The sequence below is a fragment of the Pseudomonas silensiensis genome, assembly GCF_050434865.1.
Lineage (GTDB): Bacteria > Pseudomonadota > Gammaproteobacteria > Pseudomonadales > Pseudomonadaceae > Aquipseudomonas > Aquipseudomonas fluorescens_W.
Map to the genome: position 1 here is coordinate 283,362 of NZ_JBNDJH010000005.1, position 104,682 is coordinate 388,043.

Consider the following 104,682-nt stretch of genomic DNA (forward strand, 5'->3'; position numbering starts at 1 on the left):
CGGTGGATCCGCGCTGTGGGACGGTGCTTCGTTCGTCGGTGAACTGGCGTTCAACCGTCGACTGAGCGTGAGCAAAAATGCCGATCAACTGGACCCCAACACCACTCGCGATGCCTTCGCGCTGCGCTTCACCTTCGAGCCGCAGTACTTCCAGGTCTTCCCCGGCATCGACGTTCAAGCCCCGATCACCATTGGTTATAACCCTTCCGGGCGCTCCTCGGTCACGCCTCAGGCGTTCGGCCCGGAACATGGCGGGGACCTGACGTTGGGCCTCAAGGCCGATTACAAGAAACAGTGGTACGCCTCGCTGTCCTACACCAACTTTTTCGGTGAGGCGGGACCTGTCATCAACTCCTCCAACTCGTTCACTTACCAGCAAAACATGAAAGACCGGGATTTTGTGGCGTTCTCGATCCAGCGAACCTTTTAAGCAAAGAACAGGCGGGCCCTGATAATGACAAAAATTAAACTGCTGTTGCTTTCCACCCTGTCGATCTCAATCTACGCCAGCACTGCATTCGCAGCGGTGAGCCCTGACGAGGCGGCGAAGCTCAAAACCACCTTGACCCCCATGGGCGCCGAAAAGGCCGGCAATGCCGACGGCTCCATTCCGGCCTGGACCGGCGGGTTGACCAAGGAAGTGGCCGGGGCAAAATCCGGCGACATGCCTGCCGATCCGTTCCCCGGTGAGAAGCCGCTGTTGCAGATCACTGCGAAGAACGCTGCGCAGTACGCGGACAAGTTGAACGAAGGGACGAAAGCCTTGCTGGCCAAATACCCCGACACCTTCCATCTCGATGTGTACCCGACTCATCGAACCGCTGCGGCCCCCGACAGCGTTTATCAAAACACCTTTACCAACGCGACCCAGTGCAAGACCACCAGCAATGGATTGTCGGTGGAGGGCTGTTACGGCGGCATTCCGTTCCCGATCCCTAAAACCGGCAACGAGGTGATCTGGAATTTCCTGCTGCGCGTCGAGGCCGAATCCATTCAGATGGGCTACGCCAACATCATCGGCAATGCTGACGGAACCCGAACACTGGCCAGTCGTGGCGTCGAGAACTGGCAGTACCCGTATTACTTCAAGGATGGCGGCGTGGATAAGTGGTCGGGGCAGTATGCGCTGCTGCGTTTCTTGACCAACGAACCCCCGTTCAAGGCCGGCGAATCGCTGGTGACGCACGACAGCATCAACGCCCAGGAACCGCGGGAAGCCTGGCAATACCTGGTCGGCCAACGCCGCGTGCGCCGCGCGCCTACCGTGGGTTATGACACACCGGACTTCGTGGCTTCAGGTGCCAACTACTTCGATGAAGTACATGGTTTTATCGGTCACCCGGATCGTTATGACTGGAAACTGGTCGGCAAAAAAGAGCTGTACATCCCGTACAACGACAACAAGTTCAACGCCGAAAAACGCGACGATGCCTTTACGGCTAACCACCTCAACTCGGACAAGGTTCGCTGGGAACTGCATCGTGTCTGGGAGCTGGAAGCCACGGTCGCGGCGGGTAAACGCCACGCCGTACCCAAGCGCAAATTCTTCATCGATGAAGACAGCTGGACGGTCTCGCTGGTCGATGGCTATGACGCCGAGGGCAAGCTGTGGCGTGTGTCCCAAGTGCTTCCATTCGTTGTGCCTTCCATCCCGGCGGTGGTGGTGAAACCGGTGGTGATCTACAACCTGCAAGCCAAGACGTACAGCGTCGTGCAAAGCCTGAACGGCGAAACCTACAGCGTTATCCCGCGCAAGCCCGAGAACTTCTTTACCGGTAACTCGGTAGCGTCCGGGTCGGTGCGCTGAGCCTCGCAACAGCGTGTTCACACTTGTGTTCCATGGACGCCGTGCCACTGACGCGGCGTCCACAGAACCGCATCATCGAGGCTCGAAAATGCGTATTCAAACTCCCAGGCTTTTACATCCGCATCCGTTCAAGGCGTTCCTGCTGAGCGTGTCGATCATCACGGCGCTCACCGGTTCGGCTACGGCGGCACAAACCGATGGACTGCCGGCGCAGCCATCGATCACCAGCGCCATGGCGGCCCAATCGGTCATGCTGAGTGTGGCGAGGGCAGGGCAACGCCTCGTGGCCGTTGGCGAACGAGGGTTCATCATTGTTTCTGATGACAATGGCGGTACCTGGAAGCAAGTCAGTTCCCCGGTCAGCATGACGCTGGTCAAGGTTCGCTTCATCGATGACCGCGAAGGCTGGGCGGTCGGGCATGCCGGGGTCGTCTTGCACAGCCAGGATGGCGGGCTGAGCTGGAACAAACAGCTTGATGGCGTCCAGGCAGCCGAGATCGAACTGCAAGAAGCGAAACGCGTCGACGATGCGGAAAAAATCGCTCAAGCACAGCAACTGGTGGACGATGGCCCCGACAAACCCCTGCTCGATCTGCTCTTCCTGGATGCCAAGAACGGGTTGGTGGTGGGCGCTTATGGTTTGGCGTTTGTCACCCATGATGGCGGGCTCAGCTGGCAATCGATCCGTTCCCGAATTGATAACCCGAACGGATTGCACCTCTACAGCATCGAGCGTGTAGGCGCGGACCTCTACATCGCCGGCGAACAGGGCACGTTGTTGCGCTCAGGTGACGAGGGCCAGACCTTCGAGTCGCTGACGTCACCCTATGAGGGCACGACCTTCGGCCTCCAGGCGACCAGCAGCGGCTCGATTCTGGCGTTCGGGCTGCGTGGCAAAGCCTTCGAGTCCAAAGATCGCGGCGATACCTGGCAACGTCTCGACACCTTGCAACCCGTCACCTTGACCAGCGGCCTGCGCCTTGACGATGGCTCGGTATTGCTCACCGATGAATCAGGCCGAGTGCTGCGTTTCGCGGACGGCGATATCAAAGCCTCTCTCCTTCAAGTGACTCAACCCGGTTACTTCACGGGCATGGCGCAAGCCGCGAACGGTGACCTGATCATCAGCAGTGCACGCGGCATGCTGTCGTCCGTGGTTACCGTGGAATCGTCGGAGCACGATCAATGAACAGCTTTACGCGTACTGCCGAGCACACCGTCCCTCAAACGGACACCTTCGATCCTTCTTCCGGTACCCTGGTTGAACGGCTTTTGTTCAATCACCGCCGCATCATTTTGGGCATCTGCGTCTTGCTCAGCCTGGTGTTCGGCTACCAGGCGCTGAGTTTGAAGCTCAATGCCGCCTTCGAAAAAATGATCCCGACGGATCACCCTTATGTGCAGAACTACCTGAAGAATCGTGGCCAGTTGGGGGAGGGCGGCAATACCTTGCGGATTGCGATCGAGGCCAGGCAGGGCAGCATTTTTGATGCCGCCTACCTTGAGACGGTCAAGAAAATCAACGACGAAGTCTTTTTGCTCCCGGGTGTCGACCGGTCGTACATGAAGTCCCTGTGGACCCCGGCGACCCGCTGGATCGGTGTGACGGAAGAGGGTTTCGACGGCGGCCCGGTCATCCCGGACAACTACGATGGCTCTGTCGGCAGCCTGGAGCAGGTTCGACAAAACGTCGAACGGTCGGGCGAAGTCGGCCGACTCGTGGCCTCTAACTTCAAGTCCAGCATCGTGCTTTTACCGCTTCAGGACATCACCTCGGACGATGGCAAACCGCTGGACTACAACGTGCTCTCAAGCCAGCTCGAACAAATTCGGGCCAAGTACGAAACCGACAACATCAAAATCCACATCACCGGATTCGCCAAGGTGGTGGGCGATCTGATTGACGGCATGCGGCAGATGCAGCTGTTCTTCGCCGCGACGCTGGTGATTTGCGGCATCGTGTTGTTCTGGTACACCCGCTGCATTCGCAGCACGCTGTTGGTGCTGCTGTGTTCGATCATCGCCGTGGTCTGGTTGCTGGGGTTGCTGCCCACCCTGGGGTTTGACCTAGATCCGTATTCGATCCTCGTTCCGTTCCTGGTGTTTGCCATCGGATTGAGTCACGGCGCGCAGAAGATGAACGGGATCATGCAGGACATCGGGCGCGGAGCCGACAAGCTGGTGGCGGCACGCTTCACTTTTCGCCGGCTGTTTTTGACCGGGCTGATGGCGTTGGTGGCAGACGCCGTGGGTTTCGCGGTGTTGATGATCATCAAGATTCCGGTGATTCAGGATCTGGCCGTCGCCGCGACAATCGGCGTGCTGACGTTGATTTTCACCAACCTGATCCTGTTGCCGATTCTGTTGTCGTACACCGGTGTCAGCAAAGCGGCGGCTCAGCGTGAAGCGGCTAACGACAAGTTCTCGCAGCTGGACGCGCTTCACGCCCGGCACCCGTTCTGGGCTTTTCTGGATCGATTCACCGAGCGCAAATGGGCGAGCGGTGCCATCCTCATCGCCGTGATCCTTGGGGTGGCCGGTTTTGCCGTCAGCCTGCACGTGAAGATCGGAGACCTGAATCCCGGGGCGCCGGAACTGCGTCCGGAGTCGCGCTACAACAGTGACAACCGCTTCATGGTCAGCAACTTTTCCGCCAGCAGTGACAAGTACGTGGTGATGGTGAAAACACCGCAGTACTTCTGCGCCAACTATCAGACATTGGTGTCGGTCGATGCGCTGGAGGCGCAGCTGCAACAACTGCCGGGCGTGGTGTCCACCACGTCGTTGGCGGCGCTGAGCAAGCAGGCCGCAGCGGGCATGAACGAAGGCAGCATGACGTGGTATGAGATACCCCGTAACCAGGGGCTACTGAACGCGATCATCACCCGCGCGCCGCGAGAACTGTTCAATCAGAACTGCGACCTGCTGACGGTGTACGTCTACCTCAAGGACCACAAGGCCGACACGCTCACCAGTGTGGTGCAGACCGTCGAACAGTTCGCGGCGACCCATAACACCGACCAGCTCCAGTTTCTCAATGCGGCGGGCAATGCCGGGATCGAAGCGGCCACCAATATCGTGGTGAAGCGTTCGAACGTGCAGATGCTGTTCATGGTGTACGCGGCCGTCATCGCCTTGTGCTTTATCACCTTCAGATCCTGGCGGGCGGTGGTGTGTACGGTGCTGCCGCTGATGCTGACGTCGATTTTGTGTGAGGCCTTGATGGTCGGTCTGAACATCGGCGTCAAGGTGGCGACGCTCCCCGTCATCGCATTGGGCGTGGGGATCGGTGTGGATTACGCGCTGTATATCCTCAGCGTGACACTCACCAATCTGCGCAATGGCTCAACCCTGTCCGATGCGTACTACCTGGCCCTGCTTTCCACGGGCAAGGTGGTGGTGATGACCGGGATTACGCTGGGCGTTGCGGTGCTCACCTGGGTGCTGTCGCCAATCAAGTTTCAAGCCGACATGGGCATTCTGCTGGGGTTCATGTTCATCTGGAACATGGTGGGCGCGTTGGTACTGGTTCCGGCACTGGCGCATTTTCTGCTCAAGCCCAAGAACCAACCGTTGCCTGTGAAGGGCTGATACCTGACCGCGAGAGCGGGTTCAGTTTCGCTGAACCCGCTGATCATCATCGCCACTGGCGACTCAAGAGGGATGCGCGATCTCTAGCCAATCTTCAAACCGGGTTGCTCCGACAATGGGGTTATCGCCTGGCGTGAGGGACTTGTCATTGATCGGGGCGCCGAAGTAAGGAACCGTGTCATCCGAAACAGCCTCGCGCGGGTCCTTGGTGTGTTTCAGGTACTCACTTACGAATTCGACAATGGGTCGGCGATCCGGCCCGGCCACTTCCACGGTCTGATTGATCGGCGCTTTTTGAGCGATAGCCGTCAGTGCGGCCGCGACATCGAGCGAGGCCACCGGTTGCAACGCGGCGGACGTTAAATGGATGGTGTTGCCGTCCTCGCGACCCGAGTAAGCAATGGCACCAATGAACTCGAAGAACTGCGTGGCGCGCAGGATGGTGTAGGGAATGCCCGATGCCTTGATGAGTTTTTCCTGGGCCATTTTGGCCCGGAAATATCCACTCTCGAGCATACGTTCGGTGCCGACGACTGACAGGGCAACATGGTGTTTGGTGCCGGCTACCTTCTCGGCAGCGAACAGGTTATGCCCGGCGGTCTCAAAGAAATGCAACGCCGCGTGATCCTCGAACGAGGGGGAGTTGGCCACGTCGACCACCACGTCGGCGCCCTTGAGCGCGTCCGCCAGGCCCGCGCCGGTGATGACGTTGATGCCGGTACTCGGTGACGCTGAGATGACTTCATGCCCCAGATCCTGGAGGTTCTTGCAGACTTTGCTGCCGATCAGTCCGCTTCCTCCAATGATGACGAATTTCATGGCCGGTCTCCCGATGCGGTGTGTTGGGACAGTCATTAAACACCCTGGTAACGGGCGTATCGGGCGGCCATTGGCGTGGGCCGACAGGTGGTCGGAAGTCTGAGCGGCAGGTGGCATTAACGGCGTTTATTTGCTTTAGTCCACCTATCGCTGGCTCACGTGTGCGGCGCCTCAGCTCATGACGGGAGCCCAACCGGAGAATCCCATGAAACACCGATTCCCGACCTGCGCCGTGCTGGTGGCCGCCCTCGCATTCGGCGCGTTGCCTTGCGTCCAGGCGGTCGAATACACGCAGGTCAATGAAACCGCCAGCACGATCTCTTTCACGTATAAACAGTTCTCTTCGCGGGTGTACGGCACGTTCGGCAAGTTCGAGGCCTCGCTTGATTTCGATACGGCAAAACCATCGAAAGGCCGGGCCACGCTCACCATCCAGCTCGACAGCATCGATGCCGGAAGCAGCGACGCCAACACTGAACTAAAAAAACCGGCCTGGTTCGACACGGCAACGTACCCAGTGGCGACGTTTGAGTCGACCGGTGTGAAGGTACTGGGCAACAACCGTTACTCGATCACCGGCAAACTCACGCTCAGGGGGATCACGCGTGTCGTGGAGGTGCCGGTGCTCCTGAAGGTCGAAAACGCCATCGGGATTTTCGATGGCCGGCTAACGCTTAAACGCAGCGACTTCAAAATCGGTGAAGGCGAATGGGCCGACACTGCTGTCTCTGACGACATCAACATCAGGTTCCGGATGGTTGCACCGCAGCAGTAACCGATCTCCCTTTAGTGCGCCGCTATTGGCACCGTCACCGCGCTGACTCCCACGGACACCGTCGCTGGTTTTTCCGAGACCGCGCCCAGTTTGTCGCTGGCCCTGTAGGTGAAGGTTGCCGTGAACGGCGCAGCGACGGTGGCCGGTGGCGTGTAGATCACACGAATCCCGTCGGTGCTGACCGTGCCTTTGCCGGGGTCCAGTTGGCTCAGACCCACCACCTTGAGCGGCAGGTTGCCGTCGGGATCGGTGTCGTTGGCCAACACGTTGATGGTCAGCGCCAGGCCTTTGTTGCTGGTGGCGTTGTCAGGGTTGGCCACGGGTTTCTTGTTTTTGCCTTCCTGATCGCCGTCGACATTGCCGGTGCGGAAAGTCGGCAGCGCCACGGAGTTCACGTAGGTGACACCGTCCCAGCCAGGCAGGGGCGTTGGCATCAACTGGAACTGCCCCGGATGCTCGACATCCCAGCGCAGCAACATCGAGGTGTCCTCGTGCTGGGTGTTGTGGCAGTGCTCCATGTAGGTACCGGCGAACTCGCGGAAGCGCAGCGCCACGTCGACATCCACCGAACTGTCGATACCTTCGCCGATGCGAAAGACGTCCTTGCGCGCCCATTTCTCCCATTCCGGCGGCGCCTTGCCGTCGCGGCTGAGGATGACCCCTTCTTCGAAATGCACGTGCACCGGGTGGTTCCAGCCGTTGCCGCCGTTGACGATTTTCCAGACTTCGAGCGTGCCGTCCCCGGAGAACCCGGCATCTGTCGGACCGGTGGCCAATTGCGGCGCGGCACTGATCCGGCGAGGGTCCATCCTGAAACCGGGACCACCGTCGGTTTTGATGGTCCAGGGGGCTTCGTCTGTGCCATCGGAGCGACCGAAAATGAACTCGCGATGCCGTGCCGCTTTCAGCTTGGCCTGGTCGCTCGGGTTGTCGCGGTCGATGGGCAGCGGGACCATTTTTTTGCCAGCGGGTTTGCCCGGTTTGGCTGGCTCATAGGCCACCGGGTCCATGCTCTGATCCTGGCCGGTGTAGGGCTGCACCAGCAGTTGCAGAAACCTGCCGACCACGGGATCGCCCTTGTCCCATTGCGGCCCTTTGCTGGTTTGTTTGATTACGGCTTTGTATTTTTCGGACAACACGTCCGCCAGCGCCAGTTCTTCCTTCTCCGGACCTTTGCCCGTACGGTGTTCCATCAGGTTGACGAAGTAGATTTTGTCGCCGGTTTTGATGCCGTTTTTCGCAAAGTTGATGATGATGTCGTAGCGCTCGGCGACGCCTAGCGTCGACAGGATTGCATTGTGGTCTTGCCGGTCACCGTCGCCATCCAGGTCCATGCTGCCGTCAAAGGGCACGGCGTATTCCATGAGGTTGCCGTCGTTGGCAATCAGGTGGAACGGCACTCGGTTGAAGGACACCCCCGATCCTGCTGGCCCTGGGAATTCGCCGCCATTGCCGCTGATTTCACGCACCACGGCAAACTTGAAGAACCGCGACACCGAGCCGTTGAGGATGCGGAAACGATAGCTGCGCGCGCGGACTTTCAAACGGGGTTGGTACTGCCAGTTGACCAGCATCTGATCCCCTAGAAAGCCGTCGGTGTTGAACGGGTTGAACCACAACTGACCGGCCTGATCCCAGGCCTTGTCGGCGACCACCAGGTTGACGTCATAGTCGCGGTTGCCCCACGGCAATGCCGAGCCACTGGGCAGTCGCAGGTTGACGCCGTCATTCACCGATTCATTACCGCGGTCCAGGGCGCTGTAGTAATTCATCATTGTCGCGTTGCCCTTGTAGACGTTCTGCGCGGTGAAATCGAGCATGTGGTCGTGGAACCAGTGCGTGCTCATGGTTTCGCGCCAGTCGCCACGGATCTTGATGCTGCCGTTTGCACACGTCTTCAGGCCCGGGTTGGCGTCGTTGACATACAGCGTTTCGCCCACTGAACAGGGGAACGCTGCGCGCGGATCCTGCGCCGTGGTGTTGATGCTGTCGTAACCGGCCAGTTGCAGCGGCCAGCGATAATCGTAGTACTGCCCCGGAAAAAAGAACGCGTTGGCAAAGCCGTCGCTTTCGGCGGGGGAGTGACCGTTGTGTTCGTGGGTGCTGAGGGTGTGCAGACCGAAACCGGCATTGGCCGCCGGGTCGATCGGCAGGGCGTTGTAGTGACGCATCAGCAACGCTTGGCCGTTGCGGACTATCAGCAATTTGGGCGGCAAAGTGCCGTCGAAGGTCCACAGCGAGTTGTGATTCTGCACCGGCATCCGGGAATGGAAACGCACGTCGATGCCCCGCGTGGTGCCTGCGGTTTCCGGGATGTCCGAGGTTTGGTAGTAGAGCCCGCCGGGGGCGAATTCGCCGTTGGCGTAGTTGTGCAGTTGCTTTCTGTCACGCAGGCCCTGGTTGGTCCGTGCACCCATTTGCACGGTCTTGAACTGGACCTGAGGAAAAAACTCGTTCCAGCGCTGATGCGACCAGCCTTTTCCCGGCGGCCGACCTTCGGCGGGCGAACCCACTGGGTGGCGATTGAGGAAGGCTTCGATCTGCGCCTTCCACGGGTTGCGGTCCAGCACATTGGAAAACTGCGACGGGAACGGAAACAACCCCGGCTGGCGCATGAACGCTTCAATCGCGGCACTCGACGGGCCGCTGCGGGCGACGTTGTTGGGGTCCTGCTGGGGCGCCGGGCCGGTGGTGGGCACCGGGAATGTCAGGAGCGGTGGCGGGGTGGTCGGGTCGAGTTTTTCCGAACCGAGCTCTTCGAACAGCAACAGTTGCTGGGTAAACGGTGCGGCCCCAAACAAGGGGCTGGGTTTGCCATTAGTGGGGAAGTTGAACGACGTCTGCAAGTTCGGCGGCAGCACGTTGTCGGCCCGTGGCGTGTTTCTGTCACCGAATACGCCGTTGGGCAGGGCCAATGCCCCTTGATTGGCCGGCGGCAAGGTTTTCAATGCCTCCAGCGCCGCCTGGGGATCGGCGGGCTGATTGGTGAAGGCCGAGGGATCCGTCGGTGGCGGCGGCCCGAAATCATCGAGCGGTGCAGCACTGGCTGTGGTCAGGCTGAAGGTGATCAGCAGCATGGAGAAGGCACCCGGCCCTAGAAAGAAGACCAGTAAACTGTGCTCCGGAGCTGCGATTTTCATGGTTTTCCCCTCGCGTCTGCCCAAATGGCAGCTGCGCTGCAAGGGCCGAAGCAAAAGCTGCGCCATACCCTGGTGTGAGGGGAAAACTACTCATAATCAGTAAGTTGAATGGAGTCTATGCCGTCGACGGGTGAAAGCAGTGCTTACATATGGGGGATATTCCTCACTGTTGGGGAACGATCAACTTCACCCGGTTTGCGGGTAAAGCCGCGCCAGCACGTTATGATAGGCACGCCCGCGAACACATTCTTCACGTCCGCCCCAGAATCAGAGCCACGAATGCCCCAGATCACCCATTTCAAAACCCCGTGCCCCGAGCACATCAATAGCCAGATCCTGCAAATGGTGGTCGATTACCTGACCGACATCAGCATGGTCGCTATCGCGCCGAGCAACCTGTTGTACAACGTGTACCAGTACGCGATCGGCTACGAGGTTCACCTCTACCTGGAGGCATTGAACGGGGAGAAAGGGATTGCCGTGGAGTTGCTCGTCGCGACCGACGAAGACGACCCGGAGAAGGTCGTCGGCTTCTTGCTGTACCTGCCGGTCAAGGACGATCCGGATGCATGCGGTGTTGCGTATATGGCGGTGAGTGCCAGCCATCGACGCCAAGGTATCGCCCGAAAGATGCTGCGGGAGATGGTCGGCCGCTACCCGCATGCCGAGCTGACGTGCGCGGTGGCCAAGGTTCCGTATTTTGAGGCCATGGGGTTTCAGGTCGTGGGCGTGCGCGCGACTCAAGTGCTGATGAACACCCGCGACCACGGCACCGATGGCTTGATGGCCGTGCTGGACGTGGCGTCGATCTACAGCTCGCTCGAGGTGCGACAGATTCATACGTACCTGCTGCAAAAACACGGCAAGCGGGCCATGCAAGATGCAGAAAAACAGCGTGACCGACATCTGGACCAGATGACGCGCAGGGCCAGTGAGTTTGTGCGCGAACGACTGGGCGAAGATTCACGCTAACCGCGCTCGCCCAGACAACTCGATCAACTGTGGGAGCAAGCTCGCTCCCACATTAGGCCCCGTCAGCGTTTAAGTCAGCTTCACGTTCATGGTGATCCGCGCCGTGAACACTTTCTTGCCCTCGGCGTCTTGAATGTCAACCGGCACGATCTTGTCGCCTTCAGTCGTCCAGTCGACGCCACCTCCATCGGCCACCGCCGTCACATCGGTTTTTGCCTTCGCCAGGTACTCGACCGTCATGCCTTTGGGAATCCAGCGTGCGCCTTCGGGAATCGACACATCGGTCATCATCCCGGCTGCCAGTTCGGCGGCATTACACATCGCAATCGCGTGAACCGTACCCAGGTGGTTGGTGATCTCCTTGGCGAACGGCACCTGCACCGTCGCGAAGTCTTTGCGCAACGCCGTGACCAGCGGGTTGATGGTGCTGAAGTAGGGCGCCACCTGGCAGGCCATTTTGCTGAACGCTTGCGGGCCTGCGCTGGTGAACATGCTGAGAAACTGACTCATTTTGACGCCTCGCTGATGGGTTGATATACAGAATGATGTTCCGTAACAGAATAATGTTCTGTTGCGGAACAGTATTCTGTCGACGAGAAATCTGTCAACCTAGCGCCACTTGTCCGATGGCAGTTACCTGCCTTCACCATTGATTTTTTGGGTCTGTGTTGAGCATGGAAACGTCAGATTTACTCGAGCGCTGCTACCCCGGAAGACGCGCTGAACTCAAACGCGACATCTTTAGAAAGGCCCTCACGCTGTTTAACGAGCAGGGGATCGAAGCCACGACCATTGAGATGATCCGCGCCGAATGCGATACCAGCGTGGGTGCGATTTATCACCATTTCGGGAACAAGGAAGGTTTGGTGGCCGCGCTGTTTTTCACCGCTTTGGATGATCAGGCCAGGTTGCGCGACAGCTACCTGAGCGACGCGGGCACGACGCAAGAGGGGGTGTACGCGCTGGTGCACAGCTATGTGGATTGGGTCGACAACCAGCCCGAATGGGCGCGCTTCCAGTACCACGCGCGATTTTCCGTCACTAAAGGGCCGTTCAAGGAAGAACTGGCTACCCGTAACAAGGCTCGCAACAAGCAACTGTTGGAGTGGCTGTCGGCTTCGGCGCGAGGCGATGAGTTAAAAGGTTTTCCGTCCGAATTGATGCTGTCGCTGATCATTGGCCAGGCGGAAAGCTATTGCCGGACATGGTTGTCGGGCCGGGTGAAGGGCCGTCCGAAGACCTACAGGGATATGCTTGCCCAGGCGGCGTGGAGATCGATCTGCGTCGAACAAATGTAAAAAGCCCGGCCAAATGCCGGGCTTTTTTGTGTCTGGAATTCGTGCAGATAAAAAAGAGCCTCAAAGCTCTTTGATGGGGAGGAAGAAGAGCCCTCGAGGCTCAAGATGCGCATGAAACAAGTGGTGAGCTTGTTGGGGTTCAGTTCACTCACCACTTACGCAGCGGCTTGAGCAAACAAGCGGTTGCGTAGAATTATCGTAGAAAGTTGGGGTTTGGCACTCAAGTACCGCTAGTCGAATCCAACTGTCTGGTGTCAGTTTCCGCGATTTTTCCAACATCGCCACGGGCACTTCTTTCGACCATAGCGATGATGGTTTCGTACAGCTCGTCCTGTGCCTGCAAGGCGCTGATTTCTCCATTCGCGGCGGCGTGAGACAAGGCTTCCGCCGCACCGAGCATCGCCCGCAATCCCGCTGCCTTGATCTCACCCGCGCCAGCGAAAGGAGCGAGGACGGTTCGGCACTTATTGAGAAAAATCGCTTCGTATTCACGCTTGATCTTCTCCAGTTCCGGGGAGCTGGCCAGTGCCGCGATGACGCCGGGGATCTCGTTGCCCTGAAGCAGTACGCAGTCGACGTACGACGAAGCGATCACCCTGGCGGTGCCGGGTAAAGTCGGTTCGCTGCTCTGTAGTGCGGCATCCATCAGCGCTGTCTGTCGGGCGTCAAAGTCCTGATAGAGCGCCGCCAGTAACCCGGGTCGCGTCGTGAAGTGATCGTAAACCACCGGTTTGGTGATCCCGGCCAGCTCGGCAAGTCGCCCCAATGTCAGCGCGTCGGTGCCTTCTTCCCGAACGAGTTGCCAGGCGACGTCCAGCAACTGGCGTTGGCGGTCCTCCCGGGACATTCGTCGTCGCGGTTGCGGCGTGGAATCTTGCGCGTCTGTTTCGGTGGTTGACATGACTATGTACCAAAAGTAACTTACTGATCGTAACTTACCAAGAGTATATAAGGTCCGCCTTGTGCTCTCAATCAGGAGTTTCCAGCATGCACGCGCTTATCGTTGTGGCTCATCACGATCCTCGTTCGCTCACCCACAGCCTGGCTAAGCAAGTCGCTCAGGGCATCGCCCTGGACGATCCGGGGCATACCTTTGAAATCGCCGACCTCTCGGCCGAAGGGTTCGATCCGAGGTTCAGCGTCGCTGATCTGGCGGTGCATCACCGAGAAGCGCCGCCCCCTTCTGATGTTATTGCCGAGCAAGCGCGGGTAGATCGCGCCGATGCGGTGGTGCTGGTTTATCCGGTCTATTGGTGGTCAATGCCGGCGCTGCTCAAGGGCTGGATTGATCGGGTGTTCACCAACGGCTGGGCGTTCGATTTCACTGCGGATGCCAAGCTGGAGAAGAAGCTTGGCCATCTGCGGGTTCACTTGATTGGTGTGGGCGGTGCCGATGCGAGAACCTATGCCCGGCACGGTTATGCCGAGGCCATGAAGACGCAGATCGACCATGGGATTTTTGATTATTGCGGTGCTCAGGTGGTGACGTCCGAGCTACTGCTTGAATCGGAAATTCAGGATCCGGCGGTGCACCTGGACGCCGCGAAAAGCCTCGGTCGCGAGCTCTTTGCGGCATCCAGACGCCTCAACCCTGTTAGACCTGTTCACCCGGCCAGCCCGCCCGACGCAAGGCGCTAAGCAGCGTCCCGGCATCCAGTCCCGGCACCGCATGGCCATTGCCTTCGGCAGTGTCGGAGGCCAGCAAGGCATTGATGATCGCTTCTTCTACGGCTTCGGTGGCGGCCAGGAACAACTCGCTGATGTGGTCGTTGTTGACCATGCTCAGGTTGTCGGTGGTCGGCGCACGTTTGCTCTCGTAAGCGGCCGGCGGCACGTGCTGGTTGCCAGTGGCGAAGGCGATGAAGATGTCACCGCTGTGGTCTTCATTGCCTCCACCGGTGCGGGCAAGACCGAGACTGGCGCGCTGCGCGAGGCGCGTGCACTGGTGTGGCAGCAACGGTGCATCGGTGGCCAGGCAGACGACAATCGAGCCCATACCCGGATGCGGCAACGACGCTTTGAGGAACGGTGAATCGGCCTGTTCCATGTAGCGCCCGACCGGATAACCATCGACACGCAGTTCGTTGCGGATGCCATGGTTGGCCTGGACGATAGCGCCGACGGTCCAGCCACCCTCAGCACTGCTCAGACGTCGCGAAGCGGTGCCGATCCCACCCTTGAATTCGTGGCAGATCATGCCGCTGCCGCCGCCGACGGCGCCTTCGATCACCGGACCACCCACCGCCGTGCGCAGGGCTTCGGCCACATGTTCGACCTTCACGTGGAAACCGTTGATGTCGTTGAGCAGACCGTCGAAGGTCTCCAGCACCACCGGCATGTTCCAGTAGAGTCGCCCGTCATCGGGCTGGTTTTGGCGATCCAGTGTCACCAGCGCATCGCGCACCACACCCAGGCTGTGGGTGTTGGTGAAGGCGATCGGGCTGGTCAACAGTCCGGCTTCGCGAATCCATTCAAGACCGGTCGCGTCGCCGTTGCCGTTGAGCACATGGACGCCGGCAAAGCACGGTTGCAGGCTGGTGGAGCCGGCACGCGGCTCGATCACAGTGACGCCGGTCAGGATGTCGCGGCCGTTGGCGGTGCGTCCTCGCACATTGCTGTGACCGACCCGTACGCCGGGCACATCGGTGATCGCGTTGAGCGGGCCGGGTTGCAGTTGGCCGAACTGGATGTTCAGGTCGCGGGCACGTGGTTTCATCGTTTCTCTCATCTTCAATGTATTCAAAAAAAGTGATTGGCTGACGCAATGGGTTATTGACCGTTTTTGACTTTGCTCCAGATCCGCGTCCGCACGCGCTCAGTGGCGGGCGGCAAGGGCTGGAGGGTGAATAACGTGGCCATGGCTTCGGCGGACGGATACACGGCCGGGTTGTTGCGGGTCGCTTCGGCCACCAGTGGCGTCGCGCTGCGGTTGCCGTTGGGGTAGGAGAGGTGATCACTGACCGGCGCGATGACGTCGGGGCGCATCAGGTAATCGATGAAGGCCAAACCCTGTTCCGGATGCGGCGCATCCTTGAGCAACACCAGGGTGTCGAACCACACCGGAGCGCCTTCCTTCGGCAAGCTGTAGGCGATCTTCACGCCATTGTTCGCCTGCTCGGCATTGGTCTTGGCTTCCAGCATCGCGCCGGACCAACCCACCGCCACGCAGATGTTGCCGTTGGCGAGGTCGCTGATGAATTTGGACGAGTTGAAGTAGGCAATATGCGGCCGCAGCTTGAGCAGCAGTGCTTCGGCCTTTTTGTAGTCTTCGGGGTTGGTGCTGTTAGGTGGTAGACCGAGATAATGCAGGGCGACCGGCAACATCTCGGCTGGCGAGTCGAGCATGGCCACGCCGCACTGGCCGAGTTTGGCCAGGTTTTCTTCGTTGAACACCAGGTCCCAGGAGTCCACCGGCGCCTTGTCGCCCAGTGCAGCGCGGACCTTGTCGATGTTGTAGCCGATGCCGTTGGTGCCCCACAGATACGGCACGGCGTACTGGTTGCCCGGGTCGTTGTTGGCCAGTTTCGCCAACAGATCGGCATCCATGTTTTTGAAGTCAGGCATCTGCGCGTGGGGCAGAGGTGCAAGTGCACCGGCCTTGATCAGGGTCGGCAAGCTGAAGTTGCTGGCCACCACCACGTCGTATCCGCTGCGGCTGGTGAGCAATTTGCCTTCCAGTACTTCGGCGCTGTCGAAGGTGTCGTAGACCGGCACGATCCCGGTGTCACGCTTGAAATCCTGCAGGGTCGTGGGACCAATGTAGTCATACCAGTTGTAGACGTGGACCGTCGGGCCGTCGGCGGCAACCGCCGATAGCGAGACCGACAAACAGGCGGCCAGTCCGAGATTGATATGCGAGCGGTGACGACTCATGATGCGGCACTCCTGGCCTGCTGCAGGCCGGTGATGATCAGGTGCTTGCAGCGTATCGGCAGGGAGTGGACTCACCCATTCCCATCATGGGTTACTCGAAAGGGGTAGGGTGTGGACGCGTTGTTGAAAGAGTTACCGGTGCACCAGGGGCTGGCGCGAGTATTTGCTGCCGTGGGGCAGGACGGGTTCTGGCGTGCGCTGGTCGACACGCTGCGGCTGCTGGTGCCGATGGACAACGCGTTGGTCGCGGTTATGCGAGCCGGGCGGGTGCCGCGCCTGCTGATCGACTTCGACTCAAAGGGCGGTGCTACCGAGCAAGAAGAACTGGCGGACTACAGGGCCGGCATGTACCTGCTCGATCCGTTTTATCAGGCTGCATGTGCCGGCATTGCCGACGGTTTGCACAGCCTCGAATCGGTGGCCCCCGACCAGTTTCAGCAGAGCGAGTATTACCTGAGCTACTTCCGCACCGTGGTGGGCGGTGACGAGTTGCAGTTCATGGTCAACATCGATGGCGCCGTGCTCGGTTTGTCGTTGGGACGCTCGACGCGATTCACGCTGGAGGAACAGGGGCGCCTGCTGTGCGTGCGCGATTGGGTGCTGGCGGCGATGCGCCGTCACCTGCAATTGATGCCGCCGGAAGGACCGGCAACCGAGGCGGTGGCCGGGGATCTGGCGACCCTGCTGGATCGTTTCGACGCGCGCCTGTCGGTACGGGAAATCGAAACGGCGCGCCTGATTCTGCAGGGCTTCTCAAGCAAGGCCATCGCCCAGCAGATGGGCATTTCCCCGGAGACGGTGAAGGTTCACCGGCGCAATCTCTATCACAAGCTCAATGTGAATGGGCATGGTGAGCTGTTTGCGTTGGTGCTCAATCCTCCAGCCTGAACACCAGCGCCTTCAACCCGCATTCAATATCGGCGTCCGGAAACTCCGGCGGATTGTCCAGCCGTTGCTCGAAACGCAGGCTCGGTGCTTCGCGGGTGACGCCGTCGATGAGGAAGTCCGCACCGAACGCCGGATCGTTCATGCACGCCAGTACCGTGCCCTGAGGGCTGAGCAATTCCGGCAGTCGGCGCAGCACGCGCTGGTAGTCCTTGGTCAGCAGAAAACTGCCTTTCTGAAAGGACGGTGGGTCGATGATCACCAGGTCGTAAGGGCCCTTGCCGATCACCTTGCCCCAGGATTTGAACAGGTCGTGACCGAGGAACGTCACCTTGCTCAGGTCGTGGCCGTTGAGCCGGTGATTGTCGCGACCACGGCTCAGGGCCGGGCTGGACATGTCCAGATTGACCACGTGCGTCGCCCCCCCTTCGATGGCCGCCACCGAGAATCCGCAGGTGTAGGCGAACAGGTTCAGCACGCGCTTGCCCTGGGCATTGGCCCGCACCCAGTCGCGGCCGTAACGCATGTCGAGGAACAGGCCGGTGTTCTGCTTGCGGCCCAGGTCCACCCGGTAATGCAGGCCGCCCTCGGTGATCGTCATCTCGTCGATCGCGTCCCCCAACAGCCACTCGGTGGTGCTTTGCAGCAGGTAGCGATGTTGCAGCAGGAGCGTGTGCGCGCCGGATTGCGTCCACGCAGGCGATTGCGTGACGTCCATCAGCTTGTGTTTCAACGCTTCCAGCTGCGACGCGTCGGGTTCCTTGAACAGCGACACCAGCACCACGCCCTGCAACCAGTCGACCGTCAATTGCTCCAGACCCGGCCAGCACCGGCCACGGCCGTGGAACAGTCGGCGGGTTTCTGCGGGGGCAGTTGCCAGGGCCGTCAGTAAATGGTCGTGGAGGGTGGAGAGGGCGTCTGAGTTCATCGGGCAACGTCGGCAATTTGGAGGGGCGGCATTTTAACCACAATTGCGCTGCAAGGACCGCTGCAGGGCGCAGAGAGTTATCACGTTTTATTTAACTTTACGTGAGGATTTGGCGATCTGTCGGCTCGCATAATCGGCTCCAACGATCAACCACCGGGAGCCGAACATGTCGCAGTTAGCTGCTTCACCCAAAGTCAGCACTCATCCCCGCTGGTTACGGCTGACCCATTGGCTGAACGCCTTGGCGGTGTTGGTCATGGTCACCAGCGGTTGGCGAATCTATAACGCGTCTCCGCTGTATGACTTCAGTTTTCCCAAGGAAATCACGTTGGGTGGCTGGCTCGGCGGCGCATTGCAATGGCATTTCGCGGCGATGTGGTTTCTGGTCGTGAACGGTCTTGTCTACCTGATCTTCAACCTCGTCAGTGGACGTCTGAAACGGCGCTTTTTCCCGGTTTCGCCTAAAGGTGTCCTGCATGACCTGTGGGCGGCGTTGAGAGGGAAATTGGGGCATGCCGACCTGAGTCATTACAACCAGGTGCAACGGCTGGCGTACCTGTTCGTGATGGTCGACATCACGCTGCTGGTGATCTCCGGGCTGGTCTTGTGGAAGTCCGTCCAGTTTCCGCTGTTACGTGAACTGCTGGGTGGTTACGAAGGCGCGCGGCACGTGCATTTCATCGCGATGTCGCTGTTGGTGGCCTTTGTCGCGGTTCATCTGGTGATGGTCGCGCTGGTTCCCAAAACGTTGTGGGCCATGATTGTCGGTCGCAAGGAGGTCGTATGAAAAAGCGTATTCAAGGCTCAGGGTTGGACGAATCGTCCATCCTGACAGAGGCCAGAAAGATCCTTGCACCACAGATCGAGGACCGCTCACGACGCACGTTCCTGATGCGCAGCCTGACCCTCGGCGGTGTGGCCATGTTGTCCGGCTGCAACATCACCGACAACGAAAGCGTCGAAACCGCGTTGTTCTCGATGTCCCGGTTCAACGATCGGGTGCAGGGCTGGTTGTTCAACCCCAATAACCTGGCACCGACCTATCCCGAGTCGATGATCACCCGGCCGTTTCCGTTCAATGCCTTCTACGGCATCGACGAGGCGCCGACAGTGGAGGAAGAGAGTTATCGACTGGAAGTGACCGGGCTGGTCGCGGACAAGCGCAGCTGGCGGCTCGAAGAGCTGCGGGCCATGGCGCAGACCGAACAGATTACCCGACACATTTGCGTCGAAGGCTGGAGCGCGATCGGTCGCTGGGGCGGCGTGCGGTTCAGCGACTTCCTGAAGCGGGTTGGTGCCGACACGGATGCCAAATTTGTCGGCTTCAAATGCGCGGACGACTACTACACCAGCATCGACATGGCCACCGCACTGCATTCGCAAACATTGTTGACGCTGACCTATGACGGCGCGGTGCTGCCTCGCCAGTACGGCTTCCCGATGAAGCTGCGTATGCCCACCAAGCTGGGCTACAAGAATCCCAAACACATTCAGGCGATTTTCGTCACCAACACCTATCCGGGTGGCTACTGGGAAGACCAGGGTTACAACTGGTTTGGTGGCAGCTGATGGCGCCTGGCCACTTCACGGCGCGGCACCCGCTGCGCTCATTCGCAACCTGTGCTTCAAGGAGTTTCATCATGAAAAAGTTAGCGACCACCGTACTGTCCATGTGCCTGGCGTTTGGCGTCGCCAGCGTGTTTGCCGCCGATCCAGCAACCAATAACGGCATGAGCAACGACAGCATGAGCAAGGATTCAATGTCTAAAGACGCCATGCACAAAGACACGATGAAGAAGGACGCCATGTCCAAGGATTCCATGAGCAAGGACACGATGAAGAAAGACACGATGTCCAAGGACGCCATGAGCAAGGACGGAATGAAGAAGGATGCGATGTCCAAGGACACCATGAAAAAAGAAGCTCCGTCGTACTGATCCCGACACCCTTTTTCGAGGCCAGATCCTGGTTTTCAGGCGCCCATACAGCGCTGTATGGCGCCTGATTCATCGCCCGATTGCATCAAAAATGAATTTCCGCGAAGTCCGCTGCTCATACCTGTAGGTAGCGGATTTAAGCGCGCGAAATCATTTAGGTAATCAGGGAGTGGCACAGTCATGAGACCAGTATCGACGGCGGGCGATCATCTCCCAAGCGGGTTGATTCTTGTGGTTGAGGACGACCCGCTGATTCTGGAATTTCTCTGCGAAATTCTCCAGGAGGAAGGCTTTGTGGTTGAAGCGCATGTCAGTGCGGATGCCGCGTCAGCGTATCTGGAGCAACACTCGGACGGCGTCCGTCTATTGCTCACGGACATCACCATGCCGGGCACTCTCAATGGTGCGGACCTGGCCAATCAGTTTGGCGACCGTTGGCCCGACAAACCGATCATGATCATGTCCGGTTTCGAAACACCGGAAAGCGCCGGGGTCAGGCATTCGGTGTCGTTCATCAAGAAACCGTGGGCGCTTGGGCAGTTGCTGGACTGTGTCGAAGGTGCCTTGAAGTCGAAACAAACCCTGTAGAACCACTACAACCTGACACGATGCGCCTTGTGGCGGGCCTATACTTCAAGAGTCGGCACACTCGGTGCGACTTGCAATCGGGTTTGATGGATGGGGTGGCGCGTCGAGTGATCGTTCACGCAGGCCACGGCCTGCCTTCGTCGTAGGGAGGAGAAGATCATGGCGCGTAAATACATCGACTGCCGCGAGTTTCCAAGCGATGCCAAATGCTCGGTCGCACTGTCCGCAGACTCTGAAAACGAACTGCTCGAAGCCGCCGCACAGCATGCGGTCAGTGTTCACAAGCACACCGACTCGCCGGAACTGCGTGCTCAACTGAAGACGATGTTTCACGACGGCACCCCGCCTGTTGAAGCACCGCGTCCCGCTTAGTCAGGAAATCCTCTGCAGGAGTTGCCGAAGACTTGGGCCGCGTTCGGCAGCTCCTCGCAAATGCTACATTGTTCGGCGAACCCGCCTGGCACTTGCGAGAGGAAGCTCCCCCTTGTCTGCTCAAGAATCCGTTTTCAACACCCCGTACCGCGCTTTTCTATTTGATATGGACGGCACCGTCCTCAATTCCATCGCCGCTGCCGAGCGGATCTGGGCGGCCTGGGCCTTGCGCCATGGCGTCGATGTCGACACCTTCCTGCCCACCATCCATGGCGTTCGCGCCATCGACACCATCAATCGCCTGGCGTTGCCCGGTGTGGATGCCGAGGCTGAAGCGGCGTTCATTACCGAGGCAGAAATCGAGGATGTCGAGGGGATCATCGAGGTGCCCGGCGCGGCGAATTTCCTGAAATCGCTGCCCGCCAATCAATGGGCAATCGTCACTTCTGCGCCGAAGGCATTGGCGTTGCGGCGGATGGCGGCGGCGGGTATTCCGCAGCCTTTGGTGATGGTCACTGCCGAAGACGTCAGCGCCGGCAAACCCGATCCCGCGGGTTATCGACTGGCGGCCAAGCGCTTGGGCGTTGAACCGGCCGATTGCCTGATTTTCGAAGACGCCACCGTGGGCATTCTCGCCGCCGAGGCCGCGGGCGCGGACCTGATCGTGGTGACCGCGACCCACGACCATCCGCTCCAGACTCCGCATGCCACACTCGCCAGCTATGAGTCGGTCGGCAGCCGCGTGGAGGCAGGTGGTCTGCTGCGCCTTGAGCCGCGGGACCTTCAGTAAACCCCGGGAATCAACCGCCAACTGCGGGCGCAGTAAGCCTCGTATTCGCTGCCGAACTGCGTCCTTAACAGCGCTTCTTCGGCGTGAATGCGGGCGATCAGCGGGATCAGCGTTACCGCGGCCAGCAACAGGCCAACGCCGGAGCGAAAGGCCAGTGCCCAGCCCACCGCAGTGATCATCAGCCCCAGGTAACTGGGGTTGCGCAAGGTGCGATAAATCCCGTCGGTGACCAGCGTGTGCCCCGGCTGAATTGCCACCAGTCCACTGAAACGCTTGCCCAGCACAAACACCGGCCACAGCCGCAGCGTGCCGCCGATGATGAACAGCAAAGCCCCTAACCAGCGAACACCTTCGCCACCCAAGGTCCAGAAATCGATCCGGTCGGTATAGGCCGGCAGGTACCCGCTCAATAATCCGATCACCCCGAACGCCGGCAGCACCCAGCGATTGGCCCGGTCTTCACGTTCGCCGGAACTCAGGTTGACCTCAGTGAACAAGGACGCGATGGCCATCACCAAAGTGGCAAACACGATGACCACCAGCGGTGCATGAGAGAAAAACGCCGAGAACCCGCCGAGCCCCCACACTGCGAGCCCAAGGTAGGCGAGGGTGGAAACAACGGCGAAAAACGCCAGTTTGGCCGAGATTTTCATAAGCACCTCGTCTGATCTTTTCAGTTTAGAGGTCTGGCGCCCCTCACGCGTTCAACCCGGCCCTGGCATTACGCCGAATCACCTGCGGTGGCTGCCCGAACGCCCGAAGGAAGGCTTCGCGCATGCGGCGGCAGTCGCTGAAGCCGGATTCTTCGGCGATCTGGTCGAGGGTCAGGCGCCCGCGTTCCAGCATTTGCCGTGCCGTTTCCAGGCGCAGGTTCTCGATGGCTTTGGCCGGTGATTGACCGGTTTCCGCCCGGAAGGCCCGGCTGAACTGCCGAGGGCTGAGGCGCGCGACGTCTGCCAGTTGTTCCACCGACAACGTCTCGGTGAGGTGTTCTCGCGCATAGCCAAGGACGGTTTGAATACGGTCGGATTTCGCTTCCAGTTCCAGCAGCGCCGAGTGCTGCGACTGGCCGCCCGCGCGGCGGTGGTACATCACCAGTTTCTGCGCCACGGTACGGGCCAGTGCGGCGCCGTGATCCTTTTCGACCATGGCCAGCGCCAGGTCGATGCCGGCGGTCATCCCGGCGGAGGTCCAGATCGAACCGTCGACGACGTAGATGCGGTCTTCTTCGACCTTGATCGATGGAAACCGCGCTTGCAGCTCCCGTGCATAAGCCCAATGAGTGGTGGCCCGCCGACCGTCGAGCAATCCGGCCTGGGCCAGGACGAACGCCCCGGAGCAGATCGACGCCGTGCGCCGTGCGGTTTTAACGTTTGCGCGCAGGTAGTTCAGCACGCCCTCGGGTGCCTGCTCGAGGATGGCATCGCCGCCCACCACAATCACCGTATCGAACACCCGCTCACCAAAGGCCTCGGTGCCGACGCTCAGCCCACCGGAAGCGCGCAATGTGCGGCCGTCTTCGGACAGTACGCTGACGTCATACAGCGCTTCGCCGGCGCTGAAGTTGGCGTACTCGAACACCGGCATGGCCGCCAGTGCCATGGACTGGAACCCTTCAAACACTACAAACGCCACGGAAGTCATCGAGATGTCCTCAAAAGGTCATGTCCGAAAAACGTACTTTAAACGTCATTTGAGACGAGCGTTAGACCATTTATAACGGTTCACACCCGGCGAAGTTATCGCCTCACTGTGAAGGAAATCGACATGGCCCTCTCATCCAAAGGTACCGCGCTGATCACTGGCGCTTCTTCGGGCATCGGCGCGGTGTATGCCGACCGTCTCGCCCGGCAGGGTTACGACCTGATTCTGGTCGCCCGCAGCCAGGCAAAACTGAACGCCCTGGCCAACCACCTGAGTAACGAAACCGGTCGCGCCGTGGAAGTGGTCGCCGCTGATCTGAAAGACAAGGCCGATGTGCGGCGGGTCGAAGAAATTCTACGCTCCGACGCCAGTATCACCCTGTTGGTCAACAACGCCGGGGTCGGCGCTGTCATGCCGCTGCTCGGCAGCCCCGTGGATGACATGGAAGACATGATCACCCTCAACGTGACCGCGTTGATGCGCCTCGCTTACGCGGTGGTACCAGGCTTCGTTGCTCGCGGCACCGGGACGGTGATCAATATCTCCTCGATCGTTGCCGTCGCCCCGGAAATTCTCAACGGCGTGTATGGCGGGACCAAGGCGTTTGTCCTCGGCCTGAGCCAATCCATGCACCGCGAGCTGGCCGACAAAGGCATTCGGATCCAGGCTGTATTGCCCGGCGCCACCGCCACCGATTTCTGGAGCGAGGCCGGCAACCCCGTGGAAAACCTGCCGCAAGAGATCGTGATGTCTGCCCAGGACATGGTCGATGCCGCGCTGACGGGGCTGGCGCAAGGCGAAGTGGTGACCATTCCGGGCCTGCACCAAGGCGACCAGTGGGACACCTACGAAGCCCAGCGCCAGACGCTTTCAGGCTTGTTCGGCAATTCCACGGCCGCACCGCGTTATCGCTGAAGCGGTAGCCTCCGGGCAGGGTGAACTAAGCTTGGATTAGGACCGTTCACCCTTAAGGAGCACCGCCATGCTTCACATCAGAACGCCGTTGATTCTGCACCCGGGCCTGTCGACGCCGGCCCGGCGGATCTGGCTCAAGCTGGAAAACCTGCAACCCAGCGGTTCGTTCAAATTGCGCGGCATGGGTCTTTTGTGCAGTCAGGCAAAGGCGCAGGGCAAACGCAAAGTCGTCTGTCCTTCCGGCGGTAATGCCGGGTTCGCCACCGCCGTGGCGGCCGCCATCCTGGGATTGAAAGCCTGCATTGTGGTGCCACACACCACACCCGAAACCACCCGCGCACGGATCAGGAAAACCGGTGCCGAGGTGATCGTCCATGGCAAGGTCTGGGACGATGCAAATCAACGGGCCAAGGAACTCTCGCAAGGCGCGGACACTGAATACGTGCCGGCCTTCGATCATCCGGTGTTGTGGGAAGGGCACAGCACGATAGTCGATGAAATCCTCGAGGATTGTCCTCAGGTCGATGCAATAGTGACGTCGGTAGGGGGTGGTGGTTTGCTGGCGGGCATTCTCACCGGGTTGATTCGCCATGACCGCATGGACTGCCGGATCATTGCTTGCGAAACCCAGGGGGCGGCCTCTTTTGCGGCAGCGGTCGAGGCCGGGCATCCGGTCAGGTTGCCGAGGATCGACACCGTTGCCACTTCGCTAGGTGCTGCCCAGGTAGCCGCCTGGCCGGTGCAGCACATCCTCGATTTCCCCCATGAGTGCGTGGTGCTCAGCGATGACGAGGCGATCATGGGCGTGGTGCGTTACGCCAACGACTTGCGTCAGTTGGTCGAGCCGGCGTGCGGCGTTTCGTTGGCGATTGGATACCTGGACCATCCAGCGATTGCCGGAGCCCATGATGTGGTGATTGTGGTGTGCGGCGGCGTGAGCATCAGCGCGCAACTGGTGGCGGGTTGGGCGCGATTGTCCTCCGGTGTTGAAGCAAGGTAGGGCTGCAAACGCTATCCGGGTGTCGCAAGCCCCACCGCTACTTTTTCAGCCTTTATTGACCCGCTGCAACGCCGTCCTGGACGAGGATTGCTCTGGCCAGGTCTTCGTCGCTGGCGTTGAGGCCGGGATGTTCCTGACGAATCTGCTTCAAGTATGACTCCAGGTAAACACCACGAATCGCGCCGCCACTGGCAACGAAGCTGGAGGCGTCATCCCGAGCCGGAATCACCCGTTTGTCATCCTTGAAGGTCGAGTACAACGATGCGGAAACCCCGGCTGACGTGGCGACATCGCCCGCATCCACTTTGGCCATAGCGGAGCCGAAGGGTAAACACAGCAAAAGGGAAGAGATGATAATCAGACGGCGCATGACGGTGTCCTCTGTAAAGCGTGAAGCAAAAAAGGAAGTACCACATCTGTAGGATGCGTGGCGGTCGTCAGGAGTTCCCTGTTCAAGCGTGATCAGTTCAAAGCCTGCGCTTTTGAAAAAGCGCAGTCCTTCGCCGCACACACACAATCATCCTCCACCAACAACGCTGGACGCGCCAGCGTTGCTTCGCTGCAAGCGCGGGGCCGCGATGCTAAAGCAGAGGAATGCTGTAGCTCACGATCAAGCGATTCTGATCCTGGTCACGCGCCGCCTCGCTGTTGGACTTGCCGTTACGCCATCCAAATCCGACATTTTTCAGGGCACCGGACTGAATCACGTAGTCCAGCGCAATGTCCCGCTCCCATTCCTTTTGGGTATTGCCAGAGGTCGTCTTGATGTCGTCCCCGCTGAGGTACATGACGGACGCTTTCAGGCCGGGCACGCCCATGGCGGCAAAGTCATAGGCGTATTGACCGAAGGCTGTGCGTTCGCCCGCCCGGGTGAAGGTTTGAATCAGACGGTCGGTGTACAGGTAAAGGCTGGAGCCGCCGGCCCCTTTGTTGGCCAGGCCGCCCTGATTGAGCTGCGTGAAGTTGCTGCCACTTGAAACGCTTTGATAGCCGGCGGTGACGGCATGGCCACCCACCGTGTAAATCAGCGCAGCACTCCAGGTTTTATTGTCGATCTCGCCATCATTGCCTTCGGTGAAGCCACTGATTCTGTAGCCCGACGTGCCCGAGCTGTTTCTACCGGATGAGTCGGTCTTGAAGTAGCGCAAGTCGGTCTTCAGCGACTGACCTTCCGTGATCGCCAGGGTGTGGATCAGGCCGAAAAACTGCTGGGTGTAGTAGTCGTCCAGGTTGGCGTAGTAATACTGGGCGGTCAGGTCCTTGGTGATTTTCCAGTCGCCGCCGGCGAAGTCGAACGCGTTGCTTTCACGGGTGCCGCCGGTGGCGGCCAACCCGGTCTGATCGCTGGAGCCCCGACCGGTGGCGTGTTCGATTCGGCCGCCCGTGAGGGTCAGATCCTTGAACTCGCCCGAGGTGATCTGGCCTCCTTCAAAGGTTTGCGGCAACAGGCGCCCGTCGTTGGACACCAGGATCGGCAGCTTAGGCATCAGCGTGCCCAGGCGCAGTTCGGTTTTCGAGACTTTGACCTTGCCGGTCAACCCCAGTCGGCTCCATTCGTCGACGGCGCTGTTGTCACTGTCCGAAGGAATCATCGAACTGCCGACGTGCCGTCCCTTGCCACTGTCCAGCGTAATCCCCATCAGGCCCAGTGCGTCGACGCCAAAACCAACCGTGCCATCGGTGTAGCCCGACTTGTAGTCGAGCATGAAACCCTGCGCCCATTCTTCGGTTTTCGAAGGCGCGGCCGTGCCGTCGCGGTTGTCGTTGTTGAAGTAGAAATTTCTCATCCCCAACGTTGCCTTGCTGTCACTCAGGAAGTCGGCGTGCACCTGGGTGCTCAGTGCGATGGCGCCCAGTGCAATCGTTACCGCCGTTGTTTTACTGCTCATCGAAATCGCCCTTTTTTTGTAATTTGAATAGGGGAGAGTGGCTCCCGCAGTCGCGGATGCCGGCAACGCCAGTTGCCTGCGGGAGCGTGACGCTTGAGTTAAATACCCAGCACGTTGGCACCGATGCACGGATCAATCCCGCGTTCCAGACGACGCTGATGGACGATCACGGTGATTTCCATCGAACCCGTCGTGACCTCGAAGTCGAGGATGTGGCCGCCGTACGCTTGGAACGTCGCGTCGCCGGCGACGCCGTGCATATGGATCGAAGGCTGATCGTTCTTCCAGGCCACGGAGCCGGTGATGCTCGCCATCTCGACACTGTTCAAGGTCTTGGCGTCGAAGTCTTTCTTGTCCTTGTTCCAGAAACCGAACTTCACATTGCCGAAGCCGATGCCGGTGATGGAGGCGCTGGGGATTTTTTCGGCGATGGCCAGTTTGGTCAGCTCTTTAAAAGCGTTATCGCCCATGCGCAGCACCATGAGGTAACCGGTGGGGGTTTTGGTGTAGCGCGGTGTGGCTTCAGTTACACATTGCATAGGCGCTGCCGTCGCGGTGGGTGCGGTTTCTGCAACCGCGAGTGGGGAAAACGTTGAATTGATCAGAACGGCAGCGGTGACCGCCAACATCATCTTGGAGAAGCGCAGTGTCGGGTGAAGTTGAACGTGCATGAGACTTCCTCTGTTTTTGTTGTTGTGTGGGTGGTGCGGTTTTCGGGACGAGCGAATCCGACGCCTGTTGTTCAACAGGCGCGGAAGTTGTGCTGACAGCGGGTGTTAGTTGAAGCCGGGTGACTTACAGCGCATCGCGGCTGCTGACGCCGTCCACCAGTCGGGCGATGCTGAGCGGGTTAGCGTTCTTCAGCGCGTCCGGCAGCAAACTGTCGGGGCAGTTCTGATAACACACGGGACGCAGGAAACGATCGATCGCCAACGTCCCGACCGAGGTACCGCGAGCATCTGACGTGGCCGGGTACGGTCCGCCGTGGACCATGGCATCGCAGACTTCCACGCCGGTCGGGTAACCGTTGAACAGCACACGCCCGACTTTCTGTTCCAGCAGGGCCAGCACTTCGTTCAGGGTATTGAGTTCCGAATCTTCGACGATCAGCGTGGCGGTCAATTGCCCGCGCAAACCGTGCAATGCCTGGAGCAACTCGGCCTGGTCAGCGACTTCCACCACGAGGGTGGTCGGGCCGAAGACTTCTTCCTGCAGCAGCTCATCACCGTTTTTCAACAGGCTGACGTCGGCCTTGAACACTTGCGGTTGTGCCTGGTTGCCTTGTTGTTCTGCGCCGGCCAGGTGAGTCATGCCAGCGTGAGCGCGAAGGTTGTCCAAACCGTGGCAATAACTTTTCAACGCCCCGGTGTTGAGCATGGTTTGCGCCGGTTGTTCATTCATCAAACCGGTAAAGCGTTCGAGGAAAGCCGTGAACTCGGGCGAGCGAATGCCCAGTACCAAACCGGGATTGGTGCAGAACTGACCTGCGCCCAACACCACGGAAGCGGCCAATTCGGCAGCGATCTTGTCACCGCGAACCTTGAGTGCGTCGGGCATCACCACCACCGGGTTGATGCTGCTCATCTCGGCGAACACCGGGATCGGTTGAGGACGCGCCGCTGCCATGTCGCACAAGGCCCGACCGCCACGCAATGACCCCGTGAAACCCACCGCCTGGATCGCCGGGTGCTTGACCAGCGCCTCGCCGACGCTGCCGTAGAGCATGTTGAACACGCCATCCGGCATTCCGGTTTTTCTGGCCGCGCGGGTGATTGCATCGGCGACATAATCGGCGGTTGCCATATGCCCGCTATGGGCCTTGAACACCACCGGGCAACCGGCGGCGAGTGCCGCTGCGGTGTCGCCGCCAGCGGTGGAGAAGGCCAACGGGAAATTGCTGGCCCCGAACACGGCGACCGGACCGAGCCCGGTGCGGTACTGGCGCAGGTCGGGGCGGGGCAGCGGTTGACGGTCGGGCAGCGCACGGTCGATGCGGGCGCCGTAGAAATCGCCGCGACGCAGCATCGTGGCGAACAGGCGCATCTGGCCGCTGGTGCGTGCCCGCTCACCTTGAATACGGCCGGCGGGCAGGGCGGTTTCCCGGCACACGAGGGCAATGAACGAGTCGTCCAGCGCGTCAAGCTCAGTGGCAATAGCCTCCAAAAACTGAGCGCGTCGGGCGGATGAAAGTTGGCGAAAGATCGGGTAAGCCGTGGCCGCCGCTTCTGCAGCGGTGTTCACTTCATCCACGGTCGCCTGATGGAAACGATAGGGCAGTGCTTCGCCGGTATTGGCGTCGTGGCTTTGCAAGGTGCTCGAACCTTTTGCCGAACGCGCGCCAGCGATGTAGTTGAGGCCTGAAACTTCAAACATGGGAACTCCTGAAGGGCTGTTCAAATGAGGGTCAAGTGAGCCGGTAAATACGGCGGGCGTTGTCATGAAACAGGGCGAGTCGATCCGTGAGGGAACGGTCGCTGACAATCGTTTTGAAGCCGTCGAAGATCTCGCTCATGCCGTTCACGACGCCGTCGACCGGGTAATTGCTGGCAAACGCACAGCGACTGACATCGACAATCGAAATCGCGTCGTTCACCACCACGCGGTTCGACTCGACGGGCCACGCCTTGCCGGGGATGCAGATGCCGGAAATCTTCAAGGCAACGTTCGGCTCCCGTGCCAGCAACGCGAGGCTTTCACGCCAGCCGGCCAATCCTTCTTCGGAGCGATCCGCCGGCAGTGCGGTGTGATTGACCACGATGGTCACATCGGGAAAGTCCCTGGCCAGCTCGGCCGCTTCCGCCAGATGCCACCAGGGCGCCTGCAACTCGAAGTGCAGACCGTTTTCAGCCAGTTGTGCGTAGCCCTCGCGCCAGCGGGGATCGCGCATCGAGCCCGGCGCCAGGAAATCTTCGCGCCATGCCTCAAGGCGGGTGACCACAGGTTTGTGGCGCACGCCGCGCACCAACGGATGATCGCCGTACTGGCGCAGGAGGTCCGATGCGTCTTCACGATCAAGCCAGGCCTGCGCCACCATCGCCGCCAGGGTTGGTTCGTTTTGTGCCAGTGACTCGACAAACCTCACCTCATCGGCGGGCGTCGCAGGGTCCCATTCACCCTCGATGACGACGGTCTGCACGATGCGATGGTTGCCCGTCAGCCGGCGATAGTCCTCAGGCAGAAAGTTGCGGCAGATCGATGAATAATCGCCATAACGAAAGGGGCGCAACGGGCGGTCGTTCAGCCACGGGTAGTAATGCTTTTCGATGTCGAAATAGTGCTGGTGAGCGTCGACGATGGGTAAGTCCGCATCCTCGCCGCTGGCCAGAAAGCGCGCACGCCAGTCGATCACGGATGGGTTATCCATGCTGTTCCTCCAGACGATAAAAGCGTTGAGCATTGCCGGCGAACACCGCTTCCTGCACGGCACGCCCCAGTGGCGCGAGCATCGCGGCCATGCCGTCGGCAATCGTGTCGTAGGACGCGCGCAATCCGGCGACCGGGAAGTTGCTGGCGAACATGCAGCGCTCGGGGCCGAAAATCTCCAGTGCGGTCAGCACCACGATCCGGTTGTCGTTGTAGTTCCAGGGCGAGTCTTTCAGCCCGAACTCCGAGAGCTTGATGTGCACGTTGGGTTGCAGGGCCAGGGCTTCCAGGCCTTTGCGCCAACGGGCCATGCCGTGCGGGCTGCGATCCCAGGCGAATCCGGTGTGATTGAGCGCGATCCGGATCTGCGGAAACATCGCCGCCACTTCAGCGGCCTCGACCAGGTGCCACGGTGGCACGCGCAGATCCCACGACAGGTCGTGATCCGCCAGGCGCGAAAAGCCTTCCAGCCATTTCGGGTCTTGCATGGTGCCCCTGGCGCCGGCAATCGACACCTCCGGCGATGCCGAGGTGACGGGTTTGGAGCGTATGCCTTTCACCAGTGGCCTGGCGGCTTGAGCCGCGAGAATTTCCGCGCTGTCCTCACGATCGAACCAGGCGTGGGCAACGATGGCATTCGGGAAGCCGTAACGGGCATTCACCTGTTCCAGCCAGCGTGTCTCGGCGACTTGCTCATCGCGAGCACGTTCAGCCTCGACATGCACTGTGCCCACCAACCGTTGTCTTTCGGTCAGGGCAAGAAAGTTTTCCGGCAAGAAATCACGGCACAGACTGTGATAGTCGCCGAGGAAAAAATCCTCGTGATACTCGTCCTGCAGCCAGGGATAACGACCGTTGCCCAGGTCCCACAAGTGGTGGTGAGCATCGACAATCGGTAGCGCATCCTCGGCCGCAAGGTTGGGCAAGCCGTTGCGTTCGTGCAGCGTGATCATGACGGGGTCCCTTGCTCAGCGCGACGCGGCGAATTGGGAAGGGCTGAGTGCGCTGTCTTCGACTTCCCCTGCGGCGGCTGCCTCGGCCTTGGCCTGGACGCGGCTGCGCAGTTTGGCGACGTTCACCACCACCCGGGTATGCGCCGCCGTGGCCACCAGCTCGACGTCATCGCGCACTTCGACGTTGAAGGTGACGCTGCGCCCCTCGATCCGGGTAACCGTGGCGACAATGCTGACTGACATGCCCAGCAACGTGGCGCCGACGTGGCGAATGTCGACTGCCGCACCGACGGTGTTTTCGCCCTCATCGAGGAAGGTCAGCAGGTAGTCCAGGCACGTCCGTTCGATGTCATCCACCAGGCGGGGCGTGGCGTAGATGCGCAAGTCTTCGCCGAGAAACGAGATGGTGCGTTCCTTGTCGACGATCAGTTGGCGTTCGGTGGCGGTGCCGGCTTCGAGTGTGGAGAAATTCATGAGAAACCTCGTATTTGAGTGCTGACAGTCAAAAAGTGATTCAGGCGTTGGGCAGGAAACCGATGGAGATCCATGGCACGGCGATCAGCACGCCCAGGGCCACAACCAGCGCGCCGAGATACGGCCAGACCCGGCGCATGGCGCCGCTGGGGTCGACCTTGGCGATGGCGCAGGCGGCGTAGAAACCCACGCCAAACGGCGGGGCGAACAAACCCAGGCCCATGGCGAAGATCGCGACCATGGCGTAATGCACGTCGTTGATGCCCATGGCCTTGGCAATCGGGAACAGCAGCGGCCCGAACAGCACGATGGCCGGGATGCCTTCCAGAAAACTGCCCAGAAGGATGAACGCCACGGCGGAGATGATCAGGAAGCCCATCGCGCCACCCGGCACCGTCGACATCACCTGCGCCAACTGGTGCGAGAAGCCCGACTGGGTCAATGCCCAGGCCATGGCGGTCGCGCTGCCGATGATGATCAGGATCGCGCCGGACAACGACGCGGTGCTGACCAGGATCGGATACAGCCGGCGCCAGTCAAAGCAGCGGTAGCACAGCAACCCGACGATAAAGGTGTAGGCCACGCCAATGGCGGCGACTTCGGTGGCGGTCGCGACCCCTTCAACCACCGCGGTGCGGATCACGAAGGGCAGGGCCAGTGCCGGTAACGCGATCAGCAGCGAGTGGCCGATTTCTTTACCTGAGGCGCGTTTACCGGTGGAGGCCTCGCCTTTGCGGTTTTTCCACCAGATCACCGCCGCCATGGCGATGGCACCCACCACCGCTGGCATGAAACCACCGGTAAACAGCGCGGAAATCGACACGCCGGTCACCGAACCGATGGTGATCAGTACCAGGCTAGGCGGAATGGTTTCCGACATCGCCCCGGAGGCATTGAGCATCGCCACCAGTTCGTTTTCATCCTCACCGCGTTTCTTCATTTCCGGAAACAGCGCCGGTGCGATAGCGGCCATGTCGGCAGCCTTGGAGCCGGAAATGCCGGAGATCAGGTAAATGGCGCCGATCAGCACGTAAGACAGGCCGCCACGTACATGGCCGATCAACGAGCAGAGGAAGCGGATCATCGCGCGGGCCATGCCCATGGCTTCGATCAGCGCCCCCAAAAACACAAACAACGGGATGGCCAGCAAAATCAGGCTCGCCATGCCTTCGTCCATTCGCCCGACCACCAGGGTCAGCGGCGTGCTGGTCATGGTCGACAGGTAAGCCACGGTCGCCAGGCCGAACGCGACCATGATTGGCACGCCGATCACGATCATGGCCATCACGCCGATCATGAAGAAGACCACCAGGTTCCAGTTGCCCATCAGCAGCAGGGAACCTTCAGCCACCCACAACAACGCAGCCAGCGAGGCCAACATCGCCACCGACACCGAGAAGTCGATCAGCCGGGCGCTGGTCAGCAGGCGCGCGACACAGGTCATCAGCATCAGGCTCAGGCCGACCGCGATGGCGGACACGCGAAAGGCGTTGGGAATTTCGAGGGCGGCGGTGGTGATGATCCACTCGTCGCTGACGTACTCCCAGGCCGGCGTGAACAGCACCCCGATGAACGTGATGACAATCACCGCGCCCAAAGTGTCGACAAAGGCGCGTTTTTCCAGCGGCAGCCGCCCGATGAACGAGGTCAGCCGCATGTGCTCGCCTCGACGCATCGCCACCGCTGAGCCGAGCATCGCCAGCCAGAGAAACAGCAGCGAGGCCAGTTCGTCGCCCCAGACGATGGGTTGATTGAGCACGTAGCGCGAGAACACATTGCAAAACAGCAGCGTGACTTCGATGACCACCAGCAACGCCGCGCTGCCTTCGGTCAGCCAGCGCAGCCCGGTGTCCAAAGCGCGACCGAGACGAAACGTGGTGGGGCGCGTGCTGAGTCCTTCAGCGGGAGAAACATCCGTCATTGGTATTTCGCTTTTCATGACCTTGTCTCCGGCTTAGGACAGTTGACCCGCGTACTGCTCGAGCAAGCTCCAGGCTTCAGGGCCGTACTTTTCCTTCCATTGGGAGTAGAAGCCTTTCGACTGCAGATCAGTCCTGAACAATGAACGATCGACTTTGTTGAAGGTGATGCCATGGGCGGTCAGGGACGGCTCCAGGCTGGAGTTGAGGTCGATCACCTGTTGACGCTGAATCAGCGCGGCGGCGTTGATCTGCCGGGAAACGATTTCCTGCACATCCGCCGGCAGTTTTGGAAAGGTCTTGCCCGAGGCGACGATCCAGAAACCACCCCAGATGTGATCGGTCATGGAGCAGTATTTCTGCACTTCATAGAAGCGTGCAGCCTCGACCACCACCAATGGGTTTTCCTGGCCGTCGACGACTTTGGTCTGCAACGCCGAGTAGGTCTCGTTGATGCTGATGCCGGTAGGGGAGGCGCCCAGGGCGCTGAACATGGAGGTCCACAACGGGCTGACCAGCACACGCAGTTTGAAACCGGCCAGGTCTTGCGGCGTGTTGATCGGACGCGTCGAGCTGGTGATCTGGCGGAAGCCGTTGTTCCACACTTTCTCCATCGGGATCAGGCCGACCTTCTCGGTCTTGGCGCGTACGTACTCGCCCAGCTTGCCGTCCAGCGCGGCCCAGACACTGTCGTAGTCCTTGAACGCGAACGGCATGCTTTCGATCGACATGGCCGGCACCAGCGTGGAGAGAATCGCGCCTGGCAAGGGAATGAAGTCAATTGCCCCGGCGCGTACCTGGGACAGCATGTCGGTGTCGCCGCCCATGGCGCCGTTGGCGTACACCTGCAGGTCCACGGCGCCGTTGGTTTCGGCCTTGATGGCGAGCGAAGCGGCCTTCATCTGGATGTTCAACGGATGGGTGTCGGGCAGGCTGCTGGTGTAGCGCAACACAATGGGTTTGGTCGCGGCGAAGACGCTGGAGGGCAGCAGGTTGGCGGCGAATGCGCCGCCAACGGTGACGCCGGCAGACACTAGAAATGATCGGCGGCTGACGGACTCGGTCAAGATACGGCTCATGATGTTCACCTTATTGTTTTTGTAGTTGTTCAAAAAAACTGCGGATCGTTCAAGCGAGCGCTGCTCCCTGTAGGAGTGAGCCTGCTCGCGATAGCGTCGTCAGACTCGAAATTCATGTCGACTGACCCACCGCATTCGCGAGCAGGCTCGCTCCTACAGGTTTGCGTTATTTCAGTGCCACGACGGCCTGGGTTCTAATCAGCTCATCGATTTCGGTTTCCGAGAAGCCGCTTTCTTTCAACACTTCGCGGGTGTGTTCACCGAGCAGCGGGGCATGTCGACTGGTTGGCGGCGCGGCGTTGTCCATGTCGGAGAAGTGAATCGGCAGGCCCATGCCGCGTACCCGGCCTTCGGTCGGGTGTTGGGTCTCGACGACCATGCCGCGTGCTTCGGTTTGTGGGTGAGCCAGCGCTGCCGCGATATCGAGGACCGGCCCGGCAGGCAGGCCGAGGCTGTCGAACAGCACCATCCATTCATCCGTGGTGCGCGCGACCAGGACTTCGTTGAGGATTTCCACCAGGGCCAGACGGTGCTCCATGCGCAACGCGTTGCTGGCGAAGCGTGGGTCGGCTTTGAGTTGTGGCAGGGCGAGTGCCTCGACCAGCCGTTCGTAGTTGGCCTGGTTGGCGGCGCCAATGTTGATCCAGCCGTCCGCCGTGCGGAACACCTGATACGGCGCGCTGGTGGAGTTGGCCGAACCCATCTTCGGCAGGATCGTGCCGTCGGCGAAATACGCCGCCGCCGGCCAGTACATTTGTTGCAGGCCTGCTTCGAACAACGAGGTGTCGACCATCTGCCCGAGGCCGGTTTTCTGTTTGGCGGCGTACGCTGCACAGATGCCGAGGGCGGCGAGAATGCCGGAGTTGATGTCAGCGACTGGCGAACCGGCCTTGACCGGCTCACGCCCGGCTTCACCGGTCATGCTCATCATGCCGCTCATGCCTTGGGCGATCAGGTCGAAACCGCCTTTCTCGCCGAACGGCCCGCTGCGGCCGTAACCGGAGATCGCGCAGTAGATCAGCCCTGGGTTGAGGGTTTTCAGCGTTTCATAGCCCAGGCCGAATTTCTCCATGGTGCCGGCACGGTAGTTTTCCGTGACCACATCGGCGTCCATCAAGAGGCGGCGCAACACGTCGCGCCCGCCCTCGGTTTTCAGGTTCAGGCCAATACCGCGCTTGTTGCGGTTCACCACCATGAACGAGGCGGATTCACCGCTGGCCATGATCGGCGAGAAGCGGCGCGAATCATCACCGCCCGGGACTTTCTCGACCTTCACCACGTCCGCGCCCATGTCGGCCAGCATCATTCCGCACACTGGGCCGGACATGATGTGAGCCAGTTCTACAACGCGCATTCCTGTCAGCGGTCCCATGTTATTTCCCCTTGAATTGTGGTTTGGCTTTCTCGATGAAAGCGTTCAGACCGATCTGAAAATCTTCGGTGTCGTAGCAGAAGTAACTCGCGTCAATCTGCTCGAGGGTGGGGGCAACGCCGGCCTCAAGCTGGCGTGCGGCCTGGCGATGCCAGCGGGCGACGAGGGGCGCTCCATTGGCGATGCGCCGGGCGGTAGCGAGGGTTTCGAACTCGACCTCGGCATCGGGCACGACGCGGGTCACGAGGTTTTTTACGTAGGCGTCGTTGGCGTCGAGAATGCGACCCTCCAGCAGAATCTCCAGGGTCGTCGAGCGCCCGGCCAGTGCCACTAGGCCAGCCATTTCGTCATACGACATAACCAGCCCCAGCTTGCCGACCGGCGCGCCGAAACGACTGGAGGTGCCGCAGATACGCAGGTCGCAGAGCGCCGCGATTTCCAGGCCGCCGCCGACACACACGCCATGGATCATCGCGATCACCGGGTGCGGGCAGTCGGCAACGGCGCGCATGGCCCTGGAAGTGATGTCGGCATACACCCGGGCTTGTGCCGCGTTGGCGCGCACGGTCGGAAACTCGCTGACATCGGCGCCGGCCGCGAAGGCTTGTTCGCCGGCACCGCGCAACACGACGCAACGCACGCTGGCGTCGGCAGACAACTCGGTCATGACATCACCCAGGTCCTGCCACATGGACAAGGTCAGGGCGTTCATTTTCCCCGGGTGGCTGAGGGTGACGGTGGCAAGGCTGTCTTGCCGGTCGATAAGGACGGTGGGCTTCATGATTGTTGCGCTGGCGTCGGTTTAACCGACGACGCGGCTGCCTCCTCATTTTTTATTGTTGGGTAGCGACGGTTACAACGACTGCTCAAGCATCGAGAGGTAGTCCGCGGACGATGCTTCGCGGGGGTTGGTCTTGTGGCTGTGATCGTGCAACGCGCCTTCGACGATGCCGGCAAACAGGCTTTCGTCGACGCCGATTTCGCTCAGGCGGGTCGGCAGGCCCAGGCGTCGGGTCATGTCTTCGATGGCCGTGCCGATATTGGCGCCTGCCTCAAGGCCCATGGCATGTCGCAGGCGTTCGAGCTTGCGTTCGACGCGAACGGTCGGGGCGTTGGCGTTGAAGTCCACGACCGCTGGCAGGAAGATGGCGTTCAAAGTGCCGTGGTGCAGCTTCGGATTGATGCCGCCCAAGGCGTGAGACAGGCTGTGCACGCAGCCCAATCCCTTCTGAAAGGCGAGTGCGCCCTGCATCGACGCGCTCATCATGTTCATTCGTGCTTCGCGATCACCGGGTTCGGCGGTGGCGCGCTCGATGTGTTCCCAGGCACGCCACAGGCCGTCGAGGGCGATGCCATCCGCCGCCGGGTTGAAGGCCGGCGCCATGAACGTCTCGATGCAATGAGCGATCGCGTCCATGCCGGTGGCGGCGGTCAGCATCGGTGGCAGGCCCAGGGTCAGTTCCGGGTCGCAGATGGCCACGCGAGGCACCACATAAGGTGAGATTACGCCCACCTTGCGACCATCGTCGAGGATCAGGATGGCGCCTCGTCCGACTTCGCTGCCGGTGCCCGCCGTGGTAGGAATGGCGATCAGCGGCGCGGTGGCGGAGGTAATGCGATCCAGGCCGCCTTCGATCACCGCAAAGCTTTGCAGGGGGCCGTCGTGCGTGGCGCAAACAGCGACACCTTTGGCCAGGTCGATGGAAGAACCACCGCCGACCGCGATGATGCCGTTGCACTCGTCGCGGTGGTATTGCGCGACGGCTTCACGTACGGCGTGCTCGTTGGGGTTGGAAGGGGTGGCGTCGAAAATCGAAGGAGGAAGACTGGCGCCGAGGGCCGCGATGACCTTGTTGACGATGCCGGCATTGCGCACGCCGATGTCGGTGACGATCAGCGGCCGGGTAATGCCCGCGCGCTCGGCTTCGGCGGCCAGATGCTGCAGGCTGTCGTAGCCGAACTGGATCTTGGTGACGTAATTGATGAGGGACATGATTCACCACAAGTTATACAGGATTGTTATTGTTGCAATCGGTCTGCGGCAGGAAGGCTTTCGCTCTCTGGTCAAACCCATTGCATTGCCTGGTTGTGGAGTGGACTATAGGGCCGTCGTGGCGAGCCTCGATACTGACAACTTTCGATACCTCTATAACTTTTAGTTAACCCTGATGACGCCCTCACTCAATTCGATCATGTCCCGCCTGCACATCAAGCAGCTTCGCTTGTTGATAGCCCTTGATGAACACGGCTCCTTGCTGGGCGCGGCCAAACAGGTCGCGCTGACCCAGCCGGGCGCCAGTAAAGCCCTGCAAGAAATTGAAACCACATTCGGCACTGCGCTGTTCACCCGCACTAACCGCGGGCTTGAACCGAACGATGCCGGACGCTCGGTCATTCGTTACGCACGCTTGATCCAGACCGACCTTGCGCACCTGCGCGAAGAGATCATCGGCATCATGAGCGGAGAGGGCGGACGTGTGTCCGTCGGCACCATCATGGGCGCCGTCCCGCTGCTGACCACTGCGATCAGCCGGGTGATTGCCGACCACCCGAAGCTGTCCATCGAGATCGTCGAAGACACCAGCGCCGCACTGCTCAGCCAGCTTGACGCCGGGCGCCTGGACCTGGCTATCTGCCGTACGACCATCAGCAACACGCCCTACTTGTATGAGAGCTCGACCTTCGTCGAAGAAACCCTGGCAGTGATCGCCAGCACACAGCATCCGTTCGCCTATGCCCGGCAGCTCTCGCTGAAGGACCTGGTGGATTACCGCTGGGTGGTCTATCGCGCCAACATGCCGATGCGTTTGCTGCTGGAGCGCGAGTTTCATGAGGCTGACCTGCGTTTTCCGGTGCACCTGCTGGAAACCACGTCGGCGTTTGCCACCTTGTCGCTGCTTCAGGAAAACCCGACCCTCGTCGCGTTGGTGTCGACTGATGTGGCGAAGTTCTGCTCCGGCTACGGTTTCACCACCACGCTGCCGCTGCCCATCACCTCGCGCAGCGAACCGTATGAGCTGGTGTCGCGCAAAGGCGTGCCGGATTCGCCGGCCGCCAGGTTGCTGCGAGAGGCGTTGTTGAACCCCGTTTGAACTCGGTAACGGTTGAAACAGGCGCTTGCGATAGTGCCCGGCTTTGGAGGCGCGCATTCGTGCGTTTCAGGCAAATTTGATTTGCGACAGACGCGGTGTTTGAAACGGACCCGCGCCGCGATACTTCGCCGGGATTTTGCCTGCCCAATAATTGGCCCACGGATGGCCGTTGCGAGGTTAGAACAATGAATGTGTCCAACCGACTTGCGCTCTTGATGACCACTGCCGCGCTACTCACCGCGTGTGGTGAGTCTTCCAAACTGCCGCCTCAGGCCAGCGTCGGTCCGTCCCCGCAATTGCCTGAACCCACCACCTCGCTGATCCCTACGTTAAAAGTGTCCAAAGCGGTCGGCTGGGCGGGTAATGACATGCCCAAGGCACCTGCCGGTTTCAAAGTGACCGCGCTGGCCGAAAACCTCGATCACCCGCGCTGGGTGTATACGCTGCCCAATGGCGATGTGCTGGTTGCCGAGAGCAACCACCCGCCGATGCCGGAAGGCGCCACTGACGGTGGCACCGGCCCGATCGCCTGGGCAAAACGCACCGTCATGGGTGTTGTGATGGGCCGTATTGGTGCTGATGCACCCAGCGCCAATCGCATTACTTTGTTGCGCGATGCCGACGGTGATGGCCACGCGGAAGTCCGGAAAGTATTCATGACGGGCCTCGCTTCGCCGTTTGGCATGGCGTTGGTGGGCAATGAGTTGTTTATCGGCAATGCCGATGCCTTGGTCAAAGTGCCTTATATCGAGGGGCAAACCGAGAGTGACGCCACCCCGGTGAAAGTCACCGACCTGCCTGCAGGCATCAATCACCACTGGACCAAGAATGTCCTCGCCAACCTCGAGGGCACCAAGCTTTACGTCACGGTCGGTTCCAACAGCAATGTCGGCGAGAACGGCCTTGATGCAGAAGAAGGGCGCGCAGCGATTTGGGAGGTAGACGTCAAAAGCGGCAGCAAGCGTCTGTTTGCCAGCGGCCTGCGCAACCCCAACGGGCTGGCCTGGAAGCCCGGTTCGACCCAGTTGTGGACCGTGGTCAACGAGCGCGACGAAATCGGCAGCGACCTTGTGCCGGATTACCTGACGTCGGTGCAGGACGGTGGGTTCTACGGCTGGCCGTGGAGCTATTACGGCGCCCATGTCGACACCCGCGTCGAGCCGCCGCGCCCGGACAAGGTGGCCAAGGCCCTCGCACCGGACTACGCGCTCGGCACCCACGTTGCACCGTTAGGCCTGACGTTCTCTGATTCACGGGCGATGCCGGCCAACTTCGCCAGTGGCGTTTTTGTCGGTGAACACGGCTCGTGGAACCGTAATCCGCAGGCGGGCTACAAGGTGGTGTTCATTCCGTTTAGCGACGGAAAGCCTTCCGGCATGCCGGTCGATTTCTTGACAGGTTTCCTCAATGCCGATGGCGAAGCGCAAGGGCGCCCGGTGGGCGTCACGCTTGATCAGAGCGGCGCGTTGTTGGTGGCCGATGATGTCGGGAACAAGGTTTGGCGTATCGCGATCGCCAAACCCTAGATTGAGGATTGGGACAGTTAGATGGATGCAGGATGAGCCGCCATCGCGAGCAGGCTCACTCCTACATTGGTTTTATGTTGTTCGCGAGATTTGTGGCCGACACCGGACCCTGTGGGAGTGAGCCTGCTCGCGATGGCGTCAGGCCTGACACGCCGCGTGATCGTTCTTCGCGGGCAAGCCTTGCTCCTACGAAAAACAACGGCTCTTGAATCGAGAACACACGGATATGGTTGTTCCTTCCCTTTGCAGCATCGCTGCACGCTTGCGCCTCAAACAACTGCGTTTGTTGATCGCGCTGGATGATCGCGGCTCCTTGCACAAGGCCGCCGAGAAGATTTCAATTTCCCAGTCCGGCGCCACCAAGGCGTTGCATGAAGTCGAATCGTTGCTCGGCATGCCGCTGTTCGAACGTCAGCCCAAAGGTCTGGTGGCCAACGAAATGGGCCGTTGCATGATTCGTTATGCGCGGTTGATCTACAGCGATGTCGAGCACCTGCGCGAAGAAATGCTCAGCATCATGCAAGGCCAGGGCGGGCGGCTCTCGGTGGGGGTGATCATGGGAGCGGTGCCGTTGCTGACACGAGCCCTGACCGAGTTGCGCTTGAAGCAGCCAGAGCTGTCGGTGGAACTGGTGGAAAACACCAGCGCCGCGTTGCTCGGGTTGCTGGATCAGGGACGGCTGGACCTGGCGATTTGTCGCACCAGCGTCGGCCAGCGCTCGGACGCTTATGACTGCATCGAACTGAGTGAAGAACCTTTGGCTGTGGTCGCCAGCAAGGACCATCCACTGGCCAGTGCCGAGTCTTTGCAGCTGTCGCAGTTGAGCGACTACCGCTGGGTGGTCTATCCCAAAGACATGCCGATGCGTCAGACCCTGGAACGTGAGCTGAATGAGGCCGGGCTGGGGACTCCGCGTTATCCGCTGGAAACCTCGTCGATTTTCGCCACCATTTTGTTGGTGCAACAAGACCCTAACTTGTTGGCGGTGATTCCGGTGGAAGTGGCCAGGTTCTGCGAGCAATTCGATTTGCTGGTAAAGCTCCCGGTGTCGATGCGCGCATTGACCGAGCCTTACGGCGTGATCAGCCGGGCCGGCGCCGACTTGTCTCCGGCGGCAACCCTGCTGATCAACGAACTGCAGCAGGACCTGATTACTTGATCACGATCGGATTGACCGGTGCACCCGTGCCGCCAACGACCTTCAACGGCGCGGCGGTGTAGAGGAACTGCCACTGACCGTCTGCGGCGCAATCTGTGGCCAGATCATCGAGCATCGCCACTTCGGTGAAAGTCACGCCGAGGTTACGCATCAAGGCATTGTGCAGCGGGATCAGCACGCCCGAGGTGGGGTCGACCGCCACTTCGTTGGCCATGGTGTCGGTCACCAGGTTGGGGATTTCCATCTGGTGAAACCACTCCACCAGCTCGCGGCTGAAGGTCAGGCCCGGCTCGGCGAAGTCCTTGTAGAACTCTTCCGGTTCACGCTCATAGAACGAGCCGATCCAGCCCGTGCGGATGATCAGGATGTCGCGTTTCTGGATCTCGATGCCTTGGGCTTTCGCCGCAGCCAGCAGGTCCAGGTGAGTGAAGGTTTCACCCTTGTCCAGCACCGCTTTGCCGCGATGGCGAGCCATGTCGATCAACACCGCGCGCCCGACAATCCCGCGTTCGGCAATCGGCAGGATGCTGGCCTTGTCCATGCTGCCGATGGTGCTCATGGCGTCGTAGCCATTCCACAGTTTGTTGTCGTGCCAGACGTGGCCCAGCGCGTCGTATTGGGTCGAGCCTTGCAGGTGCATGAAAATCACGTCGTCGGCGTATTCCACATGGCCGTCGAAGTGGGTCTTGCCGGCCAGGAAATGGCCCTTGTCCAGCACGTTGACCCGCATCGACGGACGTCGGCCGGGCCACAACGGTTCGCCTTTGGGGTGGCCGATCTGCACTTGCAGGGTGAAGGTCTTGCCTTGGCGGACCGAGGCGATACCCCGGAGGATTTCTGCGCTTTGCAGGTAATTCAGGGCGCCGACTTCATCGTCCGGCCCCCATTTGCCCCAGTTGGTCGGTAGGCCTTCGAGCAAGGCTTTGATGTCGGGAGAACGGTCAGCGGCGGTGTTATTGGGATTGTGGTCGCACATGAGGTTGTCCTTGGGAATTAACAGACGTACCCGCCCCGGTAGGAGCGAGGCTTGCCCGCGAAGGCGGAGTGTCAATAACGATGATGTCGATTGACACTCCGCCTTCGCGGGCAAGCCTCGCTCCTACAGAAGTCGGTGGTGGTCAGGGGATTATTTGATGGGGGAGAAATCCGCGGCGATCAGCAGTTTCGATTCCATCTTTTCCAGCATCGGGAATGCTTTCGGCACGAAGCCTTCGAGCCAGTCTGGATCCTGATACAGCGCCGCGCGTTTCTTGATCCGGTCATCGAGGCTCTCGTAGGCCCAGATGTGGATGACCTGATTCAGCTCGCCGATTTCGGTGTACCACCAGCCCACCAGCGTGGTGTAGCGGGAGATCACCGGCAGGCCGGTTTCTTCGAAGTGCTTGAGGTAGGTCTGCATTTTTCCGATTTGAATCGTGTAGGTGCGCATTTCGTAAAACATGGGAGTCGTCTCTTAGGAATGAATGCCGTGCCAGGCGTTGCTGATGATTCGTTCGATGTCGGCGGCGGTGGTCAGGCGCGGATTGACCAGCACGTTGCCGCTGCGCATCGAGTCGCTGACCATTTGCGGCATGTAGTCCAGGTCCACGCCCAGGTCCTTGATGTTGTCGGGAATGCCGATGGCCTTGTTCAACGCCACCACGTGTTCCACCACTTTGTGCCCGGCGCGGGCAACGCTCAGGCCGTCAACGTTCTCGCCCATGGCCATGGCGATTTCGCGGAACAACTCCGGGCAGGCCGCCAGGTTGTATTCGATGACGTAGGGCAGCAGCGTCGCGTTGGCGATGCCATGGGGAATGTTGAACACGCCGCCGAAGGTGTGGGAGATCGCATGCACGTTGCCCAGTTTCGATTGAGCGAACGCGACGCCGGCGAGGAACGAACCGAGCAGCATCTGTTCCCGGGCGTGCAGGTCGGAGCCGCTGAAAAACGCTTTCGGCAGGTGCGTGCAGATCATCTTGATCGCTTGCAGCGCCAGGGCCTGGCTGACCGGGTTGGCCTGCTTCGACACGTAGGATTCGATGGCGTGGGTCAACGCGTCCATGCCCGTGGCAGCGGTGATCGACGGCGGCAGTTTGAGCGTCAGTTCTGCATCGAGAATCGCCAGTTTCGGAAACAGCGCCGGGCTGATGATCACGGTCTTGAACAGGGTTTTGGTGTTGGTGAACACCGTGGACGCCGTGCATTCGCTGCCGGTGCCGGAGGTGGTCGGAATGGCAAAGATCGGCAGAGGCGGGTGCAGCAGTTTGTCGTAGCCCTCGTAGTCGAGAATGTTGCCGGGGTTGGTGGCCATGGCTGCCACACCCTTGGCGGTGTCGATGCTGCTGCCGCCACCGACGCCGATCACCGAATCGCAGTCGTGGTTTTTCAGGAACGCCACGGCGCGTTCCAGCACGTCGGTGGTGGGGTTGGGTTCGACACCGGAAAACACTTCGTAGTGAATGTCACTCTCGGCCAGCGAAGTGAAAAAACCTTCCATCACGCCCGACGCCATCAGCCCTTCGTCGGTGACCACCAGCAGTTTTTTTCGAACATGCGGCTTGAGCAGCGCACCGGCCTGACGTACCAGACCGGTGCCGCTTTTCAGGGTCGTGGGGAAATAAAACTGGAACGGGTTCATGGGTGTCTCCGGTTCTTATTGGTCTGGAGACAGTAATAAGCGGGGGAGGCGGCTGATAATGAAAAGGTCTGATCTGGGGATCACTGTTTGTCATCACTTGTCGGAAGGGGTGTGCTGGCTTCAAGATCCAGCCCCTCACCCCAGCCCTCTCCCCACGGGGGAGAGGGAAAAGGGAGCCGATCTTCAGTGCTTTCAAAACCTGAGTTCGACACGGTATTTCAGGTCGCAGCACATCGACTAAACACCTCGGTCAGTTCCCTCTCCCCCCGGGAGAGGGCTAGGGTGAGGGCTGGTTCCGAAGCCAGGTGCAAAGTCCAGAAACACCACGACTTCACTCTAACCGCACACAGTCTTCCTCAACTCACAACCAACAGGAGCACCATCATGGATTTGGCTATTTCAGGCCGCTGGGCCATCGTCTGCGCCGCCAGCAAGGGTCTGGGTCTGGCCTGTGCGCGAGCCTTGGCGAAGGAAGGCGTCAACCTGGTGATCAACGCTCGCGGCGATGAAACGCTGCAAGCCGCCGCCGACCAATTACGCCAACTGGCACCGGGCATTGAAGTGCGCACGGTGGTCGGGGACATCAGCACGCCTGAGGTGCGCGAGCAGGTGTTGGCGGCGTGTCCGCAGGTAGACATCCTGATCAATAACGCTGGCGGTCCGCCGCCGGGTGACTTCCGCGACTGGCAGCGCGAAGACTGGTTGAAGGCGCTGGATGCCAACATGCTCACGCCCATCGAGCTGATCAAAGCCTGCGTCGACGGCATGGCCGAGCGCGGTTTCGGGCGCATCGTCAACATTACGTCTGGCGCGGTGAAGGCGCCGATCGATGTGCTGGGTCTGTCCAACGGTGCCCGCAGCGGGCTGACCGGTTTCATCGCCGGGCTCGCGCGTCAGTCGCGGCTGGCCGGGCATAACGTCACCATCAACAATCTGCTGCCAGGTCCGTTCGAGACCGAGCGCCTGCACAAAACCCTGAGTGCCGCCGCCGAAGCCAACAGCACCACGGTCGAGAGCATCAGCGAGCAGCGACGCAAACACGTGCCGGCCCAGCGTTTCGGCCAGCCCGACGAGTTCGGCGCCTACTGCGCGTTTATCTGCAGCGTCCACGCCGGTTTCCTCACCGGGCAAAACCTGTTGCTGGACGGCGGCAGTTACCCCGGTACGTTCTGATCGATTGGGGGGATGACGATTGGTGATCCCCCCATCAGATCCCCTCATTATTCAGCTGTCGGGTGCGTGATTAGAGTGGGGCCGCTTGCATCCACAACAATAAAGAGCGCCCCTCATGAACAATCCGAGTGCCGAAACACTGCGGCTGACCGCCGCGTCTGCCACCGAGCGTCCGACCAGCGTGCGCTGGCGGATCTTCCTCATCATGTTGCTGCTGACCGCGATCAATTACATCGACCGCGCCTCGCTGTCGGTGGCCTTGCCGCTGATTTCCAGTGAGTTCCAGATTCCGCCCGCGCTGGAAGGCTTGATGCTCAGCGCGTTTTTCTGGTCCTACGCGTTGATGCAGATTCCCGGCGGCATGCTGCTGGATCGTTTTCAGACTCGCCGTGTGATCGTCATCGCGACCGTCGCCTGGGGCGCCTTTCAGGCCCTGGCCGCCGGTGCGCATAACTGGATCACGCTGCTGATCACCCGCATGGGCCTGGGCATTGCAGAGTCGCCGATCATGCCGGCCGGGGCCAAGCTCAACGGCGCCTGGCTGACCCCTAACGAACGCGGGCGCGGCGCGGTGCTGGTCGATGGCGGCGCACCGCTGGGCAGTGCCTTCGGCGCGATCATCATTGCCGGGCTGATCGGCTGGTTCGACTCCTGGCGCATCGCTTTCGTGATCGCGGGCATCGGTACCATGCTCGCCGGCGTGCTGGCCTGGAAATACATCCGCAACCATCCCAGCGAACACCCAGGGGTGAATGCGGCGGAACTGGCGCACATCACCGAGGGCAATATCAAAGTCAGCCAACCCGGCGCGGTCACCAGCATTCCTCTCAAGGAGCTGCTCAAGGATCGCTCGGTGCTGGCAATGTTCGCCGGTTACTGCTGCATCCTCAGCGTGTTCTACGGACTGCTGACCTGGATGCCGAGCTACCTGCACCAGACCCACGGCTTGAACATTTCGAGCATGGGCGGGGCGACGTTCCTGATCTTCATGTGCGGTTTCGTCGGCGAGCTGGTCGGCGGTTACCTGGGGGACAAATGGAAATCCAGCGGCGCTTCGCCAAACCTCGTGATGCGCAGCATGTTTAGCGGCTCGGCGCTGGTGGCGGCCCTGTGCATGCTGGCGGTGGCGTATGCGAGCGAGGCCAGCAAAGCGATCGGCTTGCTCTGCGTGGCGATGTTTTTCATTCGCTGGTGCGGGATGTACTGGTGCATTCCGTCGATCCTCGGTGGCACTTCGAAAACCGGTGTACTGGCCGGCACCATGAACTTCTGCGGGAACATGGCCGGGGTGATCGTGCCGATCCTGATCGGGCTGATCGTGCAGTTCACCGGGTCGTATTTCCTGGTGCTGATCTTCTTCGTGGTCATGGCCCTGCTGCTGGCGATATTCTCCAGCCTGATCGATTATCGGGAACGAGGGCTGGCGTGAAAGGAGCGGAGGGCAGGTGAGCGTCGATATCGAATGCGTGGTGGTCGGGGCCGGGGTGGTCGGGCTGGCGGTCGCCAGAGCCCTGGCCCGCAGCGGGCGGGAGGTGATCCTGGTTGAGGCGGGCGAGGGCATTGGCGTGGGCATCAGCTCGCGCCATTCGGAAGTGATCCACGCCGGCATTTACTACCCGAGCGGCAGCCTCAAGGCGCAATTGTGCGTGGAGGGCAAGCAACGCCTTTACGCTTTTTGCGATGAGCGCGGCGTCGATTACCGGCGTCTGGGCAAGCTGATCGTTGCCACCGATGACAGTCAGTGCGCGGCCTTGCGAACGTTGCTGGAGCAGGGCCGGCGCAATGGCGTTGATGACTTGCAATGGCTGGACGCCGTACAGGCACGGGAACTTGAGCCGTCAGTGTCCTGCGTCGCTGCGCTCTGGTCGCCGTCCACCGGGATCGTCGATTCCCATGCCCTGATGCTGGCCCTTCAGGCGGATGCCGAGGCCAGCGGCACGTCGCTGGTTTTTCATACGCCGCTGGCGTCGGCCCGTTGCACCGAGCAAGGTTTCGAACTGCAGATGGGCGGCGCCCAACCGATGACCTTGAGTTGCCGTGAGTTGATCAATTGCGCCGGACTGTCCGCGCCTGAGGTGGCGAGCCGGATTGAAGGCTTGCCGTCGCAGTACATTCCCGAGGCACGATTGTGCAAGGGCAGCTATTTCAGTTTCAGTGGTCGTGCGCCGTTCCGGCATCTGGTGTACCCGGCCCCGGAAAGCGCGGGGCTGGGCGTGCACATGACGCTGGACCTGGGCGGTCAGGCGCGCTTCGGGCCGGACGTCGAATGGGTCGATCAGGTCGATTACCGTGTGGATCCACGCCGAGCCGATGGCTTCTACCAGGCGATCCGGCGCTACTGGCCGGCATTGCCCGATAACAGTCTGCAACCGGCCTACAGTGGCATCCGCCCGAAAATCACCGGGCCGACCGAACCGGCAGCCGACTTTGTCATCAGTGGTCCGGCCGAGCATGGTGTGCCGGGGCTGGTGAACCTGTTCGGCATCGAGTCACCGGGGCTGACCAGTTGCCTGGCGCTGGCAGATCGGGTGACGACGATACTAGCCACACCACGACTTATGTAGCAGCTGCCGAGCCTGCGAGGCTGCGTTCGGCGGCGAAGCCGTCGCTAAACCATACGCTGCGGTGTCTCAGACAAACCGCGTGCACAGGATTCACGACTGCTTCGCAGCCGAACGCAGCCTCGCGTTGCTCGACAGCTGCTACGCGGGTCGTGTTGTGGCGAAGTGACCGGTAATCAGCGTTTGCAATGCCGTTCGCCCTGAGGGCTATGCTTGGCAGTGCGCCCATCACAATGGGAGACCTGCGATGATTAACGTACGCACTGCCCGCATGCTTGCCGATTACAAACGCTGGGCCAATCAACGCCTCTTTGACAGCCTGACCGCACTGCCACCGGGTGAGGTCAATAAAGAGCGCGTGTCGGTGTTCAAGAACATGATCGGCACCCTGAACCACATCTACGTGGTGGACTGCATCTGGCAGGCTCACCTCGAAGGCCGAGGGCACGGCTTCAAGACGTCACACGATTTGCTGCATCCCGAACTCGCCGAGCTGCGCCAGGCGCAAAAGGACATCGATCACTGGTACTGCGACTGGAGCGAACGGCAGACCGATGCCTCGCTGGATAAACCCGTCGAGTTCAGCTTTGTCTCGGGGGAAAGCGGCATCATGAGCGCCGGCGCGATCCTGATGCATGTGGTCAATCACGCCAGTTATCACCGCGGTTGGGTGATCCAGATGTATTTCGAGATTCCGGTCATGCCGCCGGTCACTGACTTGCCGGTGTACCTGCGTGAGACCGACCCGGCTGCTTTCCAATCGCTCAATGCACCGGCAGCGGCGCCGACATGTGTTGCGAAATTCGCGAGCGCAACCAACGTTCTGCCGGATCGTTATCGTTGACCCCGTTCCAGACCATGGACAGTTCGGACAGGTTGATGTCAAACGGCGGGTCGTCGGCACGCAGCTGGCTGCTGCCTTCGATCAGCGCGCACGCCGCGTAGTCCGGCACCGTGGCCAGCATATCGGTGCCGGCCAGCAAGGCGCGCAGGCCGGCAAATTGCGGCACCGCCAGCACCACCCGGCGTGAGCGGCCGATGCGCGCGAGGTCGTTGTCGATGGCACCGGTCAAATCCCCGGAAAACGACACCAGCGCGTGCGGACGCTCGCAGTATTCGTCCAGGGTCAGGGTGCCGGGACGATTGTCGCCGCGCAGGATCTTCACGCTCAGGTCTCGCAACTTCTTGCGCTTGGCGTTGGCCGGCAGCTCCGTGGTGTAGCTGATCCCGACGGAAATCTCCCCGCTGGCCAACATCGACGACATCAGCAGGAAATTCACCCGACGCACCACCACCACCACGTTCTGCGCCTCTTCGCGTATTTGCTTGAGCAGCGGTGGAAACAGGCCGAATTCGGCGTCGTCGGACAGACCGATGCGAAACACATCGCGGCTGGTGGATGGATCGAAATCCTTGGCCCGACTGACCGCGCCGGAGATGGTGTCCATTGCTGGTTGCAACTCCTTGAGGATCGCCAGGGCTCGCTGGGTCGGCTCCAGCACGCGACCGTTACGCACCAGCAGCGGATCGTCGAACAGGTCGCGCAACTTGGCCAGTGAGGCACTGACGGCGGGCTGACCGAGAAACAGCTTCTCCCCGGCCCGGGTCAGGTTCTTTTCGAACATCAGGGTTTCGAAAATCACCAGCAGGTTCATGTCGACGCGGCGCAGGTCGTTGCGGTTCATGCGGGGTTACTCGCAGGATTTCGGGATCTTTTCAGTAAAGCACCATGGGAACGATCATGTGGGCGGACCCGGTTCCGTCAGCACTTTCCTGAACGTTTCCACCAGCGGTCGCAAATTGATCCGGTGCCACGCGGCCCACAGCGGCGTGGTGAAGGAAATCCATGGCACTTCCCGCAGCACCACGCCGGGCGGTGCATTGCGGCTCAGGCCTTTCTGGATCATGGCGATGCCCAGCCCCGATGCCACCAATCCCAACGCGGTAAACGGTTCAGTGGCTTCCATACGAATGTCCGGGGTGAAACCGGCGCGGATGCAGGCGCTGACGAAGTCGTCGCGGCTGGCGGCGTCCTGGCGGGGTTGCACGCCGATCCATTCCTGATCGGCCAGGTCTGCCGGGGTCAGGGTTGAGTGGTTCGCCAAAGGATGGTGCTGGGGCAGGGCCAGCAGCATCGGATCGTCCAGCACCTGAAAACCCAGCAGGTCCGGGTCGTCGGCGACGGGCGGTTCGCTGACCAGTGCGATATCCAGACTACGCTGACGCAGGCCTTCGAGTTGTTCGGCGGAATTGAGGTTGTACAGCGCGACGTGGACGTTCGGCCGGTCGACCCGCAGTACCCGCAAGGCATTCGGCAAGACGCCGGCGTGCATGGCGTTTTCGATGTAGCCGATGCACAAGCCGCCTTCTTCACCACGACCGAGGCGCTTGCCCAGGGATTCCAGGCGATTGGCGTGGGTCAGCAGGGCACGGGTTTCGGCCAGGAAAGTCTGGCCATCGCGGGTCAGGCGAATGCGTTGTTGGCTGCGTTCAAACAGGGTCAGGCCCAGGCGCTCTTCGAGCTGGGCGATCTGCCGGCTCAGGGGCGATTGGGAAATGTGCAGGCGTTCGGCGGCGCGACCGACGTGTTCTTCTTCGGCGACGGCGACGAAGTAGCGCAATTGGCGGATGTCGATCATGTCAGACCTATAGGGACTCAAGTGCTGCACATTATGTCTTGGACGGTCCGACCATCGCAATCTAGCATCTGCTCAACGGTCACCTCTGATGACCCCTGACACTCAAGAGGAAAAACCCATGAGCTTGAAAGACAAACTACCTGGCACCCTCGGTTTCGGTACCGCCCCATTGGGCAACATGTTCCGCGCCATTCCTGAAGAAGAGGCGATGGCCACCGTGCACGCTGCCTGGGATGCCGGCGTGCGTTACTTCGATACCGCACCATTTTACGGTTCGGGCCTGTCGGAAATTCGTCTGGGCACCGCGCTGGCTCAGTACAACCGGGATGACTATGTACTCAGCAGCAAAGTCGGCCGGGTGATCCTTGATGAAGTCGAAGACGCCGCAGCCCGCGACTTGGGCGAAAAAAGTGGCGTGTTCGAACACGGTCGCCCGAACAAGATCGTCAACGACTACAGCGCCGACGCGACGATGCGCTCCATCGAAGACAGCCTCAAGCGCCTGCAAACCGATCGTCTGGACATCGTCTGGGTGCATGACATCGCCCAGGACTTCTACGGCGATCAATGGCTGGAATACTTCAATCAGGCCCGCACCGGCGCCTTCAAAGTACTCACCCGCTTGCGCGAAGAAGGCGTGATCAAGGGCTGGGGCCTGGGCGTGAACAAGGTTGAACCGTGCGAACTGACCCTGGATCTGACCGAAGCCCAGCCAGACGGTTTTCTGTTGGCGGGTCGCTACACGCTGCTCGACCACGATCGTGCCTTGCAACGTCTGATGGACGCCGCGCTGGCGCAGAACGTCGAGATCGTGGTCGGTGGACCTTACAGCTCGGGCATTTTGGCCGGTGGTACACACTTCGAATACCAGAAGGCCAGCCCGGCGATCATCAACAAAGTCGAGCACATCAAGCGAATTGCTGCCGCGCATGGTGTCGACATCAAGGCGGCTGCTTTGCAGTTCTCGTTGGCTAACCCGGCCGTAGCGGCGGTGATCCCGGGGTCCAGCCGTCCGGACCGGATTGCTGAAGACGTTGCCGCGATGTCGGCCGTCATTCCCACTGTTTTCTGGCAGGCAATGCGCGACGCGAAACTGGTGTCTGAACGCGCACCCTTGCCGATTATTGGAGGTTGAGCATGAAAATCGATCTGACTGGAAAACTCGCCATCGTCAGCGGCAGCACCGCCGGCATTGGCCTGGGCATCAGCAAGGCGCTGGCCGAATCTGGCGCCACGGTGGTGGTAATCGGCCGCGAGACGGCCAAGGTCGAACAGGCGCTGGCGAGCATTCGCCAGAGCGTGCCGGGCGCGCAACTGCGTGGCCTGACCGCTGACTTGGGCACTGCCGAAGGCGCCGAGTTGTTGTTCGCCGCCGAACCACGAGCGGACATCCTGGTGAACAACCTCGGGATCTTCAACGACGTGGATTTCTTCGACGCACCGGACAGCGAGTGGACGCGCTTCTATGAGGTCAACGTGATCTCCGGCGTGCGCCTGTCACGGCATTACGTGCCAGACATGGTCAAGCAGGGTTGGGGTCGGGTGATCTTCGTGTCCTCGGAATCCGGGATCGCGATCCCGGCCGACATGCTCAATTACGGCGTGACCAAAAGCGCCAACCTGGCGGTGTCCCATGGTCTGGCCAAGCGGCTGGCGGGCACCGGGGTGACGGTCAATGCGATCCTGCCTGGCCCGACGTTGACCGATGGGCTGGAGCAGATGCTCAAGGACGCCACCGCCGAATCCGGGCGCAGTGTTCGGGAAGAAGCCGACGCCTTCGTGCGCAAGGCCCGGCCGAGTTCGATCATCCAGCGCGTGGCGGATGTCGAGGAGGTCGCGAATCTGGTGGCTTATATCGCCTCGCCGCTGTCTTCGGCGACGACTGGCGCAGCTTTGCGGGTCGACGGCGGCGTCGTCGACAGCTTGGCAATCTGAACCTTATTGATTGAGAGAGAAATTTCATGGCTACAGCATCAGCATTCATCGACATCCCGGCGACCGCCGACCAGGTTTGGCAATTGATTGGCGGCTTTGACTCGCTGCCGGACTGGCTGCCGTTTATTCCCAAAAGCGAGCTGAGTGAAGGCGGCCGGGTGCGTAGCTTGCAAACGGCGGACGGGGCGGTGGTGGTTGAGCGGTTGGAGGCGTTTGATAACGCTGGGAAGACTTACAGCTATTCAATTTTGCAGGCGCCGTTTCCGGCGACTGACTATCTGTCGACTATCCGTGTTGAAGCGCAGGGGCAGGGCGCGCGAGTGACCTGGTCTGGGCGGTTTGCACCTGTCGGTGTGAGTGACGAGGAAGTGGCGGCGCTGTTTACCGGTATCTATCAGGGTGGCCTGGAGGCGTTGCGCGCCAACTACCCGGCCTGACCCTGAACTGATCGTTTCCCACGTTCAGAGCGTGGGAACGATCAGTCACTGAGCCGGCAATCTAAGCTCCGCGCACAACCCACCGCCCTCACGATTACTCAACGTCAACGATCCCCCGATCGCCAACGCCAACTGCTGTGCAATCGCCAACCCCAACCCGGTCCCGCCGGTGCTGCGGTTACGTGAGTTCTCCACGCGATAAAACGGTTCCATCACCTGGGCCAATTCCTCCTCGGCAATCCCCGGACCGCGGTCCATGACCTTCACCGACAAACTGCCGTCAGCCTTCGCTTCCACCCACAATTCGGCGGCGCCAGCGAACTTCAGCGCGTTGTCCGTCAGGTTCACCAGCACTCGCCGCAAGGCGTGCGGCCGGGTGTTGATCACCGCGTCACTTTTACCGCCGAGCTGCACGTCTTTGCCCATGTCCTGATAGTCGAACACCAGGCTGTCGAGGAACGAATCCAGATTGGTGCGACGACTTTCTTCGGTGGCGCCATGAACGCTGCGGGCATAGGCCACGCCTTCGCGCACCAGGTGTTCTATCTCGCCAAGGTCATTCCAGAGTTTGTCTTTCTCGGCTGAATCGTCCATGAATTCGGCGCGCAGTTTCATGCGGGTGATCGGGGTTTGCAGGTCGTGGGAAATCGCCGCCAGCAGTTGCATGCGCTCCTTCAGGTAAGCGGCGATGCGCGCCTGCATCGAATTGAAGGCCATGGCGGCATGCGCGACTTCGGTCGGGCCTTTTTCGTCCAGGTGCACCGCGTGGGTGTTGGGGTCCAGGGTCTCTACCGCTTGGGCGAGGCGGGTGAGGGGGCGGATGGCGATTCTCACGGCCAGCCAGGTGCAGATGAGCATCAGTGCCAGTTGCCCCAGCAACACGATGGGTAACCACGGCGACAACGGCACCATCGAGGGTCGCACGTCGATGGTCACCGGGCTGCCGTCCGCCAGTTTCAGGTGGACCTGAAAATGTTTATCCGGCCCGGGGATGTCGGTCACCGTCATCGGGTAATCCTTGCCGATGGCCTCTTTGATCGACGTCATCGCAATTGGCGAATCGCTCATGGGCATGCCCGGCGAGCCTTCGTTCAATAAATAGCGGTAGTTACGTCGATCCAGTTGTTGCAGCCAGCTCATGCGTTCTTCGGCCGGCAAGCGGTCGAGGATGGCGATGGAGGTCGAGACGTCGGTTTCCAGATTGCCCAGCATGGTGTTCTTCGTGCTTTCGTACCGCTCGTAGTACTGCGCGCCGAAAGACAGCGCCTGCGCGAGAATCAAGCCGATCAGGAAGATCAGCGACAGTCGCGAGGCGAGGGTGCGGGGCCAGCGCATCGCGAGATTCATGACGGTGCCCCGAGGACTTCCACCGGCAAGGAAAACACATAGCCTTCGCTGCGCACGGTTTTGATGTAGGCCGGTTCGCGGGCATCGTCCAGCAGTCGCTGGCGCAAGCGGCTGACCAGCAAGTCGATGGAGCGGTCGAACAGGTCGGCATCGCGGCCTTGAGTCAGGTTCAGCAATTGATCGCGATTGAGCACTCGCTGAGGATGATCGAGGAACACCCGCAGCAACCGATATTCCGCGCCACTGAGCGCGACCATCGTGCCGTCCTCATCGAGCAAGTGCCGGGCCGAGGTGTCCAGGCGCCAGCGTCCGAAGGCCAGCAGGCGACCGCTTTCGGTGACCACCAGGTTGGGCGGCAGCATCCGCGTGCGGCGCAGCACGGCGTTGATTCGGGCGAGCAGTTCACGGGCGGCGAATGGCTTGACCAGGTAATCGTCGGCACCCATTTCCAGGCCGATGATGCGGTCGGTTTCGTCGTTGCGCGCGGTGAGCATCAGCACCGGCGTGGCCTTATGTTTGCCGGCGCGCAGCTCACGGCACAGCATCAGGCCATCGTCGCCCGGCATCATGATGTCGAGCACGATCAGGTCCACCGGCGTGGATTCCAGAAACGTGCGCATCTGCCGTCCATCCGCCACGACGGTGGTGCGCAGGCCGTTTTTCTTGAGGTAGTTGCCTACCAGTTCCCGGATCTCGCGGTCATCGTCCACGATGAGAATGTGATCGACGTGTTCCATTTGGCCAGGCCTCTGTAGGTGGGGGATGTCGCGCAGTCTATCGAGCCTTGGCCCGCTCGCCCGCAGTCCTTTGTATTGCAGTGTATCTGGCATATCGGCGGATACACGTGGACGCAAAAACACCCATTTTCAGTGCTTTTGTATCGCTGTGTATCCCGGCCCGGTTTTGATACGTACCGATTTACACGCGCCTGTTCCCGACACAGTCGGGATACCTCGCGAGCTTCTAATAGGTTCCATCGAGGCAAATCAAGTCGCCTCGGCCCAATCAACGATTGACCTATTGAAGCCTTGAGGAAACCGCCATGAACACCAAAGCCGTCTACGCCGCTTGCCTGTTTGCCGCCCTGAACATCTGCACCTTGTCGGCCCGCGCCGAAGCCGATGTCTCCGCTAAAACCTACACCTACGGCACGCACCTGGACATCAAGAAAGTGGTGTCGCTGACACAGGACGCCTCGACTTCCTGCGGGGTTGTGGATGCCCAGCTGACTTACCTGGACTCCCATAACAAAACCCAGGTCCTGGACTATCGCAAATTTGCTGATGGCTGCAACTCGGACAACTGATTGCTGCGCTGACCCATCGCCCATCCCAATTGAAACAGGAAGAACATCATGATCAACGTCACCCGCTTTTTGACTGCCATTGCCTTCTCCGTGGCTGGCGCCGCTGCCCATGCCAACGCTGCTGTTGAACAAAAAAGCTGTGGCAGCGCGACTTGCTTTCAATTGACGCCGGTGGGGGAGAAGGGTGGGGACGCCTTCCTGGTAGAGAACGGTGGTAGCCGGACTCCGCAGGGGCAGTTGTTGGGTAACCAGACTGCTTGAGGGTGTCAGTGAGAACCACCCCTCACCCCAGCCCTCTCCCCATGGGGGAGAGGGGGAAAGGGGGTAGATCTCCATGCTTTTCAAAATCTGAGTTCGACTCGTAATCGCAGGTCGCGGAGTTTCTGCCAAACCACTCAATCAACCCCCTCGCCCCTCTGGGGCGGTCCGACGTTTCGGGAGGGTTAGGGTGAGGGGTGGATTTCGAATCCTAACCACCATTTTTAAGGTGACAGCCATGTTTCTCATCGCTTTCCTGGGCGGCATTTTGACCGTCCTCAGCCCCTGCATCCTCCCGGTCGTGCCGTTCCTGTTCGCCGGTGTTAAACGTACTCGTTCCTCGATCCTGCTCACCCTTGGCGGCATGGTCCTGACCTTCGCCCTGATTTCCAGCCTGGCCGTGGTCAGCAGCGAGTGGGTGGTACAGGCCAACAACACCGGTCGCCACGTAGCGCTGATCGTGATGGTGCTGTTCGCCCTGTCGCTGATTTCCGCCCGTGTCGGTGACTGGCTGGCCCGTCCCTTCGTGGCGCTGGGCAACCGCCTCGATCCGGACACCCGCAAAATGTCCGGCCCGTTGAGTTCGCTCATGATCGGTGTTGCCACCGGTCTGCTTTGGGCACCGTGTGCCGGGCCGATTCTCGGGGTCATCCTCACGGGAGCCATGCTGCAAGGCGCAAACGCTCAAACCAGCCTGTTACTGGTGGCGTACGGCCTGGGCAGCGCATTGTCCCTGGGCACCTTGATCTTCGCCGGTCGCGGCCTGGTCAATCGCCTGAAAGCGTCGATCCCGGTCACCGGTTGGCTGCGTCGTGGTACGGGGGTTGCGGTGCTGGCGGCTGCGGCGGTGATTTCCACCGGTGCCGACAAAACACTGCTGGCCGGCACATCGTCCGAAGGCGTCAGCAGCATCGAGAAAAGTGTGTTGGAAACCGTACCGAAAGTCGTCGATTACTTCGTCAGCAAGGTCAACGCAGAATCGTCCATGGACAACGCCAAAGGCGCGATGCCGTCAATCGCCGGCGCAGTGCAATGGCTTAACTCGCCAGCCCTGACCAACGAGTCCCTGAAAGGCAAAGTGGTGTTGGTGGATTTCTGGACCTTCGACTGCATCAACTGCCAGCACACCTTGCCGTACGTGAAGGACTGGGCGAAGAAATACGAGAAGGATGGCCTGGTGGTGATCGGCGTCCACACCCCTGAATACGGTTTCGAGCGCATCATCGACAACGTCAAGGATCAGGTGAAAAAGCTCGGCATCACTTACCCGGTGGCCATCGACAACAACTACGCGATCTGGCGCAATTTCGACAACCAGTACTGGCCGGCTCACTACCTGATCGATGCCAAGGGCCAGGTGCGTTACACCCACTTCGGTGAAGGCAGTTACGAGACTCAGGAGAAAGTGATTCAGCAGTTGCTGGAAGAGGCTAAAGCACCCGCTGCGTAACGCTTCACATCAATGGCTCACAGGCTGTGAGCCGTGGGCCATTGGTTTTTTCTCCTGACTGCGCCGCCACGCCGCCGGTGGCGCTCCATACTCTCGACGAAACGCCCGACTGAACGCCGTGTCGGTCTGGTAGCCCACCTCTTCGGCAATCCGCATCAACGAGCTGTTACTGCTGCGTAACAGGTTGGCCGCCAGCAACATCCGCCATTGCGTCAGGTACTGCATCGGCGAACTTCCCACCAGCTGCTGGAAGCGCTCCGCCAACACCGACCTTGAAGTGCCGGCAGTGCGCGCCAGTTCATCCAGCGTCCAGGCGTGACACGGTTTTTTGTGCAAGGCGTTGAGGGCGGCGCCAACGATCCGGTCGCTCACTCCCGCCAACCAACCGGTGCGACCTTCGCCCTGTTCGTGCATGTACAGGCGCAGCACCTCGATGAACAACACCTCGGCCAGTTTCGCCAGCACACCTTCGCCGCCGGGGCGGGGCGAGCGCGCTTCGGCCAGCGCATAACGGACCGACGATTCCAGCCAGATACCGGCATTCGAGCCGCGCACATTGACCCTGACGATGGCCGGCAACCCGGTCAGCAACATGCCGGCCAGACGGGTATCGCACGCCAGATAGCCGCACACCAACCGTGTTACCGCGCCACCACCGCCATAGCTCAATTGCCGTGGACGCCGCGCCAGCACCACGTCCAGCCGCGCACCGGTGGCAGGCGCGAGCCCAGGTTGTGAGCTCATGCGATGGGCGTCTCCCTGGGGGAAAACCACCACGTCGCCAGCCGTCAGCAGGAGCGGGGGATCATCACCCAGTTCGACGTAACACTCGCCTTCGGTGATCAAGTGGAAGATCACCACGCGTTCGGCGCCGGGCTCCAGAAACGGCGCCGCTGTGTCTGCGCTCGGCGATTGGTAGCACCAGGGGGCGGTGAACCTGGCATTGATAAAAATCGCGCCGACCAGGCGGACGACGCGCAGCGTCTGGGACAGGGCGTCCATGGGGTTTTCCCGTACGGGCAGATTCTTTCGATTGTGAGCCTGTGGCCGCAAACCGTGAAATCTCCGGACGATCGGGCAGGGTTGGCCGACGATCGGGCAGGACGCCAGCGTTGCCCGGCGCGATAGTTGGCACACAGGGTCTGCCGACCCTGTCATCAATAACAAGAATGAGAGGTTGCCATGCCTAAGTTCGTTATAGAACGCGAGATTCCGGGTGCTGGAACACTGTCAGAAAGGGATTTGAAAGCGGCTTCGCAAAAGTCCTGCAGGACGTTGCGCGACTTGCCAGAGGTGCAGTGGCAGCAAAGTTATGTCACCGGCGACAAGCTCTACTGCGTGTACATCGCGCCCAACGAAGAGTTGATCAAGGAACACGCCAGGCAGAGCGGTTTCCCGGCCAACCGCATTTCCCAGGTCACGGCCATCATCGATCCCACCACGGCCGAATAAGCCGGGTTGCATTCCAACCCGCAACGGAGCGGAATTCATGAGTACACCCATTGATCTTACTGCCTTGAAAAACCGTCAGATGGCCTCTTGGGCCAGTGGCGACTATGCCGTGATCGGCACCACTTTGCAGATCGTCGGTGAGCAGCTCGCCGAGGCCTGCGACCTGCTTTGCGATGAACGCGTGCTCGACGTGGCCGCCGGCAACGGTAACGCGACGCTCGCTGCCGCGCGCCGTGGTTGCCACGTCACCTCCACTGACTACGTGGCCGCGCTGCTGGAACGCGGCGAAGACCGGGCCAGGGCAGAACGCCTGGAAGTGACGTTTCAAGTGGCCGACGCTGAAGCCTTGCCGTTCGAGGATGCCAGCTTCGATGCCGTGCTTTCGACTTTCGGGGTGATGTTTACGCCGGACCAGCCCAAGGCCGCCGCGGAACTGGCACGGGTCTGTCGCCCCGGAGGGCGGATCGGCCTGGCGAACTGGACGCCCGAAGGGTTTGTCGGCCAGATGTTCAAGACCCTCGGCCGCCACCTGCCGCCACCACCGGGCGCTCAACCGCCTTCGCAGTGGGGCACCGAAGCCTGGCTGCACACGCAGTTCGACGAACGTGATTTTCTGCTCCAGGTGACGCGCAGGACCTTCAACTTTCGTTACCGCTCGGCGGCGCATTTCATCAATACGTTCCGCACCTGGTACGGCCCGGTCCACAAAGCCTTCGCGGCGCTGCCACCTGAAAGCGCCCAAGCGCTGGAAAACGACCTGACCGAACTGATCAACCGCATGAACAGAGCGGGAGATAAATCGCTGGTGGTGCCGAGTGAATACCTGGAAGTAGTCATCACCCGGCGCTGAACTGCCAACACAAAATCCCTGTGGAAGTGAGCTTGCTCCCACAGGGGTTTGTGGTGTCCGGTTGGGTAATCACTCATCCAGCCGCTCGGTGTACACCACCCAAACGCTGCACGGCATTTTGTACAGCAGATGCTCCACCGTACTGCCGATCAGCCGGCCCATGCCGCGATGGCCGATCCGGCCCATGACAATCACATCAACGTCATAGGCATCGACATAGCGGGTGAGGACCTTGGCCGGGTTGCCCATGATCATGTGCCGCTGCTCCGGCGCGATGCCGTTGCGCTCGGCCAGGTCGTTGAAGGCATCCTCCTGGTAATCGAACACGGTCCTGGCCTTGCCCGACGAGAAAAACGCCGACCCGTTGTCGAAGCCGAATTCGTCGGCGCTGATGGATGAAAGGTCATAGGCGTAGACCACATCGAGCTCGGCATTACAGGCGCTCGCCAGTTTCGCCGCCTCGTGAAGGATCCGGTCGTTGAAGGTTTTGTAATGGTCATCGCGATGAAAAGGGTCGACCGCCGCGATGATCTTTCGCGGCAAGGCGTGCACGGCGTGGCTGACGAAATGCAGCGGCACCGGGCATTCGCGCAGCAAATGCACATCGAGCGGGGTAAACATCAGCCGTGACAGCAGCGATTCGTGCTCCAGCGCCTTGATCAGCACGTCCATCGGCTGCTCTTTGAGGTGAATCAGGATTTCCTCCAGGGGGCGTACGACCCAGGCCACTTCGGTGGTGACATGCACCCCGATTTTGCGCAAGGGGCGGGCCTGTTCCTCCAGCCATTGGCGGTGGCGCTCGACGTAGCCCACGCGCATCTGTTCCAGGGCCTTTTCGTTGACCAGACTGGCGGTCGCCAGGCCTTCCAGATAATCGAAGGCGACGATGTGCAGCGCGGCGTCTTCGGCCTTGGCCAGTGCGGCGGCCCTGTCGAAAGCGGGGCTGTGTTCCATCAGCGGTGATGCAACCAGCATGAAGCGGGATTGACCAGACATGACGAACCTCCCGTGGAATAGCCGCCCGACGTGCGGCTCGTGCGTCGTACATCCAGTCTCTAAGTATTGACCATGATCAACCTGCCGTCCGTAAACCGGGGGCAGGCTGAGGTTCGTGCTGCACTTCCTGGGTCATTCAGAAACTGAACCGCTGCAAAATAACGCCCAGTCCGTCGGACATTGCCTTGAGTTCCTGGGTGGTTCGCACGATCCCGCTTTGGGCGGCGGCGTTCTCTTCCACACTTTGCGCCACTCTTTCGACGTTGCAGGCGACTTGCTCACTGGCGGTGCGCTGTTCCTGCAGCGACAACGAAATGAAGCTGACGGCGGCAGCGCTGCTCAATCCCTGTTTGGAGGACGCAGACAATTGCAGCGTCGCACCCTCGATCTGCTCGGAGGCCTGGCTGATCTTGCCAGAACTCTGCCGAGCCGCTGACATTGAGCCGCTGAACTGAAAAAACCGGATACTGTTTAGATCGATTATTTCTTTCGGTTATTTATATAGCTGTTGTTTGCATATCCATTACCCATAAAGCCGCGTCATGGCTGTGCATGTATTCGTTTTGACAGCGGCTTGTTCGTTGTAGCAGCCATTGTTGCCCTGAAGACCACACTAGGGCGGTTCCAACATCCATTTTTGCTGCTCGGTCATCATCTTGTCGCCTCTGCGTCAGTCCTTAGAATCGGCGCCATCAGCTTCGTCCAATTATTTAATGATTCAGGGAGCAACACCAAGATGAATGCCATGCCAATGCAAATGCCGATGAACACCACCCTGCCAATGATGCCGATGATGGGCATGCCGATGATGATGGCGACCATGACCTGCGAAATGATGGACGACGGCATGATGTGCAAGATGATGCCGGCAGCGGGCATGGACATGGCCATGTTCAAGAACAGCGCTGAAATGATGCAGATGATGATGAACTGCGGCATGCCGATGATGATGCATTGCGGCAACATGAGCATGATGTGCATGTCCCAGGCGAGCATGGCCATGCCGATGATGAGCACCATGATGCCAATGCCGATGATGGGCATGCCGATGCCATCGATGAAGTGCGTGATGGAATGCACGCTGATGGCCGACTGCATGATGTGCAAAATCATGCCGATGGCGGGCATGAACATGGACATGATGAAAAACTGCTGCACCCTGATGATGAAAATGATGAACGACTGCAGCATGCCGATGATGATGAGCTGCAATGGCATGCCGCTGATGTGCTGCACCTGCTGATCCTCAGCGACAGACATTAAAAAAGCCCGGCAGGGGTTAAACCTGCCGGGCTTTTTAATGCCTGCTTTTTTTCAGTCCAGGCGTTCCGGGTACGTCACCACCAGATAGGCCACCGCCTCGCTGTCGGCCGGGTTGCGGTAGCGGTGGGGCTGGTCGGCATAGAACAGGATCGAGTCGCCAGTGGAGAGCAAGTAGCGTTCATCGTTGACACTAATTTCCAGCACGCCCTGCGACACCACCAGGTTTTCCTGCACGCCGGGGCCATGGCCCTCGGAGACGTCTTCACCGAGCGGGCTCAGGCGCAGTTCGTAAAACTCCGATTGGCGCGCTACGTCGAACGGGAACAACGCACGGCTGACAAAGGCGCCGCTGGCACTGACCAGGCGTTTGCTCTGGCTGGCCGACAGCACCGCCACGCCTTCGAAGGCCCGATGCTCAAGAAACGCGGCCACCGACACCTTCAAGCCCTTGGCAATTTTGCACAGCACCTTGATCGACGGCACGCTGCGCCCGGATTCGATCTGCGCCAACATGGCCCGGCTGACACCGCACTGTCGGGCGAGGGCGTCGAGGGACAGATGACGCTTGCCGCGCAGACGTTGCAGGTTCTGTGCGACCCGTTCGCAGATCGGGTCTTCTTCCAGTGGTTCCAGGTTATTCAAATCCAGCACGGGTTCGTCGGCGCTCGCCAGAAAGCGCGAGGGTTGCTGCGCGTTCATGCGTGACGCGTCTCGGTGGCTTTAGCGGCTTGCACCCACTGAAAAGCCTGTAAACCTGCATTGCGTGCATACATTTCCCACATGGCCCGCGCCCGTTGCTGAGCCTGTTTGCGTTTGCGGTAGCTGGCGAAGTCGATGAGGTTGTCAGTCGGATTCATGGGGCACTTCACTGTGGTGATGAATGACGGGATGAGCTGAGAGTACGCGGATATTTTTATAACGATAAATACTGATTTTGTATTTATTAATGCTTTTTGGTTCTTATAAAAGCGACGCATCCACTCAAGTGAGCGCAAGTGTTGGTGAGGCAACAGGGTTTAGGCAGGCTGTGCTCAAGCGATACAGGGCGCTGGATCGATAGATTCGTTTAACACATTGATAAATAAGTAATTAGTGGCTGGCACGGAGGCTGCAATGGCTGTTGGCAGACAGCACTCCGAAGGATGGCCACATGACCCATACATTGCCCCAGACCTTGTTGCTACAAGCCGAAACCCGTGGTTCGGCGATTGCCCTGCGCTACAAACGCCTGGGCATCTGGCACGTCCGTAGCTGGCGCGAATTGGCAGAGGATGTCAGACGGCTCGCCGCTGCTTTACATCAACGCGGGTTCAGTCGCGGCGATGACTTGCTGATCATCAGTCAGGCACGTTCAGAAGCGTTGTTGCTGGCACTGGCCGCGCAGTGGCTGGGGGGCAGCGTCACGCTTTTTGACCCTGATCTCGACAATCGACCGCTGTTGACCCGACTGAAACCGGCCTTTGTGTTGGCCGAAGCCTTGGACGCTGTGCAACAGGTACGCAGCATCGATACACCGCCACGGGTGTTGCTGTTCCTGGACGGGCGTGGACTGAACACGGCCGAAGATCGCGCACTGAACGCTTATGCCGAGTTGTCCGTAGGCGTAACGACGGATGCACCCGCGCCCGTCAGTGACTCGGCAGCCACGGCGTTTGTTTTTCATCCTGCCGGCCTTGGTCAGCCCCAGCGTTTGAGCCATGGGCAGTTGCTGGACGGCGCACGCAAGTTGGTGGCGCGAGAGTCGCTGAGCGCCAGCGAAGAAGCGCTGGCGGCCCGGGTGTTCGCCGCCAGCGGTCAGGCGCGTTACTTGCTGGCGCCGTGGCTGGGCGCCGGCTTCTGCTTGAACTTCCCTGAGGCCCTGGCCACGCGCGACACCGATCGCCGCGAGCTCGGGCCGACGCTGGTGCTGGGTACCCGCGAATCCTATGCCCGCCTTGAGTTCTGGGCCCGGGAGCGCCTGCCGTTGCCAGGCACCTTCAGCCATCGTCTGTACCGCTGGGCGATGGTGCCGGAGGTGAACGGTGTTCGCCGCTGGCTCGGTCACTGGCTGATCCGCCGACCGTTGCTCGACGTACTGGGCATGAGCCGCCTGCGCGTACCGTTGTTGGTCGGGCCAGCGCTGAGCCCAGAGAGCGCCGAGTTCTTTGGTGCGCTGGGCATCCGCCCAGGCAACTGGCAGGAGCCATTCACCCCTCGGGCACTGGTCGATGCGCCAGCCCTCCTGATTTCTCAATCCGTCTGACGAGCCCCCATGAGCGCAACCACTGAATCCGTATTACTGCGGCTCGATGACATCTCCCTGTCGTTCAAGGGCGTCAAGGCCATTACGTCCATCAGCTTCGCTGTGAAGGCCGGGGAAATCTGCGCGCTGATCGGCCCCAACGGCGCCGGCAAAAGTTCGCTGCTGAATGTGATCAATGGCGTCTACCAGGCCCAGAGCGGCAGCGTCAGCTACGCCGGGCAGACGCGTCGACGCATGCGCCCGCACCAGGCAGCCGAGCGAGGCATTGCGCGGACCTTTCAAAACATCGCGTTGTTCAAGGGCATGAGCGTGCTCGACAACGTGCTGACCGGTCGCAACCTCAAACGGCGCAGCAGCTGGGTCGAGCAGATGCTGCGCCTGGGACGTGCCCCTCGCGAGGACGACGAACAACGCCGCCACGCCGAAAAGGTCATCGAGTTTCTGCGCATCCATCCCTGGCGCCATGTGCTGGTGGGTAAGTTGCCGTATGGATTGCAGAAGCGTGTCGAACTGGCCCGAGCCCTGGCCGCTGAGCCGAGGTTGCTGCTGCTGGATGAACCGATGGCCGGCATGAACGCGCAAGAGAAGGGTGAGATGAGCCAGTTCATCCGTGACATCAACCGTGAGTTCGGCACCACCGTTGTGCTGATCGAGCATGACATCGGTGTGGTCATGGGGCTGTGCGATCACGTGGTGGTGCTCGATTACGGTCGCAAAATTGGTGACGGCACCCCTGAGCAAGTGCGCGCCAACCCCGACGTGATCGCGGCCTATCTGGGCACGCGGCGAACCCGCACGGAGCGCCACTGAGCATGGAATTTTTCTTTGAAGTGCTGATTGGCGGGTTGCTGGCCGGCGTCATGTATTCCTTGGTGGCCATCGGTTTTGTGCTGATCTACAAGGCCTCCGGTGTGTTCAATTTCGCCCAGGGCGCGATGGTGCTGTTCGCCGCGCTGACCTTTGTCAGCCTGCTCGAACGCGGCTTTCCATTCGTTTTGGCCTTTATCGTCACCCTGGCGAGCATGGTGGTGCTGGCGTTGCTGGTCGAGAAAATGGTCCTGCGGCCCTTGGTCAATCGCCCGCCGATCATCCTGTTCATGGCCACCCTCGGGCTGTCGTACATGATCGAAGGCCTTGCGCAGTTTCTGTGGGGGGCTCAGGTCCACGGCCTGGAATTGGGCATCGCCGATGAGCCACTGGAAATCCGCGGCATGTTGCTCTCGCAATTCGACCTGTTCGCCGCGGGCACCGCTGCCACCCTGGTGATCGCCTTGTCGCTGTTGTTCAACAAGACCCGGGTCGGTTTGTCCTTGCGAGCGGTGGCCGATGATCCGCTGGCTTCCTTGGCGGTAGGCATTCGCCTGCCACGGATCTGGGCGCTGGTGTGGGCGGTGGCGGGTTTCGTCGGGCTGGTCGCGGGGCTGCTCTGGGGCGCTCGTCTTGGGGTTCAGTTTTCCCTGTCGCTGGTGGTGCTCAAGGCGTTGCCGGTGCTGATCATCGGCGGTTTCTCCTCGATTGGTGGCGCCATTGTCGGCGGGCTGATCATCGGCGCGGCGGAAAAACTCGCCGAGATTTACCTCGGCCCGATTATCGGCAGCGGGATCGAAAACTGGGTGCCTTACGTCCTTGCGTTGCTGTTCCTGTTGGTGCGGCCTGCCGGGTTATTCGGTGAGCGGGCAATCGAACGGGTCTGATTTTCTTTCAAGGAATACTTCCATGCTTTATCGAGAAGCCGGTCAACTGAGCACCACCTACGCGGCAGAGCGGCGCACGTTTCGCTTGCGCCAGGACCGTCTGGGTTTGTGGCTACTATTGGGCTTTGCGTTCTTCGCGGTGCCTTTGCTCGGTAATGACTATTGGTTCAGCGCGATTCTGGTGCCGCTGCTGGTGCTGTCCCTGGCGGGGCTGGGTTTGAACCTGCTGACCGGCTATGCCGGACAACTTTCACTGGGTTCCGCCGCGTTCATGGCGGTGGGAGCGTTTGCGGCCTACAACCTGCAATTGCGAGTGCCGGGGTTGCCGTTGCTGGTGAGTTTTGCCCTGGGCGGGGTGATCGCCGCGCTGGTGGCCGTGCTCTTCGGTTTGCCGAGCCTGCGGATCAAGGGTTTTTACCTGTTGGTGGCGACCTTGGCCGCGCAGTTTGTCGTGGAGTGGGTGCTGACCCGGTTCAGCTGGTTTACCAACGACAACGCGTCCGGGGTTATCACCTCGCCACCGCTGCTGATCGCCGGGCTGGATTTCAGTTCGCCCCGTGGCCGTTACCTGTTGACCCTGGCCGTGGTGGTAGCGCTGTTCTGGCTGGGCAAGAATCTGGTGCGCAGTGAGTTGGGCCGCAACTGGATGGCGGTGCGCGACATGGACACGGCCGCGGCGGTGATCGGTATTCGTCTGTTCAAGGCCAAGCTGCTGGCGTTTGCCATCAGCGGCTTCTACCTCGGTGTTGCCGGTTCGCTGTGGGCGTTCGCCTATTTGGGCACGGTGGAGCCCCACGGCTTTGATCTCAGCCGCTCATTCCAGGTGTTGTTCATCATCATTATCGGCGGCCTGGGCAGTGTGCTCGGCAACTTTCTGGGCGCTGCGTTCATCGTGCTGTTCCCGATTCTGTTGGCCAATGTCTTTGGGCTTTTACCCTCGGGGCTGATCGATTCCGGGCAGTTGGAAAACATTCAGAAAATGCTCTTCGGCGCACTGATCATCGCCTTCCTGATCAAGGAACCCGAAGGCCTGGCGAGGCTCTGGCAGCGTTTTCGTCAACGCGCGCGGGTCTGGCCGTTGCGTTACTGATTCCTTTTATCCCTGACAAAACACCATCGATCTCACACGAGGAACTGCCCTTATGACTCACCGTAAACCGCTGCGCCGCCTGGCGTTGGGCCTGGCCTTGCTGACTGCCGGGCTCAGTGCCGGCGTCCAGGCTGCCAACGAACAGTACTTTCCCTTGCAGAGCTATCGGGTCGGCCCGTACGCCGCCGGTGGCACCGGCTTCTTCGGCGGGTTTATCGATTACCTGCAATACGTCAACGCCAAGGGCGGGGTCAACGGGGTCAAGTTGACCTGGAGCGAATGCGAAACCGAGTACGTGGTGGAGAAGGGCGTCGAATGCTACGAGCGCCTCAAAGGTGGCCTCAACGGTGCGCCAGCGGCCGCGACCAATCCGCTGTCGGTGGGCATTGCCTACGCGACACTGGATCGTTCGACGGCCGACAAACTGCCGCTGATCACCATCAACCATGGCCGCACCGACTCCACCGACGGCAGTGTTTTCCCGTATGTGTTCCCGTTGCAGCTCAACCCGTATTCGGAAGTCTCGGCGATCATCAATTACATCGGCCAGCGCGAAGGCGGGGCTGACAAACTCAAGGGCAAGAAAATCGCCGTGCTCTACCACGGCTCGCCGTATGGCAAGGAAACCAACGGCGTACTGGAAACCCTGGCGAAAAACGCCGGTTTCGAGCTGACCCTTCTGGAAGTGCCGCACCCCGGCAACGAGCAACAATCGCAGTGGTTGAACATCCGTCGCCTCAAGCCTGACTGGGTGATCCTGCGCGGCTGGGGAGTCATGAACCCGGTGGCGCTGAAGTCGGCGCAAAAGGTCGGTTACCCGGCGGATCACATCATCGGCAATATCTGGAGCAACTCGGAAGAAGACGTGGTCCCGGCCGGTGCTGCCGCCAAAGGGTTCATCTCGATCACCACCCACCCTTCGGGCACTGATTTCCCGGTGCTGCAAGGCATCAAGCAAAACGTGGTGGACGCCAGCAAAGGCAACCTGGCCGATCCGAAGCGTTTTGGCACCGTGTACTACAACCTCGGCGTGGTGAACGGCATCCTCAACGTCGAAGCCCTGCGTCTGGCACAGGAAAAGTATGGCGATAAACCGCTGACCGGTGAGCAAGTGCGCTGGGGCTTCGAGCACTTGAACCTCGACGATGCGCGTTTGCAGGCCTTGGGCGCCAAAGGATTGGTGCAGCCATTGAAGCTGTCGTGTGCCGACCATGAAGGCGGTGGCGCCGTGCGTTTTCAGCAATGGGACGGCCAACGCTGGAACCTGATCAGCGACTGGGTCCAGGCTGATCGCGCCTTGTTACGGCCGATCATCGAAGCCTCCGCCGCCCAGTACGCCAAGGAAAAAGGCATCACCCCGCGCAACTGCAGCCAGGAGCAATAAGGTCCGATGAGCCAGAGCTTACAAGCCGACCCGCCATTGCTGAGCGTGGAGCAGGTCGAAGTTTTCTACGAACAGTCGATTCTCGCCTTGCGCGGTGTAACGCTGCAGGTCGGCAAGGGGCAAATGGTGGCCCTGCTCGGGGCCAATGGGGCGGGCAAGAGCACGACGCTCAAGGCGATTTCCAGCCTGGTGCGGGCCGAACGCGGTGAAGTGGTCAAGGGCCGAATTATCTATCAAGGGCAAGTGATCACCGATGCCGACCCCGCCAGCCTGGTGCTGGCGGGGCTGGCCCAGGTGCTTGAAGGGCGGCATTGCTTCACCCACCTGAGCGTCGAACAGAATCTGCTGATCGGCGGATTTGTCGGGCGGCCGTCACGCAAGGTGCTGAATCAGCGTCTGGAGCGCATCTACGGCTACTTCCCCAGATTGCGCCTGCTGCGCAAGCGCCTGGCCGGCTACACCTCCGGTGGGGAGCAGCAAATGGTTGCCATCGGCCGGGCACTGATGTCCGAGCCGCGTCTGTTACTGCTGGATGAACCGTCCATGGGCCTGGCGCCGCAGGTGGTCGATGAGATTTTCGAGATTCTCGCCCGGCTCAACCGTGAGGAGGGTTTGAGCCTGTTGGTGGCCGAGCAGAACATCAACATCGCCCTGGATTACGCTCAGTACGCATTTGTGCTGGAGAACGGCCGGGTGGTGGATGAAGGTTCGGCGGCCGGGTTGGCCGTGCGCGAGGATATTCAGAACTATTACTTGGGGGGCGTGGGGTAGGGCACTGTTGAATACTAACTGCACATGAGGCTAACGGCCTTCGCGGCGCGTCGCAGTTCTAGTTTAACGTCGACCGGTATCCGCTGTTTCACGAGTCGTTGCTCGAGGAATGTCTGATCGCCTCGGGTATCAACCTGAGCGTCAATAGCTGCATCCTCTGCTTCTATGGTGGCAGCGTGAGCCTCTATGACCGAGTCGACTTCAGCGTCGCTCCTGGCGGCGTCGAGCGCACCAATGAGTGTCGCCACTTCGTCTTCTTCAGCCTTGCCATAGGCTTCTACGGACAGTCCGGCAGCCAATGCCCGCGCCCGGATTTCCACGCCTTTGAGCGTCTGCTTGGCCTGTCCGCACAGCATGTCGTGTTTTTGGCTTTCGACGATTTTCCATTGGAAAAATCCATACGTCATCGTGCCGATAATCGCTGCTGTGATACCACCGATCAGGATCCGTTTCATGGCTAAAGTCGTGAGTATGGGGGTTGAGAGTTCGGTGGACATCGCTTCGTTCTCTATCAGGAAATGAAAGCGTAGCACCGGAACCGGTCTGGCCCCGTTCAACGTCAATGCAAATTACAGTAGTAAAGGAGCGGCATGTCTTCAAGATTATGGCCTCACGACCCTCGGCGATCAGCTTGGGCAACGAAACGTACCGGCGGTCAGATTGCCTGAATTTTCCCTCCTGGCGGTACTCCACCGTCCGAGGAGCATCCGCTCCTTAATGGCGGTGCAATCCGCCGGGGGAACACGTAATGCCATCGGTCGAAGACTTCAGAATCCAGTCTCACGCTTTCCTGATCGAGCTGGACGCCGCAACGATGGGCATGATGACGCTGGTCTCTTCCAAATGTGTTTCAGGACCAGAATGGGAAGAGGCGACCAAACGGCATCACGATGCTTACGAGATTTGGAATGCCTTCCTTAATGTCTCTACTTCAAGCACTGAGTTAGTCACGCCGTAAATTACGTTGGGCGCTGACTAAGGACGATTGTGCGGGGGACATTCCACGTCAGTTAACCGGGGCGCGACCAGGGGGTCGATCGACAACGCCATACTGACGGCGCTTCTACTGAGTCTGGAATAAAAATTGGCGTCATGAAATAGATGACTGGCGCTCCCCTATGTCGCTTGCAAAGTCGCTACCTTGATCTTTACTAGTCACAGAACGTGAGAGCGCTCCTTATAAAATATGTCTTTTATATCAAGGCTTAATCACGCCTTTTGAAGTTCCGCCTTGATCTTTTTCTGATCTACCCAAAATAAAGCTCAAAGGATGACGAAGAAATGAAAAAGAACGTGGCGGAAGTTATTCGCAAACTCATATCGCCTTCAATGCGATATGAAATAAGAAACGCTTCAAACTGGTTACGAGATATTTTTGGACGTGCGTGTTTCTGGCGCTGGGAAATTGCCAGGTTCAGAGCGCAGAACGAAAGTCCTTACGAAATTCTCTATATCGGAAGGAAAAAGAAGCGGGAGATGGCCAAGCTGCTCATAAGGGGAAAGTCCCAAGGTGATTCCCCCATGGTCGACGGTGAACAGGAACCTGGCGCGTCGAGTCATGTGGTAGGGGTCAGTGAAATGCCGACTTCGGGGGCCTTGTCTGTACCCTTGTATCTGAGTGCCGTCGTACCGCTGGGGCGATCCATCGAGGAGATCACCACAAAATACGATAGCGAATTGCGTCGAAATATACGCAAGAACCGACCGCGCTACCGAATGGTCCAGACGTTGTTGGATGAAGACATTGAAAAGGCAGACAGGGAAATGCTTCGACCTTATGCCACGGCAAGGCAAGGCATCCACGCTGCGCAATTTGCCACGCAAGAGGTTTTCAGGATCGCCAAGACTGTCGGCCGGCTCGACCTGATCATGCTGGAAGACGAGGTTGTTGCATGCCACCTTGGCTGCGTAATAACCCGGGGCGGAAAGCGCTACTGGAGCACGCTACGTTTCGGATATACCGAGGCGATATTTTCAGATGCCAAAAAACTGCGTGAAGTGAACTCGATTACCACCTTCATGGCACTTGAATGGGCGATAGACAATGGCTTCGATTATTACGACATCGGTCTTTGCCTGGCGCGACCGGATGACGGACTTCTGAAATGGAAAAGAAGGCGTGGCGGTGACATTGATTCCCTGGGAAACCACGCTTATATGTTTGTCCGGCTGCCCAAGACAGGGGCAGCCAAATTCCTCTGGGACACGCCGCTATTCGCTGTCGAAGGAAAGGAAATGACCCTTCACCTTGGCTTGCCGGACGGGCTAAGCGATGAGGAAGTCGCCAGCCGTTATCATGAAATGGTATTTGGCGGGCTGCACAAGATTTATCTGTATTGCGCCAAGAGTTCGGGCGAACATTTTTTCGAAACCTTGCGTAGTCGCTACGCCGGTTTGCAGACCCCTCCCATTATGAAAAGGATTGCATCCAGCTGAGCAATGTCCACGACTGAAATAAACAGAGCGCTTCGCGTCTGGCTATTGACCCTGTCCCGCAGGGAGGACTCTTCATGGAAAGTGATGTCTCGCCAATAAGTACGTCGACCACTGGCAATCGAAAAAAATGGACCCTTGCCGCCTACCGGTATATGGCAAGAAAAAGATTCGCACGAAAGGCGGAGATCAACTTGAAAAGCCTGGCGGCGAAAACCTGGAATGTTGCTCCGGGTGGGACATCGTATTCTCCGCCTGCATTCTTTCTGCCCAATCAAATGGACCGTGTCACAGGATGGGAGGCGAAGCGCTTTTATCCTTTCGAGCATCCCGCTCGCACAATGGAAGGGCTGGGCAACGTCGTACAAGCTCCGACACGTGGCTACCTGATCAAGGATGTCTGGCTGATCGATGGAGCGCTCTACAAGGATAATGCAAGTCACTGGTTGTCTCTCAAGCCCGGTATGTTTCCGCGAATTCACGTGGAAAACGAGATCGAGCGCGGTGCCGCCTACTGCACGCAAAATGGAAACACATGGTTTGGCACATGGTTGATGGAAGACTGCCCGACCTATTCATTGGCATGCGACGAAGGCGTCCCGGTAACCACCGCGCCATCCGCCAGGTTTCCTCTGTTTACCCAGGCTCCCGCCTATGAGGACTGGTTTGATATGAAGCCGCTTCGCCTGCACAGTGCGTTTTTTCATGAACTCGTGCTGTTCGACGATGTGAGCAACAATCAAAGCAGGCACTTACGCTTCCGTGCCATGGGTGAAAAGCTACTGTCGCACGTGAGCTATGACACTCACCCTGGCGTGTTCATTCTGCGGGGTGGCGACGGTGACTTACGTTTATTGCGCAATGAAATGGAGCTCGCTGAACATCTGCGCAAGACCAGAGGGTTTCGCATCATCAATCCTTTGAAAACCGATGTTCCGACCATCGTGGCGACGTGTGCCGGGGCGCGGACCGTGGTGGGGGTCGAAGGGAGCCAGCTTGTGCATGGCATCAATGTGCTGCCGCAGGGTGGTTCGTTGCTGGTACTGCAGCCACCGAACCGTTTCGTCAGCTACTTCAAGTACCTGACGGATCGCGACAACCAGAATTTTGGCTTTGTGGTCGGAACGCCAGAGGGCGATGGCTTCACAATCGACATTCAAGAGGTTGAGCGCACACTGGACATGTTCCCATCCTGATGGGTGATAGCGCCTCCCTGCGATTCACCGTATCAGTGCTCTTTGACTTTCTTGATGCGCAAAATAATCAGCGCAAGGATGGCGATCGCGAGGGGTGTCATGGCCAGCATCGCCTCTCGCGGGGCCACCTCGGCGCCGAGCAGGTGCAACCCTGAGTAGCCAAGTTTGAGCAGGTTCAGCAGGTAGTAAGTAATGGCAATAATCGACAGGCCTTCGACGGCGCGCTGGATCTTGATCTGGGCGTCGGCGCGGGCATTCAGGCTTTTGAGAATTTCCGAGTTCTGTTCTTCCATTTCCACCTGAACCCGCGCTTGCAACAGGTCGCCCAGGTTGGCCACGCTTTTGGCCAGGTGCTCCAGGCGTTGTTCGGTGGCGGTGCAGTACCTGACGGTGGGTTTGAAGCGGCGCTCGATGAACACCCCGAGGCGCTGGCAATCGCCGACGTGACTTTCCCGCAATTCGCCCAGACGCTCGTACACGAGTTGGGCATAGGCTTGGGTGGCACTGAAGCGGTGGCGGGTTTTCGCGGTACTGCTGACCACTTGGGCTGACAGGTTGGAGATGTCCGCCAACAGGGCTTTCGCGTTGCCGCTGTCAGCGTCGGCGTTACGCTCGGAGAGGGTGACCAAGGTCTTGTCAAAGACATCGAGTTGCGCGCTCAAGGTCTTGGCCGTGGTCAACGACAGCGAGGCCATCATGCGGTAGGTCTCGATTTCCAGCAGACGGCGGATCATCCGCCCTTGGCGGTAAGCGTTGAGGCGCCGATTGATGAACAGGATGTGGTTGTTGCCATCCTCGCTGAGACGAAAATCGCTCCAGACCACCGCATCGCCACCGCCCACGCAGGAACCGCACGGGTCCTTGAAGCCGTAGCCGGCGAGGTCCAGGCCGGCTTCGCCACGCACGACGATCTGCACCGAGTTGATCAACTGCGGCAAATGCGCTTCGACCTTCTGCGCCAGCACCTCGGGCAACGATGTCCAGGACAAGTCATCGCAGGATGAAGTGACCACGAGGGTCAGGGTGAAGAACTCGGCGTGGCGTTCCCATTTCAGGGCGTGGCCATCGAGTTGGGTGATGCCCTGGGCGGCATGAGGATCGATCGGAGCAGGGCAGCAGCGCTCCAGCAGCGCATTGCACTCCGGTTCCCCGCCAAGGAAGGCCAGATGAAACACATGGGCCGGTTCGTCGAAATACAGTGACGGACGCGCGTGCAGTTCGTTGTGCAGGGTTTGTCTTTGCGGATGCATGCTGTTCAGGCCATCGATCGACTGCTGTTGTAGGTGGGACAGGTCGATGAACTGATGAGTCACACGCTCAAAAAAAGGCGCCTTGTAAATGGTGAGTCAGGCGCCAAAAACGGTAGAAACGGGTTACTTCTTGCTTGATTGCTCTCTGATCTGAGTCAGGCTGAGTCGAGGGGTCAATGCTTCAGGGTCGACTCTGACCTCAATCAAGGATGGCCGGGACATTTCGAGGCAGCGTTCAAACGCTGGCGCAAATTGCGACGTGGCGGTGACCACCTCGCCATGCAGTCCATAGGCTTGGGCGAGTGCGGCGAAATCCGGGTTGTGCAATTCAGTGCCTGACACGCGTCCAGGGTAATTGCGTTCCTGATGCATTCTGATGGTTCCGTACATTCCGTTGTTGATCACCACGAAAATCACATGGGCCCCATATTGCGCAGCAGTCGCTATCTCCTGGCCGTTCATCAAGAAGCAGCCATCCCCGGAAAACGAAACCACCACTCGGTCCGGGCACGTCAGTTTGGCGGCCACCGCCGCAGGAACGCCGTAGCCCATGGAGCCATTGGTAGGGCCTAACTGAGTACGGTACTGGCGGAACTGATAGAAGCGTTGAAGCCAGACGGCATAGTTTCCGGCGCCATTGGTCAGGATCGCGTCGTCTGGAAGTCTGCGATTCAACCACTCAATGATTTCGGCCATTTGCACATCGCCAGGGGAGGGCGAGTGTTGCAGATTGTCGCGGTAGTTGTTGTTGAGGGTGCGCGTCCATTCGCTCTTTACCTGGCTGGTCACCGCTGGAAGCGTTGCGGCTGATTTGGCAAAGGTCGACATGCTGCTGTTGATCGCTAACGCAGGTTGGTAAACCCGTCCCAGTTCCTCGATGCCTTGGTGAACATGGATCAAGGTTTGCTTCGGCACCGGGATGTCCAGGGCCGCATACCCGCCCGTTGAAACTTCACCCATTCTGGAACCCACGACCAACAGCAGGTCGGCGTTTTTTACCGCCGAGGACAGTTGCGCTGACGCGGCGAAACCAAGATCGCCGACATAGTTCGGGTGTCGATTGTCGAACAGGTCCTGGCAGCGAAAAGAGGCGGCAACCGGGATATTTTGCTGTTCAGCAAAAAGCCGGATGTCGTGTACCGACTCGGTATCCCAACCGCTGCCACCCAGCACCATCAGTGGCCGCTCTGATCGCTCAAGCAGTTGCTGCATGGCGGCCATTTGCTCGGCTGCCGGGGTCATCAATACGCGTTTGAACGCCCCGGCATCACTGACTTCCGCCATTTCGGTCAGCATGTCTTCCGGCAGTGCGACCACTACAGGCCCAGGCCTGCCATTGACTGCCCGGTGGAACGCCTGGCTGATCAGTTCGGGAATTCTGCGGGTGTCGTCTATTTGCACGACCCATTTCGCCAAGGGGCCAAACATCTGGCGGAAATCAACTTCCTGAAAGGCTTCGCGATACTGCTGATCGCGAGCGACCTGGCCAATGAACAGAATCATCGGCGATGAATCCTGAAACGCTGTGTGCACGCCAACCGAGGCGTTCGTTGCACCCGGGCCTCGGGTCACGAAGCAAATGCCTGGCTCTCCGGTGAGCTTGCCGTAGGCTTCTGCCATGTAGGCTGCCCCACCTTCCTGGCGGCACACCACCAGATCGATTTCTTCTTGCACGTCATGCAATGCATCGAGAACCGCGAGGTAGCTTTCTCCAGGAACACAAAAAGCTCGTTTGACGCCATGGATGCGTAAGGCATCCACCAATATCTGACCTCCGCTACGACGAGAAATGGTTTTATTCATTGTTATCTCCTGAGTCGAATGGTGCGGTGTGAAAGGGTGAATCGCTCACTTTCTGACAGGTACTGACTCGATCAATTGGAAGAACAACGGCTAACGTTTGCGCCACGAATTCTGAGCATCATCGGGTAGGGGTACAAACGATGATTGCTCAGCACTTCATTCCCTCAGCTATTGAAGTCGGACTTCAAGTCGCCCAGCGACTTTTTATGCTGGCGTGCGCTTCAGGTGTGGCTACACATCGTGAAATTGCAATTTCATACGACTACCGATTAATATACGATCCATATACATTTCATATTGGATTGAGCAGTGGGTATCGTAAAAATCTCAGAAGCCATGCACGAGAATCTGCGCGTCGCCAGCGATGCGTTGAGTCGCTCGATCAACGCACAAGCCGAGCACTGGATGCGCATCGGGATGCTTGCGGAGTTATATCCAAACCTGGACCACAGTGACCTCTGCCGCTTGCTGATTCGTGCCGAACTGGCTGGCGGCCTCGATGTAAAACAGCTGTGCGCACTCGCCGATTTTTCGCAAAGCACCCAGGTTGATGCAGCATCAGGAGTCAAGCAATGAAGGCCAATGTCAGGCTCAATACCCCGGCAGAAATAGCCATGTCTCGTGCTGCGGGCACGCTGGCCGCCGAGGTCCTGGCCATGATTGCTCCGCATGTCAAAGCGGGGGTCACCACCGACGAACTGGATCGGCTCTGTCACGATTACATCGTCAACGTGCAGAAAGCCATTCCGGGGAATGTCGGCTATCACGGCTTCCCGAAAACCGTGTGTGCATCGGTCAACCAGGTGGTCTGCCATGGCATTCCTTCGGCCACGCCACTAAAGGATGGCGATATCGTGAATATCGACATTGCCGTTATCAAGGAGGGTTGGTACGGCGACACCAGCCGCATGTACTTCGTGGGTGAGCCCGGCCCGGATGCCCGACGCCTGGCAGAGACGACCTATGAAGCGATGTGCGCCGGTATTCGCGTCGTCCGCCCCGGCGCTACCCTGGGTGACATTGGCCATGCCATTCAGAAGGTGGCCGAAAGAGACGGATTCAGCGTCGTGCGCGAATACTGCGGTCACGGTATCGGCAAGATTTATCACGATGAGCCGCAAGTCCTTCACTACGGCTACCCAGGCCAGGGCCTGACACTGAAAACCGGCATGATCTTCACCATTGAACCCATGTTGAACGCTGGCAAACGCCATGTGAAAACGCTGGCTGATGGCTGGACCGTGGTCACCAAGGACCACTCACTTTCGGCTCAGTGGGAGCATATGGTCGCGGTCACTGACGGCGGCTTCGAGGTTCTGACCCGTTGGCCCGACAGTGTCGATGGGTATCCCGCCATCGTTTAGGCGCAGCTTGCGAGTGATACAACGCTACGTCACGGCTTTCAGCTGGCCTGATCAATCGTAAAATGGCGCTAGTGGTTTTGAAACTTCTACAGTTAGCATTGAGGTTTATCAACGCACCCAACGACAGGTTGGGTTACGTCACCGAGTAGGCCGAACATTGATCGAACGACGCCAATTTAGCGGAGGCATGAAGGGGAAAAATCTTCGCTATCTGAATGAGAACCCCAACGAGAAAACTCAAATGGTTCGGGCAGGATTTCTGTTGCTTGAGCATTTCTCGCTGCCCGCATTCACGCAAGCACTGGATACGATTGTCACCGCGAATCTTCTGCGACCCGGGTTGTTCTCTTCCCGAACGTTCGGCTTGACCGATGAGGAGGTCATCAGCGATCTGGGACTGGTCATTCGCCCGGATACCCGTTTTGATTGTTCAGTGATCCAGGACCTGGACCTTCTGGTCATTTGCGGCGGCTACAGGACAGAACTCAAAGCGACGGATGAACTCATCTCGCTATTGAGGACTGCATCAGACCAGGGTGTCATTCTGGCCGGGTTGTGGAATGGCGCATGGTTCCTGGGAAGGGCAGGCTTGCTTGACGGGTATCGTTGCGCGATTCACCCCGAGCATCGTCCCGCGCTCGCGGAAATCTCCAAGGCGACGCATGTCACCAGCGAGCCCTACGTCATTGATCGAGACCGGCTCACGGCTTCCAGTCCCTCGGGGGCATTCCACATGGCGCTGGACTGGATCAAAGGACTGCACGACAAAGCACTTGTCGAGGGTATCGAGGACATCCTGGCTTTCGAGGAGTCGCGTTATCGGCGCATAAAACCGACTGAAAATATCTGTGTGAGCGCGCCATTACGCGAGGTGGTGAAGCTGATGGATGCCAACCTCGAAGAGCCTCTGGAGTTGGAGCAGTTGGCGGTTTACGCAGGCCGTTCGCGTCGACAACTCGAGCGCTTGTTCAAAGAGCAACTGGGCACAACACCGCAACGATATTACATGGAATTGCGGATTACCGAGGCGCGTCGGTTGCTCCAGCACACGGAGCTGTCCCAGGTGGACGTGTTGGTTGCGTGTGGCTTTGTATCGCCCAGCCATTTCAGCAAGTGCTATAGCTCGTACTTCGGATACAGGCCTTCCAAGGAAACGCGACTGGTCAAATAACACTGTTTTTTGAGTCTGTGCTGACTCGTGGTTTGCACAGACGTTTTGGTTACGGACGACGGCTTGCCCGGTAGGTGTATCGCAAACCCATCAACAGAAGCAGGGTGATCAGGCCGAGGCCCAGCCCACGAGTCATCGCCGGTTTAATCAATGGCACAGGGTTATCTTGTTGGCAGGCTGCGCTATCGTCTTCCACGACGGTGATTTGCCCGTAGTCTGTCAGGTGCCGCTTTTCGCGATTCAGGATCGTCGCCTGTTGTTCCAGATCCAAAGCCTGATACTTCCAGAGCGTTGGCGATCCTTCTCGGCAATAGGTGAACGTTTTCGGGTTTGATGCGGCAATAATACAAGCATCGTCAATGCCCCGTTTTTTCAGCGTTTCAGCAGCCGACCGTGTGAAGTCCAGGTCGAGGACGGGAATAACCCCTGTAGCAGAAGCCGCGACTGAAACCAAAAGGGTGCCCGCGACGCAGATTGTTGAAATTTTCAAGGTAGGGTTCCCCTTGTTGATTATTTATTTTTATAGTTGCGCGCGGAGCTTGGTGAGCCTGCCTTTAATGACGCTTGGCAATCAATAATCCCGCCAGCTCTGGCGGGCCAAAGTCCCCAACCTTGGGGGTATTCCTGAAAGTGGAGCGGTCTGCCTCAGCACCAGCGCTCGCCTGCCAAGCCCTGTCAGGCATCGCAATGAGGCCAAAGCAAGGCCTGAGCCAATAGCCAAGTATTTCGACGAGACCGATGCCTGGGGGCGTCACCCGGGAGCTTTCGCGCGTCGCCTCGTCTGGGGTGACATCGTTCGACCATCACGCCGTCTTCGACGCAATAACTCGTCTGCCTTCTTGCAGACGAGGAAATCCCTGCTTAACTCTGAACATATGGTCAGTCAGTGACTCATTGGTCACGGTAACCATCCGAGCACCCTCGCGCTGTTGTCGCTTGTCCGTGTTTCCAGATTAAGCCCGAGGAGGCCTATGCGTTGACGTTTGAAAATCACCCTGAGTTATTAGTTATTAATGTATTGGCCTGGCACTTCACTGTCAGGTCCACGTGTTCTGCTGTCTGCGACAGGGCCCTGTGGGCATCCCAAACGCTGTGCGCTTAGTCCAATGGGTTCAAGGAAGTAAATGTCATGATGCCGAAAACTGCCATCGTCGAGATCTGCGGGAAGTACAAGGTTTATACCGAGCACTATCTCAACACTGCCGCTGACAAGACCATCATTCTGGTCAACGGCTCACTGGCAACGACCGCATCTTTTGCCCAAACGGTGCGTTACCTGCAGCCGCGATTCAATGTGGTTCTCTACGACCAGCCCTACGCCGGTCAGTCGAAGGAACACAACCTCCACGGCCAACCGATCAGAAAGGAAGACGAGGCCGCGATACTGCTGGATTTGATCGAACACTTTGGTGCGCACCACGTGCTGTCCTTTTCCTGGGGCGGTGCGGCCACCTTGCTGGCGCTGGCTCAGCGGCCGCGGAGAATCGAGAAGGCGGTGATCAATTCATTCGCAGCGCGTATCAATACACCGATGCGCGATTACCTGGAGAGCGGCCTGAACCACCTCCAGGCTTGCGACCGCCTCAATGTCGGTCGCTTGATCAACAGCACAATCGGCAAGCACCTGCCATCGCTGTTCAAACGCTTTAATGACCGCCATGTCAGAAGCCTGGACGAGCACGAGTACAGACAGATGCATTTCCACGTCAATGAGGTGTTGACCCAAGACACCCATTGTTATGTCGCCTGTGCCGCTGCCATCGAAATACCGCTGCTGTTTGTCAACGGCGAATGGGATGAGTACACCTCGGTCGAAGACGCCCGGCTGTTCGCCGATCATGCGGCTCAGTCCCGGTTCCATACCATCAAGAACGCCGGGCACTTCCTCGATATGGAACATACAGCGGCCTGGCAAGAGACCCGGCAGGCTTTGCTCGGTTTTCTGGACCCGGCTTCCAGGAGGCAGGGTCGCGTTGCCTCAGAGATCCAGGTCAATCACGTATGAGCGATTAAATTCCGGGTTTTCATTAATGCCATTTTTGGCGTAGCCCCGGGGGTTGCAAATGACGCGAGTGTTGCCCACCTGGTAGTCAAAGCTCCCATGGGTATGGCCATGCAGCCAAAGTGCCGGGTGCCAGACCTTGATCCGGTCTTCGAGGTCTGAAACAAAACTCGCGTTAATCGGCGAACTCTCAAACAGCGGGCTTATGCTCAACCGTGTCGGTGCAAAATGCGAAACCACCACCGTGGGCGTGGTGCTGTCGCGGGTGAAGCAGTCTTCCAGCCAGGCGACTGTCTGTAAAAAAATCAGTTGGGAAATGGCCGGGCTGAACAGGTCTGGAAAATCTGGCGAGATTTTTATGTGGGTGAAGTCCCGCATGAGCTTCGTAGCCAGATCAACACCCTGTGCCCGATGCTCCGCAGAATCGAAAAGTCGATAGTCAGACCACAGCGTGCAACCCAAAAACCGCACGCCGTTGTGGACATACTCCGAGCGTTCCAATACGTGGATCTGTGTACCTTGCGACAACCTGTTCAAGTGCTCGTAGGTAGAGATCAAGTCGCTGCCATAAAACTCGTGATTCCCTGCCACGTACACTATCGGAACCGGGCACGATTTGGCCCACTCAATGGCCGCAGCCGGTCGGGAGATGTCTCCCGCGAGGACGACAATGTCGGCATCTACATCGGGAAAAGGTAACGCGTTGACGGACAAATGGATGTCTGACAGCAAGGCGATGCGCATCGATCAACTCCTACCTGTTTTGAATCGCAGCCCATTCTACTGACAAGTTGATAACCTCCTGCCACACCTTATTTTCGTTGCAGCCAAAGTTGCTGTCGTTGCAGAACCGATTGAGCCGTCTCTCCCACCAGTTCGCTGTAAACGGCTGGCGCAGTGGCGCCTTCGGTGCTGATGAGCAGAACCCGTGAAGACTCATCAATCTCCACTTCAGCGGCCAGGTGGGGCGACTTGAGCAACTGGATCAACCCCGCGAGCCCGGCCACTGCCGACTCACCGGCCACCAGCGGAACGTCCCGATCACTGCCTCGCGCCAGTCTGCGCATGGCGTTGATGGCATCCTCATCTTCAATCGTCATGAAATGGTCGATGCTGGTCTGCAGGAACTTCCAGGCCAGGGGCGAGGTTTCACCGCAAGCCAGCCCGGCCATCACGGAATCCACCGAGCCTTGGGTTTTCGCCGCATGGCCGGCGAGGGCGCTTTGGAACAGGCAGTCGGCCTGTTGCGGTTCGACGACGATCATCGCCGGTCGTGCTGTGCCATAAAGCTCCCAGAAGTAACTGGCGATTCCAGCCGCCAGACCACCTACGCCGCCCTGAAGGAATACGTGAGTGAAGGCTTGGCCACTGGCCTGCTCAACGATTTCCGCTGCAATAGTGCCGTAGCCTTGCATCACATCCCGGGGAATGTCTTCGTAGCCCTCGTAGGAGGTGTCAGACACCACCTGCCAGTTGTGCTCGACGGCCAGCGCGGCGGCTTCTTCAACCGATTCATCGTAGTTGCCGGGGACTCGCACGATCTGTGCACCATAGGCGGCGATGGCCTGTTCCCGTTCGATGCTGACATTGGCGTGCAGCACAATGACGCAACGGCAACCGACGCTTTGTGCCGCCGCGGCGAGGGCACGGCCGTGGTTGCCGTCGGTGGCGCTGATCACCGTAAAGTCCTTCAAGGCGTCGCAGTAGTCGCCCATCAGCAGGCCCCGGGGTTCGAAAGGGTGTTCGGGGAACAGCCTCAGGATTAACCGCACCAGGGCAATCGGTGCGCCCAGCGCTTTGAAACTCCCCAGCGGCGAACGGCTCGACTCATCCTTGATCAGGAGCCCGGCGATACCAAGATTGGCAGCCAGGTCTGGCAGGCCGAACAAGGGTGTGCTGGCGCGATTGAGTGCGTTCCAGTTCGCCAGCCAGGTGCGGCTTTCGGCGGCTGTCTGAATGTTCAGGATGGCCTTGAGGTCATCGGGATAGGTATTACGGCTGGCGTTGGGGTTGGCGATCAGCATCGTCGGTTCCTGATGGTGGGCAGTGGAGTGAAATAATATCTCGCTGCTGTCACACTCTTTTCTTGAAATCGGCACCGTCGCCGCACTTTCATTACCTATTCATGCGTTTTACATCAATTTTATTGCGAGCCCCTTCACCATGAGTCTCGATGCCTTCGACCTGAAGCTGATTGCCGAAGTCCAGCAAGACGCCGGCCTGTCCCAAAGCGAACTGGGCGCGCGGGTCAATTTGTCCTCGGCCGCCGTTAACCGCCGCCTTAAACGCCTGACTCAGGACGGCTTCATCAAAGGCACTGTGGCGGTGGTGGATCAAGAAAAACTCGGCTACCCGCTGACCATCGTCGCCCAAGTCGAAGTGGAGAGTGAGCGCCTGGATTTGCTGGATGCCATGAAGCGCAGCTTCGCCAACTGCCCACAGGTGCAGCAGTGTTACTACGTGGCCGGGGAGTGGGACTTTGTACTGGTGCTGGCGGTGCGCAACATGGAGCAGTACACGGAGCTGACGCGTGAGTTGTTTTTCGAGAACAACAATGTGAAGCGCTTCAAGACGCTGGTTTCCATGAGCAACGTAAAGGTCGGATTGCAGGTGCCGGTGGAGGTAGTTTGAGCTGAGCAGTCAATGTCGCTGTAGCCTGCGCCTGCGACTATTTGAGCTGCGCACCTCGCGCCTCTAACAACTCCCGCAATACCGACCGATGGCAATGCGCTTCATCTTCGCAGTAACAGCCAATGGCCAGTGACGTTTGGTGGGACAACGCCGCCAGCAAATCGAGCAATTGACTGGGCGCCGGATGGTTCATTTCAGTCTTGAACTTGCGCTTGAAGGCTTCCCACGCCTTGGCGTCTTCTGCCGCTTTGGCTTCTGCGACCAGTTCTGCACTGGGAGACAGCAGCGGCTGCCACACGTCATAAAAATCCCGACTGGCAAACTCGGCTTTCGGCACGCCACGCGGCGGGCGACGTACCGTGCCCAGGCGCAGGCCTTCATTGGCTACGCGCGGTGAACCGAGGCGCACGATATGGATGGGCATGGTCGATGTGTTCCCTCTTATGGCCGATTTCTGCCGTGTGCGGGAGAAATCGGCCACGCTCTGGAGTCCTTTATTACCGCGAGTTTTCGAACCACTCCAGTGCCGTGCGCCAGATGCAGATCCCCAGGAAGTAAGCCGACATCAGCAGCCAAAGCCCCATCACCATCGGGTTGATCACCGGATGGTTGACCACCAGCGACAAGCTGCACAGCAGCCAGATGGCCGTTACGGCGATGTTGATCGGCATGAACTTGCGCACGCGGAACGGGTGGAGGAACTTCATCCGGGTCACGGTCAACAGCGCCAGGCCGATGATGGTGAGAAAAGTGATCCACGGCGACGGGGCGATGATGTACAGGCACAGGGCTACCACGTTCCAGGCGGCGGGGAAGCCCTGGAAGTAGTTGTCCTTGCTCTTCATGTTGACGTTGCAGAAGCAAAACAGCGACGAGACCAGAATCAGCGACACGGACAGCAGCAGCGTGTAGTCCGGCAAGGGGATGTAACGATAAATGAACAGCGCGGGGATAAACACGTACGTCAGGTAGTCGATGACCAGATCGAGGATCGAGCCATCGAAACTTGGCAGTACCGACTGGACATTGACCTTGCGTGCCAACGCGCCATCCAGCCCATCGACGATCAAGGCTACGCCCAGCCACAGCAGGCAGTTTGTGGCCTGATTTTCCAGCAGGGCGAGGGTCGCGAGGAAGGCAGTGACCACGCCAGTGGCGGTAAAACCATGGGCGCCCCAAGCTTTGAGCCTGGCGATGTGTAGGGTCGATATCACGGGGGCGTTCTCCAGAAAGTGAAGCAAGCCTGTTATCACCCCTTCAATGGGGGGTGTCGGCAAACCAAGTCAGGTTGCATGTATCGACCGGGTATCCGGGGATAAGGTTCACCATCTGTAAATCTTAGCTGGGTGGCAAAAAAATACCCCGGATAAATCCGCCGGTATTAAATGAAGCATCGGCGCTGGGCGATACGTTTTACTCAAGCGCAGTGATCGGCGGTTTGACCTTGTGCAGACAGGCTCATTCACAGCGTCTTGCTCATGAACACCCGACTCGTGCCTGGCGGGTCGCAGGGCACTTCGCCAAAGCGCTGCCAGCCGTGCTTTTCATAGAACTGCGGGGCCTGGAAACTGAGGGTATAGAGCACCGCCGAGCGGCAACCGCGACGACGGCCTTCGTCCTCGTACGCGTTGAGCAGTCGAGACCCGAGCCCGGAGCCACGCAGTGACTCGGGCAGGTAGAACAAATCGAGGAACAGCAGACCGAGCGACGTACGGCCGGTAATACCGCCCAACACCTGATGGGTATCCGGATCGCGGACCGTGACCGCAAGCGACTGACGGTCGTTGATGCCAGTCATCTGATCATTGAAGGCACTCAGCCCGGCGCTGAGTACGTGCTCGACTTCAGGTTCGATGACGTCGCTGACGACAATCAGGTGGCGGTCCATGTGTTCGTAGATCCTCTGGGCATCGGGTTGGCGAGGGTAGAACACTCGCAGCCGATGGTCATCGGGGTCAAGCGCAATAAGGGTTTTACGTCAGCCAAACGGTGGTGGCGCATTTGTCGGCGAGGACTATTGTTGCCTGACTGGATCACTCCAACCGATGAGGACATCGTCATGAACACCAGCGATCTGCTCGAACAATTACTAAGGGCCGGCCAAGGCTCAATGTCGCAACAGGGTGGCGGTGGCGCGTCGGCCCAAGGTGGTCTCGGCGGTCTCGGTGGATTGCTCGGCGGCCTGTTGGGCGGTGGTGCCGGGTCAAGCGCCGGGGGCGGTGGCCTGGGTGGTTTGCTCGGTGGTCTGCTGGGCGGTGGCTCAACCATGGGCGGTTCGACCCAGACCCGCTCGGGTGGCGGCGCCAACTACGCGGCGCTGGCTTCGCTCGGAATGATGGCATTCCAGGCCTATCAAGCCTGGCAACGCAGCCAGGCCTCGGCGCCGCAACAGGCACCGCGCACTGTCGACCTGTTGTCCGGCCCTGAAGTCGAGGACCACAGCCATGCGATTCTTCGTGCATTGATTGCGGCGGCGAAGGCCGATGGCCGGATTGATGACGCCGAGAAGCAGATGATCAGCACCGAAATTGGCCGCCACACGGATGACCCAGAGCTCCAGCAATGGCTGGATGACGAAGTCGCGCGACCGCTGGACGCCGCCGATGTGGCGCAGTCGGCCACCGACTCCGGCATGGCGGCGGAGATGTACCTGGCCAGTGTGATGCTGGTGGACGATCAGCAGGACGCCGAACGTAGCTATCTGGATGAACTGGCTGCGGCGCTGAACATCGATCCGGACCTGCAAGTGCATCTGGAGCAGCAGGCCAAAGGTGGCGTGGCTTGATGAAAACGGCCTAAGAAGGCTAATGCCAATTAGTTAAGGAACGACACAATCCGTAGCAGCTGAAATTGCTTAACTGATCGGCATTAGCCTGTGAAGGTCGCTTTTCTATCTGCTCAACGTGATCGACCACTGCAACCGACCATCGGAAAAATCCCCGGTTTTTCCCTGTCGGCTAAAATTTCTCGGGGGATTACTTCAACGCGTCCTTTCCAAGCGGGAGTTTCACGATGAAAATCGTATCTTCGCTGACGTTAGTGGTTGCGGTCGGGTGGATCCTTGGGTGCTCCTCAGTACCTGACCCTCAAGTCATCAACGTTCCCTTGAACGCTACTTCCACAAATGCCGGGAGTATCGCCCAGACGACCATGATGCCCAATGGCAGTGGGACCATGTTCTGGTTTGCCGTCAAGGGCAAAACCATGGGCAGCACATTACCAGGCCGTTTGGAGGCCTACATCTATCCGGGAAGTTGTGCGAGCCTGGGTTCGAAACCAGCCTTTGACCTTAACGACGGCCCTAATGCGAGGTTCTATTCGCCGTCATCGCTCCAGTATTTCTATAAAAGCGCACCTGTAGCCGTCGATACGCTTCGAACGGGTGGCTACGCATTGGTTGTGCGTGAAAATCCGGCTGATGGAAATCAGAATGCTTTCTGCGGGAATCTGAGCTGAAAACAGTCGATCTTGCCCTCGTTTCTACGCGGAGTCTGGAAACGAGGGTGCTGGCCTCTGCCGGGTTTCAGGCTTTTTTCGGCACCAGAAACGTAACGCCGAAGCTCTCGGCGATTGCCAGTATCCGCGGCAAATCCTGCGGCACTTTGAGCTGGTCCACCGCGGCAAAGAACTGACCACCACGCGGATCAGACACCACGCCGATCATCTTCGCCGTCGGGCTGACGTTCTTGTAAGCATGAATAGTCCCACCGGGAATATGCACATACCCGCCGGGGAAAACGGTGGTGGCCTTGCCCGCAACCGTCACTTCCACCTGCCCGTCAATCACGTAGAACGCTTCGTCCCAAGGGTGAAAGTGCGGAGGAGGCCCGCCGCCTTGGACGCCTTCCTGGATATGCATTTCAAAAGGCTTGCTCAGATCGCCGCCCGCGAGAATGGTGATGGCCTCACCCACGACATTGACCGGGTCGGGTTTTTTTTCGGGCTCGATGACATGAACCGTTCGCATGATTGCTCTCCGAAGGGTGAGTCCACACTCGCTGAGTATATTCACTTGGTCTGGCGCCGGGTGCCGCGCCACTTGCCCGTCTGTCCGGGCGATTTTAACGCCGATGGAATTTTCTTCCGGGGGTGTCGCTCTGCTGATGTAGAGACGTGCTGATTCAGCGTCCTGCCACTGGCCTCAGACCGAGAGACGACCCCATGACTGCCCTGACACGACTTGAAGCCCAGCCCGCTCACGAACGCACGATCCTGACCGCCGGCAGCCTGAAAACGATCTACGAACAGTTATTGCTGAGCGACGATATCGAACACCAGCTCGCGCTCGGTAAAACCTTTATCGAGGCTCAACTTGCGCAGGCAACGGACCTGCCCGAGGACATGCCGCGAGACCTGTCGGCACTGCAAACCTTTGTCGAACAGCACTGTGCCGATGTGGCTCGCCAATACGCCGATTACCTGCAACAGCGCAAGGACGGCGGGCCGCGGCAGTTCTTCACCAACAAGGCGCACGCGTTGTATTTCCTGCAAGCCGTTGCCCCGACCAAACTGGTGGACGGCGCGTGGCTGTATGGTCTGCTGCGGCACTGGCATGACCCGCGTTTCGAAGGCCTGATTTGCACCTATCTGGAAGAGCTGGGCGACGGCAACCCGGCGCAAAATCATGTGGTGATTTACCGCAAGCTGCTGGCCGAACATGGCCTGCTGGACAACACGTTCATCCCGGATGAGCGTTACCTGCAAGGCGCGGTGCAATTGGCGCTGGGTTATTGCAGCGACGATTTTTTGCCGGAAGTGATCGGCTACAACCTCGGTTATGAACAACTGCCGCTGCATTTGCTGATCAGCGCCTATGAACTCAGTGAGCTGGGCATTGATCCGTATTACTTCACCCTGCATGTGACCATCGACAATGCCAGCACCGGCCACGCGCAAAAGGCTGTGCAAGCGGTGCTGCAATTGTTGCCGGTGGAAGGTGACCGTGAAGACTTTCTGCGCAGGGTGGCGTTGGGTTATCGGCTCAACGATCTGGGGCAGGGCAGTCGCGCGATCATCGAGTCGTTCGACCTGTACGGCGAGTTGCTGAACATGCTTGAACGCAAGCGCCCGTTTGGTCAGCACATGCATTCCGACTATTGCCGGTTTGAAGGCAAGACCGTCAATCAATGGCTGTCATCGCCGGAGCAGTTGCCTGGCATCCTCACCGCCATGGAAAACAAGGGCTGGATCAAGCGTCACCAGGACCCGCAAGCCAGCCGTTTCTGGCAATTGGTCGAGGGTGACGGCGCGGCCATGTTCGGGGTGTTCAGCCCCTATGAAAAACAACTGCTGCACGACTGGATTGCCGGGGACTGGCGACCTGAGCGAGCGCCGGCAGCGGTTCGACGCGGTAGCAGTGCCGCGACCGAACCACTAGTGCCCGTCAATGACCCGGATATCCAAAGCCTGCACGCTACACTTAAAGGGCTTGCCGCCGACGAGCAAATGCAGGTCTTGATTCCGTGGTTGTCCGCCCATCGGCACGCCCACCCCGCAGGCCTGATGGCCACGCGACGGTTCATCGAACTCAAATCCGGTTTTCGATAGGGAGCCCGTCATGAATCAGGAAGAACAACTCAGCGCCGCCGATCTGGCCTTGTTGCAACTGGGGCGCCGCTTGCAGGCCGACGGTTACCGTTTCATCACACCCTCGCCGCTGACCCATCAGCGGGTCAATGATCGCGTCTTCGGGCAAAACGCCCGGACCCTGCGCGAAGTATTTGGCTGGTCGCGGCCGTTTGAGCCCGGACTGTTGTCGGTGGATGAACAGCGGCAGTTGCAACAGGCCGGCGTCCTCGAGGAATGCAATGGTCGACTGAAAAGTCATGTGCGCTGGTCAAGCCTCGATGACCTGTTGTTCGTGCATTCGGGTTACCCCACTGATGCCGCTGACGCGGTGTTCTTCGGCCCCGACACTTATCGTTTTGCACAACTGATTCACGCGCATCTGCAACAGAGCTTCGCGCCGATCAGGCGCGCCGTGGACATTGGTTGCGGCGCTGGCGTTGGAGCGATTGTGATTGCCCGCGCACGTCGTGAGGCCGAAGTGCTGGCCGTCGACATCAACCCTTTAGCGTTACGCATGACGGCGGTCAACGTCGCGCTCGCCGAGGTGGCCAACGTCAGCATCGAGGCCAGCGATGTGCTGCAAGACGTCGACGGCCACTTCGACTTGATCGTCGCCAATCCGCCCTACATGGCCGACCCGGCCGAGCGTGCTTACCGGCATGGCGGTGGGGCGCTGGGCGCGCAATTGTCGTTGCGCATTGTCGAGCAAGCCCTGCATCGGTTGGCCCCCGGTGGCTCCCTGGTGCTGTATACCGGCGTGGCGATGATCGATGGTCTCGACCCGTTCCTGGATGCGGTGACTCCGTATCTGGAATCGCCGATGTTAGGCTGGACTTACCGCGAACTCGACCCCGATGTGTTTGGTGAAGAACTGTTGACCCCTGGCTATCAGCGGGTGGAACGGATTGCCGTCGTCGCCCTGACTGTCACGCGTATCGGCCCAGGCATCGGGGGCACCGTTACATCAACCGGTGCGCCATGACCAGGAGCCTGGACGATTACAATCGCATGCGCGATTTCTCGGCGACCTCTGAACCGGCCGCCGGTAAACGTTCGGGCAAAAAAAAAGCGAAAGACCATGCCTTGCAGTTCTGCATCCAGAAGCACGACGCTTCGCGTCTGCATTACGACTTTCGCCTGGAGCTCGATGGCGCACTGAAAAGCTGGGCGGTGCCCAAAGGCCCGTCACTCGACCCCAAGGTCAAGCGCCTGGCGGTGCACGTCGAAGACCATCCGATTGATTACGCCACCTTCGAGGGCAGCATTCCCGAAGGGCATTACGGTGCCGGCGACGTGATTGTCTGGGACCGTGGGGTGTGGATTCCTCAGGACGATCCGGCCAAGGCGTACGCCAAGGGCAAGCTCAAGTTCGAGCTGAAAGGCGAGAAGCTCGGCGGCCTGTGGAACCTGGTGCGCACGCACATGCCGGGCAAGCAAGAGCAATGGTTTCTGATCAAGCATCAGGACAGCGCGGCCAAACCCGAAAGCGATTATGACGTGGTCGCCGCCGAGCCCGACAGCGTGCTCAGTGACCGGACCATCGCGGCCAAAAAGCCGAAGACCGCTGCCAAGCCCAAACCCGTCAAAAAAGCCGCCGCCCCGACGCGCAAGGAAAAGTCGGCGTCATTGACGGGCGCCCGCAAAGCCAAATTGCCGGAGCTGCTCAAACCGGAACTGGCGACGCTGGTCGAAAAGGCCCCAGGCGGCGAGTGGAGCTATGAGATCAAGTTCGATGGCTATCGGATCATGGCGCGCATCGACCACGACGAAGTCAAACTGTTCACCCGCAACGGCCACGACTGGACCCACAAACTGCCCAGACAAGCCGAGGCGTTAGCGGCACTGGGTTTCGAATCGGCCTGGCTCGACGGGGAAATGGTGGTTGCCGACGAGCAGGGTGTGCCGGACTTCCAGGCCTTGCAAAACGCCTTCGACTCGGGCCGCAGCGGTAACATCCTTTACTACCTGTTCGACATGCCTTACCTCAACGGCGTGGACCTGCGCGAGGTGCCGGTCGAGGAGCGAAGGGTTGCGCTGTCGACCGTGCTCAACCCCAACAAAGACCCACTGCTGCGCTTCTCCGATGCCTTTAGTGAAGAACCGGAAGCGCTGCTCAACAGCGCCTGCCAAATGCAGATGGAAGGGCTGATCGGCAAGCGTCTGGGTTCGCCTTACGTGTCGCGGCGCAGCAGCGACTGGATCAAGCTCAAGTGCAAGCATCGGCAGGAATTTGTGGTCGTCGGTTTCACTGACCCGAAAGGCTCGCGCAATGCCTTCGGTGCGCTGCTGCTGGGGTTGCATGACCGCGACAGCGGTGAGTTGCGATACGCGGGCAAGGTCGGCACCGGGTTCAACGAGACGACGCTCAAGCGCATCTACGAGCAACTGAAACCGCTGCAAAGCAAAAAGATTTCGGTGGTCAACCCGCCGAGCGGTTTTGACGCCAAGGGTGTGCACTGGCTCAAGCCTACGTTGCTGGCTGAGGTCGCTTTTGCCGAAATGACCAAAGAAGGTTCAGTCCGTCATGCAGTGTTCCATGGCCTGCGTGACGACAAACCTGCCGACGACATTACCGAGGAGCGTCCGAAAGCCGTGAAGACTTCAGCCGCGAAAAAAACCACTGCCGAAAAACCTTCCACCCCGGCCAAAAAGAACGCCGCGCCCGCGCCCTCACAAATCGGCCTGGGCGAGGGCAAGGTCCGCATCACTCACCCGGACCGGGTCATCGACGCCAGCAGCGGCACCACCAAAGTGCAACTGGCGGAGTATTACGCCAGCGTCGCCGAATGGATTTTGCCCGAGCTCAAGGACCGGCCCGTGGCGCTGGTGCGCGCTCCGGACGGCATCAACGGCGAACTGTTTTTCCAGAAGAACGCCGAGCGCCTGGCCATTCCGGGAATCACCACCCTGGACAAGGCACTCACCGGCCAACCGGTGATGATCATCAATAACGCCGAAGCCCTGGTCGGCGCCGTGCAGATGAGCACGGTCGAGTTGCACACCTGGAACGCCACCTCGGACAACCTCGACAAACCCGACCGCTTCGTCCTCGACCTCGACCCGGACCCGGCACTGCCCTGGAAAAGCATGGTCGAGGCGACTCAGCTGACCCTCTCGGTACTCGATGAACTGGGGCTCAAGGCGTTCCTCAAGACCAGCGGCGGCAAAGGGATTCACCTGGTGGTGCCACTGACCCGCAAGCTGGGCTGGGATGAGGTGAAAGACTTCAGCCACGCGATCGTCAGCCACATGGCCAAGTTGCTGCCCGAGCGTTTTTCCGCTGTATCGGGACCGAAGAACCGGGTCGGACGGATCTTCATCGATTACCTGCGCAACGGCCTTGGCGCCACGACCATCTGCGCCTACGCCGTGCGCACCCGTGAAGGGCTGCCGGTGTCGGTGCCGATCTTTCGCGAAGAAGTGGGCGAGCTCAAGGGGGGCAACCAGTGGAACGTGCGCACTGTGCATGAACGCCTGGCTGAGGTCGGTGACGAGCCTTGGAAGGAGCTGAAGAAAACCCGCCAGTCGATCACCGCCGAGATGCGGCGGCGGGTTGGGATGAAAAAATAGCGGTTGGGGTGAACACGCTCGGTGTAGGAGCTGGCGAAGCCTGCGATCTTGGCGACGGTTGTTACACCGACAACATCAAGATCAAAAGATCGCAGCCTGCGGCAGCTCCTACAGGGAGGGGGGATTACTTGATGAACGCCTGCATATCGGTGGTCAGTTTATCGATCGCCGCTTTGAAATCTTTGGCGGTAACCTTCTGGCTCTCGTTCGAAAGCTGGGTGCCGAACACCTTGCGCACCACTTTGGCCACCGTCTGATTGGTTTTCGCGTCGATGAACTCGGCTTCGATGAACAGGGTAGTGTCCTGGTCCCGGTGACCGGTCGCTGCCTGTGTCGCCCCGACCACGGCGGCGACCGGAACCACTTCATACCACTTCATGCCTGCGTTTTCGGCACTCACCCCGGTGATGGCCGCGCGCATGACCAGGAGTTTTGAGCCTTTGGGGGCCGAGCTTGCGTTGGTGACCACGCGGTATTTCTGCCCCAGCGTACTTTTGGCTTTGCTGGTCATGTAGTTCTGAATGTCGCTGAGCGTCTGTTGGTTCACCCGCTCATTGGGCTTGGGCGCCGGGTAGAGCTCCAGTTTGTTGAAAGCCACCGTGTCATACGCATTCGGGTTCCATGACGGGCTCACCCAACGCATCGCTGTTCCGCCGCTGGGGGTGGTCACTTCTTGCAGGTTGTTGTAGTTGGACAGGAAGCCGGAATACTGCTCACGCTCGGTGACTTTCGAGGTGCAACCGCTGAGCAGCAGGCTGGCCAGCGCAGCGCCAATAAACAGTTTTCGGGACAGGTTCATAGTGGTGTGTGCTCCATGGATGAAATCGTTTTATTTCAGTAAAGGGCATCAGAAGCGCCAGGTCATGTTGCCGGTCAAGGCCTGAATCCAGGCATTGTCGAACTCGCCGGAGGTGCGAATACCCGACGTGGATTTGGTCTGGTCCACCGGCATATCGCCTAGCCAGACCATGGCCCAACTGACATTAATGTCCGTGACCTTGTTCAGAGCATAGGTGGCTCCGGCCGCAATGCGCCAGGATTCGCCCATGGGCACGGTAAAAGTTCGGTTTCCGTCCGAAACGGCGCTGCTGTCATACGCCACACCAACGTTCCACAGCAGTTGCGGCGTGGCCTGATATTGCGCGCCGAGCGCCAGTTGCCAGGTGTCTTTGAAATGGGCGTCGACCGTCCTCGATTGAGCGCCAAACGCGGTGGTGTCAACTTGCACCGCGATATCGCCAAACTCTGACCAGTCCTGCCAGTTGACCGAGGCCAGCAGGGCCCATTGCGGGTCGAGTTGCTGGAACAGACTCAGCGTTGCCGTTTGCGGCACGGTCATGTCGAGTTGGGTGTTCAGGCCATCCAGGCGATCCAGAGCGGGGCCGTCGCCCTTGACGTCCAGCCCGTCCTCGAACTCCAGATCGACCTTGCTGGTGTAGGCAAGGCCGATGCGGGTGCCGGGTTGCGGGGCATAGATCACACCCACATTCGCGCCGAAACCCCAATCGTTGTCCTTGTATTTGAATTGGCCGTCGCTGCGCTCGGTGAAGCCGAACGGCGAGCGGTCAATCGCGGTGTCGGATTGCAACATGCCGTACATGGCTTTCACGCCAACGCCCACCGACCATTGCTCGTTAAAGCGATAAGCCACGCTGGGTACAAAAGATAAACCGCCGAGGCTGGCGTTTTGTGCGAAGTAGCGCCCGGACCAGTCGTTGTCGTAATTCTCTGCCAACCCGAAGTCAGCGTACTGGCCGAAGCCAATGCTCCAGTGGTCGTCGAATTGATGGCTGACGAAGAAGCTGCCACCGGGAATCGGGTCGAGGGCGTTGCCACTGCCAGTACCGGTGCCATTGGTGTTTGAGTCGCGATTGAAGGTCAGGTCGCCGTAGAGAATCTGTAAACCACCGGTGATCTGTGTGCCGGGCAGATAACTCATGCCCGCCGGGTTACTGGCGATGGTCGAAGGGCCCTGAGCCCGGGCGGCGGCACCGGCGTTGGCCAGGCCGGCGTTATCAGTGCCGATTTCGTAGAGCATGATGCCGCCGGCATACGCTTGCTGACAGCACAACGCAAGCAAGGTGAAGGCGGGCAGGGTGGATGTTTTTATCTGCATTGGGTTACCTCAGCAAATGTCCTTCCCGAACGCGGGTGGCCAGCGTTGGCCACCCGTCGACTCGACTGTTTACTTGGCCATTTCCGCCCGAGCAGCTGCGATCTTGGCTTTGACGGAATCGAGGTTGAAGCTCGCGCCTTTTTGCATTGGCGGGAACTCAATCGCGGTTTCGGCCAGTTTGGCGACCTGTTGCTGAACGAACACGAAGCGCCAGAACTGGAATTTGAACCAGTCAAAGTACTGTTGGGATCCCTGCGCGGCCTGGTTTTCCGGCCAGCCCATACGCTCGAAGGGGTCGAGACGAAGGTTGGTCAGGATCGGTACATCGACCGCCAATTTGGCGCCCATCCAGCCACCTGGTTGTTCAATGAAACGGTATTTGTAGTCATCGATCCGTACCGCACCGAGCGAACTCTCGCCAAAGTAGAAGATTTCATGCCGGTTCGACGGACCTTTGCCGGTGATCATCGGCGTCTGGTCGTAGCCGTCCAGATGCACCTTGTACGTGGTATCGCCCAATTGTTTGCCCTTGAGCAGTTCGGCAGTGATGTTCGGATTGCCGGCTGCCGCGACCAGGGTCGGGAACCAGTCCATACCGGACATGATGCCGTTTGCCACCGTATTGACCGGTACTTTGCCCGGCCAGCGAATGATCGCCGGTACGCGGAAACCGCCTTCCATCACTGTGCCCTTGCCCATGGCAAACGGGGTGGTGCCGCCATCCGGCCAGGTGAAGTTTTCCGCGCCGTTGTCGGTGGTGAAAATCACGATGGTGTTGTCATCCATGCCGTCTTTTTTCAGCTTGGCCATCAGGTCGCCGACGATATCGTCGAGCTGTGCCATGCCTGCTTCCTGTTCTGACCAGCCATTTTGCGCATTGCGCATGGCCTCATATTTGTCGGAGAGGTGCGTGACGATGTGCATGCGGGTGGGGTTGAGCCAGAGGAAGAATGGTCTATTGTCCTGCTTGGCCTTGTCCACAAAGGCGAATGCCTTGTCACGAATCTCTTCGTCGATGGTTTTCATCCGTTCGGGATACAGCGTGCCGGCGTCTTCGATTTTCTGTTTGCCGACCTTGCCCCAGCGCGGCATCACGGTCGTATCGTCAGTCGTGGTGGCCCAGCTGTGAACCATGTTCCGCGGGCCGACGGTGGGCAGAAGATCTTGCGGATAATTGGGGTGTGCCGGGTCTTCCATGGCGTCGAGGTGGTAGAGGTAACCGAAGAACTCGTCGAAACCATGCACGGTCGGCAGGAATTCGTTCAAGTCGCCCAGGTGGTTCTTGCCGAACTGGCCGGTGGCGTAGCCCATGGACTTGAGGGTGGTGGCGATGGTGACCGCTTCGGCGGGAATACCAACGGGGGAGCCGGCCTGCCCGACAGTGGTCATCCCGGTACGGATCGGCAGTTCACCGGTAATGAAGTTGGCCCGCCCGGCAGTGCAACTGGCCTCGGCGTAGTAGTCGGTGAAACGCATGCCTTCAGCCGCGAGCTGGTCGAGGTTGGGTGTTCGACCGGCCATCATGCCCTGGTTGTAGACACCGATATTGGACCAGCCAATATCGTCACCCATGATGACAACAATGTTGGGGACTGTTTTGTCGGCCGCTTGAGTGATGCCGGGGAGAACCATTGCAGATAGAAACAAGGGGACGGCGAGCACCGAGGATAGCTTTGTCCGGTTCATATCGAGCTCCTTCGCACTTGCGTTGGTACTCTGAGACGAGCCCCCGACCGCCCAGGAAATTTTGGATCCCCCGCGAAGAGCGTAGGCAAGAATTGTGAAATTTCCAGTCATTGATTTTTCGGGCGAAGGCCTTGTTTCACGGGCTTTACAGCTTGTCGTGGTTTCGGATGATTACTGACATCTCAAGAAGACGAAGTCCTCGATCCGCGCCTGGATCGATCATAGGGAATGTGTTGCTCGAATCGGGGGGAGGGCATGAGGCGGCGAGCCCGGCTCGCCGCCCCAACGACTATTGCTTGCCGACAGCGGCCGCCAGCAGCGGCGCTATCTGTTCATCGGTCAGTGCCGCCTGGACCTCCATGGTCATGAGGTCGCTCCATTCCAGCACCCACTTCTGAATGGCTACCGGATCACTGGCCTCTGCCACGCCAAAACCGGATGCACCACCGACGGCGTGCCAGCGTCCCAGCATTTTGACGCCAGCGGGTGGAGCCCCCCCAGTCTTGAGGAAACGCTCGATTGCGCTGTTACGATTTGCCGAACTGATAGACCAACTGACTATGAATAACATTGGCCACCTCCTGCTACGGATTGGCACCTGTTGCTCTTCGCGCACCTGGCTGGTGCCGGGACCACGATCACGCTTGAGTGTCCAGCTTCATCCCTGACTGGCTTGAAACCATTGCTCCCATGAGAAGGCATAGCAGCGGGCCAGACTCTGCGTATGACCGCTGATCCTGTTTCGTTGCTTTTGTACAGGGGCGTTGATGACGTGTGTTTCACCAGCAAGACAAGGTTCATCAGGCTGATTTCACGCGTCGCGCAACAGGTCGTTGGCATTGAGCAGTTCGTAGGCAATCTCCGGGCGCTTCTCCAGTGCGCGGCGAATCGCGGCCGGGATCGATTGACGGGTTTTGCGGCATAGCCCCGGTTGTTCGCCGAGGTTAATCCCGATACCGCGCATGGTACGTACTTCGTTGAAACTGGGGACGATGTCCACGCGGATGCCCAACTGCTCGTACATCCGCTGTTGCAGACGTTCGAGGTCACTCAGGCTCTGGAGGTTTTCCAGGCGTTCGACCAGGCGCTTTTCCTCTGAGCGGGTCAGAAACAGGATGCGCACGTCCGCCCCCGGTGTTTCCAGCAACGGGTCACGCCCGCAGTCGCAGGCGCCGGGCGGGCAGGGTTGGCGAATCGGAAGCGTGGTGGTCATGGGGTTCAATCATAGAGTGCTCCAATCAGATTTGCCCATAGGGTTTCTTGCCCTTCTGGCGAACGGGTCACGCCGGGTCTAGGCTTGAGAGTCTTTTAGAGGAGACGCAGCATGGAGCGATTCGCGGGTGGTTGCTTGTGCGGCAACGTCCGAATTGAGGCATCGGGACTCCCGTATCGGGTCGGCCTTTGTCACTGCCTCGACTGCCGCAAGCATCATGGGGCGCTTTTTCATGCTTCGGCGATATTCCCTCAGAGTGCGGTGACGATCGAAGGCGAAACACGCGACTACGCCGGGCGGTTTTTCTGTCCCCGCTGCGGCTCGTCCGTTTTTTCGCGCACCGACGACGAAATCGAAGTGAACCTGGGGTCCCTGGATGCCTCTGACCAACTGATGCCGACCTACGAAAGCTGGATCGTGCGTCGCGAGGCCTGGTTGCCGCCGTTTCCGCTCACGAGACGATACGAGCGCGACCGTGACACCACGGGTCGCTTTGAGGAGTAGGTGCCAATTGTTGAACCTGATCTGGAGCGCTGCATGAAAGTGGGCGTGATTTCCGATACCCATGGTTTGCTCCGCGCCGAAGCCCTTGCTGCACTGCAGGGGTGTGAACGGATTATTCACGCGGGCGACATCGGCAAGCCCGAAATCCTCGATCAACTGGCATCAATAGCCCCGCTGCACGTGGTCCGCGGGAACAATGATCTGGACGCCCCTTGGGCAGAAAATATCGCCGACAGCCTCTGTTTCGAGCTGAACGGATGGCAGGTCTTGCTGGTACATGACAGTGCCAATGTCCCTGCCGTGCTTGATCCAGGCATTAAGCTGGTGATCACCGGCCACTCGCACAAGCCCCGCATAGAATGGCGCGGCGAACGGCTCTACCTCAATCCCGGCAGCGCGGGACGCCGACGCTTCAAGCTGCCGGTGACGCTGGCTCTGCTCGAGGTGCTTGAGACCTCAATTGAGCCGCGTCTGATCTCGCTAGTGGAATGACCTTTCCCAGGGTTTTAGTTTTTTCTGAGTTTTCCAGCCGCTATATACTCGGCAGCCCCTTTACCCCCTCAAACAAGAGATCCCCATGGCAAACCACGACATCACCTTTCTCCCCGACCCCGATCCGGAATCCATCTCCTCGGATGTCGCCGGTTTTGGCGGCCTGTTGGTCTCCACTCAGATCCCCACCCGCGCCGACGGCAGCCTGGAATTGGGCGACATCACCCTGCAAAGCGAATGCACCCTGCAGGCACTCAAGGTTGCGTTGGAGCACGCCGGCAGTTCCATGGACCGGGTTCTGCATCTGACCATCTACCTCACCGACATGGCCGACCGCGCCGCCTTCAACGAGGTCTACCAGCGCTTCTTCGCCAAGCCCTGGCCGGTTCGGGCCGCCGTTGGTGTGGCCTCCCTGGCGGTTGAAGGCATGCGCGTGGAAGTCACCGCGATGGCGGCCAAGGGCTGAGTCCGTGGGCTTGACCGGCGGCGTCGCTCAACGAGCGGGCGCCACCGGGCGGGTTGGCAACGACGGCGTCAAGGATGGCTTTTATTGGCCGTCTACCAGGCGAGGCAGCCCCAAGGGATTAACCTCGCGCAATGACTCAGGCAATAGCGCATCAGGAAAACCCTGGTAAGACACCGGGCGCAAAAAGCGTTCAATCGACGTCATGCCAACCGAGGTGAAGCGGCTGTCCGAGGTTGCCGGAAACGGTCCGCCGTGGATGGTGGCGAAAGACACCTCCTGAGGATGCGCGAAGGCGTTGACAACGATTCGCCCGGTGCGCCGCTCCAGGACCGGCAACAAACGATGAGCCAGTGGCATATCGCGCTCATCAAGCTGCATGGCAGCGCTGAGCTGGCCCTTGAGCGAGCGTGCGACGGCGAGCAGTTCATCCTCATCCTTGACGTTCACCAGCAGTGCTGAAGGACCGAATACTTCTTTCGCAAGTGCCGTCTCGGTCAGGAAATGTTGGCCGTCGACCTCATGCAACATCGACTGACCATCAAAATCAGCGTTGGATAGCGAGCCTTCGGCGACGCGATTTGCACCAACGCTCTCCATTGCGGCGAGGCCACTCAAGTAGGACGCATGAATACCCGGCGTCAGCATGGTACGCGCCGATGCTTCGGTGACGCGCTCGACCATGGCGGCGCGCATGGCTTCAAAACCAGCCCCTTTGATGGCGAAGAGGAGGGCGGGTCTGAGGCAGGCTTGCCCCACATTGACCAGCATGCGCTCGATAAAACCATCACCGATTTGCGCTCCACGCGCCGCCAGCGCATGGGGCAGGATGAACGTGGGGTTGACGCTGGTCATCTCGGTGAACACGGGAATGGGATCGGGGCGTTGCTGCGCACGCCGGTACAGCGCCATGCCGCCACCCTCCGAGCCGGTGAACGTCACGGCCTTGATCAACGGATGATCGACCAAGGCTTCGCCGATCGCGTTGCCACTGCCACGCACCATCGAGAAAACACCCTCAGGCAGTCCGTTCTCTTGCACCGCCTTGCGGATGGCACGCGCCTGGATTTCCGATGCGCCTGGGTGAGCGTTATGCGCCTTCACAATAACGGTCGCGCCGGCCGCCAATGCTGAAGCGGTATCGCCACCGGCGACCGAATACGAAATGGGAAAGTTGCTCGCGCCGAAAACAGCCACCGGGCCGATCGCCATTTTCTGAAGACGATGATCCATGCGTGGGCGGGGCTGACGATGAGGCTGTGCCGGATCGATGGCCAACTGGAGGAAGCGCCCTTTGCGCACGACATCCGCGAATTGGCGAAACTGGGTGGCGGCTTTTGCCGCTTCGCCCTCAAGTTGAGCCTCAGGCAAACCCGTTTCGAGCGCGGCCCGTGCGGCAAGCTCATGGCGGACAGCGTCGAGATTGTCGGCAATGCTTTCGAGGAATGCCGCGCGCATGGCGAGTGAGGTATGGCTGTAACGGTCGAATGCTTCGTCGGCGAGCGTCGCCGCCTGGTCGACTTGCGCCACGCCACCGAATGCGAAATCCGGTTCGATCAACTGGTTGATTGCGGGGTTGAGCGCCTTCATCGTCCCTTCAGTGGCCGGGACTTCGTTTGCACCAATGATGAGGTTTCCAGTCAATTTCATAGTGTTACCCCTGCTGTGCCAGGGACGCGATCAGCTCGTCCGTCGCCACAATGGCGTGGGCGAACGTGGGACCGTTGAGTTCATGCGCGGCATGCATCATTTCCGGTTTGAAGGCAGCGGTCGCATCACGCACCAGTGTGACGTGGTAACCGAGTTCCACGGCGTAGCGCGCTGTTGCCTCGATGCAGGTATTGGCCAGCAGGCCAACGATGATCACGTGCGTGATGCCTTTCTGCTTGAGGCGAAAATCAAGGTCGGTATTGGCAAAGCCGCTCGAGCCCCAATGTTCCTGAACGACGATGTCGCCGTCCTTTGGCGCGAAATCGGGGTGCCATTCGCCGCCCCATTCCCCGCGTGCGAAGTGATGCATGTGCATGACCTTGCATTGGGTGGGGCTTGGATGATCCCAGCCTTCGTAGTCGCCTTGCTCCCAACGGCGGTGCGGAACGATGACCACCGGAATATCGAGTGCACGGACGGCACTGTCGAGGGCGCGCAGGTTGTCGAGCAGGCCGACTTGCTCGGCAATCGGCTCGATCAAGGGGTAGACCTTTCCGCCTTCCGACAGGAAATCATTGTAAGGATCGACCAGCAGATACGCGGTTCTGTTGAGGGGATAAATGGCTTTGGACATGGCGATTTTCTCCAGGGATTTTGGATGACTCGTGCCGTGGGCTTGTCTTGTTACGCTGTTGATATGATAATCATAGCAACTGTAGAAGAGGCAAGTCCTTATGTCGGTAAACACTCAAACGCTGTGCCCGATTTCACGGGCCGAGGCAATAGTGGGAGATCGCTGGACCGTACTGGTCCTGCGTGAGTTGTTCATGGGGAGCCATCGATTCGACGAGATCCAGGCGCAGACCGGAGGAACCCCGCAAATGATCGCGGCGCGCCTGAAAAACATGGAGGCTGATGGACTCGTCGCACGCCGTCCTTACAACGAGCGGCCGCCACGCTACGAATATCACCTCACCCCGAAAGGGCAGGCCTTTTATTCTGTGGTGCTTGCGCTGCGGGCCTGGGGAGAAACCTGGTGCAAGTCGCCGGAGGAGGGGTTGGCAGTCGTTTACACCCACAAAACCTGTGGCCAGCCTGCCGGACTAGGGCCGCTTTGCGAACATTGCGGCGAACTCTTGCGCCGTGAAGAGCTGATCAGCGAGCCGAGCGCCGCCTACCTCGAAGAACGCAACGCACGGCGTGAGGCTTTCAAAGGGGGGCGAAACCAGCAGTAAGGAGGGAATCCACAGTGTTCGTTGCTCCCTGAACTTGTTGGTCCGCATGGTAGGACGAGCGCACCAGAGGGCCGGATGCAACGTTCTTGAAGCCCATCCGCGTACCTTCCTCAGCGAACCAGGCGAACACGTCCGGGTGGACGAAACGCTGGACCGGCAAGTGGCTGCGAGACGGTTGCAGGTACTGGCCGAGGGTGAGCATGTCGACATCGTGCTCACGCATGCGCTGCATGACTTCGATGACTTCCTCGTCGGTCTCGCCAAGGCCCAGCATCAGGCCGGATTTGGTGGGTACATGCGGGACCCTTAGCTTGAACTTCTGCAGCAAATCCAGTGACCACTCGAAATCCGAACCCGGTCGCGCGGCTTTGTACAGGCGCGGGACGGTCTCCAGATTATGGTTGAACACATCGGGTGGCTCAGTGGCGGTGATCGCCAGGGCAACGTCCATCCGGCCACGGTAATCCGGCACCAGGGTTTCCAGTTGCACGCCCGGCGACAGCTTGCGGATTTCGCGCAGGCAATCGACGAAATGCTGGGCGCCGCCGTCGCGCAAGTCGTCGCGGTCCACCGAGGTGATCACCACGTACTTCAGGCGCAGGTCGGCAATGGCCACGGCGAGGTTCATCGGCTCGTCGGCGTCCAGCGGTTTCGGCCGACCGTGGCCGACATCGCAGAACGGGCAACGGCGGGTGCAGATGTCACCCATGATCATGAAGGTCGCCGTGCCACCGGAAAAACACTCGCCGAGGTTCGGGCAGGAGGCTTCCTCACAGACGCTGTGCAGCTTGTGTTTGCGCAGCAGCTGTTTGATCCGGTCGACCTCGGGGGAGATCGGAATGCGTACGCGAATCCAGTCAGGTTTGCGTGGGAACTCATCGGTCGGGATGATCTTCACCGGAATTCGCGCGACCTTTTCTGCACCGCGCAGTTTGACCCCGACTTGCATTTTTACCGGCACTTTGCCGGTCGATTCCACAACAGTGCTCATGTACTTTTTCCTTTTGCGCGAGCGGGAGGGCGGCCGGTACTTTGTAGCAGCTGGCGAAGCCTGCGTTCGGCTGCGAAGCAGTCGTGAAATCAGACGATGCGGTGTTTCAGAAAAACCTCGCACTCAGGTTTTACGACTGCTGCGCAGCCGAACGCAGGCTTCGCCAGCTGCTACAGATTACGTTGTGAGCCAGACCCTCCCGCTGCGGATCAGTCGCGGTAGACAGGGAAATCAGAGCACATCGCGGCGGCTTGCCGGGCGACGTGGGCCTCGACATCGGCATCGCCGAGGTGATCGAGAATGTCGCAGATCCAGCCCGCCAGCTCGATGCTCTGGGCTTCCTTGAAACCACGGCTGGTGATCGCCGGCGTGCCGATGCGCAGGCCGGAGGTCACGAACGGCGATTGCGGGTCGTTCGGTACGGCGTTCTTGTTCACGGTGATACCGGCACGACCGAGGGCGGCGTCGGCGTCTTTGCCGGTCAGGCCCTGACGAATCAGGCTGACCAGGAACAGGTGGTTGTCGGTACCGCCCGACACGACGTCGTAGCCTCGATCAATGAAGACTTTCTCCATCGCCTGGGCGTTGCGGATCACTTGCGCTTGATAGGTCTTGAAGGCGGGCTCCAGCGCTTCTTTGAAGCACACAGCCTTGGCGGCGATCACGTGCATCAACGGGCCGCCCTGGCCGCCGGGGAACACCGCGGCGTTGAGTTTTTTCTCCAACTCTGGATTGGCCTTGGCCAGGATCAGGCCGCCGCGCGGACCGCGCAGAGTCTTGTGGGTTGTGGTGGTGACGACATCGGCAAAGGGAATCGGGTTCGGGTACAGACCGGTCGCTACCAGCCCGGCAACGTGGGCCATATCGACAAACAGGTAAGCGCCAACCTTGTCGGCAATCGCCCGGAAGCGTGGGAAGTCCAGGGTCTTGGAGTAAGCGGAGAAGCCGGCGATGATCATTTTCGGTTAGTGTTCGACGGCCAGGCGTTCGACTTCGTCGTAATCGATCAGCCCGGTCGAGGTGTCGATGCCGTACTGGACGGCGTTATACAACTTGCCGGAAAAACTCACTTTGGCGCCGTGGGTCAGGTGACCGCCGTGGGCCAGGCTCATGCCCAGCACGGTGTCGCCGGCCTGCAGCAATGCCAGATAGACCGCAGCGTTGGCCTGGCTGCCGGAGTGCGGCTGGACGTTGGCGTAATCGGCGCCGAACAGCTGTTTGGCGCGGTCGATGGCCAATTGCTCGACCACATCGACGTGTTCGCAGCCGCCGTAATAGCGCTTGCCCGGATAGCCTTCGGCGTACTTGTTGGTCAGGCCGCTGCCTTGCGCTTCCATCACCCGTTGGCTGGTGTAGTTTTCCGAAGCGATCAGCTCGATGTGGTGTTCTTGCCGTGCGTCTTCGGCGTTCATCGCTGCCAGCAGTTCGTCGTCGTAGCCTTTGATCTGGTCGTGCTTGCTGAACATGGTGGAGTCCTCTGTTGTTCTTGAATGGGTAAATGCGTACCTGTAGGAGCGAGGCTTGCCCGCGAAGCTTTTTAGCAGCCCCGAGGGCCTCTTCGCGGGCAAGCCTCGCTCCTACAGGGGGATGTGTTAGTGCTTAGGCGTCTTGGTAGTCCGCAATCGACGGGCAGGCGCAGATCAGGTTGCGGTCGCCAAACACGTTGTCGACGCGACCGACCGGTGGCCAGTACTTGCCTTCGATCAGCGACGCAAC

Annotated in this window: 108 protein-coding genes and 1 pseudogene (1 of these 109 cut by a window edge); 56 read left to right on the forward strand and 53 right to left on the reverse strand. The window is 59.6% G+C overall.

What is annotated here, in order from left to right; all coding sequences use genetic code 11:
• The 4 genes from QF010_RS09830 to QF010_RS09845 form a co-directional block, all read left to right on the forward strand.
• Nucleotides 1-430, forward strand: the final stretch of a protein-coding gene (locus QF010_RS09830; RefSeq protein ID WP_429533019.1) for a DUF1302 domain-containing protein. The gene continues 1,223 nt to the left of window position 1, outside the view; only the last 430 of its 1,653 coding nucleotides appear in the window; its start codon lies off the left edge, out of view; its stop codon occupies nucleotides 428-430.
• A gap of 24 nt (nucleotides 431-454) precedes the next feature.
• Nucleotides 455-1,807, forward strand: a complete 1,353-nt coding sequence (locus tag QF010_RS09835; RefSeq protein ID WP_429533020.1) for a DUF1329 domain-containing protein — start codon at nucleotides 455-457, stop codon at nucleotides 1,805-1,807.
• A gap of 88 nt (nucleotides 1,808-1,895) precedes the next feature.
• Nucleotides 1,896-2,996 (forward strand): WD40/YVTN/BNR-like repeat-containing protein, encoded by a 1,101-nt coding sequence (locus QF010_RS09840; RefSeq protein ID WP_429533021.1) that lies wholly within the window; start codon nucleotides 1,896-1,898, stop codon nucleotides 2,994-2,996.
• Nucleotides 2,993-5,398: an efflux RND transporter permease subunit gene (locus tag QF010_RS09845; protein WP_429533022.1), complete on the forward strand. Its 2,406-nt coding sequence runs from the start codon at nucleotides 2,993-2,995 to the stop codon at nucleotides 5,396-5,398. The genes QF010_RS09840 and QF010_RS09845 overlap by 4 nt, the downstream gene beginning before the upstream one ends.
• A gap of 63 nt (nucleotides 5,399-5,461) precedes the next feature.
• On the opposite strand, the gene QF010_RS09850 is transcribed toward QF010_RS09845, so the two are convergent.
• On the reverse strand, nucleotides 5,462-6,217 hold the full coding sequence (locus QF010_RS09850; protein WP_429533023.1) for an SDR family oxidoreductase: 756 nt from the start codon (nucleotides 6,215-6,217) through the stop codon (nucleotides 5,462-5,464).
• 205 nt (nucleotides 6,218-6,422) lie between these two features.
• On the opposite strand from QF010_RS09850, the gene QF010_RS09855 reads away from it, so the two are divergent.
• Entirely contained in the window at nucleotides 6,423-6,992 is a 570-nt protein-coding gene (locus QF010_RS09855; RefSeq protein WP_429533024.1) for a YceI family protein, read from the forward strand.
• An 11-nt stretch (nucleotides 6,993-7,003) separates the two neighbouring features.
• On the opposite strand, the gene QF010_RS09860 is transcribed toward QF010_RS09855, so the two are convergent.
• A complete protein-coding gene (locus tag QF010_RS09860; protein ID WP_429533025.1) occupies nucleotides 7,004-10,132 on the reverse strand; it encodes an Ig-like domain-containing protein in 3,129 nt (1,042 codons plus the stop codon).
• Between the two features lie 279 nt (nucleotides 10,133-10,411).
• On the opposite strand from QF010_RS09860, the gene QF010_RS09865 reads away from it, so the two are divergent.
• Complete coding sequence (locus QF010_RS09865) at nucleotides 10,412-11,104, forward strand: GNAT family N-acetyltransferase (protein ID WP_429533026.1); 693 nt, start codon at nucleotides 10,412-10,414, stop codon at nucleotides 11,102-11,104.
• Nucleotides 11,105-11,173: 69 nt separating this feature from the next.
• On the opposite strand, the gene QF010_RS09870 is transcribed toward QF010_RS09865, so the two are convergent.
• Complete coding sequence (locus tag QF010_RS09870; RefSeq protein WP_033060210.1) at nucleotides 11,174-11,614, reverse strand: hotdog fold domain-containing protein; 441 nt, start codon at nucleotides 11,612-11,614, stop codon at nucleotides 11,174-11,176.
• Between the two features lie 164 nt (nucleotides 11,615-11,778).
• On the opposite strand from QF010_RS09870, the gene QF010_RS09875 reads away from it, so the two are divergent.
• Complete coding sequence (locus tag QF010_RS09875) at nucleotides 11,779-12,402, forward strand: TetR/AcrR family transcriptional regulator (RefSeq protein WP_429533027.1); 624 nt, start codon at nucleotides 11,779-11,781, stop codon at nucleotides 12,400-12,402.
• 220 nt (nucleotides 12,403-12,622) lie between these two features.
• Here the strand turns inward: QF010_RS09875 and QF010_RS09880 are convergent, their stop codons facing one another.
• Entirely contained in the window at nucleotides 12,623-13,303 is a 681-nt protein-coding gene (locus QF010_RS09880; protein ID WP_429533028.1) for a TetR/AcrR family transcriptional regulator, read from the reverse strand.
• Nucleotides 13,304-13,389: 86 nt separating this feature from the next.
• Between QF010_RS09880 and QF010_RS09885 the strand changes: the two genes are divergently transcribed.
• Nucleotides 13,390-14,040 carry an NAD(P)H-dependent oxidoreductase gene (locus tag QF010_RS09885; protein ID WP_429533029.1) on the forward strand — a complete coding sequence of 217 codons (651 nt, stop codon included), beginning with the start codon at nucleotides 13,390-13,392 and terminating at the stop codon, nucleotides 14,038-14,040.
• Here QF010_RS09885 and QF010_RS09890 read toward each other — a convergent pair.
• Nucleotides 13,997-15,118, reverse strand: coding sequence for a DmpA family aminopeptidase (locus QF010_RS09890; protein WP_033060217.1), 1,122 nt, complete (start codon nucleotides 15,116-15,118; stop codon nucleotides 13,997-13,999). The genes QF010_RS09885 and QF010_RS09890 overlap by 44 nt on opposite strands.
• A gap of 53 nt (nucleotides 15,119-15,171) precedes the next feature.
• Nucleotides 15,172-16,275 carry a polyamine ABC transporter substrate-binding protein gene (locus tag QF010_RS09895; RefSeq protein ID WP_429533030.1) on the reverse strand — a complete coding sequence of 368 codons (1,104 nt, stop codon included), beginning with the start codon at nucleotides 16,273-16,275 and terminating at the stop codon, nucleotides 15,172-15,174.
• 111 nt (nucleotides 16,276-16,386) lie between these two features.
• On the opposite strand from QF010_RS09895, the gene QF010_RS09900 reads away from it, so the two are divergent.
• Nucleotides 16,387-17,163: a helix-turn-helix transcriptional regulator gene (locus QF010_RS09900; protein ID WP_429510407.1), complete on the forward strand. Its 777-nt coding sequence runs from the start codon at nucleotides 16,387-16,389 to the stop codon at nucleotides 17,161-17,163.
• On the opposite strand, the gene QF010_RS09905 is transcribed toward QF010_RS09900, so the two are convergent.
• A complete protein-coding gene (locus tag QF010_RS09905; RefSeq protein WP_033060221.1) occupies nucleotides 17,147-18,088 on the reverse strand; it encodes a class I SAM-dependent methyltransferase in 942 nt (313 codons plus the stop codon). The two genes, QF010_RS09900 and QF010_RS09905, sit on opposite strands and share 17 nt — an antisense overlap.
• 166 nt (nucleotides 18,089-18,254) lie before the next feature.
• Here QF010_RS09905 and QF010_RS09910 point away from each other — a divergent pair, with 166 nt between their 5' ends.
• The 6 genes from QF010_RS09910 to QF010_RS09935 all read left to right on the forward strand — a co-directional run bounded on the left by QF010_RS09910 (nucleotide 18,255) and on the right by QF010_RS09935 (nucleotide 21,775).
• Nucleotides 18,255-18,875, forward strand: a complete 621-nt coding sequence (locus QF010_RS09910) for a cytochrome b/b6 domain-containing protein (protein WP_429533031.1) — start codon at nucleotides 18,255-18,257, stop codon at nucleotides 18,873-18,875.
• Nucleotides 18,872-19,657: a molybdopterin-dependent oxidoreductase gene (locus QF010_RS09915; RefSeq protein WP_429533032.1), complete on the forward strand. Its 786-nt coding sequence runs from the start codon at nucleotides 18,872-18,874 to the stop codon at nucleotides 19,655-19,657. The genes QF010_RS09910 and QF010_RS09915 overlap by 4 nt, the downstream gene beginning before the upstream one ends.
• Nucleotides 19,658-19,728: 71 nt before the next feature.
• Nucleotides 19,729-20,025 carry a pentapeptide MXKDX repeat protein gene (locus QF010_RS09920; RefSeq protein ID WP_429533033.1) on the forward strand — a complete coding sequence of 99 codons (297 nt, stop codon included), beginning with the start codon at nucleotides 19,729-19,731 and terminating at the stop codon, nucleotides 20,023-20,025.
• Nucleotides 20,026-20,205: 180 nt separating this feature from the next.
• Nucleotides 20,206-20,613: a response regulator gene (locus QF010_RS09925; RefSeq protein ID WP_033060229.1), complete on the forward strand. Its 408-nt coding sequence runs from the start codon at nucleotides 20,206-20,208 to the stop codon at nucleotides 20,611-20,613.
• A gap of 159 nt (nucleotides 20,614-20,772) precedes the next feature.
• Complete coding sequence (locus QF010_RS09930; RefSeq protein ID WP_008156959.1) at nucleotides 20,773-20,985, forward strand: DUF1059 domain-containing protein; 213 nt, start codon at nucleotides 20,773-20,775, stop codon at nucleotides 20,983-20,985.
• A gap of 112 nt (nucleotides 20,986-21,097) precedes the next feature.
• The gene (locus tag QF010_RS09935; protein ID WP_429533034.1) at nucleotides 21,098-21,775 is read left to right on the forward strand and encodes an HAD-IA family hydrolase; all 678 of its coding nucleotides are present in this window, start codon (nucleotides 21,098-21,100) and stop codon (nucleotides 21,773-21,775) included.
• Here the strand turns inward: QF010_RS09935 and QF010_RS09940 are convergent.
• Nucleotides 21,769-22,428: a methyltransferase family protein gene (locus QF010_RS09940; protein ID WP_033060232.1), complete on the reverse strand. Its 660-nt coding sequence runs from the start codon at nucleotides 22,426-22,428 to the stop codon at nucleotides 21,769-21,771. The two genes, QF010_RS09935 and QF010_RS09940, sit on opposite strands and share 7 nt — an antisense overlap.
• A 43-nt stretch (nucleotides 22,429-22,471) precedes the next feature.
• Nucleotides 22,472-23,419 (reverse strand): GlxA family transcriptional regulator, encoded by a 948-nt coding sequence (locus QF010_RS09945; protein ID WP_429533035.1) that lies wholly within the window; start codon nucleotides 23,417-23,419, stop codon nucleotides 22,472-22,474.
• 123 nt (nucleotides 23,420-23,542) lie between these two features.
• Here QF010_RS09945 and QF010_RS09950 point away from each other — a divergent pair, with 123 nt between their 5' ends.
• The gene (locus QF010_RS09950; protein WP_429510403.1) at nucleotides 23,543-24,334 is read left to right on the forward strand and encodes an SDR family NAD(P)-dependent oxidoreductase; all 792 of its coding nucleotides are present in this window, start codon (nucleotides 23,543-23,545) and stop codon (nucleotides 24,332-24,334) included.
• Nucleotides 24,335-24,401: 67 nt separating this feature from the next.
• The gene (locus tag QF010_RS09955; RefSeq protein WP_033060238.1) at nucleotides 24,402-25,334 is read left to right on the forward strand and encodes a pyridoxal-phosphate dependent enzyme; all 933 of its coding nucleotides are present in this window, start codon (nucleotides 24,402-24,404) and stop codon (nucleotides 25,332-25,334) included.
• Nucleotides 25,335-25,386: 52 nt separating this feature from the next.
• Here the strand turns inward: QF010_RS09955 and QF010_RS09960 are convergent, their stop codons facing one another.
• The 12 genes from QF010_RS09960 to QF010_RS10015 form a co-directional block, all read right to left on the reverse strand.
• Nucleotides 25,387-25,704 (reverse strand): DUF2388 domain-containing protein, encoded by a 318-nt coding sequence (locus QF010_RS09960; protein WP_033060240.1) that lies wholly within the window; start codon nucleotides 25,702-25,704, stop codon nucleotides 25,387-25,389.
• 211 nt (nucleotides 25,705-25,915) lie between these two features.
• Nucleotides 25,916-27,223: an OprD family porin gene (locus tag QF010_RS09965; protein WP_429533036.1), complete on the reverse strand. Its 1,308-nt coding sequence runs from the start codon at nucleotides 27,221-27,223 to the stop codon at nucleotides 25,916-25,918.
• Between the two features lie 98 nt (nucleotides 27,224-27,321).
• Nucleotides 27,322-27,894 (reverse strand): PPC domain-containing DNA-binding protein, encoded by a 573-nt coding sequence (locus tag QF010_RS09970; protein ID WP_429533037.1) that lies wholly within the window; start codon nucleotides 27,892-27,894, stop codon nucleotides 27,322-27,324.
• Between the two features lie 124 nt (nucleotides 27,895-28,018).
• The gene (locus tag QF010_RS09975; protein ID WP_429533038.1) at nucleotides 28,019-29,596 is read right to left on the reverse strand and encodes an aldehyde dehydrogenase (NADP(+)); all 1,578 of its coding nucleotides are present in this window, start codon (nucleotides 29,594-29,596) and stop codon (nucleotides 28,019-28,021) included.
• Nucleotides 29,597-29,627: 31 nt separating this feature from the next.
• Nucleotides 29,628-30,587 (reverse strand): amidohydrolase family protein, encoded by a 960-nt coding sequence (locus QF010_RS09980; RefSeq protein WP_429533039.1) that lies wholly within the window; start codon nucleotides 30,585-30,587, stop codon nucleotides 29,628-29,630.
• The gene (locus QF010_RS09985) at nucleotides 30,580-31,539 is read right to left on the reverse strand and encodes an amidohydrolase family protein (protein WP_429533040.1); all 960 of its coding nucleotides are present in this window, start codon (nucleotides 31,537-31,539) and stop codon (nucleotides 30,580-30,582) included. The genes QF010_RS09980 and QF010_RS09985 overlap by 8 nt, the downstream gene beginning before the upstream one ends.
• A 15-nt stretch (nucleotides 31,540-31,554) precedes the next feature.
• On the reverse strand, nucleotides 31,555-32,013 hold the full coding sequence (locus QF010_RS09990) for a thioesterase family protein (protein WP_429510396.1): 459 nt from the start codon (nucleotides 32,011-32,013) through the stop codon (nucleotides 31,555-31,557).
• 40 nt (nucleotides 32,014-32,053) lie between these two features.
• A complete protein-coding gene (locus QF010_RS09995) occupies nucleotides 32,054-33,952 on the reverse strand; it encodes a TRAP transporter large permease (protein ID WP_429533041.1) in 1,899 nt (632 codons plus the stop codon).
• A gap of 15 nt (nucleotides 33,953-33,967) precedes the next feature.
• On the reverse strand, nucleotides 33,968-35,011 hold the full coding sequence (locus QF010_RS10000) for a TRAP transporter substrate-binding protein (protein ID WP_033060331.1): 1,044 nt from the start codon (nucleotides 35,009-35,011) through the stop codon (nucleotides 33,968-33,970).
• Nucleotides 35,012-35,177: 166 nt separating this feature from the next.
• Entirely contained in the window at nucleotides 35,178-36,383 is a 1,206-nt protein-coding gene (locus tag QF010_RS10005; RefSeq protein ID WP_033060254.1) for a CaiB/BaiF CoA transferase family protein, read from the reverse strand.
• A gap of 1 nt (nucleotide 36,384) precedes the next feature.
• Nucleotides 36,385-37,164 carry an enoyl-CoA hydratase-related protein gene (locus QF010_RS10010; RefSeq protein WP_429533042.1) on the reverse strand — a complete coding sequence of 260 codons (780 nt, stop codon included), beginning with the start codon at nucleotides 37,162-37,164 and terminating at the stop codon, nucleotides 36,385-36,387.
• A gap of 72 nt (nucleotides 37,165-37,236) precedes the next feature.
• Nucleotides 37,237-38,376, reverse strand: a complete 1,140-nt coding sequence (locus QF010_RS10015) for an iron-containing alcohol dehydrogenase (protein WP_429533043.1) — start codon at nucleotides 38,374-38,376, stop codon at nucleotides 37,237-37,239.
• Between the two features lie 175 nt (nucleotides 38,377-38,551).
• Between QF010_RS10015 and QF010_RS10020 the strand changes: the two genes are divergently transcribed.
• From QF010_RS10020 to QF010_RS10030, 3 genes are all read left to right on the forward strand, one after another.
• Nucleotides 38,552-39,475: a LysR family transcriptional regulator gene (locus tag QF010_RS10020; protein ID WP_033060260.1), complete on the forward strand. Its 924-nt coding sequence runs from the start codon at nucleotides 38,552-38,554 to the stop codon at nucleotides 39,473-39,475.
• Nucleotides 39,476-39,660: 185 nt separating this feature from the next.
• A complete protein-coding gene (locus tag QF010_RS10025) occupies nucleotides 39,661-41,001 on the forward strand; it encodes a PQQ-dependent sugar dehydrogenase (RefSeq protein ID WP_429533044.1) in 1,341 nt (446 codons plus the stop codon).
• Nucleotides 41,002-41,227: 226 nt separating this feature from the next.
• Nucleotides 41,228-42,160: a LysR family transcriptional regulator gene (locus QF010_RS10030; RefSeq protein ID WP_429510391.1), complete on the forward strand. Its 933-nt coding sequence runs from the start codon at nucleotides 41,228-41,230 to the stop codon at nucleotides 42,158-42,160.
• On the opposite strand, the gene QF010_RS10035 is transcribed toward QF010_RS10030, so the two are convergent.
• From QF010_RS10035 to QF010_RS10045, 3 genes are all read right to left on the reverse strand, one after another.
• Nucleotides 42,153-43,136, reverse strand: coding sequence for a cyclase family protein (locus tag QF010_RS10035; RefSeq protein WP_429533045.1), 984 nt, complete (start codon nucleotides 43,134-43,136; stop codon nucleotides 42,153-42,155). The genes QF010_RS10030 and QF010_RS10035 overlap by 8 nt on opposite strands.
• Nucleotides 43,137-43,286: 150 nt before the next feature.
• Complete coding sequence (locus QF010_RS10040; protein WP_046055817.1) at nucleotides 43,287-43,601, reverse strand: NIPSNAP family protein; 315 nt, start codon at nucleotides 43,599-43,601, stop codon at nucleotides 43,287-43,289.
• Between the two features lie 12 nt (nucleotides 43,602-43,613).
• Nucleotides 43,614-44,780, reverse strand: a complete 1,167-nt coding sequence (locus QF010_RS10045) for an iron-containing alcohol dehydrogenase (RefSeq protein ID WP_429533046.1) — start codon at nucleotides 44,778-44,780, stop codon at nucleotides 43,614-43,616.
• 384 nt (nucleotides 44,781-45,164) lie between these two features.
• Here QF010_RS10045 and QF010_RS10050 point away from each other — a divergent pair, with 384 nt between their 5' ends.
• The 4 genes from QF010_RS10050 to QF010_RS10065 all read left to right on the forward strand — a co-directional run bounded on the left by QF010_RS10050 (nucleotide 45,165) and on the right by QF010_RS10065 (nucleotide 49,358).
• Entirely contained in the window at nucleotides 45,165-45,953 is a 789-nt protein-coding gene (locus QF010_RS10050) for an SDR family oxidoreductase (protein WP_429533047.1), read from the forward strand.
• 115 nt (nucleotides 45,954-46,068) lie between these two features.
• Entirely contained in the window at nucleotides 46,069-47,382 is a 1,314-nt protein-coding gene (locus QF010_RS10055) for an MFS transporter (protein ID WP_046055814.1), read from the forward strand.
• A 16-nt stretch (nucleotides 47,383-47,398) separates the two neighbouring features.
• Entirely contained in the window at nucleotides 47,399-48,517 is a 1,119-nt protein-coding gene (locus QF010_RS10060) for an NAD(P)/FAD-dependent oxidoreductase (RefSeq protein ID WP_429533048.1), read from the forward strand.
• 244 nt (nucleotides 48,518-48,761) lie between these two features.
• Entirely contained in the window at nucleotides 48,762-49,358 is a 597-nt protein-coding gene (locus QF010_RS10065) for a DinB family protein (RefSeq protein ID WP_429510385.1), read from the forward strand.
• Here QF010_RS10065 and QF010_RS10070 read toward each other — a convergent pair.
• Both QF010_RS10070 and QF010_RS10075 read right to left on the reverse strand, forming a co-directional pair.
• Nucleotides 49,279-50,199 (reverse strand): LysR substrate-binding domain-containing protein, encoded by a 921-nt coding sequence (locus tag QF010_RS10070; protein WP_429533049.1) that lies wholly within the window; start codon nucleotides 50,197-50,199, stop codon nucleotides 49,279-49,281. The two genes, QF010_RS10065 and QF010_RS10070, sit on opposite strands and share 80 nt — an antisense overlap.
• A 54-nt stretch (nucleotides 50,200-50,253) precedes the next feature.
• Nucleotides 50,254-51,153 carry a LysR substrate-binding domain-containing protein gene (locus QF010_RS10075; protein WP_429510383.1) on the reverse strand — a complete coding sequence of 300 codons (900 nt, stop codon included), beginning with the start codon at nucleotides 51,151-51,153 and terminating at the stop codon, nucleotides 50,254-50,256.
• 118 nt (nucleotides 51,154-51,271) lie between these two features.
• Between QF010_RS10075 and QF010_RS10080 the strand changes: the two genes are divergently transcribed.
• From QF010_RS10080 to QF010_RS10090, 3 genes are read left to right on the forward strand one after another with little or no spacing between them, the layout of a single operon-like run.
• Complete coding sequence (locus QF010_RS10080) at nucleotides 51,272-52,288, forward strand: aldo/keto reductase (RefSeq protein WP_429533050.1); 1,017 nt, start codon at nucleotides 51,272-51,274, stop codon at nucleotides 52,286-52,288.
• A gap of 2 nt (nucleotides 52,289-52,290) precedes the next feature.
• Nucleotides 52,291-53,088 (forward strand): SDR family NAD(P)-dependent oxidoreductase, encoded by a 798-nt coding sequence (locus tag QF010_RS10085; protein ID WP_033060280.1) that lies wholly within the window; start codon nucleotides 52,291-52,293, stop codon nucleotides 53,086-53,088.
• Nucleotides 53,089-53,114: 26 nt separating this feature from the next.
• Complete coding sequence (locus tag QF010_RS10090; protein WP_429533051.1) at nucleotides 53,115-53,525, forward strand: SRPBCC family protein; 411 nt, start codon at nucleotides 53,115-53,117, stop codon at nucleotides 53,523-53,525.
• A gap of 45 nt (nucleotides 53,526-53,570) precedes the next feature.
• On the opposite strand, the gene QF010_RS10095 is transcribed toward QF010_RS10090, so the two are convergent.
• Both QF010_RS10095 and QF010_RS10100 read right to left on the reverse strand, forming a co-directional pair.
• Nucleotides 53,571-54,872, reverse strand: a complete 1,302-nt coding sequence (locus QF010_RS10095; RefSeq protein WP_033060283.1) for a sensor histidine kinase — start codon at nucleotides 54,870-54,872, stop codon at nucleotides 53,571-53,573.
• Nucleotides 54,869-55,609 (reverse strand): response regulator, encoded by a 741-nt coding sequence (locus tag QF010_RS10100; protein WP_033060285.1) that lies wholly within the window; start codon nucleotides 55,607-55,609, stop codon nucleotides 54,869-54,871. The genes QF010_RS10095 and QF010_RS10100 overlap by 4 nt, the downstream gene beginning before the upstream one ends.
• A gap of 305 nt (nucleotides 55,610-55,914) precedes the next feature.
• Here QF010_RS10100 and QF010_RS10105 point away from each other — a divergent pair, with 305 nt between their 5' ends.
• The 3 genes from QF010_RS10105 to QF010_RS10115 all read left to right on the forward strand — a co-directional run bounded on the left by QF010_RS10105 (nucleotide 55,915) and on the right by QF010_RS10115 (nucleotide 57,886).
• Nucleotides 55,915-56,178, forward strand: a complete 264-nt coding sequence (locus tag QF010_RS10105; RefSeq protein WP_429510378.1) for a DUF2790 domain-containing protein — start codon at nucleotides 55,915-55,917, stop codon at nucleotides 56,176-56,178.
• Between the two features lie 48 nt (nucleotides 56,179-56,226).
• Nucleotides 56,227-56,439, forward strand: a complete 213-nt coding sequence (locus QF010_RS10110; RefSeq protein WP_429533052.1) for a hypothetical protein — start codon at nucleotides 56,227-56,229, stop codon at nucleotides 56,437-56,439.
• Between the two features lie 235 nt (nucleotides 56,440-56,674).
• The gene (locus QF010_RS10115) at nucleotides 56,675-57,886 is read left to right on the forward strand and encodes a cytochrome c biogenesis protein DipZ (RefSeq protein ID WP_033060291.1); all 1,212 of its coding nucleotides are present in this window, start codon (nucleotides 56,675-56,677) and stop codon (nucleotides 57,884-57,886) included.
• Nucleotides 57,887-57,895: 9 nt separating this feature from the next.
• Here the strand turns inward: QF010_RS10115 and QF010_RS10120 are convergent, their stop codons facing one another.
• Nucleotides 57,896-58,888 carry an AraC family transcriptional regulator gene (locus QF010_RS10120; protein ID WP_429533053.1) on the reverse strand — a complete coding sequence of 331 codons (993 nt, stop codon included), beginning with the start codon at nucleotides 58,886-58,888 and terminating at the stop codon, nucleotides 57,896-57,898.
• Nucleotides 58,889-59,068: 180 nt separating this feature from the next.
• Here QF010_RS10120 and QF010_RS10125 point away from each other — a divergent pair, with 180 nt between their 5' ends.
• Together QF010_RS10125 and QF010_RS10130 are read left to right on the forward strand one after the other, a co-directional pair.
• On the forward strand, nucleotides 59,069-59,338 hold the full coding sequence (locus tag QF010_RS10125) for a DUF4242 domain-containing protein (protein WP_033060295.1): 270 nt from the start codon (nucleotides 59,069-59,071) through the stop codon (nucleotides 59,336-59,338).
• 37 nt (nucleotides 59,339-59,375) lie between these two features.
• Nucleotides 59,376-60,188 carry a class I SAM-dependent methyltransferase gene (locus QF010_RS10130; protein WP_033060297.1) on the forward strand — a complete coding sequence of 271 codons (813 nt, stop codon included), beginning with the start codon at nucleotides 59,376-59,378 and terminating at the stop codon, nucleotides 60,186-60,188.
• Nucleotides 60,189-60,257: 69 nt separating this feature from the next.
• On the opposite strand, the gene QF010_RS10135 is transcribed toward QF010_RS10130, so the two are convergent.
• Nucleotides 60,258-61,184 (reverse strand): universal stress protein, encoded by a 927-nt coding sequence (locus QF010_RS10135; RefSeq protein WP_429533054.1) that lies wholly within the window; start codon nucleotides 61,182-61,184, stop codon nucleotides 60,258-60,260.
• 136 nt (nucleotides 61,185-61,320) lie between these two features.
• A complete protein-coding gene (locus tag QF010_RS10140) occupies nucleotides 61,321-61,623 on the reverse strand; it encodes a hypothetical protein (protein ID WP_429533055.1) in 303 nt (100 codons plus the stop codon).
• Nucleotides 61,624-61,920: 297 nt separating this feature from the next.
• Between QF010_RS10140 and QF010_RS10145 the strand changes: the two genes are divergently transcribed.
• Entirely contained in the window at nucleotides 61,921-62,427 is a 507-nt protein-coding gene (locus QF010_RS10145; RefSeq protein WP_080932069.1) for a hypothetical protein, read from the forward strand.
• Between the two features lie 71 nt (nucleotides 62,428-62,498).
• On the opposite strand, the gene QF010_RS10150 is transcribed toward QF010_RS10145, so the two are convergent.
• A complete protein-coding gene (locus tag QF010_RS10150; RefSeq protein WP_008156932.1) occupies nucleotides 62,499-63,146 on the reverse strand; it encodes a helix-turn-helix domain-containing protein in 648 nt (215 codons plus the stop codon).
• Complete coding sequence (locus QF010_RS10155) at nucleotides 63,143-63,304, reverse strand: hypothetical protein (protein ID WP_008156931.1); 162 nt, start codon at nucleotides 63,302-63,304, stop codon at nucleotides 63,143-63,145. Before QF010_RS10155 ends, QF010_RS10150 begins: the two co-directional genes overlap by 4 nt.
• A 293-nt stretch (nucleotides 63,305-63,597) precedes the next feature.
• On the opposite strand from QF010_RS10155, the gene QF010_RS10160 reads away from it, so the two are divergent.
• From QF010_RS10160 to QF010_RS10185, 6 genes are read left to right on the forward strand one after another with little or no spacing between them, the layout of a single operon-like run.
• A complete protein-coding gene (locus QF010_RS10160) occupies nucleotides 63,598-64,689 on the forward strand; it encodes an AMP-binding protein (RefSeq protein ID WP_429510374.1) in 1,092 nt (363 codons plus the stop codon).
• Between the two features lie 9 nt (nucleotides 64,690-64,698).
• On the forward strand, nucleotides 64,699-65,499 hold the full coding sequence (locus tag QF010_RS10165) for an ABC transporter ATP-binding protein (protein ID WP_429510373.1): 801 nt from the start codon (nucleotides 64,699-64,701) through the stop codon (nucleotides 65,497-65,499).
• Between the two features lie 2 nt (nucleotides 65,500-65,501).
• A complete protein-coding gene (locus tag QF010_RS10170; protein ID WP_429510372.1) occupies nucleotides 65,502-66,383 on the forward strand; it encodes a branched-chain amino acid ABC transporter permease in 882 nt (293 codons plus the stop codon).
• Nucleotides 66,384-66,405: 22 nt separating this feature from the next.
• Nucleotides 66,406-67,473, forward strand: coding sequence for a branched-chain amino acid ABC transporter permease (locus QF010_RS10175; protein ID WP_429510371.1), 1,068 nt, complete (start codon nucleotides 66,406-66,408; stop codon nucleotides 67,471-67,473).
• Nucleotides 67,474-67,525: 52 nt separating this feature from the next.
• On the forward strand, nucleotides 67,526-68,857 hold the full coding sequence (locus QF010_RS10180) for an ABC transporter substrate-binding protein (protein ID WP_033058715.1): 1,332 nt from the start codon (nucleotides 67,526-67,528) through the stop codon (nucleotides 68,855-68,857).
• Between the two features lie 6 nt (nucleotides 68,858-68,863).
• Complete coding sequence (locus QF010_RS10185) at nucleotides 68,864-69,628, forward strand: ABC transporter ATP-binding protein (RefSeq protein ID WP_429533056.1); 765 nt, start codon at nucleotides 68,864-68,866, stop codon at nucleotides 69,626-69,628.
• A 14-nt stretch (nucleotides 69,629-69,642) separates the two neighbouring features.
• On the opposite strand, the gene QF010_RS10190 is transcribed toward QF010_RS10185, so the two are convergent.
• Nucleotides 69,643-70,125 carry a hypothetical protein gene (locus QF010_RS10190; RefSeq protein WP_419866198.1) on the reverse strand — a complete coding sequence of 161 codons (483 nt, stop codon included), beginning with the start codon at nucleotides 70,123-70,125 and terminating at the stop codon, nucleotides 69,643-69,645.
• Nucleotides 70,126-70,376: 251 nt separating this feature from the next.
• Here QF010_RS10190 and QF010_RS10195 point away from each other — a divergent pair, with 251 nt between their 5' ends.
• From QF010_RS10195 to QF010_RS10205, 3 genes are all read left to right on the forward strand, one after another.
• Entirely contained in the window at nucleotides 70,377-70,586 is a 210-nt protein-coding gene (locus QF010_RS10195) for a hypothetical protein (protein WP_033058718.1), read from the forward strand.
• Nucleotides 70,587-70,909: 323 nt separating this feature from the next.
• Entirely contained in the window at nucleotides 70,910-72,064 is a 1,155-nt protein-coding gene (locus QF010_RS10200; RefSeq protein WP_429533057.1) for a hypothetical protein, read from the forward strand.
• A 74-nt stretch (nucleotides 72,065-72,138) separates the two neighbouring features.
• Complete coding sequence (locus tag QF010_RS10205; RefSeq protein ID WP_033058722.1) at nucleotides 72,139-73,257, forward strand: glycosyltransferase 61 family protein; 1,119 nt, start codon at nucleotides 72,139-72,141, stop codon at nucleotides 73,255-73,257.
• A 32-nt stretch (nucleotides 73,258-73,289) separates the two neighbouring features.
• Here the strand turns inward: QF010_RS10205 and QF010_RS10210 are convergent, their stop codons facing one another.
• Together QF010_RS10210 and QF010_RS10215 are read right to left on the reverse strand one after the other, a co-directional pair.
• Nucleotides 73,290-74,507: a DUF3422 domain-containing protein gene (locus QF010_RS10210; RefSeq protein ID WP_033058778.1), complete on the reverse strand. Its 1,218-nt coding sequence runs from the start codon at nucleotides 74,505-74,507 to the stop codon at nucleotides 73,290-73,292.
• A 123-nt stretch (nucleotides 74,508-74,630) separates the two neighbouring features.
• Complete coding sequence (locus QF010_RS10215; protein ID WP_033058724.1) at nucleotides 74,631-76,310, reverse strand: thiamine pyrophosphate-binding protein; 1,680 nt, start codon at nucleotides 76,308-76,310, stop codon at nucleotides 74,631-74,633.
• Nucleotides 76,311-76,619: 309 nt separating this feature from the next.
• Between QF010_RS10215 and QF010_RS10220 the strand changes: the two genes are divergently transcribed.
• From QF010_RS10220 to QF010_RS10230, 3 genes are all read left to right on the forward strand, one after another.
• Nucleotides 76,620-76,886 (forward strand): ParD-like family protein, encoded by a 267-nt coding sequence (locus QF010_RS10220; protein ID WP_033058726.1) that lies wholly within the window; start codon nucleotides 76,620-76,622, stop codon nucleotides 76,884-76,886.
• Entirely contained in the window at nucleotides 76,883-77,674 is a 792-nt protein-coding gene (map, locus tag QF010_RS10225; RefSeq protein ID WP_033058728.1) for a type I methionyl aminopeptidase, read from the forward strand. Before QF010_RS10220 ends, map begins: the two co-directional genes overlap by 4 nt.
• A 157-nt stretch (nucleotides 77,675-77,831) precedes the next feature.
• Entirely contained in the window at nucleotides 77,832-78,845 is a 1,014-nt protein-coding gene (locus QF010_RS10230; RefSeq protein WP_033058730.1) for a GlxA family transcriptional regulator, read from the forward strand.
• A 49-nt stretch (nucleotides 78,846-78,894) separates the two neighbouring features.
• On the opposite strand, the gene QF010_RS10235 is transcribed toward QF010_RS10230, so the two are convergent.
• Entirely contained in the window at nucleotides 78,895-79,335 is a 441-nt protein-coding gene (locus QF010_RS10235; RefSeq protein ID WP_197281754.1) for a hypothetical protein, read from the reverse strand.
• A gap of 639 nt (nucleotides 79,336-79,974) precedes the next feature.
• Between QF010_RS10235 and QF010_RS10240 the strand changes: the two genes are divergently transcribed.
• Nucleotides 79,975-80,850 carry an alpha/beta fold hydrolase gene (locus QF010_RS10240; RefSeq protein WP_429510363.1) on the forward strand — a complete coding sequence of 292 codons (876 nt, stop codon included), beginning with the start codon at nucleotides 79,975-79,977 and terminating at the stop codon, nucleotides 80,848-80,850.
• On the opposite strand, the gene QF010_RS10245 is transcribed toward QF010_RS10240, so the two are convergent.
• Complete coding sequence (locus tag QF010_RS10245; protein ID WP_429533058.1) at nucleotides 80,824-81,591, reverse strand: metallophosphoesterase; 768 nt, start codon at nucleotides 81,589-81,591, stop codon at nucleotides 80,824-80,826. The two genes, QF010_RS10240 and QF010_RS10245, sit on opposite strands and share 27 nt — an antisense overlap.
• A gap of 68 nt (nucleotides 81,592-81,659) precedes the next feature.
• Nucleotides 81,660-82,871 carry a diaminopropionate ammonia-lyase gene (locus tag QF010_RS10250; protein WP_429533059.1) on the reverse strand — a complete coding sequence of 404 codons (1,212 nt, stop codon included), beginning with the start codon at nucleotides 82,869-82,871 and terminating at the stop codon, nucleotides 81,660-81,662.
• A gap of 139 nt (nucleotides 82,872-83,010) precedes the next feature.
• Here QF010_RS10250 and QF010_RS10255 point away from each other — a divergent pair, with 139 nt between their 5' ends.
• Entirely contained in the window at nucleotides 83,011-83,478 is a 468-nt protein-coding gene (locus tag QF010_RS10255; RefSeq protein ID WP_429510360.1) for an Lrp/AsnC family transcriptional regulator, read from the forward strand.
• A 37-nt stretch (nucleotides 83,479-83,515) separates the two neighbouring features.
• On the opposite strand, the gene QF010_RS10260 is transcribed toward QF010_RS10255, so the two are convergent.
• From QF010_RS10260 to QF010_RS10270, 3 genes are all read right to left on the reverse strand, one after another.
• Nucleotides 83,516-83,902, reverse strand: coding sequence for a DUF488 domain-containing protein (locus QF010_RS10260; protein ID WP_033058737.1), 387 nt, complete (start codon nucleotides 83,900-83,902; stop codon nucleotides 83,516-83,518).
• Between the two features lie 73 nt (nucleotides 83,903-83,975).
• The gene (gene pcsA, locus QF010_RS10265) at nucleotides 83,976-84,692 is read right to left on the reverse strand and encodes a phosphatidylcholine synthase (protein WP_033058739.1); all 717 of its coding nucleotides are present in this window, start codon (nucleotides 84,690-84,692) and stop codon (nucleotides 83,976-83,978) included.
• Between the two features lie 248 nt (nucleotides 84,693-84,940).
• Complete coding sequence (locus tag QF010_RS10270) at nucleotides 84,941-85,366, reverse strand: GNAT family N-acetyltransferase (protein WP_033058741.1); 426 nt, start codon at nucleotides 85,364-85,366, stop codon at nucleotides 84,941-84,943.
• A 171-nt stretch (nucleotides 85,367-85,537) separates the two neighbouring features.
• On the opposite strand from QF010_RS10270, the gene QF010_RS10275 reads away from it, so the two are divergent.
• Nucleotides 85,538-86,263 (forward strand): tellurite resistance TerB family protein, encoded by a 726-nt coding sequence (locus tag QF010_RS10275; RefSeq protein WP_429510358.1) that lies wholly within the window; start codon nucleotides 85,538-85,540, stop codon nucleotides 86,261-86,263.
• A 227-nt stretch (nucleotides 86,264-86,490) separates the two neighbouring features.
• Nucleotides 86,491-86,934, forward strand: coding sequence for a hypothetical protein (locus QF010_RS10280; RefSeq protein ID WP_429533060.1), 444 nt, complete (start codon nucleotides 86,491-86,493; stop codon nucleotides 86,932-86,934).
• A 67-nt stretch (nucleotides 86,935-87,001) separates the two neighbouring features.
• Here QF010_RS10280 and QF010_RS10285 read toward each other — a convergent pair whose 3' ends face one another.
• Complete coding sequence (locus QF010_RS10285; protein WP_429533061.1) at nucleotides 87,002-87,445, reverse strand: cupin domain-containing protein; 444 nt, start codon at nucleotides 87,443-87,445, stop codon at nucleotides 87,002-87,004.
• A 194-nt stretch (nucleotides 87,446-87,639) separates the two neighbouring features.
• Between QF010_RS10285 and QF010_RS10290 the strand changes: the two genes are divergently transcribed.
• From QF010_RS10290 to ligD, 3 genes are read left to right on the forward strand one after another with little or no spacing between them, the layout of a single operon-like run.
• Nucleotides 87,640-89,025 (forward strand): iron-containing redox enzyme family protein, encoded by a 1,386-nt coding sequence (locus QF010_RS10290; protein WP_429533062.1) that lies wholly within the window; start codon nucleotides 87,640-87,642, stop codon nucleotides 89,023-89,025.
• Nucleotides 89,026-89,035: 10 nt separating this feature from the next.
• Entirely contained in the window at nucleotides 89,036-90,028 is a 993-nt protein-coding gene (locus QF010_RS10295) for a methyltransferase (RefSeq protein WP_033058750.1), read from the forward strand.
• Complete coding sequence (ligD, locus tag QF010_RS10300; protein WP_429533063.1) at nucleotides 90,025-92,616, forward strand: DNA ligase D; 2,592 nt, start codon at nucleotides 90,025-90,027, stop codon at nucleotides 92,614-92,616. Before QF010_RS10295 ends, ligD begins: the two co-directional genes overlap by 4 nt.
• A 124-nt stretch (nucleotides 92,617-92,740) precedes the next feature.
• Here ligD and QF010_RS10305 read toward each other — a convergent pair whose 3' ends face one another.
• The 5 genes from QF010_RS10305 to QF010_RS10325 form a co-directional block, all read right to left on the reverse strand.
• Nucleotides 92,741-93,415 (reverse strand): DUF3313 domain-containing protein, encoded by a 675-nt coding sequence (locus QF010_RS10305; RefSeq protein WP_429533064.1) that lies wholly within the window; start codon nucleotides 93,413-93,415, stop codon nucleotides 92,741-92,743.
• Between the two features lie 48 nt (nucleotides 93,416-93,463).
• Nucleotides 93,464-94,732 carry an OmpP1/FadL family transporter gene (locus QF010_RS10310; protein ID WP_429533065.1) on the reverse strand — a complete coding sequence of 423 codons (1,269 nt, stop codon included), beginning with the start codon at nucleotides 94,730-94,732 and terminating at the stop codon, nucleotides 93,464-93,466.
• A 69-nt stretch (nucleotides 94,733-94,801) separates the two neighbouring features.
• On the reverse strand, nucleotides 94,802-96,418 hold the full coding sequence (locus QF010_RS10315; protein ID WP_429533066.1) for an arylsulfatase: 1,617 nt from the start codon (nucleotides 96,416-96,418) through the stop codon (nucleotides 94,802-94,804).
• A gap of 289 nt (nucleotides 96,419-96,707) precedes the next feature.
• Nucleotides 96,708-96,989 (reverse strand): DUF3303 domain-containing protein, encoded by a 282-nt coding sequence (locus tag QF010_RS10320; RefSeq protein WP_033058760.1) that lies wholly within the window; start codon nucleotides 96,987-96,989, stop codon nucleotides 96,708-96,710.
• Between the two features lie 240 nt (nucleotides 96,990-97,229).
• The gene (locus QF010_RS10325) at nucleotides 97,230-97,631 is read right to left on the reverse strand and encodes a hypothetical protein (RefSeq protein ID WP_033058762.1); all 402 of its coding nucleotides are present in this window, start codon (nucleotides 97,629-97,631) and stop codon (nucleotides 97,230-97,232) included.
• A gap of 111 nt (nucleotides 97,632-97,742) precedes the next feature.
• On the opposite strand from QF010_RS10325, the gene QF010_RS10330 reads away from it, so the two are divergent.
• The 3 genes from QF010_RS10330 to QF010_RS10340 all read left to right on the forward strand — a co-directional run bounded on the left by QF010_RS10330 (nucleotide 97,743) and on the right by QF010_RS10340 (nucleotide 99,093).
• Nucleotides 97,743-98,135, forward strand: coding sequence for a GFA family protein (locus tag QF010_RS10330; RefSeq protein ID WP_429533067.1), 393 nt, complete (start codon nucleotides 97,743-97,745; stop codon nucleotides 98,133-98,135).
• Nucleotides 98,136-98,168: 33 nt separating this feature from the next.
• Nucleotides 98,169-98,627, forward strand: a complete 459-nt coding sequence (locus tag QF010_RS10335) for a metallophosphoesterase family protein (RefSeq protein WP_429533068.1) — start codon at nucleotides 98,169-98,171, stop codon at nucleotides 98,625-98,627.
• 85 nt (nucleotides 98,628-98,712) lie between these two features.
• Complete coding sequence (locus tag QF010_RS10340) at nucleotides 98,713-99,093, forward strand: RidA family protein (protein WP_033058768.1); 381 nt, start codon at nucleotides 98,713-98,715, stop codon at nucleotides 99,091-99,093.
• An 81-nt stretch (nucleotides 99,094-99,174) separates the two neighbouring features.
• Here QF010_RS10340 and QF010_RS10345 read toward each other — a convergent pair whose 3' ends face one another.
• Both QF010_RS10345 and QF010_RS10350 read right to left on the reverse strand, forming a co-directional pair.
• Nucleotides 99,175-100,740 (reverse strand): aldehyde dehydrogenase (NADP(+)), encoded by a 1,566-nt coding sequence (locus QF010_RS10345; protein ID WP_429533069.1) that lies wholly within the window; start codon nucleotides 100,738-100,740, stop codon nucleotides 99,175-99,177.
• Nucleotides 100,741-100,744: 4 nt separating this feature from the next.
• Nucleotides 100,745-101,374, reverse strand: a complete 630-nt coding sequence (locus tag QF010_RS10350; protein WP_429533070.1) for a cysteine hydrolase family protein — start codon at nucleotides 101,372-101,374, stop codon at nucleotides 100,745-100,747.
• A gap of 100 nt (nucleotides 101,375-101,474) precedes the next feature.
• Here QF010_RS10350 and QF010_RS10355 point away from each other — a divergent pair, with 100 nt between their 5' ends.
• Nucleotides 101,475-101,975 (forward strand): winged helix-turn-helix transcriptional regulator, encoded by a 501-nt coding sequence (locus QF010_RS10355; protein WP_429533071.1) that lies wholly within the window; start codon nucleotides 101,475-101,477, stop codon nucleotides 101,973-101,975.
• Here the strand turns inward: QF010_RS10355 and lipA are convergent.
• From lipA to QF010_RS10370, 3 genes and pseudogenes are all read right to left on the reverse strand, one after another.
• Nucleotides 101,950-102,966, reverse strand: coding sequence for a lipoyl synthase (gene lipA, locus QF010_RS10360; protein ID WP_429533072.1), 1,017 nt, complete (start codon nucleotides 102,964-102,966; stop codon nucleotides 101,950-101,952). The two genes, QF010_RS10355 and lipA, sit on opposite strands and share 26 nt — an antisense overlap.
• 209 nt (nucleotides 102,967-103,175) lie before the next feature.
• Nucleotides 103,176-104,432 (reverse strand): annotated as a pseudogene (gene glyA / locus QF010_RS10365) (serine hydroxymethyltransferase).
• Nucleotides 104,433-104,565: 133 nt separating this feature from the next.
• Nucleotides 104,566-104,682, reverse strand: a 117-nt coding sequence (locus QF010_RS10370; RefSeq protein ID WP_429533075.1) for a hypothetical protein, incomplete at its 5' end; no start/stop codon positions are given.

Bases quoted from the DNA above. Each gene is read 5' to 3' on its own strand.
- QF010_RS09835 (WP_429533020.1), top strand. From the start codon at position 455: ATGACAAAAATTAAACTGCTGTTGCTTTCCACCCTGTCGATCTCAATC.
- QF010_RS09840 (WP_429533021.1), top strand. From the start codon at position 1,896: ATGCGTATTCAAACTCCCAGGCTTTTACATCCGCATCCGTTCAAGGCG.
- QF010_RS09845 (WP_429533022.1), top strand. From the start codon at position 2,993: ATGAACAGCTTTACGCGTACTGCCGAGCACACCGTCCCTCAAACGGAC.
- QF010_RS09850 (WP_429533023.1), bottom strand. From the start codon at position 6,217: ATGAAATTCGTCATCATTGGAGGAAGCGGACTGATCGGCAGCAAAGTC.
- QF010_RS09855 (WP_429533024.1), top strand. From the start codon at position 6,423: ATGAAACACCGATTCCCGACCTGCGCCGTGCTGGTGGCCGCCCTCGCA.
- QF010_RS09860 (WP_429533025.1), bottom strand. From the start codon at position 10,132: ATGAAAATCGCAGCTCCGGAGCACAGTTTACTGGTCTTCTTTCTAGGG.
- QF010_RS09865 (WP_429533026.1), top strand. From the start codon at position 10,412: ATGCCCCAGATCACCCATTTCAAAACCCCGTGCCCCGAGCACATCAAT.
- QF010_RS09870 (WP_033060210.1), bottom strand. From the start codon at position 11,614: ATGAGTCAGTTTCTCAGCATGTTCACCAGCGCAGGCCCGCAAGCGTTC.
- QF010_RS09875 (WP_429533027.1), top strand. From the start codon at position 11,779: ATGGAAACGTCAGATTTACTCGAGCGCTGCTACCCCGGAAGACGCGCT.
- QF010_RS09880 (WP_429533028.1), bottom strand. From the start codon at position 13,303: ATGTCAACCACCGAAACAGACGCGCAAGATTCCACGCCGCAACCGCGA.
- QF010_RS09885 (WP_429533029.1), top strand. From the start codon at position 13,390: ATGCACGCGCTTATCGTTGTGGCTCATCACGATCCTCGTTCGCTCACC.
- QF010_RS09890 (WP_033060217.1), bottom strand. From the start codon at position 15,118: ATGAAACCACGTGCCCGCGACCTGAACATCCAGTTCGGCCAACTGCAA.
- QF010_RS09895 (WP_429533030.1), bottom strand. From the start codon at position 16,275: ATGAGTCGTCACCGCTCGCATATCAATCTCGGACTGGCCGCCTGTTTG.
- QF010_RS09905 (WP_033060221.1), bottom strand. From the start codon at position 18,088: ATGAACTCAGACGCCCTCTCCACCCTCCACGACCATTTACTGACGGCC.
- QF010_RS09910 (WP_429533031.1), top strand. From the start codon at position 18,255: ATGTCGCAGTTAGCTGCTTCACCCAAAGTCAGCACTCATCCCCGCTGG.
- QF010_RS09915 (WP_429533032.1), top strand. From the start codon at position 18,872: ATGAAAAAGCGTATTCAAGGCTCAGGGTTGGACGAATCGTCCATCCTG.
- QF010_RS09920 (WP_429533033.1), top strand. From the start codon at position 19,729: ATGAAAAAGTTAGCGACCACCGTACTGTCCATGTGCCTGGCGTTTGGC.
- QF010_RS09925 (WP_033060229.1), top strand. From the start codon at position 20,206: ATGAGACCAGTATCGACGGCGGGCGATCATCTCCCAAGCGGGTTGATT.
- QF010_RS09930 (WP_008156959.1), top strand. From the start codon at position 20,773: ATGGCGCGTAAATACATCGACTGCCGCGAGTTTCCAAGCGATGCCAAA.
- QF010_RS09940 (WP_033060232.1), bottom strand. From the start codon at position 22,428: ATGAAAATCTCGGCCAAACTGGCGTTTTTCGCCGTTGTTTCCACCCTC.
- QF010_RS09945 (WP_429533035.1), bottom strand. From the start codon at position 23,419: ATGACTTCCGTGGCGTTTGTAGTGTTTGAAGGGTTCCAGTCCATGGCA.
- QF010_RS09950 (WP_429510403.1), top strand. From the start codon at position 23,543: ATGGCCCTCTCATCCAAAGGTACCGCGCTGATCACTGGCGCTTCTTCG.
- QF010_RS09955 (WP_033060238.1), top strand. From the start codon at position 24,402: ATGCTTCACATCAGAACGCCGTTGATTCTGCACCCGGGCCTGTCGACG.
- QF010_RS09960 (WP_033060240.1), bottom strand. From the start codon at position 25,704: ATGCGCCGTCTGATTATCATCTCTTCCCTTTTGCTGTGTTTACCCTTC.
- QF010_RS09965 (WP_429533036.1), bottom strand. From the start codon at position 27,223: ATGAGCAGTAAAACAACGGCGGTAACGATTGCACTGGGCGCCATCGCA.
- QF010_RS09970 (WP_429533037.1), bottom strand. From the start codon at position 27,894: ATGCACGTTCAACTTCACCCGACACTGCGCTTCTCCAAGATGATGTTG.
- QF010_RS09975 (WP_429533038.1), bottom strand. From the start codon at position 29,596: ATGTTTGAAGTTTCAGGCCTCAACTACATCGCTGGCGCGCGTTCGGCA.
- QF010_RS09980 (WP_429533039.1), bottom strand. From the start codon at position 30,587: ATGGATAACCCATCCGTGATCGACTGGCGTGCGCGCTTTCTGGCCAGC.
- QF010_RS09985 (WP_429533040.1), bottom strand. From the start codon at position 31,539: ATGATCACGCTGCACGAACGCAACGGCTTGCCCAACCTTGCGGCCGAG.
- QF010_RS09990 (WP_429510396.1), bottom strand. From the start codon at position 32,013: ATGAATTTCTCCACACTCGAAGCCGGCACCGCCACCGAACGCCAACTG.
- QF010_RS09995 (WP_429533041.1), bottom strand. From the start codon at position 33,952: ATGAAAAGCGAAATACCAATGACGGATGTTTCTCCCGCTGAAGGACTC.
- QF010_RS10000 (WP_033060331.1), bottom strand. From the start codon at position 35,011: ATGAGCCGTATCTTGACCGAGTCCGTCAGCCGCCGATCATTTCTAGTG.
- QF010_RS10005 (WP_033060254.1), bottom strand. From the start codon at position 36,383: ATGGGACCGCTGACAGGAATGCGCGTTGTAGAACTGGCTCACATCATG.
- QF010_RS10010 (WP_429533042.1), bottom strand. From the start codon at position 37,164: ATGAAGCCCACCGTCCTTATCGACCGGCAAGACAGCCTTGCCACCGTC.
- QF010_RS10015 (WP_429533043.1), bottom strand. From the start codon at position 38,376: ATGTCCCTCATCAATTACGTCACCAAGATCCAGTTCGGCTACGACAGC.
- QF010_RS10020 (WP_033060260.1), top strand. From the start codon at position 38,552: ATGACGCCCTCACTCAATTCGATCATGTCCCGCCTGCACATCAAGCAG.
- QF010_RS10025 (WP_429533044.1), top strand. From the start codon at position 39,661: ATGAATGTGTCCAACCGACTTGCGCTCTTGATGACCACTGCCGCGCTA.
- QF010_RS10030 (WP_429510391.1), top strand. From the start codon at position 41,228: ATGGTTGTTCCTTCCCTTTGCAGCATCGCTGCACGCTTGCGCCTCAAA.
- QF010_RS10035 (WP_429533045.1), bottom strand. From the start codon at position 43,136: ATGTGCGACCACAATCCCAATAACACCGCCGCTGACCGTTCTCCCGAC.
- QF010_RS10040 (WP_046055817.1), bottom strand. From the start codon at position 43,601: ATGTTTTACGAAATGCGCACCTACACGATTCAAATCGGAAAAATGCAG.
- QF010_RS10045 (WP_429533046.1), bottom strand. From the start codon at position 44,780: ATGAACCCGTTCCAGTTTTATTTCCCCACGACCCTGAAAAGCGGCACC.
- QF010_RS10050 (WP_429533047.1), top strand. From the start codon at position 45,165: ATGGATTTGGCTATTTCAGGCCGCTGGGCCATCGTCTGCGCCGCCAGC.
- QF010_RS10055 (WP_046055814.1), top strand. From the start codon at position 46,069: ATGAACAATCCGAGTGCCGAAACACTGCGGCTGACCGCCGCGTCTGCC.
- QF010_RS10065 (WP_429510385.1), top strand. From the start codon at position 48,762: ATGATTAACGTACGCACTGCCCGCATGCTTGCCGATTACAAACGCTGG.
- QF010_RS10070 (WP_429533049.1), bottom strand. From the start codon at position 50,199: ATGAACCGCAACGACCTGCGCCGCGTCGACATGAACCTGCTGGTGATT.
- QF010_RS10075 (WP_429510383.1), bottom strand. From the start codon at position 51,153: ATGATCGACATCCGCCAATTGCGCTACTTCGTCGCCGTCGCCGAAGAA.
- QF010_RS10080 (WP_429533050.1), top strand. From the start codon at position 51,272: ATGAGCTTGAAAGACAAACTACCTGGCACCCTCGGTTTCGGTACCGCC.
- QF010_RS10085 (WP_033060280.1), top strand. From the start codon at position 52,291: ATGAAAATCGATCTGACTGGAAAACTCGCCATCGTCAGCGGCAGCACC.
- QF010_RS10090 (WP_429533051.1), top strand. From the start codon at position 53,115: ATGGCTACAGCATCAGCATTCATCGACATCCCGGCGACCGCCGACCAG.
- QF010_RS10095 (WP_033060283.1), bottom strand. From the start codon at position 54,872: ATGAATCTCGCGATGCGCTGGCCCCGCACCCTCGCCTCGCGACTGTCG.
- QF010_RS10100 (WP_033060285.1), bottom strand. From the start codon at position 55,609: ATGGAACACGTCGATCACATTCTCATCGTGGACGATGACCGCGAGATC.
- QF010_RS10105 (WP_429510378.1), top strand. From the start codon at position 55,915: ATGAACACCAAAGCCGTCTACGCCGCTTGCCTGTTTGCCGCCCTGAAC.
- QF010_RS10110 (WP_429533052.1), top strand. From the start codon at position 56,227: ATGATCAACGTCACCCGCTTTTTGACTGCCATTGCCTTCTCCGTGGCT.
- QF010_RS10115 (WP_033060291.1), top strand. From the start codon at position 56,675: ATGTTTCTCATCGCTTTCCTGGGCGGCATTTTGACCGTCCTCAGCCCC.
- QF010_RS10120 (WP_429533053.1), bottom strand. From the start codon at position 58,888: ATGGACGCCCTGTCCCAGACGCTGCGCGTCGTCCGCCTGGTCGGCGCG.
- QF010_RS10125 (WP_033060295.1), top strand. From the start codon at position 59,069: ATGCCTAAGTTCGTTATAGAACGCGAGATTCCGGGTGCTGGAACACTG.
- QF010_RS10130 (WP_033060297.1), top strand. From the start codon at position 59,376: ATGAGTACACCCATTGATCTTACTGCCTTGAAAAACCGTCAGATGGCC.
- QF010_RS10135 (WP_429533054.1), bottom strand. From the start codon at position 61,184: ATGTCTGGTCAATCCCGCTTCATGCTGGTTGCATCACCGCTGATGGAA.
- QF010_RS10140 (WP_429533055.1), bottom strand. From the start codon at position 61,623: ATGTCAGCGGCTCGGCAGAGTTCTGGCAAGATCAGCCAGGCCTCCGAG.
- QF010_RS10145 (WP_080932069.1), top strand. From the start codon at position 61,921: ATGAATGCCATGCCAATGCAAATGCCGATGAACACCACCCTGCCAATG.
- QF010_RS10150 (WP_008156932.1), bottom strand. From the start codon at position 63,146: ATGAACGCGCAGCAACCCTCGCGCTTTCTGGCGAGCGCCGACGAACCC.
- QF010_RS10155 (WP_008156931.1), bottom strand. From the start codon at position 63,304: ATGAATCCGACTGACAACCTCATCGACTTCGCCAGCTACCGCAAACGC.
- QF010_RS10160 (WP_429510374.1), top strand. From the start codon at position 63,598: ATGACCCATACATTGCCCCAGACCTTGTTGCTACAAGCCGAAACCCGT.
- QF010_RS10165 (WP_429510373.1), top strand. From the start codon at position 64,699: ATGAGCGCAACCACTGAATCCGTATTACTGCGGCTCGATGACATCTCC.
- QF010_RS10170 (WP_429510372.1), top strand. From the start codon at position 65,502: ATGGAATTTTTCTTTGAAGTGCTGATTGGCGGGTTGCTGGCCGGCGTC.
- QF010_RS10175 (WP_429510371.1), top strand. From the start codon at position 66,406: ATGCTTTATCGAGAAGCCGGTCAACTGAGCACCACCTACGCGGCAGAG.
- QF010_RS10180 (WP_033058715.1), top strand. From the start codon at position 67,526: ATGACTCACCGTAAACCGCTGCGCCGCCTGGCGTTGGGCCTGGCCTTG.
- QF010_RS10185 (WP_429533056.1), top strand. From the start codon at position 68,864: ATGAGCCAGAGCTTACAAGCCGACCCGCCATTGCTGAGCGTGGAGCAG.
- QF010_RS10190 (WP_419866198.1), bottom strand. From the start codon at position 70,125: ATGTCCACCGAACTCTCAACCCCCATACTCACGACTTTAGCCATGAAA.
- QF010_RS10195 (WP_033058718.1), top strand. From the start codon at position 70,377: ATGCCATCGGTCGAAGACTTCAGAATCCAGTCTCACGCTTTCCTGATC.
- QF010_RS10200 (WP_429533057.1), top strand. From the start codon at position 70,910: ATGAAAAAGAACGTGGCGGAAGTTATTCGCAAACTCATATCGCCTTCA.
- QF010_RS10205 (WP_033058722.1), top strand. From the start codon at position 72,139: ATGGAAAGTGATGTCTCGCCAATAAGTACGTCGACCACTGGCAATCGA.
- QF010_RS10210 (WP_033058778.1), bottom strand. From the start codon at position 74,507: ATGCATCCGCAAAGACAAACCCTGCACAACGAACTGCACGCGCGTCCG.
- QF010_RS10215 (WP_033058724.1), bottom strand. From the start codon at position 76,310: ATGAATAAAACCATTTCTCGTCGTAGCGGAGGTCAGATATTGGTGGAT.
- map (WP_033058728.1), top strand. From the start codon at position 76,883: ATGAAGGCCAATGTCAGGCTCAATACCCCGGCAGAAATAGCCATGTCT.
- QF010_RS10240 (WP_429510363.1), top strand. From the start codon at position 79,975: ATGATGCCGAAAACTGCCATCGTCGAGATCTGCGGGAAGTACAAGGTT.
- QF010_RS10245 (WP_429533058.1), bottom strand. From the start codon at position 81,591: ATGCGCATCGCCTTGCTGTCAGACATCCATTTGTCCGTCAACGCGTTA.
- QF010_RS10250 (WP_429533059.1), bottom strand. From the start codon at position 82,871: ATGCTGATCGCCAACCCCAACGCCAGCCGTAATACCTATCCCGATGAC.
- QF010_RS10255 (WP_429510360.1), top strand. From the start codon at position 83,011: ATGAGTCTCGATGCCTTCGACCTGAAGCTGATTGCCGAAGTCCAGCAA.
- QF010_RS10260 (WP_033058737.1), bottom strand. From the start codon at position 83,902: ATGCCCATCCATATCGTGCGCCTCGGTTCACCGCGCGTAGCCAATGAA.
- QF010_RS10270 (WP_033058741.1), bottom strand. From the start codon at position 85,366: ATGGACCGCCACCTGATTGTCGTCAGCGACGTCATCGAACCTGAAGTC.
- QF010_RS10275 (WP_429510358.1), top strand. From the start codon at position 85,538: ATGAACACCAGCGATCTGCTCGAACAATTACTAAGGGCCGGCCAAGGC.
- QF010_RS10280 (WP_429533060.1), top strand. From the start codon at position 86,491: ATGAAAATCGTATCTTCGCTGACGTTAGTGGTTGCGGTCGGGTGGATC.
- QF010_RS10285 (WP_429533061.1), bottom strand. From the start codon at position 87,445: ATGCGAACGGTTCATGTCATCGAGCCCGAAAAAAAACCCGACCCGGTC.
- QF010_RS10290 (WP_429533062.1), top strand. From the start codon at position 87,640: ATGACTGCCCTGACACGACTTGAAGCCCAGCCCGCTCACGAACGCACG.
- QF010_RS10295 (WP_033058750.1), top strand. From the start codon at position 89,036: ATGAATCAGGAAGAACAACTCAGCGCCGCCGATCTGGCCTTGTTGCAA.
- ligD (WP_429533063.1), top strand. From the start codon at position 90,025: ATGACCAGGAGCCTGGACGATTACAATCGCATGCGCGATTTCTCGGCG.
- QF010_RS10305 (WP_429533064.1), bottom strand. From the start codon at position 93,415: ATGAACCTGTCCCGAAAACTGTTTATTGGCGCTGCGCTGGCCAGCCTG.
- QF010_RS10310 (WP_429533065.1), bottom strand. From the start codon at position 94,732: ATGCAGATAAAAACATCCACCCTGCCCGCCTTCACCTTGCTTGCGTTG.
- QF010_RS10315 (WP_429533066.1), bottom strand. From the start codon at position 96,418: ATGAACCGGACAAAGCTATCCTCGGTGCTCGCCGTCCCCTTGTTTCTA.
- QF010_RS10320 (WP_033058760.1), bottom strand. From the start codon at position 96,989: ATGTTATTCATAGTCAGTTGGTCTATCAGTTCGGCAAATCGTAACAGC.
- QF010_RS10325 (WP_033058762.1), bottom strand. From the start codon at position 97,631: ATGACCACCACGCTTCCGATTCGCCAACCCTGCCCGCCCGGCGCCTGC.
- QF010_RS10330 (WP_429533067.1), top strand. From the start codon at position 97,743: ATGGAGCGATTCGCGGGTGGTTGCTTGTGCGGCAACGTCCGAATTGAG.
- QF010_RS10335 (WP_429533068.1), top strand. From the start codon at position 98,169: ATGAAAGTGGGCGTGATTTCCGATACCCATGGTTTGCTCCGCGCCGAA.
- QF010_RS10340 (WP_033058768.1), top strand. From the start codon at position 98,713: ATGGCAAACCACGACATCACCTTTCTCCCCGACCCCGATCCGGAATCC.
- QF010_RS10345 (WP_429533069.1), bottom strand. From the start codon at position 100,740: ATGAAATTGACTGGAAACCTCATCATTGGTGCAAACGAAGTCCCGGCC.
- QF010_RS10350 (WP_429533070.1), bottom strand. From the start codon at position 101,374: ATGTCCAAAGCCATTTATCCCCTCAACAGAACCGCGTATCTGCTGGTC.
- QF010_RS10355 (WP_429533071.1), top strand. From the start codon at position 101,475: ATGTCGGTAAACACTCAAACGCTGTGCCCGATTTCACGGGCCGAGGCA.
- lipA (WP_429533072.1), bottom strand. From the start codon at position 102,966: ATGAGCACTGTTGTGGAATCGACCGGCAAAGTGCCGGTAAAAATGCAA.